The following is a 115,343-nucleotide window of genomic DNA, read 5'->3' as shown; positions in this document are numbered from 1 at the left end:
GTGGGCAAGTCAGGCGATTTGCATAAAAACGATACCTTAGCGATCGGTTCACAACTCGAAAGCGTGGTTCGTTCAATCAAAGCCCATATCCTAGTGGCAACAGGCCAGTTTGTGCAGCCAACCAGCTACTTACTGGCGTTTGACGGTAGCGAAATAAGCCAGAAATTAGTCGAAAAAGCGCTCAAAACGCCACTGCTCGCAGGAATGGCTTGCCATTTGATCATGGTGGAAGATGCCAACGGTAAAGCGCAAGCGTTTAACCAAGCCGCCGCGACATTGCGTGAAAGCGGCATTGAGGTCACGCAAGCCACTTTGCAAGGCGACGTGCATCGCGCCATCTTAGATTATCAGCAACAGCATCAACTGGGCATGATTGTGATGGGCGCTTACGGCCACTCGAAATTGCGCCAGTTTTTCTTAGGCAGCAATACCACTCGGCTACTGGCCGAATCTCACGTGCCTATGTTGTTGATTCGTTGATGCCCCAAAGCCTTGTCCTCTGACAGGGCTTTGTTCTTTTTCTCGTGCGCTTTTCTCCAAATAACTAAAATGCGTTCTGTAACGCGTTTTTTGTTTTTATTTCATCAGAACTCGGTATAGTACGCGCCCCAAGACGCACTTTTTCCACGCGAGGTTTGCAACGTGACGACTCCTTTTTCTACCTTACCACTCAAAGATGAACTGCTAGCAACGCTCGATTCTTTGGGCTACTCCGAGATGACGCCAATTCAAGCGCAAAGCCTGCCGTCGGTCTTGGCAGGAGAAGATGTGATCGGTCAGGGCAAAACCGGCTCGGGCAAAACCGCAACATTTGCCTTGGGCCTGTTGAGCAACCTCAATGTGCAGCGCTTTCGCGTCCAATCCTTGGTACTGTGCCCAACGCGAGAACTCGCCGACCAAGTCGCCACTGAAATTCGTACGCTGGCGCGTGGTATTCACAACATCAAAGTGCTAACGCTGTGCGGCGGCTTGCCAATGGGGCCGCAAATCGGTTCGCTCGAACATGGCGCCCATATTTTAGTTGGCACTCCGGGGCGCATTTTGGATCACATCTCCAAAGGACGCATCAACTTAGACGAGCTCAATACGCTGGTATTGGACGAAGCTGATCGCATGCTGGAAATGGGTTTCCAAGATGCCATCGACGCCATCATCGATGCCGCGCCCAGCCAGCGCCAAACCTTGCTGTTCAGCGCTACCTTCCCGAGCGAGATCGAAACCATCGCCGCCAAAGTGATGAAACAGCCGAAATGGGTCAAAGTCGAATCGACTCATCAGCAATCGACTATCGAGCAACGTTTCTATCAACTAGAAAGCACCGAAGAACGTGACAATGCGCTGGAAGCGCTGCTTCTTACCCATCGTCCAGAATCTTGTGTGGTCTTTTGTAATACCAAGAAAGAAGTGCAAAACGTGACGGATGAGTTGCACAACCGTAAATTCAGCGTGATCGAGCTACACGGTGATATGGAGCAGCGCGAACGCGAACGTGCGCTGACCATGTTCGCCAATAAGAGTGTTTCGATTCTGGTCGCCACCGATGTGGCGGCGCGTGGACTGGATGTCGATAACCTCGATGCGGTGATCAACTTCGAGCTGTCACGCGATCCAGAAGTGCATGTGCACCGTATCGGCCGTACTGGTCGCGCCGGTTCGAAAGGGATTGCCATCAGCTTTTACAGTGAGAAAGAGCTGTATCGCATTGAACGCATTGAAGAATACATGGGTATTGATGTGCACCCGGCTAAATTGCCGCAACCTGAAAATCACAAACCCTATTATCCAGCGATGCGTACTATTCAGATCCTTGGCGGCAAAAAAGAGAAAGTGCGCGCTGGGGATATTCTCGGTTCATTGACCAAAGAAGCGGGCATCGATGGAAAATTGATCGGAAAAATCAATATCCTGCCGATGGTCTCTTATGTGGCGGTCGACAATTCCGTGGTTAAGCAGGCCGAACAACAACTGCAAAATGGCAAAATGAAAGGGCGTAATTTTAGAGCCCGCATCATGAAGTAGTGGTCTGAACGACTTTTTGCGCCATGTTTTGATTTCCATCACCGCCGAACCTTTCGGCGGTGTTTGTTTTTGCTTGTGGCTTTGGCCAACTTTGTTTAAATACAAAACTAGACGACTGGTCTAATTTCATCTATAGTGCACAACATGAACAGCAAAACTTCCGATACTCGCCAGCAGATCCTCAATATTGGCTATCAACTCGTCGTTAACCAAGGCTTCACCGCCGTTGGCCTTTCCCTGTTGCTCAAAGAAGCGGGCGTACCCAAAGGCTCGTTTTATCACTATTTCAAATCGAAAGAACAGTTTGGTCAGGCTCTAATTGAAAGCTACTTCCAACATTATCTTGCACAGTTAGAAGCGATTGTCGGCAACCGCGCACAATCAGGCTACCAAAGTTTGCTTGCTTACTTTTCTCGCTGGTTAACGGTTGAAGAAGGAGTTTGCAACGCCAACCGTTGTCTGGTGGTAAAACTCAGTGGTGAAGTGTCTGATCTCTCAGACAGCATGCGCCATGCATTGTCTGTTGGCGCACAGCGTGTGATCGCCACCTTGGCCGAGGCCATTCAGCGTGGTATCGAGGATGGCTCCATTGAGGTGGTGGATGCCGCAGCCACCGCGCAGCAGCTCTATCAGCAATGGCTTGGAGCAAGCTTGCTCAATAAATTAATGCAAGACCAACACCATTTAGAACACTGTTTGGCCTCCACCAAACAGATACTGCGCCGTCAGGCGTAACCGATTCATTTAACCCGTCCCACTGTGGACGGGATTTTTTGCAACCAACACTAGACGACTGGTCTAATAAAAGAAAAGGAAAAGACATGGCTCTCTCTACAAATCGTCAAATCGTCCTCGCTTCACGCCCTGTGGGCGCACCGAGCGCGGAAAACTTTCGCTTAGTTGAAAGTAATATCCCCTCGCCTGCGGCCGGAGAAATCTTACTTCGATCGGTTTATCTGTCACTCGATCCTTACATGCGCGGCCGCATGAGCGACGCTAAGTCATACGCCGAGCCAGTGGCGATTGATCAAGTGATGGTCGGCGGTACCGTCTGCCAAGTCGAGGCCTCACAGCATGCCGAATTCGAAGTGGGTGAATGGGTGTTGGCGTACACCGGTTGGCAAGATTACGCCCTTTCCAACGGTGAAGGCTTGATTAAACTCGGCAAAACACCAGCCCACCCCTCTTACGCGCTGGGCGTCATGGGTATGCCCGGCTTTACTGCCTACATGGGTTTATTGGACATCGGTCAGCCAAAAGCTGGCGACACACTAGTGGTGGCAGCTGCAACAGGCGCGGTTGGCTCTATGGTTGGGCAGATTGGCAAACTCAAAGGCTGCCGTGTGATTGGTATTGCTGGCGGCGAAGAGAAATGCCAGTTTGCCAAACAGACTTTAGGGTTTGACGACTGTTTGGACCACAAAGCCGCAGATTTTGCCGAGCAGCTCGCTCGCGTGTGTGATAAAGGCATTGATATCTATTTTGAAAATGTCGGCGGTAAAGTGTTTGATGCCGTCTTGCCGCTGCTCAATAGCGGTGCGCGCGTGCCTCTTTGTGGACTCATTTCACAATACAATGCAACCTCACTGCCTGAAGGCCCGGATCGCATGTCGATGTTGATGGCGCAACTGCTGATCAAGCGCATCAAGATGCAAGGTTTTATCATTTTTGATGATTACGCCCATCGCTACGGCGAATTTGCCGCGGATATGTCACAGTGGTTGGCCGAAGGTAAGATTCATTATCGTGAGCATTTAGTGCAAGGTTTAGAAAATGCCGCCGATGCCTTTATTGGCCTGCTTGAAGGAAAGAACTTCGGCAAGCTGGTTGTGCAAACCAATCAACCACGCTAGGAGATGATGATGATCACCTTACATCACCTGAATAAATCCCGCTCTAAACGCATTATTTGGCTGCTGGAAGAGCTGGGCGTTGAGTATCAAATCGTCCCGTATCAACGTGATAGTGTCACTTTTTTAGCGCCACCCGAGCTTAAAGCGATCCACCCACTGGGTAAATCGCCGGTGCTTGAAGAGGATGGTCAAGTGATCGCCGAGTCCGGCGCCATCACGGAATATCTGATTGGTAAATACGCCGCCGAGCGTTTAGCACCAGCCAAAGAGAGCAAGGAGTACATCGAGTACCTGCAATGGTTACACTTTGCCGAAAGCTCCGGTATGTTGCCCTTGCTACTGAAAGTGTTTCTCCTCAAAGACGGGGCAGAAACTAAGTTCTTAGCACCGTATGCAGACAGTGAAATCAGCAAGATATTGAGCTACGTAGAGCAAAGCCTCCAAGGCAAAACCTACCTTGTGGCCGATAAGCTGACTGGCGCTGACATCATGATGTCGTTCATTGTTGAGATCACCGCACAGTTTGGTTTGCTGGCACACTACTCGAATCTGGCGCGCTACGGCGAAACGCTCGCCGCCCATCCTTGCTTTCAAAAAGCGCAAGCGCTTGAGCTGCAATACCAGTAGCTAAACACATACTCAGTAGCTAAACATATACTGCCTTTGCCAGCTGGTAGCACGGCTGGCTTTTTTATGCCTCTCGCTCAAGCAGAGCAACGGATCTTTTCGCGTTGATTTAACACAGTTCTCAAAGCATTCGGTATAGTAGCGTCGGTAAATATGAACTCCATAAGAGGAAGCAATGAAAACAACACTACTGGCCCTTTTAAGTCTACTAACCCTTTCTGCCTGTACGGAAGTTGGTAGCAAAAGTTGGTGTGATGAGATGCGCGAAAAACCCAAAAGCGAGTGGAATACGCAAAACACATTGGATTTCGCCAAGCACTGCTTACTCAACAATGAAGTTGGCAGCCAAAGTTGGTGCGAAGATATGGATGAAAAATCCAAAGGTGACTGGACAGCGAAAGAAGCGACCTCTTACGCCAAGTATTGTGTGCTCTAGGATTATCGCGCTCAGCACCATCTCGGCACTGAGCGCTCAGTCACCGTCAATGTGCAGTCTCGGCTGGTCGCCGTGTGCGGATAAATGGAACACCTTGTTCATCAAAGAGAACATCCGATTCAACCTGATACAACTGATGGATAAGTTCAGATGTTAACAGCTTGCTCGGGTGGCCTTGAGCGACCAACTCACCTTGCTTCATCACCAATAAGTTGTCTGCATACTGTGCAGCCAAGTTTAAATCATGTAATACCATGATACTGATGTAGTTTTTCAGTTTTGTCTGCTTGACCAGATGTTGAAGTAAAACATGCTGGTGATGCAGGTCTAAAGCGCTAACTGGCTCATCGAGCATAACAATTTCGGGCTGACGCATTAACGCTTGGGCAAACAGCACCATCTGACACTGTCCTCCACTCAAGGTTCTTACATCACGGTGAGCTAAATGCTCAATGCCCAAACTGCCCAAAATGGCAATGCCATCATGAAGCATGGCATCATCAATACGCATGCTTAACGCATCAAGACGTCCTAACAAGATCACTTCAATGACCGTCAAATTGACATCCAGATGAATGTCTTGTGGCATGTAACCAAATCGAGCGCGCCAACTGCTAAGTTGCTTCTTGCATAACGAATGCTGGTTAAAGAGGATTTCGCCTTGCTCTACGTTGACATCACCAAAGAGTGTTTTTAGCAAGGTACTTTTTCCCGTTCCGTTCGGGCCGAGTATCGCCGTCACTTGACCCGGTTTGAGAGTGAAACTGACTTCTTTTGCTAACGTTAACTCGCCAAAGCGCACGTGGAGATTCTTGACTTCAATCATCTTAGCGCTGCCTCCCAATGATCAACCAGAAAAAGAAAGGAACACCAATAATCGCCGTAACTATGCCGATCGGAAAAAGTGCACCCGGGACGATGACTTTGGACAATACCGACGCGCTTGAGAGTAGAAACGCACCCACGAGAAAGGAGAGCGGCAGATAGAAACGTTGGTCCTCTCCAACCAATATTTTGGCGATATTCGGAGCAACAATTCCAACAAAGCCAATAATACCAACAAAACTCGTTACAGTAGCGGTCATGACAGCGACGATGAACAGCGTTTTTAGGCGTAAGTGAGTGATATTCACGCCTAAACTTTTGGCTCGTTCTTCACCTAAACGAAGCGCCGTCAACTTCCATGCATCCTTTAGCAATATTAAAAAGCTTATGCTGACGACCAAAGCCGTGATGGTCAAATTTTGCCAAGTTGCTTTGGATAAGCTGCCAAATAGCCAAAATAAAATTTGCTGACTTAACTCTGGCGAGGAGATGAACTGTACCAACGAAAGCAATGACTGAAATAAAAACAGTAAAGCTATTCCCGCTAATATCAACTGCCCAGTCCCTACATGGCGAACCGAGGCTAAAGCAAAAAGAAAACAAGCCGAAATCATACAAAAAATAAAAGCCCCAAGCGGCACCGCAAAATGGCTATCGATGCCTAATGACCCCAAATAGAGCACTAATGCCGCTCCAAAACCAGCGGCTGCGGCCATCCCTAAGGTATAGGGGCTAGCCATGGAGTTGTTCAGCAGCGTTTGCATCTCTGCCCCACCCACACCAAGCGAACCACCAACAAAAATGGCCATTAGGGCGATGGGCAAACGCAAGTTTTTTACAATAACTTGCGTAGAAGGTTCGACTTGGAATGGCAGCCCAACCCACTCAAAAAGCGTATGTAACACTGAAGTGACATCAATAAGCGAAGGGCCTGTCATCAAATCAAGCACAAAAGAGCTCAACAGCAAGAGACCAAAGACGATCAGCATGACGCTACGACGGCGCTCGCTATTACGTTGTGCCAGTACGATTTGCTGGACCATTTCTAAAGACATGTTTACAACCTACCAATCAAAACAAACCGCGCTTTACTCAAAAGAAGCGGCTCAAAACACTTTCACGTAGCTCATTTTTCACGCCCCAATCGGCCATTAGGGCTGAACGGATGCCGAGTTGATGGCGAAAAAAGCGATTAAGGCTTTTACTTTCACTTACCATTTATTCAATAACCTATTGTTTTGAAAAACATCCAATCAAACTTATCTGTACCCCGAAAATTGTAACATCAGGTTTATCAATAATCATTAAAAACGTGAATCAAAATGAGAATAGTTTGCATATTAATTGCGCGTATTCTTATAATGCCAAGCCTTCACCACAGGTCTCTTAAAAAAACGAACTCATAAATGAATAGGATTGTATATGCATCAAAAACTATTGATGATCGCTTCGCTTGTGTTTAGCTCCGCAGCGTTCTCTGCTGTGACCACTGTGACTGATATTCTGGGGCGCGAAGTTACTTTCGACGCGCCAGCGCAACGCGTGATCGTCGGATTTTACCCTGAGGATTACATGGCGATTGGTACAGAAGCGGCATTTGATAAGGTCGTTGGAATGTCAAAGTACATTTGGCAAGCTCGGCCAACAAATTGGGAGATGTACGTTAAACACCGCCCTTCTTTAGACAAAATTCCTGAGATTGGCCGAGTAGACACTAACGCCTTTTCACTAGAAAAAGTGATCAGTTTAAGCCCTGATTTGATTATGCTCGCTGATTGGCAATATAAGGCACTCTCTAACGAAGTGACTCGATTGGAAGAAATGGGGATTCCAGTGCTTGTGGTTGACTATAATGCTCAGACCATTGAGCGACATGTCAAAAGTACCCAACTAATTGGTGTTATTACTGGGCAAACAGAGAGAGCCGAAAAAATTGCTCAAGACTATGCGCAAAATGCAGCCATGATCACTGAGCGCCTAGAGAAAGCCAACCTGCCAAAACCCAAGATCTACACAGAGTTCGGCGCTAGCGGCATCAATGACATCGGCTATACATTCGGTAAAAACATGTGGGGAGCTATCGCAACCACAGCGGGGGGAGACAACATTGCCACCCCTTATGTTGAATGGTGGGGCCAAATGAACCCAGAACAAATAATTGCCAGCAACCCAGACGTCGTCGTCATTACTGGTTACGAATCTGGAAGCTCTGATAGTTCAATGATTATTGGTCAAGGAGTTGCTGAAGAAAAAGCACAAGCAGCGTTGCAAGGCTTCAAACAACGTCTTGGCTGGTCCACGCTCTCTGCGGTGAAAAACAACCGCATGTATGCCGCTTATCACGGTGCCTGTCGCACCATCATGGATGGCGCCATGATTCAATTTTATGCCAAGGCGCTCTATCCAGAGCTGTTTGCCGATCTCAATCCTAGCCGGGCTTATCACGAGTTTTACCAGAAGTATCTTCCCGTCTTGCCTGAAGGAACCTTTGTCACTCAGCTTCGCTAACTTGCCATGTCTCGATAAAGCGAAGCTTTCCGGATAAAATTTTCTTTTCACCTCATACTGCATCCATGCCGTATGAGGTTTTTCTCTTTTGAACTCACTCAAATACGGCTAGAGAAAAACTATAATGAAAAACTGGAGGTTAGTTTTGATTGACCATCAGCCATTGCTTCCAGATTAACTGCCGATTCAGCCAATTTTCTTGAGAACTGAGCGTTTTTACTGGACAAGCTTTGTATACTTTCAATATTACTTGCTACAAGAGAAGTCAACTTATTATGAACATCGGTTTTGATAACAACCTGATGGCTATTGGCTTCTACAACACTCAACATGTGATGGATCTTTGATAACACATTCCCTACCTCTAAGGTTTGATTTTTACAGCTTTCCATTGCAGCATTAGAGTGATTAATAAGTGCCACCGCTTGTTGGGATTTAGATTGAAACTGCCTAACTATCTTTTGAATGTAGTTTGCTGACTCTGCAGACTGAGAAGCCAACAAGCGAACTTCATCCGCAACAACAGAAAAGCCTCTTCCTTGTTCACCAGCACGAGCTGCTTCAATGGCCGCATTTAGTGCAAGCAAGTTCGTTTGTTCTGAGATACCAGTTATCGAGTGCAAAATGGTTTCTATATTTCGGCTTTCAGAATCAAGTTGAATAATAGTCTCGATAAATAACAGCATATTCTCAGATAACTCCTGCAAAAATTGGAGATTCTTCGCCATCGTGTCCTGACCAGAATGCGAACTCTCAACGGCATCTTGAACGGTTAACAGAGTTTGCCTAGCGAAAGTGGTAATCTCTTCTACAGAGTTTTCAATTTCAGTCATTACATCCACGACGATTTGAGTCTGCTTCGTTTGTTCCAATACAGAATAATTAAGTGATTTACTGATGTCTTGATTTTCAACCGATGCGTGATTCAAATCGTTTGCTGATTCTCGTATCTGGGCAATCATAATGGCGAGATGATCGATAACAGAATTAATTTTATTTGATATGGCACCAAATTCATCGTTCTGCGAGTAACTTACTCTAACTGATAGATCTTTTTCTTCTATGTTACTCAGTGTTGAGTTAACAGCTTTACTGGCTTTTGATATCATACGAGCAATGCTTACACCAATTAAAGTAGAAATAACCACAGAAAAAATGGTAATAAGTATGATATAAATAAGCGAATATTGATAACTGCTGAGTGACTTATCATAATGAACGCGTGAAAGATCTTGGGAATACTCCAAAAGAGAATTGATGATAGTAACTTGCTTATCAAGCATTACTTCTATCAGATTTCTCGATTCAAATAGATCTTCACTCTGCCTGACTAACCTCATGTGCTCTTTGACAACACCAGTATCATCAAAAAGTTGCTCTTCAAGTGTTGATAATAGCTTTTCATTATCCCTGTAGAGTGAAATTTCATCTAACTTGAGCTTATCAATCGCTTCAGCTAACAACCTTTTTCTATTATTTAATCTGTGCTCGATTGAACTGAATTCTAACGAATCACGTAAGTAGAAAAGGTAGTCAACTTCACTGGAGATGAATCTGACTTGATGGAGTAAGCCAGAAATGGACTCTTTGACATTTCTTTTTGAAGAAAAATTATAACTTTCATTTAAATTGTTATAAAGTTCTGACAAAAAAACTCTGAAATCTATCTGTTGAGTAATATTATCATTTTTATCTGTTAGATATATTTTAAACGAACTTAGTAAAGATCGCAGTTTGTCAATCAATAGATCACTATAGATAACACCTTCTTCTATTCTATCTCTGAACTGTTCATCATCTGAGGATAATGTTTCTACCTTTTTCAATTGATCTCTATAGTAATCTATTTTTTCCTCAATTTTAGATTCAAAGCCAGGAAGTTCATCAACATATTGTGAAGAAAAGAAAGGGGTAAGTGCACGATTAATGTCTAGCAGTTTGACATTTAAATTTGACGATTCCATCATAAGTGGGGTTGATGTCCTCGTTAGAAATTCAAAGTTGGAAATTAGTCTCTCATTACTGACTATAGAAATAGCAGAAGATACTATCATGAATAGTATAATAAATAAGAATCCAGCATAAATTTTTGAAACAAGAGATGACATCATTGGCAACCTAAACGTTTTATAATGGGTATTCTAGATACCCATTATTTTTTGCAACATCACTGATTGGTTAAAAAACTCTTACCACCAAGCTTCGAACATTGCGCCGAAAGTCGCAGTATCTAAATTGCTTGATTTCATTTGGCCTGTCGATGAGTCAAAGCCAATGTACTCATTGTCTGCCTTGCCGATTGTCGCATAGAAACGCAACATAGGACGTGCCCAAGTTTTTGAGCTAATAGCAATATTTTGTGAAAGTGTTACTTTCCAAGAGCTATTTTTCGCATCAACATGCTTGTAATCAACCAAACTGAAGCCAGCGTCCAACCATGTTGAATTCATATTATCCCAAGCATAAGTAGGTCGAACAATTACGTTGTAGTTTACTCTGTCATTAAAGTCAGCGACGTCTAAGGACTGATAGGCTGCCAAGTATTGAACACCTAAGTCATTGGAGACTTCCTGCTCACCGTTAAAGCTGAATAATAGTGCTTTCTGATCTTCGGTCATATCGAAAACACTGTCTTTAGCATTGTCAGAATAACGTACAACCAATTTGTGCTTACCAGCAGAAATCTCTCCACCTACTTGGTAAGAATCGATATCGTAATAAGGTTGTTCCTTCGCTTTTTTCGAAGCAAAACCGTAGTTAGCGTACAGAGCAAGATCCGCTAGACCAAATATTTTCATATCATGCAGTTTAGTGGTGAGCGCATATTTTCCGCTGTCGCCAACCATATCGCCTTCTACCTGACCGACAACACTCATATCGAGCTTCACTCCGGCTAAGTTTAGGTTATAGAAGCCACCACCCTGCCCGTCGTGCATCATCCAAAAATAGTCGTTAAGATCAGTCTGCGCCCGTTGATGAAAATCGCGGCCAGCCCACACTCTTAACTCCGGCTGTGAAGAGACGAAGTTAGTAACACTAGCATAAGTTTTCTTGAGTTTAACCCCTCCCGTTGTTGCCCACGAAGAGTCAGAGTAGTGATCGAACATCACAACAATATCCCATTTCGCGCCTTGTTCACCGGTGAATGTTCTGCTTAAGCTAAACTCGCCGCCGTTATTCTCGTTCCCGAGCCTGCCTGTTGCGTTGCCATTCAATGCCCCAGCTGTGTTCACATTTTTTTCATCGCTGCCTTGAAATGCTGCACCATAACGAGCGTAACCAGAAAAATTAAATCCTTCGACATCGGCAGCATAAATAGACGCTGAAAAAAGAGGAAGACTCACGGCAACACAAGTAGGGATGAATTTTATTGCTTTCATTTCATTATCCTTAATATTTTGCTTAAACTAATCGTACAATTTATTACTTTTACTAGGTAATAAGATATTTTTAATTCTGAGCATAATTAAATAACAATTTTATTTAATACACTATTTCATCTATAGTTAAATAAACCAATAGTTAAATAAACTAATCTGAAATAAATAACTCCGACAGAATTATTTTATTTCCTCACAGGCTTGAGATGAGTCATAACCACTAGGGATTTTCTTTATGGCAACATTAGTAAAACTAAATTCCAGCCCATTCATGCTATCCCAAACACCCGATAGATAAACGGCTTTATTGACAGAAGATAGATTCTCTGTCGGTATCAATGATGAAATCGGAAAATGACATCGATACCATGCCGAGCCCTCTGGGATAAGAGATTTTTCGATAGTCATAAATCGGCCAAAATCGACACTGCTGCCATCCATACGAAGTTGGATGTTATCTGAATCACCGTAGCTTGAGACATTCAGATCAATGGCTAAGAGATTCTCTGAATACGTCGACAGATCGCTATTTGAATCATCTTTGCCTAAGAAAACACCTCCATTTTGGGAAAATGTAGCGTGAACAGTCTGGTTGGTATCTTCTACATTTGCTCCGAAACTGTTTACTGGATACATTTCGCTCAAATCTTGTGATCCATTTTTATTTCCGAAGTAATACAAAGCAACTTCATCGGTTTGTAAACTCGGAATAACCTCAGTAGGAGTATCGCTATCTTTAGCAACATTACACGAAATAGGATCAATGGTCGGCTTTTCTTCTTTTAACTTATAGATAATGTCAGTAATCTCATAATCAAATTTCTCTTTCACATCTAGGTGAAAAGGCGTAGCGACGCTTTTTAGATTTATCGCTGTCGCTCCATCGACTGGTTTCATGCAGTTTACTGGAATGGTTACGCTTGCCCACTTGCCTGACTCCGTAAGAATATTTGACAGCTGTAAGCTGCTTCTATTAGGCCATTCATTGTCGATTGAGACTGAGAATGATGACGGAAAGGCGCTTTTCGGGCGGATTTTCAACGCTATGTAACCTGAACTGTATTTCTCCAGATTAAGTGGGCTATCTGATTTAATCATATACATGCCACTGCCATTTCCGGAAACTTGGACATCAGCGGTGTCTTTTTCACCATTATTGTTAATGAGCACTGCACCGATACTGTTCATTGAAACCTGTGCACCATTAACCTGCATAAGATTCCAATTATCTTTTTCAGATTGTATCCAGGAAGTAAAGCTCTCATTTGCTGACGTTCCTAATAAGATCAGTTCTTCGCTTTGTTTTACTTCTAGATTTTTAATCTCTTTATCAAAGTTACAACCAACCATCGAGGTAGACAAAATAGATAGAATAATAACTTTGCCATTACATAATTTCATGATTTCTACTCTATAAAAAATATAATTTAAAACAACTGGGATTATTCCCAGGGTGTAACCTTAACATTGCGATACTTTGCATAAACTGGAAGCCAATTATAAGAGCTGGGAGGAAAATGGCGATTGGCACTGATCCAGTTATTTATAAATAGCTGCATATAACTGCTCACCTTGGCATTTGCACGCCGAACTTGAATCCAGCTATTGCTATCTCGGTTAAAAACTTCCCAAGTCACACCATATTCATCAATTGAAAATGCGTATTTCTCCATGTTCCAAATAGATAGTCCATAACGTCCTAAATCAATATCAACAGGAGATTGCTGCCCCTTAATCCATATATTGGTATGCAAGAGGTTGGTTCCTCCCATCAATTCGATATCAACTTCGTAATGGCTTTCCCTTCCTGATTCGCCAACATACGTAAAGAACGAACTGATCGTTCCTGGAACTGAACCCGCTTGCATTTCAACTTCATAACGACCCTTGCGCATATATGCGTATGTACGCATCTCTGCACAGGTTTTAAACCCATTGTCGTGTTTCGCATGAAGTATGAGCAGATCGTTTTCTTTCCAGATATTTCCAGATCTCCAAGTACAGTCGAATTCGCTTCCTTGATTCTTCCAACCATCAGAAACAGACCACTGAAAACCACTCCAGTCCATTGCAAACGCACTGTTAAAAAAAGCAGTGCTGGTCAAAACAGTAAAAATAAACAGTCTAATCAGCATCATCATCGTCTCCAATAATTCTAATTTAAAGCATTTTTATCACTACCACTCTTTGAAATAATTTCTTGTATTACAGTGTTGCCAACTTTAGTGGTTATAAATTTTTTTTGTCTAGATTTGAGGCTCGTATTTGTCAGCAACAATAATATCTTTGATCTCAATTTTGGTCTTGATCACGTTCAAACGATATCCATGAAAAACTTTCTTGGAGTGATTTGAAATAAATCGATGGACTTTCATCATAGGTATTAAAAAGATAGCAACACTCACATATTATTGATTGTACGATTGAGTTCTCATCGTATAGGCTGTTATAAGATAGATACCAAATTGCTCTGTCTATTTGTTTATTTATATAGCACGGCACTTTATGCTTTCTATCTTCTTAATTTTAAAGAGGTTAAAATGATTAAAAAACGGTTACTTGTGCTAAATTTATTTAGCTGCGGTTTAATTGCGCTTACGGGTTGTACTGCCGAAACATCCACATCTAGTTCTAATAACACAAAGACTATCAACCTTCTGGCCAATAGCGATTTCTCGCAAGGTGTTGACGGCTGGTGGGCAGCGGGAGGCTCGCTAAAAGCGGTAGATAATATCGGTTGCATATCTTTTACAGCGAGTGGAAGTAACCCTTGGGATGTTATTTTAGGTCAATCTGGTCTAGCTCTTAAACAAGGTGAAAATTATACCCTCCGCTTCGATGCCATGGCACAAAAGGCCATTAGTGTAAAAACCATTGTCCAACATGATGGCGCGCCCTACACCAGCTATCTTGTCCAAGACGTTCCACTTGCCAACGAGTTCAAATCGTTTCATTTTTCTTTTAAACCTTCGGATAACGATGACAAAGTGCAATTGCATTTTCAGATCGGCACTCAGGCACCGACCACCGTTTGCGTTAAGCAGCTTTCGCTAACCGGCCCTGTTTACGAAAAGAAAGTCGATCTGGCCAAAGTGCGAGTGAATCAAGTTGGCTATTTTACCAGCGCGCAAAAGTATGCAACGGTAGCAACCGAAGAAAAGTCCCCCTTAACGTGGGCATTATTGGATGCGAAAGAGGCGGTGATTGCCGAAGGAAAAACGCTGCCATTTGGACTTAACAGTGCTTCTGGCGAGCAGGTTCAGCTTGTTGATTTCAGCCATGTCAAATCCTCGGCAAAAGGCGTAGTACTCGAAGTCAACGGTGAGCGAAGCCACCCATTTGATCTTGATGACAGTATTTACCGTGATATGAAGTACGATGCGCTTTCCTTCTTTTATCAGCAGCGAAGCGGCATTGATATTGAAGAGCAATATGTACAACGTGCCGACTTAGCTCGACCAGCGGGTCACAAACCGGAAATTGCCACGTGTTTCAACAAAAAAGACGCAAAAGGCAATAACTGGCCCGGTTGCGATCTGTCGCTCGATGTTTCAGGAGGCTGGTACGATGCTGGCGACCATGGAAAGTATGTGGTTAATGGCGGAATTTCGCTCTGGACTCTGATGAATTTTTACGAAAGAGAGAAACTTGCCAAGAAAAATGGCCAAAGCGCGTTCGCTGATGGCAAAGTCAAGATTCCAGAGAACAGCAACCAATTCAATGATCTGTTGGATGAGTCTCGTTGGATGATGGATTTTATGCTGGCCATGCAAGTGCAAGACAATCGTCAGATTTGGGTACCAGTCGGCGATCAATCTGAGCAACTAACCAACCTCAAACTCACAGCCATAAATGCGAATGGCATGGTTTTCCATAAGATCGCAGATGATTCTTGGACTGGAATGCCTTTGCCTCCTCACAAAGATCCCAAAGAGCGTTATTTGAGTTATCCAACGACGGCAGCGACGCTGAACCTAGCAGCAACAGCGGCACAATGTGCACGTGTATGGAGAGATCTGGATGATAAATACGCTGAGCGTTGCCTGTTAGCCGCCGAAAAAGCCTGGCAAGCCGCCAAAGTGAACAACCATGTTTATGCGTATGACAACTTTGTCGGTTCTGGTCCTTACGATGATACCAAGGTAGACGATGAGTTCTATTGGGCAGCGGCAGAGCTTTTTGCCACCACCGGTAAGGCAGAATACAAAGAAGCCATTCAGCGCTCTCCTTACTACTTAACCACCCCGACTGGAGATAGTGAGGCGACCGGAGATCTATATTGGCAAGGGGTGAGCGGTGCGGGAACTCTCACACTGGCTATTGTTCCAAATCGTCTCTCAGATGACGCAGTGCGTAAAGCGCGCGCGAATATCGTTGCAACAGCAGATGCTTATCAGCAGGCGATAGCTAAAGAAGGCTATCGTATCCCCTATCAAGCAAGCGAGTATCCATGGGGTTCAAACTCTAACCTAATGAACAGAAGCATTTTCTTAGGTATTGCCTACGACTTCACCAAGGATACAAAGTACGCCCAAGCGATAATGGATGCGATGGATTACATTCTCGGTCGAAACCCGCTCGATCAATCTTATGTCTCGGGTTACGGAAGCCGTCAATTGATCAATCCACATCACCGTTTTTGGGCGCATGCTGCTGACTCTTCATCACCTCTGGTTCCACCTGGTGTGATGTCTGGTGGACCAAACTCAATCAACTTCAGTGATCCTGTTGCCTCGTCAATGAAAGGAAAATGCATAGGACAAACATGCTGGAAAGATGATATTGGCGCTTGGACTTTAAATGAAATCACGATTAACTGGAATGCCCCTTTCTTCTGGGCAGTGAGTTTCCTTGATGAATATATTCAATAGAGCAATATCGTTTTAAATGGCAGACAAGTAGTTGAGAAAATATTCTCGGCTACTTGTTTTTATATGGGTTATTTTTGTATCGGCTGTTTCTATCGGTAGCGAGATTTTGTTGATTCTCGCGCAATCAGGCTAATAGGCGGTAAGCGGATAGCTTCCGATTCACCACTGAGCAAATTCAACGCACACTTCGCACTAAGCGCTCCAATTTCCTCAAGAGGCTGACGCAGCGTGGTTAAAGAAGGAGTAAAATACGGTGACGTGGGTAAATCATCAAACCCAATCACAGAAACGTCTTCTGGCACCTTGAATCCATTGTCATGCAATGCTTTTATCGCACCATAAGCACTTAGATCATTTGCAGCGAATATAGCAGAAAAGTAGACCTTCGATTTGATCAACTCGATCGTTTTCTCATAACCACTCTTAATACTAAAATCACCGTCAAGTATTAACTTTTCTTTGATATTAATTCCCGCTTCGTTTAGTGCTCGAACATAACCATTGTAACGATAGATGGCATCGTCATGATTTGGCAAACCTTTTATATGAGCTATGTTTACATGACCAAGCTGTATTAAATGTAGTGTCGCTAAATATCCACCTAGATTATTATCTAGCGATATTGAACGTACCTTATCTGCAACAATGTTGTAACCAACAGCAACAACGGGAATTGTTTCAGAAATTTTAACTATTAATTTTTTATCAACATTGCCAGAAATAATAATAATCGCATCAACATCACTCTTCATTAAATATTCTAACGAGTACGCCACCAAACTTTCCTGCCAACTGTTGACTGAAATTAGCAAAGAGTAGCCGTGTTTCGCTAGAAGCTTTTCCATGTCAATGAGAATGCTACTCGTATAAGGGCTATCGGGATTTTGCACGAGGACACCAATCGTCATTGAGCGTGTTTTGATCAATTTATCAGCATATTTTGGCGGCTTATAGCCCAGTTCTCTTATCGCCTGCTCAATCTTCTCTGTTTTATCATTTGATACATAAGAGGTTCGATTGAAATAGCGTGACACTGTACTTTGAGAAACGTTGGCTAGCCTCGCAACCTCATAAGCCGTCGGCATTTTTACTTTATCTGTTCTTTTCATAAAACCACTGAAGCTCACAACCAAGTTAGTCTCTTTTTTTAACATACCATTCTACACTCGCCAAAAACAACAAAAAAGAGGTTAATTATAAAAATCAACCTCTTGTAGTATTGAATTTAACAATATAGATAGGAAAAAATCATTCCAGGCCTAAAATATCGACCCGCAGTGTACTTCATACCGCAACTGAGCAACCAATGATATAGCTGCTCCAGCGTTTCCTGACCAACACCTAAAATCGCAAGATTCTGCAAAAACGCGGCTTTGCTCGACAGCAAATCATGACTGACCCGCAGATCAGGCCGAAGTGCCCGATAGGAAATTAAGTCGTCTAGCCAGCGTGTCGCGACCTCTTCACTCAGTGAAAACTGTGTTTGCAATTGCTCATGCGTGACTTGGAACGAGCAGTTAAAGCCTTCAGGTGCTGCAAATGGAATTTTCGCCGAACGATAAAGGGTGTGATACACGGTATCTAATAGTCTCTCCGCATACTGTTTCTTTCCTGCATACTTAAGCGCCGTGGCCACACTAAACTGGATCCCGCCCCAAACATCTTGAGCTTGAAAAGCATCATGCGGGGAACCATCAGAAAGTGTCATGTTTGCCACCCCCAAGTTAGGGCTATTGCGATGGAAATTGCGTTCATAGATAAATTCCAACGTTCTTTCGATGCGCTCTGCTTGAAATAGACCATCCAAACCAACCAGTTTCAAATAGGTATCGGCAACCAAAGCATCACCAAAACTGTTGTCTGAATCCAGAATCATCACTTGATACTGTCGCGTAAACGCTAACGGAGCCGTTGCAAGAAGATTCTGCTTCTTGCGTAATCTTTGCTCAATTCTCGGTACATCACTTTGTTCATCCACTCGATCAAGATAGGTATTCAGTATTAACTTGTCGGTGACTAAATCCCCGGTCAGTACTATCCCTAACGCTTCCAGTGGCTGATAATCTTTTCCGGTTAAATGCTTAGTTTGAATAGGCGTGGCATAAAAATGGTAGTAACCATTTTTTTCATCCCATAAGCTACTTTCAATCGTACTCAATGCGCGCTGAGATTGCTGCTTGTACTCTTCTGCTAAACTAGGCTCTTGCATAATATGCGCAAGCTCTCCCGCCGCTTTAAGGCCAGCAGCCCATAAACTCGCACAATAGATCGAGATGCCATGAGACGAAAGATTATCGAAGGTGTCATCCGTACCATGAACCAAAGGTAGCGAATCGCCCTCTTCTATCAGGCTCGATAAATAGTGGATGCTCTCTTTGACCGCGAGCCAACAATACTCCACAAGTTGTTTATTTTTGGTTTGTTGATAGTGGCGGTACACCATCAAAATAAATTTAGGCGCGAGATCTTTCCATTCTTTTACATTATGCCAACTGTACGCATCTGGCTTAATATCAAACGGGCTGCCTAAATCATGAATAACGGCACCATACAATGCTCGAGGGCCTTCATATTTTGCGTCATTCAGATCAGCAAACGGTTTGTCTTCATATTCCCAATATCTCCGTTTCGTGTCATCAGTCGATAATATCGCGTCAGCAAACGCTTGCATCACGCTACCATCAAGTTCAGGGAGCAGATACAAAATTGAGAATGAACCGTAGAAATAAACATCTAATGAGTTGAAAAATGGGTAATCCACACACTCCTTGACCAGAAATCTATTTTCACAATCCCACACCGTTGACTCGGAGAGAAATGACAAGGTATTCATCGCCATGGTTGAATAACGCTCTGCCGTCTCTTTATCCTGCATGTTCTGATTGGCTAGAGATAAAAAGTCATTTTGCTGCTTAACAATTTTTTCTTCAATTTTGTCAAGCTGTGGCAACACCTCTTTTATCATCCATGTGGCTCTTTGATGTTTCGGAAAGAAATTGGAGTACGCTTTCTCTGTTCTCAAATCATCAAGCCATATCTTGCTATGATCCATCACCTGTAAATAGCGCAAGTCGACCGTTTCACCCGGCTGCAGTTCCACTTGCACACATATCAAGGCAGTCACACTCTCACGTCCACTATAAATACCTCTATCAAAATGGCTACTGGTGCGTCCTGTTTTTAATGCATTTATAAGCTGGGTTTCGACTTTACTACTGTAGACAGAGGGCTTTACCGTTACCGTTATCTTCCCAGACTCAAGATCGGCTTTTCTAGCGACAACGCCATACTGTACTTCTCCTTCTATATCGGATGAGTAAGGTGAATCGCTGCGTAAACTGGCGCCAATAAACTCGACATCGCCATCCTCAATGTTGCTCTGACTATGCTTATGTAAAATCGCATTTCTGATCAAATAACATGCCGAATCCTGCACGCCGTGACGGGCTTTTTGATAGGTAGAACCGAGTAAGTTTTCCAGTGGTTGTGCCAGCGTGATCAGTTTGGTGCAGTCTGATAGGTTGGTGAGTTCGAATTGATTCCAGTGCAGCGGCAATGAGCACAATTTCTGCTCATTTTTCACTATCGGTGAAACCACTTTGCGGGTCACTTTGAGCGTGTCGATGCCTGCATACTGATACTGAGCAATCGGGTACAAGGCTTGATAGTGAATATCTTCGCTATTCATTGAGCGAACTTGATCAACGCTTTTACCGGTAAGAGAGACACAATCAGCCGAAGCGTTGATGAGCAAACCGTCAAAAAAATCCAGTGCAACCAAAAGCTGTGTCATCAGCGAGTTGGCATCTTGCTCAATGTGCTTTTGGGTTTTTTCAGTAAACTCCACCTTCCAACGCAAAAAATTGGACTGATTGTCACTGTAGAAATTCGAACTAATTAGGCTCTTTTTTATTGTTTCGATGGCACGTTCTTCACTCACACAGTCGAGCTTTTGACCATTAAATAGTGCTGGATAGAAATGCAAAAAACGTTTTAATTCTTCAAGATCTCTTATTGCTATATTGTCAATATTTATCGGTTCCATCACTGAAATATAGAAATCATTGAAATTAATAGAGCTTTCCGAACAGTCAACATAAACACCAGGAATAAAGCTAAAGTTTGGTGTCTCGCCTTTGGGTGTAAGGGTAAACGTCGAGCCTATTCCCCCTACTGCCATTCCCGTATTTTCCGGTGTTGTAGATACGGGAGTATACCAAGGTTGAATAAATTCAACTGCGTCACCTTTCGCACACAAATCACGCGCTATGCCATGATAAGTTGTGTATGGGATTTTATTCTTCATAGTTTAAATCCAATATTGAATATTTCATTTCAACTGTTAATATCAATAAAAAATGGAGATATTAACAATGTTCAAAATTAGTAAAGAAAAATTCGGCATGTTCGATAGCATAGTCATTAACAATCCAGAGATAGGTATTGAAATTGAGTTAATTACAGAATTTGGTGCTGTTATAAATAAATTTATATTCAACCACAGCCCCTTCTCTTTTATATCCGGTTATCAAACCAGTGATGAGCTTATAAAAGAACATCCCTATTTTTCACGTAGTGCAAAACTCTTTCCTTTTCCAAATCGCCTTAAACACGGTCGTTATTGCTACAAAGGTCATCATTATCAGTTGCCAGCTAATTTTCCTTGGTCGGAACACGCTGTTCACGGATTACTCTATAACCAGCCGTTTCAACTCCTTCACTGCCAAACAAGTGAACAGTCAGCAGAGGTGGATCTACGCTTTACAACCTCCTGTTTGCATCCCGGCTATCCATTTGCTTTTCAAATCGATATTAGATTCTCAATCACCATCGGCGGCTTATTGAGTTGCACCACGACAGTGGAAAACCAAGGAGTCACAGCCATGCCTTTTGGAGATGCTTGGCACCCCTATTTCTCTTTAGGAGCCCCACTTTCACAATGTTCTTTGACTATGCCTTTTTGTCACGAACTTGAGCATATTGATGACATGCCAACTGCTCTCACCTTTCCAAACGAACAATTCTTACAGGCAACCTCTCTGGATGGAGTTACGCTAAATCATTGTTTTTATTTCGATACTAGTGAGCCTATTCAACTGTCCTTACAGCGACAAGACCACGTTGCCTCACTGAATTACCAACAAGATCCCAGCTACCCTTATCTTCAGCTTTACACGCCTAACTCCGAAGCGTCTATTGCCATTGAACCCATGAGTTGCCCGGCAGATGCCTTCAACCACCATATTGGTTTACTGGAGTTGGCCCCCAAACAGCACCAGACCTTTCGCTGGCAATGCCAAGCCAATTACCAAGCGCGATAACAAGTTGAGAACAAAGGGCATGCTGCATGCCCTTTGGTTTATTAACCTAATCGCACCTCAATTACATGTTCGCCAGAGTTGCAAATCGGTGCCTTATTTCCTTGCACTAACTCGCCGTCGACGCGCATTTCGACCACACCTTTACTCACATTCTGTGGGTTGCTGACATGAATGTGGTAAGTCGCACCGCGAAACTTCCGAGTGAGTTTGAACTCAGGCCAATGACGCGGGATACAGGGATCAATAAGTAATCCATCCATTTCAGGACGAACACCTAATATCCACTGAGTCGCTGCTACATAGGTCCATGACGAGGTCCCCGATAACCAGGCATTTCGTCCTAGGCCAAACTGCGGGTGCTCATCGCCAAGGATGTTTTGCGGATAGCAGTAGGGCTCCGACTCGAACTGATCAAGCTGGTTATTCTTCGAAGCAGGGTTAATTTGACGATAGTATTCGTAGGCACGATCTCCGTTGCCCATCTTCGCTTCAGCAATCATTACCCAAGGATTGGAATGAAGAAAAATGCCGCCATTTTCTTTTGCACCGGGTGGATAGGTGGAAACGCCGCCAAGATCCGGGTCGAAGCCGTTGTAACCAGGAGTAGATAGCTTAATGCCGTTAACGGTATTCAACTTGTAATATACCGAGTTCAAAGCTTGGGTTGCACGCTCTTGGGGTGCAAAGCCTGAAATAACAGGCCAGCTTTGGCCATTGGTGTAAATCTGCCCCTGTTGATTTTGCTTTGAGCCGATTGGCTTACCTCGTTCGTCGAAATAGCGGACATACCATTCGCCATCCCAGCCAAAGGAGTTGACGGTGCTCTTCATCTGCTCATAGTGTGATTGGTACTGTTCTGCTAATGCTTGCTCGCCTCGTACCTTACAAAGGTCCAACATGTCGAGTAGCGCCTTGCCATACATATTCGCAACCATCAACGATTCTGCACCACGCGGCAGATTGACCGTATCGTTCCAATCGGCAAAACCAAGCAAAGGTAAGTCATGCTGCCCAGTGTTGGTTTGGGTAAAATGAATGGCCCGGCACAAATGCTCCCACACCTTCCCCACTTCCAGCGGATTGCCGCGCTTATCTTTCTGGTAAAAGGGGATGACCTTATCTAGGAAGTCGGTATCGCCCGTCTCTTTCACATACTGAGTTACGGCATAGATTATCCAGAGATGGTCATCCCCATAATAGTCTGGGCGATCCTCTTCTTCTCTTGAGTCGCCAGCATTGGCTTCCATCGTCGAAGGGAAAAACTGGTGCATCGCAGAGCCATTGGTATTCTGCACCGAAAGCAAGCGTTCGATGAACTCACGCGCTTCATCGGGCATATGCGCGATAACACCGAGGATATCCTGCGATGAATCACGAAAACCGATTCCACGAGCGCCATATCCTAGCTGGTATAGCGATAGGTAACGTGACCAGTTTTTCGTGGTATGGCACTGACGCGGATTGTGCACGTTGAGCATGGAGTTCATCGCCGGATCAGGCGTTTCAACTTGGATGGTGGCGAGATAGCGTTGCCAGAAACGCGCAAGCTCAGCAAACGCGAAATCGACCTGATGGTGATCTCGATACTTTTCTAACATCGCTTTCGCCGCATTCAAACTCGCCATTTGCGTCAGTTGCACCACGGTTCGTTCCGTCTGGTTTGGCGCTAACCAGCCGAGTCTTAAATTGAGAGCGCCGATATTGTCACCTCTCAAGCATTCGTCGTTGCCCAGTTCTTGTTGCTTGAGGGCCTCCGGCTCCGCCCAACTTCCATAGCCCATATTCCCGATGAACTTCTGCCGGTCACCAGAGAATGAAGTGGCAGGACGATCAGCCGTCATGATGTTGACTGCGTAGTCCCTCTTCATGAAAGCATATTGCTCTAGCACTATGTGACCACTCTCTTGTTGATGCGCTTTGACGATCATGGTTTGAGGAACCCAATCGGCATTGAGCAGCTGTTTCAATGCATCAAAGTGAGAAAACTCAAAAACAGGAACGACATCAAGGTGCAACTCGCTATCCGAGATGTTAGTAATTTTAATATCTTGCAGTAATACTTGATCGTCTTTCGGCACAAAGAAGGTGCATTCACAGCGGACTCCATAAGCTTGAGAAATAATTGTGGTGTAAGACAAACCGGTATGATTTTCAAAACGTTCCAGTGGTTTCAGTGTCGGCGTATAAAAAGGGGAGAAAATCACCTCATGCCCTTCTTTATTGCGCACTTTCAGATATATGGTTGAACCTTTAAAATCGGAGTTTGGTAGTTGAGCAATGTATTTAGTGATGCGATTGAGCGCAGGATCGCCTTTACACAGCAAAACACCACCATTGCTATCCACCAGCCCTCCAAAATTTAAGGTGCCAACATAATTACACCATTTAATAGGTGTACAAGGTGTTGTTGCCACATATTCTTTATTTTCATCATCAAAATACCCGAATTTCATCGTCACTATCCCTATCTCCTTCACAATGTGAAGGAGTTAAATTGAATGGTTTATAACTGTCTGCTGTATATATTCTAATTAACTGGCTAGTGAATTTTCACTCAACGCGTCAAACAGATGGATTGCATCGAGATCTAAGTACAAGGTTAATTCACTTGTTGTCACCTCGGCGGCTTGCGTTTCAACAATCAAAGATTGTTTAGCTATTTCTGTTTTCAATAAGATACTGGCTCCCAGCAACTCTTTATCTTTAATTTTTACTGAAAATGGTAATACACGCTCATGATCAATATGTTCAGCACGCAAATGAATATCCGTTGGACGAATACCAAGGTGCAACGCAAGATTCTTTGATGCCAACGCTTTAAATCGTTCAGGAAGCGGAATCTGTGTTTCCCCAAGTTCGATATAAAATGCGTTGTCTTTACTGATCAATTTGGCATCAAGCATATTCATAGATGGACTACCAATGAACTGGGCCACAAACTTATTGGCTGGGCGCTGAAACACATCCGTCGGCGTTCCTACCTGAGCCACGTAGCCATCTTTGAGTATCACAATGCGATCCGCCAGCGTCATCGCTTCAATTTGATCATGCGTGACATAAATTGTGGTCGTTTTCAGTTCACGGTGAAGCTGTTTGATCTCTTCACGCATGACGCCACGCAATTTGGCATCCAGGTTTGAGAGCGGCTCGTCGAATAGAAAGACTTTAGGCGTTCGCACCATGGCTCGTCCCATGGCAACACGTTGGCGTTGCCCACCGGAAAGTTCCTTTGGCTTTCTGTCAAGCAGAGGCTCAAGCTCCAACATTTTCGCCGCTTTACGTACTTCAGCATCAATATCCACTTTCGACATGCCTTTCAGCTTCAGTGCAAAGGCAATATTTTCGTAAACGGTCATATGTGGATACAGCGCATAGCTTTGAAAAACCATCGCTAAATCGCGATCTTTTGCGTCGACTTTATTCATCAGCTTATCGCCGACATAAATCTCCCCCGAGGTAATGGTTTCTAAACCAGCCAGCATGCGCAGCGTGGTCGATTTGCCACAACCAGATGGGCCTAAGAAAACCACAAACTCACCGTCATGTACGGTAAAGTCGAAATGCTTAACCACATCAACATCACCAAAGGATTTTTTAATATTTTTGAATTCAACTTTAGCCATTATTGGGTCTCCTTGGCACGATCTAATAACATGTTTTTATAAGCAATCGCGCTCTGTTTTAATGTTCTTTTCTGAGTTGGATAATCGACGTATACCATGCCAAAGCGCTGTGAGTAGCCAAACGCCCATTCAAAGTTGTCCATCAAGCTCCAGGCGAAATAACCATCGACCTGCACACCCGCGTTAATTGCCTCATCTAACGCCTTTAGATGTTGTTGAAAATAGCGCACACGCTGTTCATCGTTTACTTCACCGTTGAGATAGTGATCGTCACCCGCCGCGCCGTTTTCAGTGATGTAAATAGGCGGAAGATTGGCATAACGCTCTTTTAAACTGAGCAGCAAGTCGGTCAATCCTTGCGGATAGATCTCCCAGCCGATATAGGTGTGTTCACTCTCTGCCTGCGTCACCGTCTCAATATCACCACTTTCGTTATAACGTACAACGTTTCTGGTGTAGTAGTTGATTCCGATATAGTCGACTGGTGCTGAAATGATCTCAAGATCTCCTGCAAGTACCATCGGCATGTTGATAAAATGGCGTTCGGTGACAAGCGCTGGATACTCTCCTTTTAAAACAGGATCGATAAACCAGTGATAGTTTTCTGCTTCACTGTATTTTGCCGCTCCAATGTCTTTCTCCGAATGCGCATAGGCAGGTGAGGCATTGAATACCACTCCGTGTTTTGCCTTCGGTGCATTGCGGCGTAGAACCGGCATCGCTAGCCCATGGGCCAGCATAAGGTGATGGGACGCCAGAAAACCTTCACGTTCCCCCAAAATGCCAGGCGCATGCACTCCCCAGCGGTAGCCTAAAAACGCGGCGACAAACGGTTCATTTAGCGTGGTGTACACCTCTATCTTATTGCCAAAATGACGGCTCACTACCTCGGCATAATCAGCAAACTTGTAAGCCGTTTCTCGGTTGAGCCATCCCCCTTTATCTTGCAGATACTGCGGCAGATCCCAGTGATAGAGGGTGACAAACACCTTCATACCATGTGCGTGACATTCATCGATAATCTGCTCATAGAATTTGAGTCCCTCCTGATTCACCACCCCATCTTGCGGGAGGATGCGCGGCCAGGCGATGGAAAGGCGATAAGCATCAACACCCAAACTGCTGATCATTTCAACATCTTGCTGCCACAGGTGGTAATGGTTACAAGCGATGTCCCCATTTTCACCTTTATCCACTTTGCCCTCTTTTTGACAAAAGGTATCCCATATAGACGGTGTACGTCCTCCTTCTGCCACTCCACCTTCTATTTGATAAGAGGAGGTGGCGACACCAAATATAAAATCGCTGCTACGCAATCGCGAGGAATGAGGAAGCTCATATTTATTCATTGTCATAACCTTATAAATCTAACCTTTTACTGCACCAGACGTTAGCCCACTGATCATCTGCTTTGAGGCAAACAAATAGGTAACCACTAAGGGCAAAATCGAAATTGTAGTACCGAGCATCACCGCCCCCCACGGGGTGTTCGGTATACCTTGGACACTTCTTAACGCTTGGGTAATCACGTAGTTTTCTGGTGTGGTGAGCACAACAAGTGGCTGCATGAACATGTTCCAGAAAAAGACAAATTGGACGATGGCCAAGGTAGCAAGAGCGGGCTTCATCAATGGCAACACCACACTCCAATAGGTTCTAAACTCACCGGCACCGTCTAACTTAGCGGCTTCCAACAACTCCTTAGGAATCGATGCCACCACATGTTGACGCACGAGGAATATTCCAAAAGGTGTGGTGGTAAATGGCAGCCACACCGCCACATGGTTATCCATCAAGCCGATAAATTTCACGATCATGAAGTAAGGGATTAGACTCAGAACAGGCGGAATCATCATCGAACCTACCAACATTCCAAATAGAATATTTCTCCCTTTAAATTTGAATACAGCGAATGCATATCCCCCCATACTGCAAAACAGTAGTGAGATGGTTGTACCGATGAAGGCGACATACACGGAGTTAAACATCGCCTGCCAAAAAGGCATGATCTCTTTCAATTTGGCGTAGTTGATGGCGAGACTGTCGCCAAGGGCGAAACTAATCCCTGTTCCAAAAATCTCTGCACGATCCCGAGTGGAAAGCAAGGCTGACCAAACAAATGGGAAAACGGTCACGATGGCGGAGATAATCAGGATGATGGCCAACAGTATCATCATCATTTTGGTGACTATTTCGACCGTGTTGTCTCTTGATTTATGCACACCCATTGACACAGCCTTAACCGATTGTGTAGACATCTTAATGCTCCCCTAAGCCTTTTTTACCAAAAAAGAAGAATTGAACTAAGGTACATGTTGCGATAAGGGCAAACAGGAGCCATGAAATGGCCGATGCCGTCCCCATCTCTAACCATTCCCAACCCACTTTGTACAAGTACATAGAAATGGTTAAGCCAGCTTGCCCGGTACCACCGCCACCGCGAGTAAGTACAAACGGTTCTTCAAACAGTTGTAAGTTGCCGATGATGGTCATCGTGACAGCGAAGAAGATGAATGGGCGGATCATCGGCAATGAAATATTCCAGAACCGACGAAACGCATTGGCACCATCCATTCTCGCCGCTTCCAAAATTTCCTTCGGAATGGTCATTAAGCCCGTGGTATAGAGCACGATGTTAAAACCGGTGTACTTCCAGAAAACCATAATCGCAATCGACGGCTTAATCATGGTGGCATCATCTAGCCAGCGGATAGGCTGAAAATCATTTACCCAGGAAAATGCCCACCCAAGTAAGGTGCTGTCCGCGAGAGCTATCAAAGTCTGGTTTATGATCCCGGAACTGGGCGAATACATGTTGAAAAAGATCAGTGAAGCCGCGACCGTCGACGTGATATACGGCAGAAAGTAAGCTGAAGTTAGCCAGTGACGTAAACGGCCCCCTAATGAAACGAGAATGTACGCGATTGGGATGGCGATAAGATGCTGCGCCACGCCAGAGGTGATCGCCAGCCAAAAGGTGTTTTCGAGTGAACGCCAAAGCCACGGATCGGTGAGTGCGACTTGGTAATTTTCCAAACCGACAAAGCTCATCGCGCCCAAGCCTTCCACCGGATTCCAAGCGTGAAAAGAGAGATAAATCGAAAACAGGAGTGGAAAAACCCCAAAAATAGAGAAAATAAGGAGAAACGGCAGAAGAAAAGTATAGGGTGTAAGCGCTTTCAAATTTAGATATGAAAAAATGCGTGCAGCCAATCCTGTTCCCATGACGTTGCTTGTTGCTGATTTCATAGTAACGACCTCTTACAAAAGGAGACGCGAGATCACGTCTCCTAATTGAATATGTAATTTTGTTATAAATTGCGAGTTCGACGCTTGATGAGACGCTCTGCTTCTTTAAGCGCAGTTTTGATCTCTTTTCCTTCATCAAGCACTTCCATCAGCGCGTTTTCCAAAACGATAGAGCGAGCGACGTGATCCCCTTTTGCTGGCTGAACAGGTTTAATGTTTTTCGCAACATCGGCGAAAAGAAGTCGCGCTTTTTGTCCACCTAAAAATGGAACTTCTTGTTGAAACAACGCATCGTCATAAGTGGTGACATTGGCAGGAAAGGCAGCGATCGTTTCAAAGTGCTTTAACTGAACATCACGCTCTGTCGTCATGTATTCGATAAGTTTCCACGCTTCATCCTGATGCTTGGACTGCTTAGGAATAGAAAGGAAAGAACCACCCCAGCTACCGTAAATGCCATCCGGCAGATGTGACACCGCCCATTTACCCGCGGTATCTGGTGCAATCCAGTTCTTCAAGTGACCAAGCAACCAAGCTCCTGATAGCTGAGTGGCAAAAGTCGCGTTACGAAAACCTTCATACCATTCGTTAGACCAAGCAAGAATTCGACCATCTAGCCCCTTGTCACGAATTTTCTTCGCCACCTCAAACGCATGTACAAAACGCTCAGAGGTGACCACAGGGTTGCCCTCTTTGTCAAAATACAATCCTTCACCTTCAGGTACGGTGGTAAAGATGATTGCTTGAGCCACATCGGCGGCTGACGGGATCAACTGAATGTTGAGTTTTTTGAGCTTTTCGCCTGCCGCAATGTAGCTGTCCCAATCCTTGATGGCCTGATTGATATCGATACCCGCTTTCTCGAACAGGTCAGTACGGTAGTACATAACACCCGGCCCGAGATCAACAGGCATGCCGTAGACATCGCCGTCTGCGCCTTTTCCTTGAGCCCACGCATACGGGGCAAAACGGTCTTCAAACTTGTTCGCGCCATACTGTTGCGATAGGTTCACTAAACCACCAGAGGCGACAAACGGACCAATTTTTTCCACATCGACAACAATCACATCGCCAGCGCCAGACCCAGTGGCTAAGTTGGTGGTCAACTTAGTATGGTGATCACCGTGGTTGTTCATCAGGTAGTCCACTTTAATACCTGTTTTTTTCTCAAAATCAGGTAGCAGTACCTTTAAACTACTATCAAAATCTGGGAATCCGTCGAAGCGGATAGTGTTTTCAGCGGCAGCAGATGTGTTAGCAAGTCCTAATAGAACCGCGCTTGTTAGCGCTAAGGTCTTAAAGTTCATGGTCTGTCCTTAGGGTTAGATAGAGTTGAGTAAGTTCTTAACGGAACTTCTTGTCACTAGTGACGGCGACAAGATGAAGTTCACGTCGTTCTTCTGGTTATTAAGTTTTTTAATGGTTAACTGCACAGCTTCTGTGCTCATTTCCTCAATTGGAAAATGGATAGTGGTGAGGCGTGGTGTGAGGTAACGTGCAAAAAGAACGTTATCAAACCCCACCAATGATATTTCCTCAGGTACTGAGATCCCTTTATTTTTCAAAACCTCCAGTGCCCCAACCGCCATATGGTCGTTAGAGGCAAATATGGCGGTAAACTTCACATCGCGGTTTAGCAGTTGCTGCATCGCAAGCATTCCCGTCTCTTCGGTAAATCCAGCCGCACAAACCAGTGCTTCGTTGTACTCAAGCCCCGCTTCTTCTAGTGCTAGGCGATACCCCCGTAACCGCCCACTGGCATCTGATTTATCTAGAGGCCCGGTAATACAAGCAATATTCTGGTGCCCCATTTGCAGCAAGTGTTGCGTCGCCAGCTTTCCACCAGCTTCATTATCGATATCGATACAGCTGGACGACATATCAGCGATCACTCGGTTTATGACGACGAGAGGAATACCCTGTTTTTCCAGACTGAGTAAATAGTCATCACAGAGATACTGAGTATGGAGAATTAGCGCATCCACTTGACGACCCAAGAGGAACTCTACCGACTCTCGTTGACCTTGCTCAGTATTCGACCCTGCCGTAACCACAGCGTGATAGCCTAAACGCCGTAGTTTGCTTTCAATGCAATTCAACAAACCCGAGTAAAAGGAGCTGCCCAGCTCAGGCACCACAATACCGACGCTTCCAGTTCGACTTGACGCCAACGCTTTGGCGATTGAGTTCGGGCGATACCCTAACTCTTTTATCGCCATCTCTACTTTCACTTTCTTGTCATAACTCACTGGAGTTGTACCATTGATAACCCGCGAGACTGTCGCTTGTGACACCCCTGCGCGTTCGGATACATGCTTTATTGTGATCACCCAGAACCCATCCTTGAAATCGCTTACAAATCGATTATTCAGGATTCATGACCGTGAGATCGTGAGCTTCATCACGAGAAACTAGGCGCTGTTTCAGTGGGTCAGTAATAATTGGAAGTTCTTTACGTTTTATATCACACCGTGAAATTATTTCATGAGTTGTCTCTTTTCTCGCGTCAGAGAGACTTTTGCGCTTTGTCTGCTTGTCGCACAACAAGACAATCGGTGTTTTCGAAGGACCAAGAGAGAAAAATGAACAGCAAGTTTATGCCGTTAACTCGATTTCGCGGCGCAGCGTTTACCAAGCTCTGCGAAGCGCTTCAATCGACGTGGAATGTGAGAGATTGAGCCGCCGCAAACCGTTTCACCACCGCACTTTTTTGATACTGAGATGCGCGGGTTCGCGTCTGACTGGGCGTTTCGCCAAACAGCCGCTTGTAATAGTGATTAAACGTACCGAGATGATAGAAGCTAAAGCCAAGTGCAACGTCGCAGATTGCCCGCTGCTGCGATTGATCCAGTAATACCCGTCGCACCGCATTCAAACGGCACTCTCGCAAAAACGTCGCTGGGCTCACGCCAAGTTCTTGTTCAAAACAGTTGTGCAAGGTGCGCTGGCTGACACAGGCGATGGCACACATCTCGCTAATACTCAATGGATATTCACCGTTGTGATCAATGTATTTATATAGGCGCCGCAGCGCCTGACGCCGAGCATGGTAACTGCGCGGTTCACGTTCAGGCGACACTTGAAACGCGCTAAGACGATCCATCACCGCAGTGCGCAGCATGGCGTGCAGATGCGCTTGTGCAGCCCCTTCTTCAAGCAACTTCTGTCCGAGTATCGACAGCGGACTCAACGCATCTCGAATCAAATTCACCAGCGACCAGCAACCGTGTTGCGGCACGCTGTTTTCAACCAATACCGCCGTTTCCCACTGGGCGCTCTCCCACCGACCTTGACCGCCATATTGCAAACCGTTCAACAGCAGATCGCGCTCAATGACAATGCCAAAAATATGAAAATCCTGTGGTGTCGCCAATTCAAAGGATTCCTTCGCCGGACGAATCATTAATTGATGCGTCTGCGCTTGCAGACCATTTACTTTAGGCCGTTGACTGTCCATCGAAAAACCAATCCAAACCGCATTGGGGTTGACACAACACTCCTGATGGACAGCGTGACTGGTGTATTCCTCAAACAAATGCAAACCGGGCAACTTTATTTCATCCAGATACCCATTAAATTGCCCTGCACCGTGTTGATTATACTTTTGCTCCCAAGCACTTAGGCTTTGCGCCTGCTGATTGACATCAAAACTGTATTGTTTGCACCTCGTTGGTGCGCATGAATTCCCTTCATGAAGCAATTGAACCAAATTCATTTTCACCCTCTTGCACCAGCATTAAGCGCCATTCAATTTATCTTACTGTTTTTATTGGTTTATTTAACTTTGCCTATTTCCGTCATGCTCGCGGAACAGTTTTCGCAGTAGTTCTTGCAGTAGTTCTTGCAGTGATATTCCAAGACAAATAGCAATGTTCAGGCCGCTCAGCCCTGAGCAAACCAACACAACCAAACTGTAACGATGTAGAGAGGCACAATGCGTTCACGCTACCGATATCAATTAGGCAGTCAGATCTACCAGTTTGCTTCTTTGAAAGAAGTGATGGCGAAGGCATCGCCGCTGCGCTCCGGCGACCAATTGGCGGGGGTGGCCGCCACATCAGCAGAAGAGCGTGTGATTGCGCAGATGGTGTTGGCGGATCTGCCCCTTAAAACCTTCCTCAACGAAACCTTGATTCCGTACGAGGACGATGAGATTACCCGTCTGATCATCGATGAGCATGATGCCCGCGCATTCTTGGAGATCGCGCATCTCACTGTCGGCGATTTTCGTAACTGGCTGCTGCAAGAAACCACCACTCATATGGAGTTGGCGCGGGTTTGCGCTGGCATCACGTCCGAAATGGCCGCGGCAGTCAGCAAAATCATGCGCAATCAGGATCTGATTCTAGTGGCGAAGAAGTGTCAGGTGACCAGCGCGTTTCGCAACACTATCGGTCTGCCCGGTCGTTTATCCACCCGTTTGCAGCCTAATCACCCGACCGATGATATGAGCGGTATTGCAGCATCGATTTTTGATGGCCTGATGTACGGCAACGGCGATGCCGTGATTGGCATCACCCCCGCCACAGACAGCGTGAGTCAGGCGATTAAACTGATGAAGCTGATGGATGAAGTGATTCAGTATTATGACATCCCGACTCAGTCGTGCGTGTTGACCCATGTAACGAACACCATCGAAGCAATTGAGAGAGGGGCGCCTGTCGATTTGGTGTTTCAATCCATCGGCGGCACCGAAGTGACCAATCAAGGGTTCGGTATCAACCTCAATGTGATTGCCGAAGCCTATGATGCCGCTCTTAGCCTCAATCGCGGTACGGTCGGCAACAACGTAATGTATTTTGAAACCGGCCAAGGCAGCGCGCTGTCAGCCAACGGCCATCACAACGTCGACCAACAGACCTGCGAAGTACGCGCCTATGCACTGGCGCGCAAGTTCAAACCGTTACTGGTTAACACCGTGGTCGGCTTCATCGGCCCGGAATATCTGTTTGATGGTAAGCAGATAACCCGCGCCGGGCTGGAAGATCACTTCTGCGGCAAGCTGCTTGGCCTGCCGATGGGATGTGACATCTGCTACACCAACCACGCTTACGCCGATCAAAACGACATGGACAATCTGCTGACGCTGCTCGGCGTCGCTGAATGCTCGTTCATCATGGGCATTCCGGGCTCGGATGACATCATGCTCAACTACCAGACCACCTCGTTTCATGACGCGCTCTACGCCCGCCAAGTGTTGGGTTCCCGTCCTGCTCCAGAATTTGAGGCCTGGCTGAAGAAGATGGAAATCTTCCATCAGGATGAAGGGAAGCAACTCGCCGACCAGTTGTCGCCGCACTTTAGCCAGCCACTGCGACTGATTCAGGAGGCCGTATGAGCAAAACGCCGACTTCCTCGTTGATCCATGAGGATCCATGGCACAAGTTGCGCCAGTTTACCCAGGCGCGCATCGGACTTGGCCGCGTGGGCACCAGCATTCCAACCCAAGAGCTGTTGCGTTTTCAGCTCTCGCACGCTCAAGCGATGGATGCGGTGCATGTGCCGCTCAACGAAGCGGATCTGATTGATTCCTTAGCGCAAAAACCGGCCATTGTGCCCTATTTGCCAGCGTTTTCGCTACATAGCCAAGCCCGTGATCGCCTCACGTATCTGCAACGGCCCGATTTGGGCCGCAAGCTTGATGATGCCTCGATAGAACGTTTGAAGCAGCACAGCGATAGCACGCCAAGCCCGTACGATCTGGCGATTGTCATTGCCGATGGTTTGTCCTCTTACGCCATCAGTCATCACGCGGCGCCGTTTATCGACGCCTTAATCACGCAGCTCCATGCCGACCAACGACATGACTGGCGTATCGCGCCATTGAGCATCGTGCATCAGGGCCGCGTGGCGGTCGGTGATGACGTGGGTGAAGCAATAAACGCACGCGAGGTGTTGGTGTTGGTGGGCGAACGTCCGGGGTTAAGTTCCCCCGATAGCTTGGGGCTGTATCTGACTTGGCACCCACAGCGTGGTACCGAAGATTCACTGCGCAACTGTATTTCCAACGTGCGGCCGCAAGGGCTTCCTTATGAAGCAGCCGCGATGAAATGTTTCTATCTGCTGGCGGAATCGCGGCGGCTCAAACTCACCGGTGTTGGACTAAAAGATCGCTCCGACGATGCGATTCTCGAACAGCAACGAACTCAATTTTTCTCTTTAACTTCAACGTCATAAAATAAGGAAATTCATATGACCACATCAAACGACTATCTGGCACAACGCCAGCTTAAGCGGGGTGCCGCAGGTTGGATCTTGCTGGCTGGCTTGGGCATTTCGTACGTCATCTCCGGTGATTTCGCCGGTTGGAATTTTGGTATCGCTCAGGCTGGCTGGGGCGGTTTTGTTATCGCCGCAGTGCTGATGGGAATTATGTATCTGGCCTTGGTGCTGTCGTTGGCAGAAATGTCTGCCGCGATCCCCGCTGCAGGCGGCGGTTACAGTTTTGCACGCCAAGCCATGGGGCCGATGGGCGGTTTTTTGACTGGCCTTGCGGTACTCATCGAGTACTCTTTGGCTCCGGCCGCCATCGTCATCTTTATTGGTTCAGCAGTCAATGAACTGATTGGCCTTGATGGCCCACTGGTTTATGCGCTTTTCTATTTGGCTTTTGTCGGCATACACATTTTTGGCGTTGGCGAAGCACTGAAAGTGATGATGGTGATCAGCGGCCTAGCGGTGTTGGCGATTCTCGCCACAGCCGTTGCGCTTGTGCCTGAGTTTAACAGCGCCAACCTGTTTGATATTGCACCCACCCAAGGCGGCAGTTTAATGATGCCTATGGGGCTCTACGGCGTGTGGGCAGCCTTGCCCTTTGCGATGTGGTTGTTTCTTGCTGTTGAAGGCGTACCACTCGCAGCGGAAGAGGCCAAAGATCCGCAAAAGGATGTGCCGAAAGGGATTATCGCTGCAATGCTGTTTCTGCTGTTTACCGCGGTTTTGGTTGTGGTATTACTCAGCGGCGCGGTCGGTGCCAAAGTGATTGGCGAGAGCGCGGTTCCTTTGGTGGACGCATTAAACCTTTCAGGCCACGCACAGTTGGCAACGTTTGTGAACATTCTTGGTCTGGCAGGGTTAGTTGCCTCGTTTTTCTCGATTATCTATGGCTATAGCCGCTTGGTGTTTGCTCTGTCCCGCGCTGGGTATTTGCCGAAAAATCTCTCACTCACCAGCAAGCGCAAAGCACCGGTTCGCGCGCTGATCTATCCGGCGATGCTCGGTTTTATCATTTCGCTCACGGGTGAGGGAGATTTGATCCTCGCCATGGCGGTGGTTGGGGCAACGATCTCGTATGCGATGATGTCGGCCAGCCACATCCTGCTGCGTATTAAGTTCCCACAGATGCCTCGTCCATACAAAACCCCCGGTGGCATCGTCACGTCTGCTGTAGCCTTCGTACTGTCGATTGTCGCGCTAACCGGTGTCTACGCCTATGACGTACGCGCCTTCCTCTTTACGCTGGCGCTGTTCGCTATCGGTATGCTCTATTACTTGCTCATTGGTCAGAACAATTTAATTGCCAAAACCGCCGAAGAGGAGTTTGCCCTGCTTGACAAGGCGCAAGGCGAGCTTGAAGCGGCCTAACTGAGTTTTTCCTCAAGCCAGAGCGAAAAGAGAGCGCGATTCTCACTCTCGCGATGAGAGTGAGAATCGTCGAGGCGTAGTCTAGTTAAGGCTGCGCCGCTCCCATCTTCCCTGCTCGAAAAAGGCCAAGCCTTCTTGCTCAAAACGCGCCAGATAGAGCCACTGGTTTTCCACCAGTTGTCTGACAATCGCATGTTGCCTGATGACCGATTCAATCGCTTTTTCCGGCGCATCGATCACCACCGTCAATCTCAACGGCTCATGACGCCACCGCGAACCGTCATGCAGCGACTGAAGAGAGAGACCGATGCGCAAATCGCCGCCATTGCCTTCAAACACCCCCAAACGACCACCCACCACATTGTGCAGCGTTTTATTACCCGAACCGTAACGACGCGGGTCAACCGTGGAGGCGTAATATTGCATATTGATCCAGTTGGTCACCACCATCGGCGCAGTCATGATTTGCGCCAGCAAAGTGGCGTCGAGGTCGGCTTCACTGCAATACTCGTGCAAAAACGTGCGGCCATGCAATGGGATGCCGCGCGTGCGTTCTCTGGGCGCAATGATAAACGCGGCGTTATTCGCTAGCCCCCATTCCGGACGGGTTTGCGCCCAATCGACGCTGCGACGCTCCATCTCTTTGGCTACCTTGCTGGGCTGATTTGAATCCGCTTTGAGTCCGATTTGTGGCACGCGCTCTGCCCTTGCACTGCTTGAGGCAGCATCCAACGTCGCTTGCAATTCGCTCAGTTGTTTTTTTGTCGGATCGTCTAGGCTACCGATATCAAACAAGCGCAGCGCCTCTGTGGTGGTATTGTGCAACGCCGCGACAAAATGTGTGCTGTCTGGTATCACCACACCCCGCTGACTCAAGCCTTCACGCACCGCTTGTTGATTGAGTATCTGCGCCAACGCGCGGGCGTTGACTTCACCAGTTTGGCCGCAGCAGGCACCGCAGTCCAGACCAGCGCGCTGCGGGTTATTGGCGGTTTCACTGCCATGTCCAACTAACAGCACGATCGGCGCTAAGTACTCGGTCAAGCCCATCCCTTTTAAGGCATTTTCTGCCAGCATCACTTGTTGCTCTGTATCAGCAAACAACGTCGGGCGCAGTTGTTTCGTGTTGGCAAGCGAGAGCCCCGGCATAGCGGCGTTTTTGCGCTTCGCTGTCAAAGGCAACGCCCGTTTGACCAGTTTTCCTACATACCCCAAACCTAACGCCTCCACCAGCGTAAAGGTCGAGGCAGGCATACGCTGAAACATCGACCAGCCCGTCTCCCGCTCTAGCGCTTGTTCCCGTTGCTTGGCGATCTTGGCGTCTTGCTCCGCACAGCCAGAGCTATCACACACGGAAACACTCGGTGCTAACAGGCCCGGCAATTGCGGACGCTTGATCTGTGTGCCAATCGGATCGTAGCTGATGGGGAGGCCAAAAAAGCCAGCAAAACCCAAGGTGGCAATCTGATCCGACTGCGCTTCAAGGTGCCGGCGAATCACCTCCGAGCGCACATCGATACAAAATGCCGCTTGCACGCTGGGCTGCGATGACACTTTTGTCACTGGAAGCGCCAACTGTTGGCACAGCTGACGCTGATAGCTCAGCTCATGGGCACGCTGCCAAATCAGCCGCACCTCGCTCTTGCGCGGATCATACTGCTGAAAGTGTTGCTGCCATTGCTGCTGCCAGCGCTGCCATACCGAGCCAGAATGGCGCGCTTTGTCATCCACCAAGCACTCCCAACTCAAGCGGATCGCCAGTAAATCGACCAGTGAGTTCTCCTCTTGCTGCGACAAGTTAGCCTGCCATTTTAGATAAGCGCACCACGCCCCCCAACCGCTGACACGATACATCAACGCTTGTAGATAATCGTGCCAGTGCTCGGGGGCAATATTCAGTTGAGTTAACGCTTGGCGAATTTGTTCTTGTGCGTCTAACGCCATTTGATTGGCGAGCGCCGGAATGTGCGGCGCTTTCATCAATAGCGCGACACTGTGATCGTGGCGCAGCGTCTCGCGCCAACTTTGATAAAGGCCAATGTCGCTGTGAGGATGCCAGTCAGCTTGATCTTGGTCGAAATAGGCGGCGCAAAACTGCGCGATCTGATGAGTGACGGTGTCACACCAGGCTGGTTGTTTGAGTAAGTTTCGCTGGCTATCTAAGGTATCGCACAGCAAAGGGGCTGGCGAAGAAAATTCATCGTTGCCATTGAGGGCAGTTAGCGCGCGCTCCCTATTCCATTCTTGGGCAAAACAGGGCGACGTCAGCGCGTGCGAGAGATCTTGCGCGCTAATCGCACCGCTCTCCCACAGCTGGCGATAGTAGGCCAGCGGCATTGCCAGCGGCGAACCAGCCAGTTTCGCAAGGTGGTGAGCCACTTGGTTGAAGGGCTTGTCAACCCATGACCAATAAGGATTGACCGCAATCATTCGATCCAACGGCCAGTTTGGCGCGATACTGTTGCAGGCGGACGAAATCGCCGAGTGCAGCAGCGCGGTAAAGTCACGTTCATCACGAAGCTGGGCGGTCATATCAGTTCTCCATAGGTTGTTTTTTGACCTTTCACCTGCGTTTGCGCCTGTTCATGGCTGAAGGTGACGGGCCAGACTTTAAAGGTGAAGCGAGTGAAGAGTTCATCCAAATAAAATCCGTTGTAAGCCCACGGATAAAGGCGTTTGACCAGAGCATGATGCGCGTAATGACGTATTGCCACCTGCCCAACATAGAACAAGCAGAACACGGCGCAGACAAAAGCTAACAGCATCGGCTGGGTTTGAGCATGACTAGGGGCGATGTGGGCAAAGGCGCTGTGCCACAGCAGGTAAAGGTGCAAGACGAAACTACTTTGCAACGCACCCAATGCGATGGCAGGCAGTGATGTCGATGCGCGACGCCAAAACAGCGGCGAAAGGCCAACAATGAGAATAACGCTCACCGCCACAGGCAGGGAAACGCTTGGCCACCAAAGTTGCCAAATAAACAAGGTGCCAGTAACGAGGGCGGCGGAGAACAGCACTGCACTTAACATCCCTTGGATGGTTTGCGCCTGCGGCTGATAATCTTGCCGTACCGTTTGCTCGACCACGTCGCCCGCTGAGAGGAAACTGTAGGCTTTGTACAGCGAGTGAGCGAGCAAATGCAGCAGTGCCAACTCGTACAATCCAAGGCCAATTTCCATCAGCATAAAGCCCATTTGCGCGCAGGTTGACCATGCAAGGCGAACTTTAATGCTGATGCGCGTCATCATCACCCATCCGGCTAACAGCGCCGTCAAACTGCCGACCACCACCAGTAAGGTTTGCGCAGCGGGGGCCAAACTGATTAACGCCGCCAGCGATATCAAGACAAATCCCCCCATGTTGACCACCCCGGCGTGCAACAGTGCAGAGACCGGCGTCGGCGCTTCCATCACCTGAATTAACCAGCCATGCAGCGGCAATTGGGCGGTTTTTAAAATCGCGGCAAAAGCAAACAGCAGTGCGGCCAAGTTCAATGAAAGAGGAAGATGTTGCCACTGCGCCAGTTGTTGGCTGATGGCGGAAAGGGAGAATGTGCCCAAAGCATGGTAAAGCAAACCAAGCGCGCCAAGCAGACAGAGGTCGGCCAGTCGGCTAACGATAAACTTTTTGTGCGCGACGATTTTGGCCGCTTTGCGATCGCGATAGTGGGTGAGCAAAAAGTGCAAACCGAAACTGGTCGCGCTCCACGCGCCTGCCATCAGTAGCAAGTTGTCACTCGTCACTAACACGGCAACCGCAAACAGGGTAAACAGCATCGCCCGAACAAACCGCGGCTGCCCTTTGTCGCCGTCAAGGTAGCGTGAAGCGTAACCAACAATCACCCAACCAAGCAGGGCGACTAAGATCACCATCAGCAGATTGAGCAGAGGCAGCGTCACATTGACCTGCGATACGACTAAAATGGGTAAACAAAACGCCACAAGTAGCGCGACTAAGGTGGTGATTCGTGCCATCAGCCAATGATGCTTTCTGCTCATCAGACTAAGCAAAAAGCCACTCCCGTAAACGGCGGCAAACAGTGAACCGCCCAATGTGAACAGCATAAACACTCCTGCTGGAAAAAATAAACGCTCAGGAGTGGTATGTTGCAGCGAGCGAATTGAGATGTAAAATAGATAGATATGCACAAACCATTCTTTAATTGTGAACGATAAAATGCGAACGCTGAATTTTCATCATCTGCACTACTTCTGGACGGTCGCCAAAGAGGGGCATTTAACCCGCGCGGCACAAAAGCTCAACGTGTCCCAATCCGCCTTGTCTTCTCAGATCAAACAGTTAGAAGGCCAACTGGGGCACGATCTGTTTCATCGCCAAGGGCGTGCGCTGCTGCTCACCGATGTAGGTCACTTGGTGCTTGAGTATGCCGAGAGTATTTTTAACTTAGGCAGTGAACTGCTTTCCGTGATGGAAAGTGGTGAGCAGCACCGAGTGCAGCAACTGCGTGTTGGCGCCGTCGCGACGTTATCTCGTAACTTTCAGGAAAACTTTCTGCGCCCGGTGATTGGGCAAAATAACGTCACGCTGGCGCTCAAGTCATCAAATTTCGACGATTTGCTGGAGCAGCTTCGTGTGCATAAATTGGATTTGGTTTTGTCTAATCGCCCGGTTCCCTCCGACTCCACTACCCCTTGGCGCTGCAAACGAATCGCGCAGCAAGGTGTCTGCCTTGTCGGCCCCAATACCAGCGCGTTGAACGCCCTGCGTTTCCCACAAGATTTGGACAAAACCAAAGTGATCTTGCCCGGCCCAGAGAGCGAGATCCGCACTCAATTTGATCTCTATTGTGAACAACACGCACTCACTGTCCGCCCGTATGCCGAGGTTGACGACATGGCCATGCTGCGACTTCTGGCGCGGGACTCAGGCGCCGTTGCCGTGATCCCGGAAGTGGTGGTGCAAGATGAGATTCAGGCGGGTCTTTTGAAAAACTACGCGACGTTAGAGACCGTCACCGAAAGCTTTTATGCCATTACCGCGAAAAGGCACGTTGAACTCCCCATCTTAAAAGCGCTGTTTAACCTTCTGGGATGAGCGGCGCCAGTTAACCACAGAGGAATTTTGGGTCGCCAACATATGGACAAGCTACATGCTTCATTTCACGCAAGTTCAAAAAGAGAAATCACTCCTTGTAACTATAACGAATGCTTAACAAAGGATCCCCTTCCCAACTCTTCGCAATGAACACTTCTCACTAGGAATAAATATTTCAAGCATCAAGTTATTATAAAAAAAGTTGCATAACCGATTTTTGCCTACTACTTTTTGATAGCCAGAAATAAGCAGTCTGGTTGATTGATTCAACCGACCGATAAAACTGCAATGATATCGTTGAGCTAGGAGAAAAAACGCATGACAGAACTGCACAACAACGAGTTTTCCTTCAACATTGAAGGCCTATCAGAAATATCCTTTGTTGAAACAGACCACAAAGTCACCAGCGGCCAACCATATAAGGGGGTTAGCTGCAAGGGAAAAACCCTTATCGTAAAAGCCGGACGTCATAACTCAAAGGGGGTAGCGAAGTGGTTCCAAGACAACACCAGAGAAGGCGGATGTATAGCAAAAACATTCAATGACAAACGACCTGAAGAGCTCAATTTTGCCGTTCGTGGCAAGCTATCTCTTTATATTCATGGCATCACTTACACTATCGATGACTTCGTGATAGGACAAGGCCACTTTCTATCGAACAATAATTGGTGGATTGGTTCAAAGGAGATGTTCGGCGTAACGTGGGGCAATGTAAACCAGCACTACGCCGAAGATTTAGTGAAAGACTCTCTGCGTGTTGTCAAAAACATTATTTCCGAAAACCCTGTTGGTAGTATCGTCGGCAGCGCCAAGCTCATCGTTGATATTCTAGGCAAACGCAAAGTTGGCTCTGGCTCTATCGCAGCGCAAACCAGTGAGTCCGACACCGAAGTCGAGCTGTTTTTATTTCAAATGGATAATTCTGATACCAACGCAAGCATGACTGGTCGTTACCAACATCCATAACGTTTCCCAAGCTAAGTTGGCTTGACGGCAGGTAAACGCAGTTAGACCACATTTGCTCATAAATTCATACCATAAAAATAGCGAGTTTTTTGCTTGTGAGAGCGCCCATCCATTAAAGGTGCATCTCGATAAACAATCGACATTGGAGAAAGATATGACTTACGTAGAGACTCGTAACTGGATGAGTGCGCTAGATCATCAATTGACACTGGACCAAATTTCTCTGCCTGGTACTCATGACTCCGGTACACAGAAAGCACCTGCTGGCCCTGCCCGAACGCAAAATTTTGGTATTTATACTCAGCTAAATAACGGCATTCGTTTTCTTGACATCCGTGTCAAAGCAAACGATTCCAAGCTTGACCCTCTAAGCATTTTCCATGGCATCGTCAACTGCGATATTTCTTTCGCAGATGTGCTTGATGATTGCCAGCAATTCCTTTCTGAAAATCCGACAGAAACGATCGTTATGCTCATGAATGCGGCGACAGGTAACGGGAACGATATACAGGTAAAGTTTGATGAATACATCGCTCAGAAAAAGTACCAGCATCTTTTTTATTTAGGGTCACGAATGCCGACATTGACAGCAGTTCAAAGTAAGATCGTCCTACTCAGACGCTTCCCTGGCAACATGGGAATAGACCTGTCCAAAGGTTGGAAAAAAAATAAAACCTTCACGCTAACAACGCCAGAAAACCAAGTGTTTGCGATAGAAGATCAGTATCAAGAACACGACACACGGAAGAAAATGGCAGCCGTCCAAGCTTCAATTGACAGTGCCATAGCAGCACCTGACGATGGTGTGATGCATCTGACCTACAATAGCATTAGTTTCTCTTTACTTGGCCATACCCCTTACCAGTATGCTTGGGGGGGTGGCATCGGTAAAATCAGCCCGAAAATGAATCCAGGTCTTGCCGAGTTCTTACGTGGCAAGAAAAAAGGAAACAGGTTCGGGATCGTGGTGTTGGATTTTTATAATAATGAATTGGGCCATATAGACAACAGCGTTACAGAGCTTGTTATCAGCACCAATCCCGGTGTCGCCTTGAATAACAACGCGAATGAGCGCGATCCAATCGTCAACCACAAAGACCATTCCTATATATAAATTATATGTCTGATTTTAAATCACTATTTCCACATGGGATGGCCGTTTTCGGCCGTCTTTGAGGCTTCATTGGCGGCGATTCTCTCGTCATACATAGCTCATCTGTCTATGGACTCGCAAAGGATGCATTGATATGAACACAACTCTTGATATTGCCATTGTCGGTGGTGGCGTTTCTGGCGTTTACAGCGCGTGGCGATTACAACAGCACCAAGGCTGCGACAAACGTATTGCTCTATTTGAATACAGCAACCGGATTGGTGGCCGGCTTTATAGTCGCAAACTACCAGGACTGCCTAATGTGGTTGCGGAATTGGGAGGAATGCGTTTTATTCCTGAATCGCATTTAATGGTGGATGCACTCGTTGGCCAACTGGGCCTTAAAACAAAAAATTTTCCTATGGGATCTGATTTACCCCTTTATCCAAAATCAAGCGACCCCAGCCAAGAAAACGTCAAAGCAGGCAGCGCAAACAACCTCTTTTATCTACGTGGTCATTACTTTCGTTTTCGTGATTTTACCGAATATCCAGACCGCATCCCATACAAGCTGACTAGCTCAGAGAGAGGTTATGGGCCGGAAGATCTGCAAGTCAAAGTCATGAACTTAATCTGTCCTGGCTTTGCCGACATGACTCTCAGCGAACAAATGAAAGTCAAGATTAATGGTAAAGAAATCTGGCGGTATGGATTTTGGAACTTACTCGAACAAGTCCTAAGCAACGAAGCCTATTTATTTATGAAAGAAGCGGGGGGTTACGATGCAAACGTTGCTAATGCCAGTGCTGTAACTCAATTACCGGCTACCGAGTACAGCGATGATACGACCTTTTTGACTTTAGAAGATGGTTTTCAAGCTCTGCCTTTAACGCTCTGCGAGCAGTTTGAGGCAATGTGTGGTTGCCTACCTCAAGACGAGCGGGTCAACATGAATCATCGCTTAGTCTCAATCAATATCGATAACGAAGAAGCTTTCCCTTATGAATTAGTTTTCCAGCCGACCACAACGTGTGACAAAGGTCACACCAAAGATGCCTGTCGAGCTCACTTTGCCGTACGAGCTAAGCAAGTGATACTTGCAATGCCAAGGCGTTCGCTCGAATTGATCGAATCGCCATTTTTCAACGATCCTTGGCTCAAAGAAAACTTGCCTTCTGTGCTGATTCAAAAAGCCATTAAGATGTTTATGGCATACGAGCAGCCTTGGTGGCGCAGCCTAGGTTTAGTCGCTGGTCGCTCGGTCACTGACTTACCAATTCGTCAAACTTACTACATGGGTACCGAGTGCGACCAATTTAACGGCGAACACAACACAAATTCATTACTCATGGCCTCTTACAACGATATTGGCACCATCCCGTACTGGAAAGGTCTCGAATCGGGCGAGCCTTACCTCGGATACAGACCCGCCTATGGTTGTGAAGAATTTACTGAAAGCGACATTGTGCCTCGTAACCAATACCAGATAACACATGACATGGTCATCGCTGCGCATCGTCAAGTAGAAGCCCTACACGACCAAAAGAACCTACAAATGCCCTATTCAGCAATTTACCAGCAGTGGGGAGATGATCCGTACGGTGGTGGTTGGCACGAGTGGAAAGCAAATTATCGTTTGGATGAGATAATTTGCCGAATGCGTCACCCAGTCAAAGAGCAAAAAATCTACATCATCGGTGAAGCGTATTCTTATGAACAAGGCTGGGTCGAAGGTGCCTTAAACACCGCTGAATCGACGCTTGCCGAATTCTTCACCCTGCCGACCCCAAACTGGGTTGTCGCCCATAAAAACTACAATGAGTGGAAGAAAACCCATTTCAACTACTTACCGATTGACTGCGGCAACGGGAAATGCAGTTTAACCTCTGCAACGTCGCAGCCCAACGCGTTAGCAGATACCCTAAATGAAGTCACTGAGTTTGCGTATGAGGGAATCAATCATGAGTATTGAAATGGTCCGTGTCGCTGACTACCTTCTACTGCGCCTAAAAGAGCTCGGGCTTGAGAAAGTTTTCCAAGTGCCTGGCGATTATGTGCAAGAATTCATGACCGCGCTTGATGAGTTTGAATGCATAGACGCTGTTGGCGATCTCACTGAGTTAGGCGCAGGTTATGCTGCAGATGGTTATGCCAGATGCAAGGGTATCGGTGCTGTCTCGGTGCAGTATGGCGTTGGTACCTTCAGTGTGCTCAATGCCATTGCTGGCGCCTATGTGGAACGAAATCCTATTGTCGTTATTACGGCAAGCCCTTCCCTAGATGACCGTGCAGTCATCGCCCAAACAGGCGCTTTATTCCATCATGCTACGGATGATTTGCAGGCAGATAAACGTGTATTTGAATCGGTCACTGTCGCCTCGGAGATCTTAAGTGACAAAGCGCAAGCGCCTTGTCAAATTGACCGAGCGCTTACGCTTGCCATGACTGAAAAGCGCCCTATTTATCTCGAAGCTTGGCAAAACGTTTGGGGCGAAAAAGTGCCTGCGCCGACCGCTCCCCTTTTGTTTCCTCTACTTAACGTTAACCTAAACATGCAAACACAACTCGTTGAGGATATCGAAAGTCGCTTGCGCGTTGCCTCTTATCCGCTACTTCTCTTTGGTATTGAAGTGGCTCGATTAGGGCTCGAGGACAAAGCAGCAACATTACTCGACGTTTTGAACGTTCCTTATACCACGACAACACTCGCTAAATCTGTGTTGGACGAATCTCAAGGCACTGGGAAAAGCCACTTTATCGGTACTTATGCCGCAGAAGCGTCTAATCCTGAAACGTCTTATTTAGTGAACAAAGCCGACGCCATAATCGCGCTAGGCGCAATTTTTACCGATGACTATTTAACCATGCTCACAACTCAAAGTGCTCAGCTTGCTCGTGTAAACATGAGTGAGGCTCGAGTTGGATTGAATAGTACCTATCTTCACATTAGCCTTGAAGAAACGATCGATCAGCTCATAGAACGTTTTGTAAGCAGACCACTTAACAACACATGGCTACAATCGCTTCAAAAAAACTATAGTTGCCATGAGGAGTATTGCACGATAACCAACAAAGACGAGCTGATAACCTATGAACGCTTTTTTGATGTATTTCAAGCCGCTTTGCGGCAAAAAAAAACCATTAAAGAGGCGAACCTCATCCTCGGTGAAAGCTCTTCGCTCTATATGGCCGCTCGTCTCACAGGGATACGCCAAAATCATTTTATCAGTGATGCAGCGTGGGGATCGTTAGGCCATGAAACGGGCTGTGCACTTGGGGTAAAATTAGCAAGCCAACGGCAAACGATCGTCATCGCAGGCGACGGGGGCTTTATGATGATGGCACAAGCTCTTTCAACACTTGCCCGAAATCAATGCAATTGTGTCGTGTTTGTCATGAGCAACAGGGTTTATGCGATTGAGCAATCCTTTGTCGACATTTGTGCGTTCACTCCCAACGGGGATTTTGCCCCCTTTGATGAACTACCACAATGGCACTACGAGAGCCTAGCAAAAGCCTTTAGCAATAGTGAAAGCAAAATTGATTACTTCGCCGTAGAAAGTGTCGCTTGCTTAGAAAAAGTACTTGATCACATTAGTCCGCTCGTCACCCACCCCACTCTTGTCGAGGTCAAAATCAATAAGCACGACCTAGCACCAGCGATTAAAGCATTAGCTGAGTCTGTGACAGGAAAAAAAATTGCCCACTGCCAAACGTACAAATAAGAATGAAGGATGAACCATGAACAACATGAACAACATGAACAACATGAACAACATGAACAACATGAACAACATGATGCAAAATGTCAGATACGAAGATCAAAATACACCATATGAGCAACTGCTCAGAGCGGAACAATTAATGGCCAGCTATCAGCAGTTGCTCACTGCGTTTATTGAGCAACTCCAAGCCCTAAAAATAGAGTATCTGACTTCGACTCACACCCCTGACTCAGAAACAGAAGGGCTAACTAAATATCTCGCTCAGACAGTGATTTTTAACACCCGTCTACGTGCCTATCCTGCGGTGATCGTGATGTGTAAAAGCAACGATGATGTCGTCCAGGCTTACCAACATGCGATTGCGTTAAACCTACCCATTCGAGTGCGATCGGGTGGGCACGATCACGAAGGCGAGTGCACAGGCAACGATGTGATATTGCTAGATTTGAGTGGGTTAAAGAAATTGTGCGTAGAGGGTGATGAAAAGTCTGGTTTTATTGCTCACATTGGATCTGGCTATCGTTTCTATCAGTTAGTACCTAAACTTGCAGCTCATTCACCTCCAATCACCATTCCCCACGGCACTTGCGCAACCGTTGGTTTAGCTGGTTACATCCAAGGGGGCGGCTGGGGGCCATGGACACGCCGCCATGGAATGTGCTGCGAATCCCTTATCGGCGCTAAAGTGCTTGTAGAAAATGGCAGCATCTTAGAGGTTAATGAACAATCTCACGGCGATTTGCTCTGGGCACTGCGTGGTGGCGGGGCATTCAGCTATGGTATCGTGCTAGAGTTTTCAGTTAAGGCTTTTGTCATCCCTAACGAAATCCACCGATTTGAGATTCATTGGAACGACGATGACACAGATTCAACCGAGGAAACGACCTACGAAGTTCTATCATATTGGGAAAAGGCCATTAATGACCCCAGCACAATAGGCTTAGTTGGCACAAATTTAAAAATCGATGCGATTGCCAAGACAGATACAAATGCTCAAATACTGATTAATAGACTAAAACACCCTTGTACCATGTATGGTTACTGGGAAGGCGACCCACAATCCCTCAGTCAATTTACAAACAAATATTTTCCCAGCAGCAAGCACCGCATTACTGGCACTGATACACCCAAATCTTATTCACCTTCTTTAATGGGAAATTGGGCACGTAAATCACTCGGTGGTAAACTCAACACCTCTTTAAAAGACGCTCATGAACCATTTAAACCTGACTATGATGAACCCGCACCCCATAAAATCACCTCAAAAGTAGTGAGCGAGCAAGGGCTTGAGGATCTTGGTAGAACACAGCTATTAAAATCCCTCACCTCATCGCTACTTTTTGAAAAAAATCAAGAGTTAGGGCTATTTAGTTATGTGACGCTTGGTGCGATAAACGGCCCATTCTATGCCGACGAAGATTCAGCCAAAGCCAGTGAACGAATGGCATTCCCGTACGCAACATCACAATACACCATTCAATATCAAACATGGTGGAATGAGTGCTTCAACCAAAAAGCGCTAGGACAAAACAATGCCGTTTTCAACTACGTTAATCGTGCTTTAGATTGGATGGAAGTTTGCCGCGATAGCGAAATTAATGGCACCAAAGGCGCATTTATTAGCTTCAAAGACAGCTCGATTCCTACTAAAACCTACTTCTTAGACCATTATGAAAAGTTGATCAATATAAAGCAAAAGTACAATCGCCAACCATCGAATCAAAATAGCGATCTTCCAGGCACCGCCTATAACCACTATAGAACCCGAAAAACGATCATCTAGTTCAACGGCTTAGTCACTATTGTTGACATCAAAAATCAACCCATGCAGTCATTGCATCTGACTCGCATGGGTTATTCAGTAACGTCTCATCACTCTGCGGATCAACTCGGCACCAAAGCCATATCAATTCGGATATTCACAAGCGTCGCATCCGTTTAATGTTTACGACTAGATGTCATGCGCTAACTGAGCTTATAACGCGTCCAAACTTGCGAGCGCCAACGCCTTGCCATGATAAGACCACGGAACCACTCGTCGAGGGCAATCGCCATCCATGCACCGAATACGCCATAGCCCCAGTGAATACCAAGCAGATATGAAAACACCACGCCTAAGCCCCACATGCTCAAAATGCCCATTTGCACTGGGAACTTGATGTCTCCTGCCCCTTTGAGCGCCGAGATGAAAATCAGGTTAAACACACGCCCCGCTTCCAACACAATGGAGCCCATAACTAGGGAACCCGCCAACAAGAGGATCTCCGGCTGCTGAGTAAACAGAGTTAAGATCGCATCACGCATAAAGTAGATGGAGCTCGCCACCGTGACCGAAGAGGCAAAGCCAACCAAAAAGTAGAGTTGCACCCGTTTGGTGATGCTCTCTACCCAGCCTTTGCCAATGTAGTAACCGGTTTGAATTTGCGTCGCTTGGCCAATGGCCAGTGCAAACGCAAAAGAGAAACGTGCGATGTTCTGCGCGTAGGTAAACGCCGCAAGAGACGAAGTGCCCATCTGCACCACAAAATAGACGATGGTGATTTGCGCCATATTGTACGAAAGCACTTCCCCTGCGTTCATGCCGCCGATTTTGAGGATTTTCTTATAGACCGCTTTGGGCACTTGCGCGAGGGAACGCATCGGCAAGGCGATGGAACTGCGCCACAGCAGCACGCCCAGAATCGTTGTGCCGATCACCTGGCTGGCTACCGTTGCAATCGCCACGCCTTGCACGCCATACACGGGCAAACCAAACGGCTGATAGAGCGCAATGTAGTTACCGATGATATTGAGCACGCCACTGATGAGGTTAACCGTCATCGGCGAGCGCGAATAACCGTGGCTGCGCAAAATGGTGGTGAACACAATGCCAATGGTGACGTTAAAGGTCATCGCCCCGCTGATGAGCAGATATTCTTGCGCGTATTGTTCCACCTGCGCTTCCAAGCCGTAGTAAGGGAGCAAATGCATCGCACCGAGCACCGCCAACACGCTGAGGATCACGCCGATGACGCTGGAAAGCGCAATACTCGCCACCCCTACATGGGTGGAATCTTGATCGCGCCCAGCTCCGTTGTATTGAGCAATCAGGATCCCAGTGCCACTGCTAACAAAGGTAGAGACAATGATGAGGAAGAATGTCAGTTGGGTGATCACGCCCACCGCGGAAACCGCTTTGTCTGAATAACCAGAGAGCATGAATACATCACTGGTGCCGAGCGCTGTCCGTAGCAAAATCTCCACTAATATCGGCCACGCGAGCGTCACGATAGACATGCGTTGGTTGATATTTTGGGTTTTAGCCATGTTGTTGACCTTAAGGTTGAAAATACACTGTCAGTAAAACAAAAACTGCTCCACAAAAAGGATGCGGAGCAGTCAAAAATGATGATTTGAAATGTGTGCCTTATTGTATAGGAACCGCGCACAAAGGCACACAAATTTTATGGTTGAGTGGCATTACGCTTGCCACTCAAAACGCAAGGTTTTCAGCTCGGCTCCTTTCTTCACAAATTGGGTGTCGATTCGATAAATCCCCGCTTGTAAAAGGATGGCGATGCCCTCGATTTCAACGGTTTTTCCCTCGGTGCCATTGGTAGGCAGCGACATAGCAAATTCACCGTTGATGCTCACACTGCAAGAGGATTGCGCCAATGGCTCGCGATCATAGGCCATTTCGGCAAAACAGAGATAATGCCCTGCTTGCGCTGCTTCCACCCAGAGTTCGCAATGGTTTTGGCTGTTCACCACCATGCGCTGCGTTACCGGTAACAGCAGAGCGGCATCGGGCAATGCGTCCGCTAGCGGCGCAAAAGGTTTCACCGCCTGATACGCCTGCAGCGGCCTTTGCATCACTGGCGCTTGCAAAATAAAGCGGCAGATGTTCATCGCGCTGCGCTGCAACTCGCCCAAGGTTAACTCACCTCGGTCTAACGCCTGCAACGTATCATCTTCCATCGGGTTGCGCTCGGCGGCATCGTTTTCCACCACCATGTAGAGATCGTTTTGCGCTCGCAGCATATAGCCAGTAAAGCGCTTACTCTCTTCCCCCCCATCCACGGGGTGATTCATTTTCGCCCACCAGTCGGTCATCACGATGCCGGTGTAACCCCATTCACCACGCAAAATGGTGGTGTTGAGATCGTAGTTGGACGCCGCCCAATGGCCGTTGACCGGATTGTAGGAAGTCATGATGGTGGAAGCCTGACCATACTTCACCGCCATTTCAAACGGCTTGATGTGGATTTCACGCAGCGCGCGCTGCGACATCACGCTATCTACATCCACTCGTGCGGTTTCTTGATCGTTGGCCGCAAAGTGTTTGATGGTGCCGGAAACACCCGCTTGTTTTAAGCCTGTGGTTTGCGCAGCCGCAATCCAACCGGTTAACAGTGGGTCTTCCGAAAAATATTCGAAATTACGGCCATTGAGTGGATGGCGATGAATGCTGATACCCGGACCGAGCAAGGTGTCGATTTGGTAGGCTTGCAACTCTTGGCCCACCAAATAATACAACTGCTGATTGAGCTCGGTGTTCCATGTGCAGGCGAGCAGTGTGCCAATTGGCACTTGGGTCGCTTGATGGCCACTGTCCATGCGAATGCCCGATGGGCCATCGGCCGCCGCAGCGACCGGAATACCAAACTCAAACAGAGAAGTGCATACCCCACCAAACGCCGCCGCCGTACCCGGCGTCACTTTCGGGCTGCACATGCCTTCACCACGCACCAGAATGGTCAGTTGTTCGGCTGTGAGTTGAGCAACAAACGCTTCTAGGCTGGCGCGACCTTGGGCGACATCGGCCAGCTGACTGCCTTGATCGCCCGTAAAAGCATAGGTTGGCGGTAAGTTGGCTTCAATTCGCTGCGCCAGATCCACCGTACGCAGTGGCACAGGTTGATAGCTGGGTTGATAGACGCCATTGGCTTGGCGCTCGGCAGGCACCAGGCGTTCAAACTCACGGGTTGGCGCGCAGGCTTCACTGAGTGTTTCCAGTGAGGTGGTGTGCTCAACCCACCATGTCGTGTCGATTTTCTGCGCTTGACGCACGCTGCCGCCAAGGTAGAAATGATACTGCCCTGCTTCAAGCACATAACTGTTTGAGTAACCACTCGCGCCGCTATCATCAAACGACGCCAGCAAAGCCACCGGCACACAGATGCGCACCACTTCGCTGCCGTTTGGCGCTAGTTCGCTGGTTTTTGCAAATCCACACAGCGCTCTGGCCGGTTTGCCAAGTTGGCCTTGAGGCGCTTCAACATACAGCTGCACCACTTCTTTGCTGCTAAATTGCTGGCCGATGTTGCGCACTTCAATCTCAAAATAGAGCGACTTGGCGTTGGCGAGATCGCCGCCAGCATCAACCACGTCACTCGAGCACTGCACCAAACGGCGCTCAAATTGGCTATAGGATAAGCCCGCACCAAATTCAAACTGCACCGCTTCTGGGGCAAAGGTTTCAAAATAGCGATAGCCGACGTAAATATCTTCAACATAGAGATTGAAGTCTTTGCGGCCAAAATGGGCAGATGAAGGGTAATCTTGCAAACGATAGGCGATGGTATCGGTCAAACGACCACTGGGTGAAACAGCGCCAGAGAGCACATCGGCAAGCGCGTGGCCCCCTTCCATCCCCGCCGCCCAACTGTAGAGCACCGCTTTGATCGCTTGATGGTTTTCTAGGCGAGTTAACCACGACATATCGATAATGTTGGTCACGTTCATCACCACGATCACACAGGAGAAATGGCGGCACACTTTGGTTAGCATGTCCGTTTCCAATTCCGTTAAGCGGTAGCTGCCCGCTTCATCGGCGTAATCTTTGTCTTCCCCAGCGGTGCGGCCAATAAACACCAACGCTTTGTCAGACTGCAACGCAGCCTGTGCCACCACCTCATCGGTCACTGGCATTTCATGTTGAAACCACGACTCTGCCGCCCAGCCACCGCCGCCATCATCAAACGGATGGTGGGCTAGCCAATCTTGATACAGGGCGACTAACGAAGTATTGAGTTGAATCGTGGGGTTGGCTTGCAAACCTTGCAATGCAGTCACCGCATAAGGCACGTTCACCGCGCCGCCAGAACCCGTGCCGCTGCGATAGGTATCTATCTGACAACGGCCAAACAAAGAGAGCACCTGCGATGGCTCAATCGGCAGTGCTTGGTCATCATTTTTCAGCAGGACAATGCCTTCTGCCGCGGCTTGTCGGCTCACTGACACCAGTGCTTGCTGCGCTTTTTCTATCGCTGGATTTCTCATCGCTTTATTAACCTCTTCTTGCCTTATCTTGGCCTTATTTTTGCCTGCGGCATTCTCATTGATGGAGCTTCAGTGTAAGCTTGCCAAATGCGCAATTCTACCAATATACCGACAAATAAAAGGAAAATAGCGACATGAGCATCACCTATCAGTTGCACCATCATCTTCGCTATCCCCACTTCAAATTTGCTTACGTTGATGGCCACCACCACAGCGATTTTGGCCTGCATAAACACGATTTTTCTGAGCTGTTCTTGGTGGTGAGTGGCAAAGGCAACCACCTTGTTGCTTCTCATGTCTATCCGCTCACTGCTGGGGATGTGTTTGTGATCAACGGCGATATTGAGCACGCTTTTCAGGATGTCGATCAGTTAATCATCATCAATTTGATGTTTGAAGCAGGCACGCCCTTTTTCGAAACGCCTTCATTGAGAATGCTTTCTGGCTATCAGGCGATGTTCAAGGTCGAGCCGATTGCTCGCCAAACCGGTGAATATCGCGCCAAGCTCACGCTCGATGGCGAGCAACTGCCGCAAATTGCCCAGTTGATTGAAGCGATTCACCGTGAGTATCAACACGGGGAAAGCGGCTTTGAAACCATGCTCACCAGTTTGATGCAGCAATTGGTGATTACTCTGGCGCGTATGTATCAGCAGCAAACGCACGATCTGCCGAAAACCACACTGGCACTGAGCCGCGCGCTGATTTTTATTGAGCAGCATTTTGCCGATGGCAGCATTCACAGCGGAGAAATTGCCCAAGCGGCGTTTGTCAGCCAGCGACAACTCGAGCGGCTGTTTAAGCAGTTTCTCAACACCTCGCCTAACCTTTATTTGCGTGAAATGCAGCTCAATTACGGGCGCGATCTCTTGAGTAACGAACCTGGTATGTCAATTCAGCAAGTATCGGAGCAGTGTGGGTTCAGTGACAGCAACTATTTTTCCAAACGCTTTAAACAGAAGTTTGGTCAAAGCCCACGCCAATACGTGGCGCAACAAAAATGAAAAAAAGCCGCTCGGTTGAGCGGCGTGATGAATGGCAGTGGTTTGCATTCATGCAACAAAAACAAGTTCCCCCGTGTCGTCGACTTGCTTGTCGCAAAATGGGCGTGGCGTTCCCCAACGATCTCACGCCCTACTAGGTAATCTCTCCCATTACCTCGTGTGGTTTACCACCACATGTCTGCTTGAATACCCACTAGAAGGTCCGCTTTGTCACGCGCAGAACCGTCGAGGTACGTAGCGAGGAAACGAATCTCCGGCGCAGGGCCAAAGCCGGTTGGGACGATAATGGTTGGTGCAACCGTCAGTTTGTAGTTGGTCGCATCGTCACCCACGCCGTTTGCGTCTTCCCACTTGTTGTACTGATAACCTGCTTCTGTCGCGATGAAGAAGTTCTTTGAAACTGGGAAAGAAGGACGAATCATCGCCGATGCCCAGCTGTCTTTGCCACCGTTATCCAGATCATTATATTGACCTTGAATCGAATGAAAGATGCTCACGCCATTTTCAAAGAAGTAACCACCCCAGACCAGTGCTCGAGCAGAAATATCGCCACTTTCGACTTTTTTCATGTTGGCCGGACCTTCCAACGCGCCATTGCCCGGTTTCCATGCGTTGTAAGTGGTGAGCGTGCCGCCAAGTAGCTGACCAGAGCCAAGGCCTTTACCTGCTTGCGCGATGTACTTAGTAAAGCCTTTGTCTGACAGGCCAAACACACTATCTGTATGGACGATGGCCGTCATTTCCATACCATTACTCGCGTACTCTTTACCATCGACCATGTTATCTGGTAAATATTTCGCCATGGCATGCAATTCAACGCCATCTAAATCGACACCAACGTGAACAGAGTGCATTGGGTTGTTCGCATTCAGCGCCCACCACTCACCTTCGGCATTGTCACTGGCGATGTAAGCGAAATCCCATTTGTAACCACCAAGTTGAACACCTTCGATACCCGCTCCGGTGCCGGACATATCGGTATAGAAGAAGTCGGTCATGAAGATGTAGTTGTCTTTACCGTAGAAGCGCGTACCGCCCCAAAGCGTGCCAGTTTCGGTCACACCATCAAACTCAACGAAGGTTTCCACCATACCGATGCTGCTGTTGGCCGCATCTGCGTTGGTGCCAAGCTGGTTGTTGCCAGCTGACTGTGCGTTATCTGCACCGACGCGGGTTTTTATGCGGATTTTTTGCCCGTCATCGTTTTCAAAATTTTTCTGTAGCGCAAGCTCAAAGTGGTTATCCGATTCAATACCCAAGCGACCTAGACGCTCTTTCGATGCTGGGAATTTCGCACGTTTGAAATCGTCGTTTTCGCTGTAAAGCGCACCAGCACGGAAATAACCGTGGAACTCAAAACCATCGGATTTTTCAGCGTGAACCATCGGTGTAGCGGATAAACCTGCCGTCGCGACTAGACAAGCAAGGGTAAGCTTAGAAAGTTTCATATTAACTCCATGTTCCATCATTAGCCCTTAAAGAAAGCGCTTTCTTTGTTATGTATAAAAAAACTGAACATATATAAAAAGATGCAGACCAACACTCCACATCTATTTCATCAAGCAAGGCTAATAAAATAAGGCCTTAAAGGCTTTGTTCAGTGCAGGTAAAGTATAAAAGGATCCTCTGCCGTAAAACCGTGATCGTCCCCACTAAAGAAAGCGCTTTCTCGGACATTTATCACAAATTGCTATTTCACTAATCAATCAATGAAGAAAAGATTTCTCTCGGCTTATCATAGTGAAAAACGAAAAAGCTCGTGATTTTCACCACGAGCTTTTTGATACACGCCAATTAGCGCTTTTCGAAACGAATGTTGTCCAAACTGAACGTCATCGCGGCTGTCGGCTCAAACACCAATAAATTATTGATTATACTCGGATCTGCTTTGTTGCCAGCCGCAAAGCGGTTGGACTGCGCCAGCAAATCCGCCAGCTTAATACGCACTTCGCCCCACTGACCCGTCGGTGGTAGTGCCACCGTCATATCACTGGTTTTTGGCCAGCCGCTGTCGATTTTCACCATCAACTCACTGCCATCGGTCATCGACTCCACCTTGATATCAAAGATCAACTCACCACTCTCTAACCAATGGCTCACATCGGTGGTGGGTGAGCGGAAATAGAGGTTGCCTGCGCCATTTTGTTTGGTGATCTTCAACACTTGACCGTGTTCGCCATCGGCCACTTCTTGGTGAGACACGATATCCATTGGATCATAGCTGCCGTAGGCCAAGTTACTGTTGAGACTATCGGAGAAAATATCCAACATTGGCCCATCGGCGTAGCTATCGTCTTGCGCCAAAATCGCTGGGGCTTTATGCCCTTTGACCTTCACCGCTTGCTCACCGATGCTCGCACAACCTTTGCCTTTCCAGCGATCAACCGAGCAGCGATACACCTTCACGTAATCCACCAGCATGGTTTTGGGGAAGTCCGACTTGTCCACGCCTTTCTCATTCGCATTGGCCGCCCAAGAGCCGCCCACGGCAAGGTTGAGCAGCAAATGAAAACGCTCATCAAACGGTGCTGCGCCTTTGGCGTTGACCAAAGAACCATCGACTTTGTATTGGCTGTACCACTCATCTTGCGTTTGTGTGGCGTAGTGAATGTTGTCGACGTACCAACGAATTTCCCCTTCTTCCCACTCAATCGCATAGGTGTGGAAGTCATCTGCTGGGTTGATATTGTTCGGCAGCGAAGCGCCTTGACCACTGTAGACATTGTCTGGCCACGTTTTGCCATAGTGCAGGCTGCCGTAAATGCGATTTTCAGCATCACCCGCTTGCGCTCCCGGCGCATCGGATTGTGCTTTTAAGTTAACCGCTTCCATAATGTCGATTTCACCAGAGGCCGCCCAAGTGCCATATTTGTTATCGGTCGGCAGCATCCAAATTGCTGGCCAAGTTCCCTGACCAGATGGCAGTTTGGCGCGAATTTCAAAGCGGCCATATTTGTGGTCACGCCTGTCTTTAGAGCGCAGACGTGCCGAGGTAAACGGCAAAGTTTTGTTCATCCCCGGTTTACCATCGGCATCATCCGGGCCAGTGAAACTCTCTTTGTGCGCCACAATGTGCAAGTAGCCATCTTGCACAAAAGCATTGCGACTGCGCTTGGTATAACACTGCTGCTCGTTGTTGCCACCACCCCAACAGTTTTGTTCAAGGCTCCAATTGCGTTTGTTGATTTCACTCCCATCAAACTCATCCGCCCATACCAGCTGCCACTTTGCGCTCGGTGTCGTAGGTTTATCTTGTAGCATCACTGGCTTTTTAGTTTGAACAAAATCGGTACCGGAAGCGCTGTCGCCGGTTTGGCTGCAGCCCGCTAGCAAACCGATTGAAATCGCAATGGCGATTTGATGGCACTGAAAATATTTGTTTTTTCTCATTTTTTCTCCCTCAAGAGTATTTCATCATGCTAATTCGTTTAATGTGCACATTTATCTTTCACACAAAGAAAGCGCTTTCAATTGAAGTAAATCACAGTTCTATCGATTTTTATCCCTTAGGCAAACCAACACACTCCGAAATCATAAAACATAGTCACTTATCGCGTCCTACAATGGCCTTGGCGTTAAGCGCTAGTAAAAGTAGATATTGTCTAAATAGACGCTATCACTGGTTGATCCCCAAAGTGCCATACCTAACTGCTGCATCTTACTTTGATCGAAGCTGGCGTTATTACCATCGGCTGCTGTAAAAGGCAGCTCAACCGACAGCCACTTTCCCGTCTCTAGACTATCTAACGTATAGATAAGTGGTCCGCCAGATGAGAGTAACTGAAACTGTACTTTGTTGATGCCAGAGGTGAGATAAAGGTCAAGATGCATGCCGGATTTGTTACTCGCATCAACAGGGCGTTCAATACCATACTGTATTCCTGTCACACCACCACTGACGCCATCAGGTGTTGGTGTAAATTTCGCGCTCTGGTTGCCCAAAATATTAACCAATTCATGCTTGGGTGCATTCCACCAGTTATCTGACCAATAGGTTATCCATGAATCACTCGTTAATGCATCACTAAACAGCGAGATCACTGCTTTGCTGTCAACATTTGGTACTGGTGCTGGCGTTGTAGGACCAGGCTTCAGAGGCTCAAGGGAAATCGTTGTTTGAAGCGAGTTATCTAGTGTTGTCAACCATTGAGCCACACCATACCCCTCTGCCGTGGCTTTGACCTTTTGCTTGCCTTTTGACAGTTGCAAACTGGCAACACCACTGGCATTGGTGCTCTGTTTGTATGCGGTGTCATATTCACCATCTTGACCGACAAAAACCGTTGCGTTTTGCAAAGGTTGCCCTTTTTCATTTTTGACAGTCACGGCCAACTGGTGTTGCTCTGCGCTGCCAGAGAAATAGAAATCATCGACAAAGAGCGCTTTTCCTGCCGCCCCCCACATCTGAATACCAGCCATTTGCATCTGTTTGGTGTTCAGGGCATTGGGATCATTGGCCAGCATACTGGACATCGGAATCGCATAGCTAACCCACTGGTTAGTAAAGGGATTGGTAATTTCGTAGCTTGCCGAGCCATCGGTAGAAACGAGCTGTAAAGAGATACGATCGATGCCAGATTCGGCATACAGGTCAATATTCCAGACATCATGTTTGGACACATCGACACTGCCATACTCAATACCATACTGAATGCCTACAACACCGCCATTGCTTCCCGCCCCTGCGATTTCATAACGACTGTAGTGGTTGCCCTCGATAACGCCGGATGAGTAAATTGGCGCATTCCACCAGTTCTCATTCCACAACGAGACAAACTTATCCTCTTGCAGTGAATCACTGAAAATAGAGAACGCCTGTGAGTCGGTCACATTGGGCACGGGTGCAGGACCGGTTGGTTCGCTGAGTTGTACCTCTTTATGAATGAAGGAGAGGTTGCTCAGCATCACGCTGCTGTTTTGATCCGAGAGAAAAACAAGACCAAACCAACTCAAATCCGCCACTGAGGGAATTGGCACTTCAAATTTGAGCCAACCATTGCCGATCGCCTCTCCATCGCTCATTGGATAGGTGATTTTCTGTTCAGGAATGCTAAACCCGTTAACCACCACTTCCACCTGAGTGAAACCGCTTGGCTTGAGGTAGAACTGCGCATAGTTGTAAGCTCGCGCATCAATGGCGTTAGCTTGCTCATTTCCCCAAGCGATTGCGGCGCCAAATCCCCAGTTCGTGCCACTGGATATCTTAAGAGCACGAGTGAAGGTTGCATCGTTACTAATATTTTCTACATTAGCACCGGATCCCCAAGTATCACCCCAAAATTGCATGTAGTGGGAATCTTCATAGTCGGAGTGAAACAGATACAAATCGGATCCACCCACAATGGCCTCTTTTTCCAAATCAAGATTGACCGACTGATCGCTATCGGCCAACGTGACATTCAGTTGGCCAGCTTGAAAACCTGTTGGAGCAGAGGCGATTTGATAACGACCGCTTTCTAACTGAAACTGCGCTCTTCCCTGTGCATCGGTGGTGCGGCGATAGTTTTTTTGCGTTTCAGATGTGACGATCACCTCTGCATTGCCGATCGGTTGTTGATCATTGGCATTACGAATGGCTACGGTTAACTGGTTTAAAGACGGCAGATTTGTGTCTGGTGACGGTTTCGTACCTGAATCACCACCACATCCGGCCAGCAAGGTAGAGCAAAGCAATGCACCCAATATTGAAGGCATCTTTCTCATGAGATTATTTCCTTATATTAATCAATAGAGAGGTTGGATTTTCGGCGCCAAATCGCCAGTAATAGCAGCGCCGCAAAAGAGAAGAAGTGTGTTGCGCCTGCTGAAGAGGTATTACTTTCCCCGTTTGCGTTGTTTGGCTCAGTCACGGAAAAATACAGCTGTTTTGAGAAGGTTGAATCAACGTCATCGATGTGTACGAGAGATAAACCGACCTGATATTGCCCCTTATCCATCGAAATCGGATCAAAGCGCAATTGCTTACCGTCGATAATTGGGTTGTGTAGCGATTGAGCCTGCCAGTAGAGGCTATAATTGTCGGCTTCGGCGGGATCCAGTTCGAGGTCGACCAGCACCGTCACTTGCCCTGATGCTCGGTTGACCTCTGTGGTCGCAACACCATTTTGATACATACTTAATGAGGCATTAACCGCGGGTTGTTCTGGTTGAGTGGGCTCTTTACGAGGAGCCTCTTCGTTACAATAAAGTGACTGGCTTGTCTCACTCGTCTGGCAGTGTGCGATATAATCCACTTCCAAGGTTGCTTGCTGCAAGTTCGGATCAATAGCCCCACCCAGCATCCCCCCCATCGCGAGATTGATTAAGGCGAACATCGGTTCATGATATTGCTGACACTGACGAATATCTCGTGAAACCACCAAAGTTTGATCGATAAAGAAATCAATTTTCTCCTTTGTCCATTCAATCGAATAACGGTGCCAATCCAGTACATCGGCGGCACCATTTGGATAAGAATAACGGTACTCAGCACCACAGCCCTCGGCATTAAAGAAGTTGGTGATATAGCGATCAGGTTGGTGCGCATACCACTCCCAAACATCGATTTCCCCAGCCCCTCTTTGCGGCCATTGAGCACTGTCTCCATCGCCTTTTATCGGTTGCTCCGCAATGCGGTTCTCCAGCATCCAAAATGCAGGCCAAGTCCCTTTTTCTAGGTTATGAAAACGAATTCTTGCCTCAAGTTTTCCATACAGAAACTCGCGTTTGTCTTTGGAGTTAAGGCGTCCCGACGTCCAAGATTTGCTTTGGCCGCCGAGCGAGGGGCAATTGACTCTTTCCTTTCTCGCAATGATCTTAAGAGTCCCGTTGGAAACGTCGTAGTTCCTTTGATTGGAGTGATCATCGGCGGTATAGCATTGCACCTCGTTGTTGTAATTTGCCTGAGTTTGCGCCGTCCAGTTACTCCAATTCACCCCCTCTCCCTCGAAAGTATCAATCCACTGCACTTCCCAGCCCGCATACACAGTATTCGACAAAAGCAGGGCCAACAGGTAAAAAATACGGGGTGGTTTTCTCGCTTTCTCAACACAACCCTTTGGCTTTAAACGGGGTAAATACTTGATAGTTAACATAGATCTCCCTCCGATACGTTTTTGATCGGATACGAATAGTGTAAATAGGCTATGGTGGGGATAGCTTGCGATATCCCCGATTAAACAAGGTTGACTATTCAAGCCAAGAGATGTTTCTCACCTCGATATCACTGCGAGTTGGCGCGCTGCCACCCGACGTTTCATAGATATCAGCGATAGTAAATGGCGAGGTGACCTTAGTTAGATCAGCTGAGGAAAACTGAGAAAATTTGTTGAGATCAATGGTGTACTTGACCCAATCTTTACTCAATGTGTAACCCTGTCCTGCATTAAAACGTACCCAATGGTTACTGCCGCCGCCCGCCGCGGTTTGAAAACCAAGGTAAAAACCAAATGTCGCAAGCTGGCTCTCACCGCCATCAAGGCCGCGGATCTCGAAAGTCATTTTGCTGGAGGAAGAAAGATTAGTCGGATTGGCACTATTGCCGATGCCTGCACCCCATCCCCAAACCGCTGCTAACGCCGGATCGGCCGCCACAGTCAAAACGCCAGTCTCATCATTGACACCAGCCCAAGCCGTAATGGGGTTGTCCCAACCATAGACACTGGCGCCCGAATAGACATTGTTGCCCAGCACTTTGAACTCTCCCTCGGCGGGTGGCGTGTCAATCGGCGCTTTAGGTGGTGCTAAAACCGCGTCCATTAAGGTTGCAAAATCCCCCGAGTAACTCGCTGTAAAGCCTGCCCCCGGGCAATCTCTGGTTAACCCCAGATTGTTTAGTGCATCAACTTGCTGCCAAAGCACATACTTCACGGAACAACTGATATCAATAAGCCCAAAATGCTTTTCCGAATGTGATGGGTTGTTGGCATCCCCTTTCCATGGCTCATCAAAAGCCTGAAAGAAAAACAGCGAGGCACCAAATTGATCACTCCAGTTGCGCATGTCGTCATAAAAACGCTTCTGTTTATACTCATCAGCCGCTTGTGTGCCTCCAGCTCCCAACCCATCAGTCGAGATGGAGGACCAACCGGTTTCACCTAGGTGAATGGGCTTCATTGCATCAACACGATTGATGAAACTCTGCGCTACTTGTATCTGACCTAATGTATGTTGATAGGCACGATCCATGGCCGAGTCAATCTGCTCTTGCTTGGTAAGATTCTGCTCACTTTGCGGCACTTTCCACTGCTGTGAGAAGTCGGGATGATAGTGAGTATCATGCAACGCATAGGTATGTAGTGACACATAATCCACCGCTTTGATCAGGGCTTTCAACACCGTCTGTTCACTCTGATTGCCATTGGCATCTTGACCAGACCAAACCGCGTAATTGTCTGAAGAGGTAACCCAAATGTCCTTGGTCGATTCGCTGCCAAGCTTCCACTGTTGCAGATCTTCAACATGATTAAGGATGATTTGCGGTGTGACATGGTACGGCGCCCAATCCACCATGGCCTCGTTACCTACCGCCAATACTTTAACGATATCGGGATACTTGAGCGCGAGCTCCTTTGCTTTGGCGATTTCATCAAAATTCTTCGGATTGTCTTTGTCATGTTCAACGGTGAGATTGGTCCATGAGTTCAAAGCATCAATCCAAATGCCGAGCATGACATACATTTCAAAATTGGAGTCTTGCTGCTTGAGTTGGCTTATCGCCTCCAGCAGGTTTTCCGTGTTGGACTTACCGTCCGTGCCAATAAACCCTTGGGTGTTGTAAGTACGGATAACCTTAATGCCGAGTGCAGAGAGGATTTTCATATCTTCAATCTGCTGCGCAACGCTCGGAACTTTATCCCCCGATTCACGCACATTTGACCGCCAGGCCCCATAAGAAATAGCCGGGTATTGAGGATTGCCCAACAAGGCGTCGCCATTACGTGCGGTGGGTTGTTGAGTCGGTTTAGGTTGTGGCGTGAGCACGACGCTTCCATTGCCATCATTTGTTCCGGGATTACTGCTCAAGGCTTCATCGCCACAGCCGCTTAACAACAGTGTGCTAACCGCGAAAGCGAGGAGTTTCAAATTCTGTTTTTTCATCTCTGTTTCCTAACTCTTTGAGACGTCATCATCGATAGTGATCGTTGAATTAGGTCTGTGAAATCACACGCACAGACCGACCGATTAGTTTGCTGTTAAGCGGATGTTGTCGAAGTCGACGGCAACCGAGCAGCCCGCTACCGCACCGCATACGCCACCAAGGGTAAAGCCCAGACCCCACTCAGGATCGTTGCCAATATTGAAGGTAAAACTGTGCTCTACCCACTCATTGGTTGGCGCAGGTAAAGAGAGCACCTCTGTACCAGAAACGCCGGCAGGTGACTCTGTGTGAATCACACCATTGACCACACCACCATCGGTCACTTGCCCTTTCATGTTAAACGTGACCGTAACAGATTGATTTGCAACTAACGCCCCTTGACCAATACGCTGTTGTTTGATTCGAGCTTCTCCGCCGGAACCCGCAGATGTGCGAACGGAGCCATTAATCACGGAAACACTACCACCGCCCACTTGAAACCATGGGTCGAGTTTATCTGCCGCAAAGTCACCGTTAACCAGTAAGTTGCCGGTGTTGTCGACCGGTGGTAGGTCTGGATTTGGCAAATCGGGGTCTGTTGTTGGTGGCGTCACAACGGCGATAAGGCGTATGTCATCGAACTCGACTTTTGCCGTACAGCTATCTACCGCACCGCACACACCACCAAGCGTTAGGCCAAGACCCCATTCTGGATCGTTACCAATGTTGAACGTGAAACTGTGTTCCACCCATTCAGATGTCGGTGCAGGCAACGAGAGAACTTCAGTACCCGATACCCCTGCTGGCGATTCAGTGTGAACAATACCGTTAACCACGCCGCCATCGCTAAGCTCACCTTTCATCTTAAAAGTCACAGTGACAGATTGATTGGCCGTCAACTGACCAGCACCAATTCGCTGTTGCTTAATGCGCGCCTCGCCCCCTGAATACGCCGCTGTCTTCAACACACCATCAATCACTTCAACGCTGCCCGCTCCAACTTGATACCAAGGGTCAAGCTTGTTTGAGGAGAAATCGCCATTAATCAATAGATTAGCACCATCTTGTGTTGGTGGGAGTGGCGGATCAGTGGGATCTGAAGGCGACGTTGCACCGGTTGAGGAGAAGACCACGTTATCTACCAGATAGCTCGAACCAATACCCGAGCCCCATGCAGGGAAGATCATCAGCAAGTCAATGTTCGTTAGGTCTAATCCCGCACTGGCAAGATCATTGAGACTAAATTGGTAATGCTTCCACGTATTCAGTTCAGGTGCTTCAACCAAGCTCATTTCCACTGCCGTTGCTGCGTTCACAGACTCCACTTTAAATTTCCAATCCGTCGCGCCCGCATCATTGGTCAGTTTGAGGTCAAAAGAAACCGTTCCTTTGTCCTGCCAAGCACTCACGTCGATTGGTTGACCATCAACAGCACCGGCATCAGCGCGCGATGAAAAACCAACCACGGTGGGGCCGTTAATCACAAACTCCGTGACCTCACCATATTGGCTATCTGAGTCTGTGATAACGCTAGGTGTCGAGCCACCACAACAGTCCCACGCCACCCATTTGGGATTAGCTGCATCGTTAAATAGTGTGATTTGGGCAGGATCGGTGGGTAAATCCGGTTCATCGGGATTGGTTGTGCTATCGGCATCAACGAAAGTCATGTCATCCCAGTAGAACACCGTCCCAGTGCCCGGTTGGCCAAAATCGAAGAAAATGGACTTCTTATCGTAAACGACACTGGAATCCACAACGCCAGCGTGAGGAAGCGAGAAATCAAACGTCACTTTTTCCCAAGCGCCCGCAATCGTGGTTGTCGCCAGCGCTTCGACAAATTTTTCTCCGTCATTTTGGTCTTCAAGCTTGAGCAATACAGGTATGCTGCTCTCTTCAGAGTAGATCCACACGGAGACTTTTTGCCGATCGTCGGCAAACGGAATCGCTGCCAGATCGCCCAAGGTTGTCCCGGCCCACGTTTCAGCGCCGTCGGTTTTGGTGGTTTTGATGATTTGACTGCTCGACGATGCGGCGGCTAAAACCGCAGGATCGGCAACCCCCAACTGAGAGACCGAACCACCGAAATCCGTCACCGCTTGAGTGAGATCCAGTTTAAGTCCGCTGTCTGCATCGGGTCTTGGTGTCGGGTCTGGGTCTGGTTGCGGCACCGTCACGCCATCGAGGATAAACTTAATATTATCAACGCGATATACCGCCCCTTCTCCTGTGCCCCAAGCTGGATAAATCAAGAAGTTATCCACACTTGTCAGATCAAGCCCTAAGTTAGCCAAGTCCGCCACCGGGATGGAGACCTTTTGCCATGTGTTGACCTGAGGTGCGGCTATCGATACTTCCGCTTCCTCACCGCCTGCATTGATCGCCCCACCATTGCTTTCCAACTTGATAAACCAGTTGGTCGGGCCTGCAATCGGCGCACTCATCAATTTGATAGCAAATTCAACCGTCCCTTTGGCTTGATAGGCACTAATATCGAGTGGCCCTGCACTTTGAGAGCGAACAAAGCCCAAAACGGCAGGGGTTGCTCCCACAGTAAACTCCGTCACAATGCCATAGTCCCCTAGCTCCACGGGATTGGTGGGTGTCGTGCCACCACAACAATCCCATGCCGGCCAAGCACTATTAACTTGATCTTGAAAAATCACGAAGTCCGTACCCGGGTTCGTGGTTGGCGGATTCGTCGTTGGTGGTTCAGGGGTTGTCGGTGGATTCGTTAGGCTCTCTTCACCACATCCACTGATCAATAATGCTATCGCACTGGCCAACACAAGATTAGTCAGCCTGAAATGCTTTATTTCGTTGCTCATCCAAATGTCCTTAAAATATATCCATGATAATTTTGGTTGTGATCAATCGTCACTCATCGCTCAATAAAGAGCGACTACGAGCGAATAAAACTTCGAAATTTAATTACTTAGCGTTGCTGCTTATATAAATTAAATTCAAGTTAAATTAATTAAATAAGTTCTTATGTTATTTCATTTAACGTAATTAACTTACCACCAAAGATCAGCTTGGAAGCCAACAATAAAGTCATCCTCAGGCTTACCTGAAACCTCATTTAAATTAGTCCAAGATTTCGGTAAATATGAGGCTAGCAGTCTAATTTCCGGATTCACTCCAACGGAGGTTGGCAAAATAAACGTTGGTGCAATGGTTAACTTAGATTGGTTCCACGAACTCCCGCCCCAATTGTTGTATGCGTAGCCCACTTCACCTTGAACGTAGAAATGAGAACTAACAGGCACTGTCATTCTTGTCATTGCAGACAACCAGTAGTTGTAGTCGCTCTGTGAACGAGCATCCCCTGACGCCATATGGTTATACTGACCTTGAATGGATGGGAAAAACCCGACTCCGTTATCAAAAGTATAGCCCCCCCAGAGCATCACTCTTGCAGAGGTATCATCATCCTCTACTTTTGAGAGGAGCTGACGCGCATCGCCTGCCGCACCCCAGTCGTCATGCTGCCCCTGAGCTAAAGATCCGGGAGCATAAGCGTTGTAGTCCGTTATGGTGCCACCCAACAAATTGCCAGCACCCAAACCTTTACCCGCTTGAGCGATAATATTTGAAAAGCCATTGCCAGCTAGACCAAAGAAGCTCGACATTTTATACGTCAGTGTTAAATCAAAACCCGTTTCAGCCCACTCTTTGCCTTGTGCATCCCAGTTGTCTGGCATCGCCTTTAATAAAGCGGATACAGAGAGATTATCAAAACTGGTTCCAATATGGATTGCATGGAGAAGATTATTTAAGTTAGTTCCATTGTTACCAACTTGTGCTGGAGAATCTGCCCATCGGTCTGTATTTTCGTCATATCGATCACTGGCTATATACGCAAGATCAAATTCATTGCCAAAAAGGCTTAAATCCGTTAAGCCAATCCCTATACCGGACATATCTGTGTAAAAGAAGTCGGTCATGAAAATATAATTATCGCTCTTACCATATTCGCGCTTACCAGCCCAAAACGTTCCCGTTGGTGAAACACCCTTTAACTCAACGAACGCATTAGTGATCGCGGCATCAAATCCATCCGCGCTGGAGGATAATCCTGCTTCTTTCCCTTTTGCTCCAACACCAAAATTAATACGGAAATTTCTACCGTCGTCAAAGTCCCAATTGCTAACGAGGTTGGCTTTGTAATCGTTGTCGGCTTCAATGCCTAAACGACCTAACGTTTCCTTCTGACCAGCAAAATTAGAGCGTTTTAGATCATTTTCCACACTATTAATCACACCAGCACGAAAATACCCATGAAATTCAATGCTACTCATCTCCGCGGCATGCGCTTGAGAAGCGAAAGCGAGTCCTATAGCAACGCCTAGCGCAAGTTTCGATTTTATGAAGTGAAATTGATTGACCACTGTGGTTCTCCCTTTTGTCCCTAAGCCCTTGATTACAAGGCGATCACGATTGGATTAAATGCTTTCGGCTTTGGCAAGCCACAAAGAAAGCGCTTTCTTTGTAAGTTTAAAAAATAGGCCCATCTGTTAATGAAGCCTTAACATTGAAACTAATTTGTTACCACAACAAGCAGTACGTTATATTGCAATCGATGGAATCCACCATTACTGGCCATTGTAGCGGCTATAAATCGTATAAAACGCGACTTTCATCACCAAGCAAGCGCTTTCTTTATGCATGGATCACATTATAATCGCTTCTACCACGTTTTAATTGTGATTGGATTTGACGCAGATGCGCTGAACCTTGTTCAGTTCCAATATTTTTAATCTCGATGTCAAGAGCGCTAGGTGCTGTGAGAACACGAGGTTACACTGTCGACTTGAACTCAAAAGGCAACATAAGGGGAGTTCCATTGATCACCATTAAAGAAGTCTCTGAGCTGGCGAATGTCTCTCAATCAACGGTTTCAAGAGCACTTAATAACCATCCAACGGTAAAAGAAGCCAACCGTAAGAAAGTCTTCGAAGCGATTGAAAAGCTCGGTTACAAACCGAACGCCTTTGCACAGGCGCTCGCTTCAAGCCGCTCTAACAGCATCGGCATGTTAGTCGGCTCGCTGGATGGTCCATTTTATGGACCACTCATGCACCACGCGGAAAATACTGTAAGACAAAACAACATTCACTTGATCGTCACCAGTGGTCAGGAATCTCACACCAAAGAGCAAGATTCGATCAACTTCCTGCGCTCAAAGCAAGTGGATGGCTTGATTGTTCATTCCGACAAGCTCTCTGATGATGAACTGATTGAGGTGGTTGAGCGTCAAAACGCCACGATTGTTTTGAACCGCTACATTCCTGAAATTGCCGATCACTGCATTTTTATTGATAACGAACTCGGCGGCTATTTGGCGACCAAACACCTTCTAGAACATGGTCACAAGAAAGTGGCGTGTATTACAGGACAACTGAGCAAAGGCGATAGCCGAGAGCGCTTGCAAGGTTATCGTAATGCGCTGGCCGAGTTTGGTATTGCTTATGATGCTAACTTGATTGTTGAAGGACGTTTTGACCACCAAGGCAACCATGAAGCGGCGCGCCGTCTGCTCGATCGCGATCCACAAATCAGCGCCATTTTCTGCCAAAACGACAACATTGCTCTCGCAGTTTATGACGTGGCCGCAGAACGCGGATTGGCGATTGGCGACGATCTTTCTGTGGTCGGTTTTGATAACGATACTCACAGCCAGCACATTCGCCCACGCTTAACCACGGTGAACTTCCCTGTGATGGAAATGGGCTGCGAAGCGGCCAAAGGGGTTTTGGCGCTGGTCAACAAGCAAAGCTATCCATTGAAGCACAAACTGACGCCAGAGCTGGTGGTGCGAGATTCGGTGAAAGCCTGCCAATAGACGGCGACGATTCAATCCAAAAGCAGCGAGTTCCCCGCCTTGATCTTTTGTTAGTAAAAGCAAGTTAGTAAAAGCAAAAATGGCCTCACATCTTAGTGAGGCCATTTTGTTTTCATCGGCTTATTTGTAGAATTTAACCGCGATAAAGCATGGATTCTGGTATGCTCACCAGCACTTTTTCCACTTCACCCGTGCGAGCAAAAATCGCTTGGCTGATATTTCGGTCAAGTTCCAGTTGATCAAAAAGCTGCACACTGTCATCGTTCATCATCACTTCAATATGCCCTTGCGCCTGTTCGCTGATCTGGTAGATAAACGGTACCTGACAATAGGTAAACGCAAGCTGACCCGCTTCAAGCACATAACTGCGCTTTTCACCCGACAGCGCCAAACAGCTAAACGTGGTCGCTTGGGTAAGGAACTCTTGCTTCCTCAACAATGTCGGCTGAATGCGAATCGCCTCTTCTTTGACCTCGATGCCCAGTTCGACAAAGCGCGTCAACACTTCCTCCTTCACTTGGCCTGTCATGCCCGGCTGCTGTGCACCCGCGTGTTTTGGCGTGTGTGAGTATGGGTCGGTCGGGAACGCGCCGTAATTTTGCGGCGTTTTATTAAAGCCAATGCCCTGACGAACGCGGTAGTAGTAGTGCGCCAACTGCTTGGTTTCATCGCTGTTTGCATCTTGTTCCAATGCAAACTGGTAGTTTTCTTGTACTGCCAGCAGCAGTTTGGAGACCATGTGCCAGTAGATACAACCCAAGCCCTCGTAACCAAACATGGTGCCGGAGCGGCCAGTAAAGGCGCGGTGGTTGAACACTTGCTCGTAAAGCGCATTCAGCTCGTCCCACTGCTCTTTGCCAAGCTCAGGATAGTCTGCTTTTACCTGTGCGATTGCCTTGCGCAGCCCATCGACATTTTCAAACGCAGCGTGGAAATGGCAATCGCCTTGAATGTCGCGTTGCACAATGCGTTGATCACCCTTCGCTAGCATCTCGCTAATGACACGAGTTTCTTCAACTTGCTCAGGCGCGATGCGATTGCGCTCAACAAACGCGGGCAACTGGCGATCTGGATAGAGCATAAAGCTTTGCTGATCGTCACGGTACATGTCGCTGCTAAACAGCTTATCCAACAACTCAACGGCTTGTTTCGGAGTCAGCACACCCGCACTCAATACCGCCACTTGCCCTTCCAGCATAGGGTAGAGATTCTCGATATTTAAGCTTTCACCCGAGTAAGTCAGGATGTTGTAAGCGTTGTACAAACCATCTTCACGCAAGTTGTTTTCGATGCTCGAATCAAGTACCACAAGGCTGGCTTCCAGCAGTTTCTCTAGCGCGCTTTTCTCCACCTTGGTTTTGCCCGAGAAGCCGTTCATGCGGTAAACGCGCTGTCTATAGTCATCGGCCGATTTTTCTAGCAGGGTCAAAATCGCTTTGCGTGTCTGACGGTTCACCGTACCTTGACGGATCTCTTTGGTTGCGTCTTGCAAAATACGGGTGATGGCGAGCATCCAATCAAACACCTCTTTCGACATCGAGACAGATGACGGCAGTTCGCTCATTAATCCCTGCAAGAAGGCGACATAACGGCGCATGTAGTACAAGGTAACCATAGAGAGGCCATTGCCGACAATCGCGTTATTGGCGTCGTTCCATTCCGGGCGCTGAGTGTTTAGCCAAATACCGCCATCCAGTACCAAATTGCTCAGTTTCGACAGCAGAGGCACCAGCACTTTTTCACACAAGTTCACCATGTAAACGCTCTCTTCCCCTTCGAGAACTAAGCGGCCATCACTGCCCAGTTGCGCGACTTTTTCTTCGATGCGCTTTTGTCGAGCATAGTTAAATGCCACCGTATCTTTTGGATTGGCGAACAGCTTGTCCACGCCGCACAGCTCGTACGGCACATTGGCGTAGCTAAACAGATCGCTAGTGAGCAACTCGCTAAGCTCTTCACGCTGATATTTCTTCGCTAACTCGAGGAATTTCAGCAAGTAGATGATCTGGTGATCGCCCCAGTAACCGATGTTGCTCCACGGGTCATCCGCTTCCAACAGTTCCCAGTCGATGCCCTCTTTGGTGATGCGATAGGGGTTGTAGCCATCCATGGTCGAAGCGTTGACAAACTTTGCCATAAACGAAGAGATGAACCCGGGATAGCTCAGCGCCATCGCTTCCCAGTTTTGGAAAATGTCTCGCCAGTTACCTTGGTAGGAAAGCAGACGTTCGCCGTGTTCATCTTTGAGTTTGATTTCGTAGTGGTTCCACGGGCGGCTTGGGTCGCCATGACGACGGCCAAAGGTCAGTGGCAAATATTCGTAACTCAAACGCACCAACTGCGCGTCTCCAGTGAGCTTCGCCAGGCGCACCAGTTCTGCGTGAGTGAAACTCTCTGGCAGATCAGCGAAGAAGGTTTGCTGACGCGCCACCACCTGTTGGTTAGTTTTGCGCATGGTTTTCAGCACATCTCGCTTGTCGAGCTGGTAGTTGTTTTCAATCACGCCGCCGCGCATGCTGTTGAACAGTACGTTGGCGTAGTGGTGCACAAACGTGGTCTCTTCTGCGGTCACTTGCCATGCGTCGCCGCCCGACATCAAGGCCACCAGTTCTTGCTGATTCTGTGCAATACTCACCTCGATCTGCTGTTCCACATTCGCTGGCGTCGCAAGTTGCTGCTCTAAAGCGCGCACATCACAATGGTTTTTGTCGATATCCGCCACAATCAGCCAGTGCTTACTCTGACCTGCTGTCAACTTGATGGTTTTGTTGATCAAGTAGCTGCCGCGTACGCCACGCGTCAGTGGCTCGTTAGCAATTGGCTCACCACAGCGGAACGCGCCCAACTGTTCGCTGCTGAGCAGAATCTGCCCGTCGTCGTTATCGATGCTAAACACTGTGGTCGCCAACAGTGATTCGGCGGGCTCTGCGCGATCACTTAGCTTAGCGTACATGGTGTAGAGCGCCAGTGAGGTGCCTTCCACTTGTTCATTCCATTTGTAGGCATCCACCAAGGCACTGCGCGTTTGCAGAGCCGCCAATGGCGCGCCCGATGGCAATAGGTTTTGCAAACCGTCGAGAATGTCGAGCTCACGCTCTTGGCCAGAGAGATCACTGATTTGCGCACGGCGAACAAAGCCAAAATCGTCACTGCTGGCCCAAGTGTATTGGAATTTCAGCTTTAACGTGTGGTTAAGCTCTTCAAAAACGATTTTGTCGCCGATGCTGTTTTTATAAAGATTGCGCTCGACTTGGTACAAGCCATCGTGGAAACGGTTGAACGGTTCCCACAGTACCCAACGGCCATCTTGCTGTACGCGAATAATGGTTTTTGAGCCGGTGTTTTCCGCACTTTCATGGATATGATCCACCGACTTATAAGGGAAAAGAGCGTTTTCAGGACGAATGCGCCCCGCTGACAAACTGCCTGTTGAGGAGATAAACAGCCAATGGTCGCTGGACGAGACCACGCTAATAAAAAACGGGGCCATTTTATCTACGTTGGCGATTTTGTAGTAACGCTCGCCAAGTAAATCAACAAAAGAGCCAGTGACTGTTTGATTTTTAACCTGTGTAAGATTCATAATTTCATTCCGACTAAAGAAAGCGCTTTCTATTTGCGCTTTTTTAAATAGAGATGCTAACCATCACCCAGCAAGGTGATGGCAACGAGCAAAGTGGTTTTCTGCAATTTGGGTTGCTTCTGGCAGCGAGTGCGTACACTGCTCAGTCGCTTTCAGACAGCGAGCCGCGAATGGACAGCCAACACTGCTTGGCTTCCACAGTGGAATCTCGCCTTTTTTCGCTTGCAGTTCCCGTCTCCCCGCCTTGCCCACTTCTGGCACCGCAGAAAGCAGCAGCTGCGAATACGGATGCTGCGGGTTTTGCGTCACACTGTCGCTGTCGCCCCACTCAACCATGTGGCCGACATACATCACTGCGGTTTTTTCAGCGAAGTAACGTGCCGTTGCAATGTCGTGAGTGATGTACATAAATGAGATGCCGTGCTTGTCTTTTAGATCCGCCATCAAGTTCAAAATACCTAGGCGTACAGACACATCCAGCATAGAGATAGGCTCATCGGCCAAAATCACTTCAGGGTCAACGGCGATAGCACGGGCAATCGCAACGCGCTGACGCTGGCCACCACTGAGTTCGTGCGGGTATTTTTCCGCCGTCTCTTTCGCCGGCGACAGACCCACCAGTTCCAACAGCTCGTACACCAACTTAGGAATCGCGGCGTTCTCGGCACGCTTATGAATCTGCAATGGGCGCGCAATGTGGTGGTAAATGGTATGAACCGGGTTGAGTGAGCCAAAGGGATCTTGGAAAATCATCTGCACTTGGCGTGCGTATTCCAGCTCACCATTTTCTTTGATGTAATCAGCCAGCGGTTGGCCTTTGAAGCTGACTTCCCCTGCGGTTTTATCGTAGATGCGGGTTAAAATACGTGCTCCGGTACTTTTGCCCGAGCCCGACTCACCGACAATCGCCAACGCTTCACCTTTGCGCAGCTCAAACGACACATCGTTCACCGCTCGCATCAGATTACTTTTCATCGATTGACCCAGAGGAAAATCTTTCACCAGATTCTTAACCGAAAGAATCACCTCGGGTGTGTTTACTTGTTGCATATTTCCCCCAACTACACTGAATGACAAGAGACTAGGCTGCCGTTGCCGACATGTTTGAGATGTGGCTCTTGCTGCTTACACACGGATGCACAAACACCGCAACGCTCTTGGAAATTACATCCCGTTGGGATATTGAGCAGATTGACCGGGTTACCGGGAATGCCGTAAAGACGCTCTTTTGGCCCGTGAATAGTCGGGAATGACGAGATCAATCCTTTGGTATAAGGGTGCTGCGGATTGCCAAACACTTGCTGCGCTTCACCCAACTCAATTAAGTTGCCGGCGTACATCACGCCAATGCGGTCGGCGATTTCGCCCATCAAACTCAAATCGTGACTGATAAACAGAATCGAAAAGCCGAACTTGCTCTTGAGTTCGTACAGTTCGTTCAATATTTCACGCTCAACCACCACATCCAGCGCCGTGGTTGGCTCGTCCATGATGATCAGTTTCGGCTCAAGCGCCAATGCCACCGCAATCACCACGCGCTGCCTCATCCCGCCACTGAGCTGGTGCGGAAAGCTGCTCATACGATCGCCATGAATGCCGACGATTTTCAGCAGTTCTACCGCTCGCTCATGGGCTTGTTTGTACGGTACTTTACGATGCGCCAAAATCACATCCGTCAGTTGCTCACCAATGGTGATCACCGGGTTGAGTGAGTTCATCGCGCTCTGGAACACCACCGACACATCGTTCCAGCGAAAATCGCGCAATTGGCGATCGTTCATCTTCAACACGTCTTGCCCTTTGTAGAGGATTTCCCCCTCCGAGATCAGCGCAGGCGCTTTATGCAGACGCGAGATGGCAAACGCTAAGGTGCTTTTGCCACAGCCCGATTCGCCAGCTAAACCTACGGTTTCACCCGGTGAAATGGTTAGGCTTACGTTATTCACTGCGCGTGCCACGCCATTGGGTGAGACATAATCTACGCACAAGTTATTGATTTCAAGTAACTGACTCATAGTAGACCTCGGCGTTTATCGGCTTGCTTTTTCAATTGATGCCACAGTTTGATGTGTGGGCCAGTGCGCAGTTTCGGGTTGCTCACTTGGTCGATGGACATGTTGACCAGCGCCAACGCACCACCGGTAATCGCCAGTGCCGACGCCGGTACCAGCATCTCCCACCATGCGCCGGTGTAGAGCGATGAGGAGGTTTGCGCCCAGTACAGCATGGAACCCCAGCTCACTTCGGTTGCATCTCCCAAGCCGAGAATGCCTAGGCCCGCTTCCGCGCCCATGGCGTAAATCACGGTACCTAAGAAGCCGCCGAATACGATGGAAACGAGGTTTGGCAGGATTTCGACCAAGATGATGCGGATTTTTGACTCGCCCATCACTTCCGCCGAAATGATGAACTCTTTATTGCGAATCGCCATGGTTTGTGAGCGGATGACCCGTGCGCCCCAAGGCCACGACGTGATTCCGAGCAAGACGGTGATCACCAAGGATCCCACCTGACCGAGAAAAGCCGCCAGCACAATCAAAAGGGGCAACTGGGGAAAAACCAGAAACACGTTGGTCAGAAAGTTAAGTCGCTCATCGATTTTGCCGCCGAAGTAGCCGGAGGAAACACCGATGATCACTGCCAAGCTCATGGCAATCACGCCCGCGGCAATTGCTACGGTGAGTGACTTTCGCGCACCGTGCAGCACTTGGCTGTAGACATCACGGCCACTACGCGTGGTACCGAGAACGTATTCTGCATTCGGCGCGACGTGCGGGCGAGCCACGCGCTTTTCTGGGTTGTGGGTTGCCAATACCGGTGCAAATAGTGCTCCGCTCAGGATAATGGTCAGTAACAAACCACCAATAATGGCTGGCGGGTTACCGTAGAAGAATGCGTAAATTTTACCCAGTGTTTTTTTGGTCTTTTTCCACGAGAAACGAGGCTCACGAGCGATCATTTCAACGGGTTCGGACGCTTTATTAGTATTAATGATCTTGTCCATGGTACACCTTAATTCGAAATGCGGGGGTCAAGCCAGACGTAGAGCAGATCGGCAATAAAGTTCGCCGTTAAAACTGCCGTGACGAGAATTAACAAGATGGCTTGGATTAATGGGTAGTCACGCGCCACAATGCCTTTGAGTAGAATGTTGCCCAGCCCTTGGTAGTTAAACACCACTTCCGTCATGATTGAGCCGGCGAAGGAGAAACCAATCGCCATGGCAATCGCAGTCGCCACTGGCAAAATCGCGTTGCGGCCTGCATAGCGGTACATCACGCGGAAACTGCTCAGTCCTTTCGCTTCCGCCATGGTGACGTAATCTTCACCAAGCACGTTGATCATCGCGTTGCGCATGTTAAACACCCAAGTGGCGATACCGACCACCACCATCGAACCGACTGGAAGCACCGCGTGTTTCGCTACGCTGCCAATGAACTCTAGGTTAAAACCCGGCTCTAACGCTGGGTCGTAGGTGTACGCCAGCGGCAATAGTTCCAGTTTCAAACCGAAGAAGTAGAACAGCAGCAGCGCAGTAACGACATAAGGGAAGTTACTGATGAAGGCCAGCACGGGTGGCACCACTTGGCCAAACAGTCCTTCACGACGATAAGACGCATAGGTACCAATACTGACACCGATGATCAATGCGACAATCAAAGAGCCGAGCGCAAGGAACATGGTCCACGGCAGCGCCATGGCAATCACATCCGATACACTTACCGGAAACATCAGTACCGAAGGGCCAAGATCAAGCGTAAACACGCTCTTCATGTAAGCCAGATACTGCTCAAACAGGTTGCCATCGACAAAACCATACATCTCACGCACTGCGTCCATCTGAGCTGGGTCCATTCGACCTTGTGCTGCGGCAAACAGAGCATCCACCGGATCCCCTGGCATCAAACGCGGCAACATAAAGTTGAATGAAATCGCAATCAGAAAGGCAGTAAAATAAAAGCCAAAACGGCGAACTAAAAACGACATAACACACCTTTTAACCTAGGAGCCACCACCGTGGCGGTGACTCCTAACAATTGAAAACACAAACCACTTATTTCAGGTGTAAGTTGTTGAGAATGATCACGCGCTTACCGCCGTCATACCACACTGGCTGTACATAAGGATGATCTGCATCTGGCCAGCCAACAATCTTCTTGGTGCTGTATTGGAACCAAGTTGGGTTAGAGAACAGAGGAATAAACGGTAGGTTTTCTGCGGTGTATTCCTGCAATTGAGAAAGAATCGCTTCTTGCTCTTTCGCATCGCCGATTTTGCCGAAGCTTTCAATCAACTTGTCGATCTCTGGCGAGTTCACACCGTGGCCCGCGTGCCATGTTTTGCCGATACGTGACGTCGCGAAGTACTCTTGGTAGGCCAAAATTGGGTTGGTGGCGACCATCGACCAGTTGATCGACATGGTGTATTTGCTCTCTTTCAAGTTAGCGTCATACACAGCCCAGTCCACGGTTTTCACATTGGCTTTGATGCCAATTTCATCAAAGTATTCCGTGACCATCTGCACCACTTGGATCCAGTCAGTCCAGCCGTTCACCACTTCGATATCAAACTCAACCGTTGAGCCATCTTTGTTGTCACGTAAACCGTCGCCATTGCGATCCACAATGCCCGCATCTTCTAGCAATTGTTTCGCTTTTTCTGGGTTATATTGGGTCAAATAACCATATTTTTGCCCAATTTTAGGGTCGATATGCGTTTTGTATAGTTCACCAATACCGCCGACATTGTAGTTGGGCGTCGGATAACCATAAGCGGCGATATCGACAATCTCTTGGCGATCCAGAGCCATTGACAATGCCTGACGCACGCGCAGATCATCAAACGGCGCTTTTTTGGTGTTGACGTACAGGTGAATCGCGTCGTTGGCTGGGTACCAGAAGTGGTTGTTGGCTTTGTCTTGCGCGACAAACGTCGATTCCACATCCGCAATGAAGTTGGAACCCCAGTCGATTTCGCCTTTGATCAACGCAGGTTGAATTTGCGAGTTGTCGTTGTAAGAGCGGAAGTTGACGCAATCAAGATATGGACGACCTTCAAGGTAGTAGTTCGGGTTACGGCACAGTTCCATTTGCTGTGGCTTAACGTATTTCACTACCGTCATTGGGCCGCTGCCCACAGGATTTGGATTGGTAAAGGTGGTTAAGTCTGCCACTTTTGACCAAATGTGCTTAGGAACAATGTGGTAACGCTCTAGATTCCACGCGAAAGTCGAGTCCGCCTCATTGAGTGCAAAGACCACTGTAGTCGCATCTTTGGCGGTAATGGTTTGCAGATTTTTCGCCGACCAAATCCCTTTCTGGTCAAACGCTGGCGCATCTTTGGTGAGCATGAAGCTGTAAACCACATCCTCTGCGGTCAGTGGCGTGCCATCAGACCATTTCAAGCCGTCACGCAGTGTCAGGGTGAGGGTTTTTAGATCGTCCGAGTAAGCCACCGATTTTGCCAAACGAAAATCCGTTTTCCCCGTCATGTTATTGAACACCAACAGAGGTTCAAACATCACACCGTGCAGCAGATCTTTGGTGGTGTAAGGGTTGAAGTTGTCGACAAACCCCGTATTGATGATTGGCACGGTTAAGGTACCACCCTGTTTGATCTCGGCCGCTGTAGAGGCCGTTGCAGTTAACAGTAGACTGGCAGCGAGAGTTGCGAGCAGAGTTTTCTTTTGCATCACATTGTCCTTGTTTTAGTTACACCCCATGAAAGCGATTTCTTATTGTTTTTTGATTCACTTCCCGTTGTACGCACAATAACTAGCAAAACGAGAAAGAAAGCGCTTTCTTTTAATTCATTCTTCCCCTTTGCCTACAACTATTCAAATAGAGATGGATAAAAACGACCAGAGATCACAGATTCACTTAACTTATACATATCAATAAGTTATAACCATGTCCAGTTATTGGACTTAAATAAAATACTTAAAAATCAAAAACTTAAAATATGCCATTTATGATGAATTTTGTGACGTAACAAACGTTTATTCTCCGCAAAGAGATAGAATCATCGCCGTGACTCTCCATTTCTCTTATTGTTTGTCATTAAACAATAAGAAAGCGCTTTCTTTATTAAATATTCCGTGAAATGATAAGGTTAGACTACAAGTTGGAGTGACTCACTATGCTCAATTTCTGGAATGGCAACAAATCGTGGACAAGACAACAGCACGAAATCGATGTACTTCATGCTGTACTGCAAGCTCAAGAACTGCCTTGCAACATTGTCCATGATACTACGGACTACCCTCTCGCCACCGATGAGGCCAATATTTTTGCGTCAGGCACTGATCTCACTACCACGGTCGCGGGCAACCGTAAATTTGCCAAAGAAACATACCTGATGGTGCCTCACGCCATTTGCGGCGGCATCTTGGGTTGTCGTGTCTTGATTGTACGCCGTGATGAACAGGATCAATTTGCCCACTTATCGCTCTCTGAGTTGCAACAGCGTATCGCTGGCATTCCCGGCACTTGGGCAGACGCTGAACTCTTGCGGCAAAATGGTTTTCAGGTATTGGAACAAGGAACGCTGGCACAACAATTTTTACTTCTACAAGAAGGGCTGTGTGATTTTATCCCGCTCGGCATCAACGAAGCACAAAGTTTACTTGATGACCATCCACAAGAGGCCAGTCGGCTCGTCATAGAGCCCAGTCTGATGTTTTTCTATCCTTTACCTATCGTCTTTTATCTGAATCCGAGCCAAACCAAACTGCAAAAAGATCTCGAACAAGGACTACAAAAGCTCGAGCAACGCGGAGTGTTAGAGCACATCTACCGAAAACATTACGGCACTGCGGTTCAGCATCTTTCTCCAAAAACGCGAAAAGTATTCCGCTTAGTTAACTCTCTGTTACCTGAAGAGTGGCATGATTTCACGCCACTTTATCTTTGAATGGTTGGAGATGATAATTTTTCATTATTATTTTTAGAATATTTGATAATTTAACATCTCAAGCATGCTCACATAGACTTTCTCTATCGGTCGCAAGTACTCAGAAAATTAGCATTTGGAGAAAGTCATGAAAATGAATCACGTCGGCATCATGGTGGGCGATATGGACCAAGCGGTGGAGTTCTATACTCAAGCTTTGGGGCTAAAAATCGTCATGAACAATACAAAAGTGATTGAAGAACGAGAAACGGCGATTGGCCGTATGTGTATCGCGGTTTTTGGTGAGGGTTTTAAAGGTTTTAACATTGCGCACCTCACCACGACAGATGGTATTGGTGTCGAACTGTTTGAAATGAGAGAACGCCAAGAGCGCCATGGCGTAGACTTCTCTCGGCTAGGTATTTTCCATTTCTGCCTGCAAACCGACGATTTTGCAGGAGTGATGGAGAAAGTGACAAAATTTGGTGGGAAAGTGCGTATGGATGTGATGCGTTACCATCCAGAAGACGATGCAAAGCCCGCTAAGATGGTCTATTTAGAAGACCCGTTTGGTAATCTCTTTGAGCTTTATTCCCACTCGTATGAAGAAACCTACGCTTCCGATTACGAATAGCCCACCAAGTACACTTGGCATTACCACTTCTGAGGATTAGCAATTAGCTAATCCTTACTTGTTTCTGCACAGTGCTTCTTTTATGTTGCTTTCTATGGGTTACCTTAAAACAAATATGACACCCCATCCATTTTTGGTTGTATGAAGGACACCTCTATGCTCAATCCAATCTGGCTGAACACGTTCAAAACCTTAGTTGATGTGGGGCACTTTACTCACACGGCAGAAAAGCTGCATATGACCCAACCTGGGGTCAGCCAGCACATTCGAAAACTTGAAGAGCTCTGCGGTCATGCGCTCATACAGCGAATCAATAAAACCTTTGAACTCACAGAGCAAGGAAAATTGGTCTATGAACACGCCGTAAAGAGCGCCGATGCTGAAGCACGTTTGTTTGCTAGCCTAGAGTTTGATAATCCATTTGCTGGTCTGTGTAAGTTATCCTGTTCAGGTTCACTGGCATTGCAACTCTATCCACAGTTGCTGTCGTTGCAGCAAGCGCATCTTGATTTAAAGATCCATCTTGAAGCCGCCCCCAACCAGAAAATCTTCAATGATCTGCAGACAGATATGATTGACTTAGGGATTGTCACCCAAAAACCCGACGAAAGGCTATTTCAAAGCACTGTTCTCGGCAGCGAGACTTTATGTTTGGTCTTACCAAAGTTTTATAAAGAAAGTGAAATTAACGCCGACTTGCTATGCGATATTGGGGTGATTGATCATCCTGATGCCCAGCATTACTTATCCATTTATTTCAATGCGTGTGAGCTGGAGTCGCTGTCGAAGATCAACCTAGATAAGCTGCCAAAATCGGGCTACGTCAACCAACTGAGCCAAATCTTACTCCCGGTTTCTCGAGGTTTGGGATTTACCGTGCTGCCAAAAAGTGCCATCACAAACTTTGTCGATAGCGAAAGCCTAGTCGTTGTCAGTCCAAAAACGGAAGTGAGAGAAACCTTATATTTGGTGCAAAAAAGAAACCGCGACCTACCGCAACGTTACCATACCGTGAATAGCTATCTAGCACGCATTTTGTGTTAGTCTCGCAGAGAAACCAAGGGTAGACCACAACGAAAAATCGAAACGATATGCTCAATATGAATTAGATTTGGCGGAGTAAGAAGAGGAAAACTTGGAGCGGGCAGCGGGAATCGAACCCGCATCATCAGCTTGGAAGGCTGAGGTAATAGCCATTATACGATGCCCGCGCATCGTGAGGACGGGAGTTACTATGCCACATCTAATAAAAAAGGAAAGCCCTTTTTAGTTCAAACGGTTAAATCATAGTCAAACATTTTCCAAGTGCTCAGATATTGCTCTCATAGTTCAATCTGAGCGACTGCGGCACAGTTCTTTCCTTGCCTTTTCGCTTGATACATCAGATTGTCTGCTGTATTTAAATCCATCCTCTGTCGTACGTAGGGATAATACGCACATCCGAGGCTGATCGTCACCTTGTCGGGCATTTGGATAAAAGTGATATCAGACACCGCGACACACAAGCGTTTTGTCAGCTGCTCAACATTGGCAAACGGTAAACCACACAATACGATGGCAAACTCTTCACCACCGATTCTGGCGTATAGCGCATTATCCGGTAGCTCATGCTCGACACATCTTGCGACACGCTGAATCACCACATCGCCTGTGGCATGGCCAAACTCATCGTTAATTTTCTTGAAGTCATCGATGTCAAACATCAACACCGCAACCGAAGTGTCCTTTGTCGATAACGTTTCTAGTTGCTCAATAAAAAAGCGTCGATTACTAATTTGGGTTAAATGATCACGCCGAGAAATATCGAGCAAATTTTGATTCGCAGTTTGCAGCTCTTGCGTTCTTAACTTCACGGTACGCTTGAGAAGTAAGATATAACTAAAGGACAACACAACAACCAGCGCCAATGCAGCGGGAAACAAAAATTTGGGATACACGGTTTGAATTGTGCTCCAACTGGCGATCACTTTATCCATTTCGCGATCGCCCACTCGCTCAAAACCGCGCTCTAACTCTTGGAGCAGATTCTGTTTACCTTCGGCGACGGCGGGACGAATCTCCCCAGAGTAAAGATACAGTGCGGGCACAAATGCAGTGGATTGATCTGAAGTGTACAAGTAAAAATTCGCGACTTGCAGATCGGCGACAAAAGCGTCGATGTCGTGGCGAAAAGCCGCTTCTATCATCAAACGGTTATTTGTGTACTTGACCAACCTCGCCGCCGGATAGGTTTTTACCATAAAATATTCTTCATAACCGCCCTCAACTACACCAATCCCTTGCGCATTCTGGCCCGTCAGCATCTCGTTAAGATCAGAGGTGATGATTCTTTGGCTGAGATACAGCTGAGTATTGATGGTCATGATCGCATCGGCAAAATCGAAAAAGGTATCGCGCTTATCTGACCACAACAATCCGGCATGGACATCGGCTCTTCCTTCCCGAACCGCAAGAATAGAGTCATTCCAATCCGCCAAGACAAACTCGATCTCCACCCCGTTTTTCTCGCCGTAACGTTGCCAGAGATCGATCAAAATACCGCGCTTGGAGCCATCTTCAGCCACATAGGAAAACGGCTTCCAAGAGGTCGAATTCGCCACTCTGAGCTTCTTTTTTACTGAATCTTCCTCAGCAGCCAAGGTGTTAAAACAAAGCACAACTTGAGCAAATAAGACAAATTTCAATAAAACACGTATCAAAAGCGTGACATGCATTGAGCAAGTCCTTCATCGTTTAAATATTTTTGGAATTTAACGCTAAGTGTCGTTCAATTTTTTGCTTTTTCAACAACAAAACTTAGGCAAAAGGTCATTAAACTTTGAACTGTGAAACCTCTCGATTTAATTCATTCACTTTTTCTTTGGCCTGCAGGGCACAAAGATTGGAGGCGTCGCTGTTTTCTGCTACACCAGACACCGACTCCTGCACACCAGCCATCAACTGGGTAATGGATTGAGTCGCCTCCGATTGCGTTTGCGCTGCTTGGGCGAGCTCACTGATTTGCCGATTGAGCAGATTGATCTGCTCAACGCTCTCCTGCAGCTTGGTTACCGCTTGTTCTATGTGTTCTTCGCCACTAGACGCCAGTGTTTGACTGGCTTCGATCTCTTTTACCACTAAGCCTGTCGAGCTTTGAATGGCATTGACAATCGTATTGATCTCACTGGTCGATTCCGTGGTCCGACTGGCAAGCAAACGCACTTCGTCAGCCACCACCGCGAATCCTCGCCCATACTCTCCAGCGCGAGCCGCTTCAATCGCGGCATTTAGCGCCAGCAAATTGGTTTGCTCGGCCAGCCCTTCAATTACCTCTGTCACTTTGCCGATTTGCTCGCTCGCTTGGCTTAACTCCGCCACCATTTTTGCGGCGCTTTGAATGGTTTGATTGAGTGCTTGCATCGTCTGCTGATTTCTATCTAAGGCTTGATGTCCCTGAGAAATCTTCTCTTTTGAATCCGCCAGACTTTGCGCTGATGACTCCACTTGAAGCAAAGTATTGGTCGCGGCATCAGCCACCCCATTGACTTCATGCCCCACCTCAACCATATCCGCTTGCTGTCTTTTTATTTGTATGAGGGTTTTCTCACTCGCCTTCAACAGCTTACTCATGCTAGCGTCCACCGAAACGGCTTTGTCTGTCACCCCTTGGACGATTGAGGACAAAGAGTGATTCATTCGGTTTACCGAATCGGTGAGTTTTGCCAATTCGTCCGTTCCTTCGACGATCAAAGGCGCTTGCGAGATGTCCCCCGAAGCGATGCGGCTGGCGCGCTCAGACACCAGCGCAATTCGCCGACCAATATTCCGGCCTAAGTATCCTGACAACACAACAGCGGCAAGTACGGTTAGTACAACGGCAATCGCCAGAGAAATCACCACCTGTTGAATCGATTGACGGATCCCTGCTCCACTGAGATCAGCTTTTTGCTGTTGACTCCGCACCACTTGCTCTAACCGTTGATTGAGTTTGTTCGCCGTTGGCACCAGCTCTGAGGCCATTATCTGATTGCTTTGGTTCCAGTTAGGGGCATTTCGCAGGGCAATAACTTGCTCAGCGAGCGGGAAATAGAGTTGTTGCATCTCCTTAAACAGTGACCACAAATCGCGATCACTTTCTGACATCAGCTCACTTTTTTGCTCAATTTCCGCGACGGATTGATTATGAAAAGCGATAAAGTCTTGATATTTCTCTAGGTGCTCTGGCTTTCCGTACTGCAGATAATCTCGCATTGCGGAGAGTGCGTTAGCGAGTGAGGTGTAGCTGTTCGCATACACTTTGAACAGGCGCTTACGCTCACCGCCTTCTCGGTTGCCCGCTTCATCGTTGATCAGACCTTGGATCTGATCCAAAGCCACTTCGGCGATTGGCGCGGCTTCGTTGAGGAATAAGCTGTGCGCTGGCAAGTTTTCATCGGTGTGACTCAACTCAACCACACGATTAACCAAAGTGACCACCGTTTGCCACTGCTGCGACAACGCCTCAAATTCTTCAGGGGCAATCAGCGATTGCAAACGTGGTAGCGCTTCTTCTGTGCGAGACAGGACGGTGATCAGAGCTTGATGGAGGGTTTCTCGCTTATTTTCTTCTCCACCCAGCAGCATGTATGCGCGCAGGGTAGAGATAACTTCTTGAATGGACTGCTGAATGGCTCGGCTACTATCGACGGTCGGCAAATCACGAGTAAGTAGCGACGTTGTATGCTGCTCCACCACATTGGTAGTGCGATAAGTGAAAACCGACGAAGCAATAAACAACACAGCAAGTAACATAAAACTCAACTGCAACTTCCCTGATATTGAAAAACTCATCCAACAACTCCTGAGTAGTCTAAGATATCCCTCCAACAATTTTGGCACACTTAGCATACATGTCACTAACTTATCTCAACTGCAGCTTGCAAACTCGCCATTTTTTCCTAAATCAGCAGATAACACGCCACTTGCTCAGCCAGATAACGCCAATATTCTGCAAGCATGAGTCACTTTGAGCGACTATGGCTACATTTTTATTCGCTAAAAAATCACTTGTTTCATACATATGTGACGCTAGCGATAAAATTGTTAAAAAATTTCTATTGGCTATCTCGCTAATTTTCAAACGCTCTGATAACTTTACGCCACTTTAAAATTGGCTCAGATTGTCACCATGCCGTCGCACTACCGAATTAAGAAAATCGTAGAAATTGGCGATACCCTGCATCGCAGTGGTTGTGCACCTTACAAAGTTGAAAAATATACCCAGCACTACGCACAAAAACATGGTGTGGACGTGATGATACAGGCGACGCCGACGGCGATTAATTACCAGTTTACCGACGCCAACAATACGGTTGTGATGAAACGCCTCAAACCTGCCTCAATTAATTTGAGTTTGCTGGCAAACACCATCATCCGAATTAATCAACCCAGCAGTGAACCGGTCCCCGAACCCGTTGGCTATTCCAAATGGGTGATTGCCATGGCGAACATGGGCATTCCGCCTGCGTATCTGATGTTGGTCGGCAGCACTTTAGAAGCGGTCGGCTTCGCCTTTTTACTTGGGCTGATGATTTGGCTCTGCCAACAAGTTTTTCATTCACGCCGTGCTATTGCGGTGGAGTTCTTCTCTGCCTTGGTGACTGGCATTTTCGTCGCGTTTCTTGCCAACACAGGATTACCCATCCCCGTCTGGGCATTGTGTATTGCCGCGGTCATTTTGTTTGTGCCGGGGCTTTCCATCGCCAACTCGTTAGAGTGTCTCGCCTTTAATGATCTGATTTCCGGTACCAGCCTCTTTGGGCAGAGCGTGTTGACGTTGATAAAACTCTTTGTGGGCATCGTTATGGGGCTCAATATCGGCGAAGCGATCTGGGGGCAAGCAACCTCAATTTCATACACCAATCAGGTGCCGATCTGGATGCACATTTTCGGCTTGTTCTTGCTTTCCGTTTCATTAGGCATTTTGTTTAATGCCAGGCCCTTGGACATTGTTCTCGGCTTGCCTGTGGCAATTCTTGGCATGTGGGGGCCGCTATATTTGGGCTTTGAGAGTGGCTGGGTGGTTGGCACTTGGATCACAACGGTGCTCATCACCTTGTACGGTACATGGCTAGCTAAAAAAATGGATCTGACTGGCTCAATATATATTGTGCAAGGCATCATCATTTTGGTTCCGGGAAGCCGCGTGTTAGTGAGCGCAGGTCAGTCAGTATTTGAGCAATCCATTTTGCCGATCCCTAGTATTGGACTTTCCGCTCTGTTCATGTTTTCGGCGATTGTCGCTGGCCAAATTACCGCGTACGCTATCTATTCACCGAAAATAGAGCATTAACCCAAAACTGGTATTAAACCATCTATAACGAAAGAGCCCGGTGCAAAATGGATTTTCTTCATCCCCTTTGCACCGGGCTCTTTGCCTCTATGTTTCATTTTACGGCTGAAACTGCCTTTACCTTTTTTCGCTTTCACCACCCGAGTCTTAAACAACTGGCTGGTGACCAACGCCTTAAGCGCGTTATCTTGTATCACTCCTCTGCCTAACTCATGTTCATGAGTGTCAGAGTGAATCTTATTTTTGCTTTTCATTCCTTTTCCCTCCCGGGGTGTCTCATTTCAGCGACTATTTGAGATCAAAGCGCGTTGGCTGTCAATTCTTATATCAATTGACAGATTATTTATATCTTGTCCATCAGCAAAATTTATTTGACGCATCATTAATTTGTAAGATCGATTAATAGTCGAAAACAAAATAGTGATTGGCGACAAATAATCTCAATTTACCGAGGTTTATCCATTGACTCTTGCGTAAGTTAACCTAGACTTTGGGTCGAACAGAAAGGAAGTCTTTTGTTTTACACATTTCGGCGAATTTTACAAAATTCCAGAACTGTGGGTTACAAATGTATTTTTTTCTTTATGCAATACCAGTCGTCAATTCGGCTAAATAAATTTTGATATAGATAGGATTTACACATGTCTAACACAGTAACCGGCACCGTAAAATGGTTTAACGAAACTAAAGGCTTTGGTTTTATCAAGCAAGAAAACGGCCCGGACGTTTTTGCGCACTTCTCTGCAATCAAAGGTGATGGCTTCCGTTCACTCGCTGAAGGCCAAAAAGTCTCTTTCGTCATCTCACAAGGCCAAAAAGGTCCTCAAGCAGAAGAAATCACAGCGCTTTAATTAGACTAGACTTTTTTACGGTAGCCAGCCATAGTGCTGGCTATTTTTATGCTTGAAATTCAATCTTATGGCACTCAAACCGACGATCTACAAATTCCGTATCAACCTAACCGATATGAATCGCGACTATTTTGATACGATTTCCATCACCACCGCACTGCACCCCTCTGAAAAAATCGAACGCTTAGCAGCGCGCTTGCTTGCATTCTGTTTGCATGCCCAGCCCGACCTAGCCTTCACCAAAGGACTGTCGAGTACGGAAGAGCCTGACATCTGGAAGAAAGAGTACGACGACTCCATCAGCGTTTGGATAGATGTCGGCGAACCCGAAGCCGAGCGAATGAAAAAAGCCTCTCGACAGGCCCAACAAGTGGTTGTTTACAGCTTCAATAGCAAAAGCGCCGTGTGGTGGGAAAAGAATAAGGGAAAATTTCAATCACTGCCTGTTAACGTTTATCAATTGGATGCGGCGGCGGTGGACGCTTTCGCCACTCAGATCGAACGAGGCACCACATTGTCAGTGATGATCTCCGGAAACTCAATTTTTGTCGATGGTGACCACTTCCACCAGCAAATCGACTGGCAAGGTTTACAAACTCATGAATGAACTTGAGCAACAGCTAAGTGGCATCGGCGTCCATACACTTGAATTTGTAGAAAACCACCCACAAGCTCTCGCCCGCTTTTGCACTGGGCAAAACGATTTATATCTGCGAGTGGTTAAAAATAAGCCGCAAACGCCCAAGCAGTTGCTCCTACTTGGTTTGTTGACCAAAGCCCACAGTGAAACACTCGCCGATTTCATGCAACATGCGAAAAGTCGCCAAGCAATGCATTCAGTGTTCGAGAGTGAACTGGGAGAAGAGTTCGCCGAATGTTTTAACGACGTTACGCTACAGGATCTCAGCGTGGTGACAACCTTATGGTTATTTGTGCAAGGTCGCCTCAACATGGATTTTAGTTTAGCGAATGATCACGCCCACGAAACCGCACAGCACCTCAGCCCGTTTCTAAAAATGCAACCTGATGCCATTCGCAGCGAGTTTATGCAAAGTTTTTATCAAGGCAAAGTGCTTTACCAACGCGACAATCCGCCAAGGGGTTTCTGGCAACGAATACGCAATCTATTTGCTTGATAAATTTCATGGTTTTGTAACAAGCGTAACACTGGTACACTCCGACGCGATTTATTAAACGTGGAGATTCGCTATGCGCTTTATTCGTTGGTTTTTAGGCAAATTGATCCTACTGGCAAATGCTATTTTTGCTCCCAAAGGCATACAGCGTAGCCGGGAAGCGCAAGCCTTTGTCGATGCAAAAGCCAAAAATCTATCGCTGTATCAATTTGAAGCGTGCCCATTTTGCGTCAAAGTGCGCAGAGCAATGAAAAGACAATCGGTTCACTTTGAACTGCGCGACGCAAAGAACAACGCCGAACATCGTCAAGCCTTGCAACAAGGCGGCGGTAAGATCAAAGTGCCCTGTCTACGCATTGAGGAAGATGGCCTGACTCGCTGGCTGTACGAATCCTCTGATATTGTTGCCTACCTTGAAAAAGAATTTGCCTAAGAAAAGATCAAAGGCACCACTCGGTGCCCTTATCCTTGAGTAACACTTTTGCCGATTATTGGGTAACGATTAACATCAACTCTACCCTACGATTGCATTTGCGTCCGTTAATAGAACGGTTAGAGCAAGCGGGCAGATACTCGCCGTATCCACGCGTATACACTCTACGTTCAGGAACTCGCGACATCAACAATTGCTTTTTCACTTCGTCAGCACGTCGCTCTGACAGCGAGTTATTAAAGCCACTTGTCCCCGTACTGTCTGCGTGACCATCGATTACGACGTCAATATCATCACGAGAAGAGAGATAATTTCCGAGCAAACCAATCCACTGAACCGAATCGGCAGACACTTCGGCTGAAGCCGTTTTAAAGTGAATGATTTCGGACAAATGAATCATCATGTGATTCCCGGGCAACAGTTGATATTCGATCCGATTACGTTGCAAAAACGCTTGCAGCGTTTCCCTCGTCTCGCTTCTCTTCGGTGTAACTTCACGAGTGACTGGCGGCTCTGGTTGTGCTTTGACTTCCCCGCCCCAATCAGGATAAATCAAAGCTTCCTCAGTTTTGGGCGCCGTATCGAGCATATTTGGCGGCGCAATCAGGCTACTGCACCCAGACAGCAAAACGCACAAAAGCGAAAGACTCGTTCTCATCGACACCCCAAATGCACAAATAGTTACTTCTCAATATCATATCGACCCAATTTGAAAATCTTTAGCAAATTGGGGCTGTTTCCTCAATATAGCGTGCTCACATGTGATTCAGCGCTCGAACAAGGTCATATCGTGTAGATTGTTCAGACTTGCTTAACCGCTGTGGCTCACCGCTTTAAAGAATAGCTTATTGTTTCAAATTGCGATTTATGCCAAACATTCGGTTTTCCTATGAGTGGTTAGTGGGTAAAATCGCAACTCTTTTTCTCTTGTTGTCATGACTATGTATAAACGATTCATTTCACTGCTGATGGCCGTAGTCGCCATCTTCACTCTTGTCGCTTGCAGCGACACCATGCAGCCTAAAGAAGGCTTGCAATATAAGACCTTGCCCACCTCTCTCGAGGCTTTTCATCTGCCTGCGGTTACCGAAGTTTTTTCACTGACCTGTGGCCACTGCCGAACTATGGAAGAAGTGATTCCTCAACTGGAAGAGCAAACCAAGCAAACATTTGGCAAGATGCACGTCACGTTTAATGACAGTGCGCAAATCAGCGCATTTATTTTTTATACCGCAGTGATGCAGCTCAAGCAGACGCCAGATCACGCCTTCATGCAAGAGCTGTTTGCGGCTGTGCAAATGGGTCCCGATGTGGCGGGCATAGAAAAACAACAAGCACTCGAAAAAGCGTTTGAGAAACGTCACCTCATTAGCCCATATCAGTTAGAGAAAGAACAGCAGCAAGCGATGTTTGCCCTGTTTCAGCAAGCGGACGCGGCATCTCAAGCGGCGCAAATTAACGCAGTACCGACTTTTATCGTCAACGGCAAATATCAAGTCTTGACCGGTGGCCATAAAAGTACTGATGAGATCGCTCAAACAATCACTTATCTACTTAATCAACCTTAACTTTACAGAGGTCATTTGTGTCTAAATTCGTTTTCCCTATTATTATTTTTCTGCTCGCGGCTTTTTTTATCTACCGTACTTGGACAAGCCACAAAGCGTCTGAGGCGAACTTTGCTATTGGCCAAGCCTTTCTAGAAGAGAACGGTAAAAAGGAAGGGGTAGTCACCACAGAGAGTGGCTTGCAGTATCAGGTGCTGCAAAAAGGCCATGGTGATAAGCACCCAAGCGCATCAAGCAGAGTGAAAGTGCATTATCACGGCACTTTAATTGATGGCAGCGTGTTTGACAGTTCCGTTCAGCGCGGTGAGCCCATTAGCTTTGGCTTAAATCAAGTGATTAAAGGCTGGCAAGAGGGCCTGCAATATATGGTTGAAGGTGAGAAAGTAAGGCTGTTTATCCCAAGCTCACTCGGCTATGGCAAAAGCGGTTCTGGCCCTATTCCACCAGCCAGTGTACTGATTTTTGATGTCGAACTGATTGAAATTCAATAAAAATTCTATAAAGTGCCGCTCATTGACGGCACTTTTTATTCGCAACGTTTTACACCAACACCTACGTATCGATTCAAATACGTTGCACTATACCTGTTTGGGACAAATTAACGGTGAGGCAGCGGATAAAATATCAACTCCTCACCTTCAACTATAAAGCAGTCCATACCCGCTGCATGGGCCGCCTGCAATCCAAGTTCGGTATCTTCAAACACGGCACATTGTTGCGCACTGAGTTCTAAAAGCTCTGCGGCACGCAGGAAAGTCTCCGGTTCTGGTTTGTGTTGCGTGACATCACTTGCTGTTACCACCACATCGAAGCAGGAGCGCAGCCCGCTGTTTTTTAACAGGCGTTCGGCGCTTTCACGCTGACTACCCGTTCCTACCGCCAGTTTTTTCTTGCCGAGGAACGCTTTTACCACACGATGAGTGACATCAATGATATCGCCATGGTTTTTCAGTGAGACAAAAGCATCCATCTTAAACGCAGACACTTCACTGGCAACAAGTTGCAGGCCAAAGCGGCGGTTGAGCTCGCTGGCGATTTTAAAGCTCGGCATCCCCCCCAGCCCATGCAGCCACTCCCTCTCAAAAGGAAAGTCAAAAAATTCAGCCGTTTGGCGCCAGGCTTCTAAATGTGCGGGCATGGTATCAATCAAGGTTCCGTCCATATCAAAGATCAAACCTTGATAGCGTAAATAGTCATTTTTGTTCATAGCTATCATTTCTTGTATATTGAGTGTCAGTTTGCTCATTAGGGGCTAGTATTAAGGAGTCAAGGTTGCAGGAGTTAAAAATCTCTCACTCGGTTGTTCTTGCCAGCCACGAATGGGAAATAATCGCTATTCGGGCACAAGGTTGCGGTGGGCAGAACGTCAATAAGGTATCGAGTGCGGTTCATTTGCGTTTCGATATCAAGCAATCGACCCTACCAGATTTTCATAAGCAATGCTTATTAAATCTCGGAGACAGTCGCATCAATAAAGAGGGCGTTTTGGTGCTAAAAGCTCAGCAACACCGCAGTTTTGAAAAAAATCGGCTTGATGCTGTAGAACGTTTGGCACAAATCATTCGAAATGCGATAAAGAAAGATAAGAAAAGAGTGGCAACAAAACCAACCAAAGGTTCGGTTAAAAGGCGACTTGAACAAAAAACGCACCAAGGAGCCAAAAAGGGCTTACGTGGAAAAGTTACTTTTTAAACAATTATTTACAAGTCAGTAGTGAAATGCGAGCTAGGTAGGGTTATAAGATTTTATAATTTTATCGCCATTCGTTATAAACGTATAATTAGTACGAATGACTATAAAACTGCTTACATATCTAAGGATACCGTATGACTATCAAGCAGAAGCTCTACTCTTTGGGTGTTGTCGCTATTTTAGGGATTGTTGCCCTACTGTTTTCCACCACTCACTTTGTTTCTAAATCGGAACAACTTCAGCAAGCCATCAAACTCGTCGCAGATTTGGAAATTCGACTGCTTAACCTTCGTCGCAATGAAAAAGATTTTTTACTCCGCAGCGATGTTAAGTACTTGTCTACTTTTGATAAAAACGTCGATGTTTTTCTTTCAACGGAAAAACAGCTCGCCGCCATTCTCACTAGCAACCAACTTCCATCAAGCGCTCAGTTGCGACAAGATTTACTCACCTACCAAAAAGGCTTTCAAAACTTGGTCGCGGCCTATCAAACCCTAGGGCTGAACGAGCAGCAAGGCTTATTAGGCAGCTACCTGCAAGAACTTAAGCGAGCAAAAGAGGCATCCAACGCGGAACAAGTTCTGCGCTTGATGGAGTTCAATCAAAATGTATTACAAGGCGAAGTGAAGAAAGAGCTGCTCAGCGGCATAGAAAGTAGCACCCTGCTTAGCCAAGCTGCGCAGGTGGCCAATCAGCATGTCACTATTGGCGTGCAGTACAACAAGGGACTGTTGGGGGAAGTGCGTAATCTCTCCCACACCGTAGAGGAACAGTTCAAAACATTTGCTAACGCTCTCAACGAAGCGTACAACGAGCAAACCCAGCAAATGGACCTTATTAAGCAATTTGTCACCGCTGTCGTCCTTTTACTTCTGGTGGGGATCATTTGGCAGATTTCCCGCTCAATCAATCATCAAGTTCAAGTGCTGTCTGATACGATTCACCGAATCTGTGAAACCAACAATGTGGGTTTGCGCTGTCAGATGAAAGGCAATGACGAATTGGTCGAAATTGGAAATTATTTCAATACCTTGCTAGAAAAAATCGAGCAGCTCATTTTCCACTCTCAGGAAAAATCGACCCAGCTCACTTCCAGCACCAACAGTATGCACGATGAACTGGAAGGCGTGATTGAGCAGTTCCATGTTCAGGCAGATCACACTTCGACCATGACCATCTCAGTGCAGGAAATGGTGTCCACCATCAGCGAGATCTCGGAAAGTACTTCTGTGGCGGTTGAAGGGGTGCAACAAGCAGCGAAAAACGCCGAAGCTGGACGTAATGTGGTGGTATCGACGGTGAAAAATGTTGATCAACTGACCAGCATTTTAGCCAATAGCCAAACGTCTATTCACTCCCTCAACGACCACGTGGACAAAATCGGCGGCGCAGTGGTCATCATCCAAGGGATCGCAGAGCAGACCAACCTACTGGCACTTAACGCAGCGATTGAAGCAGCGCGTGCAGGTGAACAAGGCCGAGGCTTTGCCGTGGTGGCCGATGAAGTTCGCGCCCTTGCCAGCCGGACTCACCAGTCAACCGAAGAGATCACCAAAGTGGTGGCAGCGATCCAGTCGCAAATGGCGAAAGTCGTCAGTGACATTGAGCAGTGCAATCAGCAAGGCCAAGAGACGTTGCACGCATCCGAGCAGTTAGATGCCAGTTTGGCGCGTATTATTATCGATATGTCGAATATTCAAGCTAACTCAGAACGCATCGCTTCGGCCATTGAAGAACAAGGCATTGTGATGGGACAAGTGAGCGATTCAATTACCGAGCTCAACACCATCTCTGAAAACAACATGCATTCAGCCCAAGAGTGTTTGGCGGAAGTGAATACCGTCTCTTCTCAAGCCAAAGACATGGACAAAGCGGTTGCGCAGTTTAAGACTCGCAAAAGCTGAGGGAGACACGCACAGTTTGAAGTAAAAGCGCAATGGTCCAAGGTGCTACTTTAAATAACGCAACGACTACTTTTTTAACTAAAATGCGTTATCATGCAAGCAATTACAGCCTTCGATAGAGAGGACAAAGATGATATCTAAATGGGCTAAGCGCTTTTACCAAATGGCAGAACTGGTGGCGTCATGGAGTAAAGATCCTTCCACACAGGTCGGCGCGGTTATTACCAAACAAAATCGTATTGTCTCAGTGGGTTTTAATGGCTATCCGCATGGTGTTTCCGACAGCGTTGACACCGATGAGCGAGAGCTGAAATATCTCAAAACCTTACACGCTGAAGAGAACGCCATCCTGTTTTCTAAACGAGATCTCGATGGTTGTGATATTTGGGTGACGCATTTTCCTTGCCCAAACTGTGCGGCGAAAATCATCCAAACAGGAATTGCGCGAGTACATTGCCCTGAGCAATCAGCCGATTTTCTCTCTCGCTGGGGAGATAAGATCCAAGTCAGCCAAGATATGTTTAATCAAGCGGGTGTTGAAGTGGACTGGCTACCGCTGGCCGACCTAAACAGCGATGACGTTCGTTAGTCTCTTTTTACCTGCCAAAACAAAAACAGTCGGCCCGGTTATATTACCGGGCCGACTGTTTTGAACACAACGATTAGGCGTAGCGTTTGGCGGTCATCTCTGCGATTTTTACGATCACTTCCACGGATTTTTCCATCTGCTCGATAGAAATAAATTCATGAATGCCGTGGAAATTATATCCGCCAGTAAATAAGTTAGGGCAAGGAAGTCCCATAAAGGATAATCTTGCGCCGTCTGTACCACCTCGAATCGGCTTAATCACTGGCTCAACATCACACTGCTCCATCGCTTGTTTGGCAATGTCAATAATGTGGGGGAAAGGTTCGACTTTCTCCCTCATATTGAAGTAACTGTCGGTAAAGCGGACTTCCACCGAGCCGTGTTTCAATTGCGCATTCATTTGATCGACCCGTTGCTGCATAAAAGCTTTGCGCTGTTCTATGCATTCACGTGAAAAATCTCGTAGGATATAGCCCAGTTCTGAACGTGCGACACCCATCTCCGCCGATTTCAAATGATAGAAACCTTGATACCCTTCGGTGCCTTCAGGGGTCTCATCTTCTGGCATCATGCAGTGAAAACGGCTCGCCAACGTCATCGCATTGACCATTTTGCCCTTGGCGGTTCCCGGATGAACACTGACGCCATGGAAAATAACGTCAGCACTGGACGCATTGAAGTTCTCGTACTCCAACTCGCCTTGTGGGCCACCATCAACCGTATACGCCCACTCGGCGCCAAAACGGGCCACGTCAAAATGGTCCGCGCCACGGCCAATCTCTTCATCAGGCGTAAAACCTATGCAGATATCGCCGTGTGGGAGGTGCGGGTTTTCCATCAGAAGCTCAATGGCAGATAAAATTTCTGCGATTCCGGCTTTATTGTCTGCGCCTAACAGCGTAGTGCCATCGGTTGCAATCAGGTTGTGGCCATGCAGAGCGTGCAAATCGGGATATTGAACTGGAGAGAGCACCTCATCGCCGATACCAAGTGCAATATCGCCACCTTGATAATCTTCGATAATTTGTGGCTTAACGTGTTTGCCAGATGCATCCGGCGCGGTATCCATATGGGCAATGAATCCGATGGCAGGAACAGGATAGCTGACGTTTGACGGCAGTTTTGCCATCAAATATCCATTGTCATCGAGGTGTACGTCACTCAAGCCGAGTTCGATGAGCTCTTGCTTTAAGTGCTGGGCAAATTTCAACTGCCCCGGCGTACTTGGGCAGCATTTTTTCTTGGCATTCGACTGAGTGTCAAACGTCACGTAGCGAATAAATCTTTGTACTAGATGTTTCATAGCAATTCTCATCATGGTAGCCAACAGGAGGAGCGGATTTTTGCTTTAGGGACATGCTCTCTACTTCTAATGCCGAATAGAACAAGGAGATTTGAGCTGCAAGGCGATATCCGGCCGAACTATCTTACGCCCTTGAAAGGATGAGAAGTTGCTTTGAATCAGTTTTTACTGCATTGCTTGTGCTTAACGTAAATAAGGCGACTATTTTGCCGCTACCGGTTTGTGGCTACCTGTTTGCCACTACCTGCGCGTGCAGTTCGCTGGCGAGCTCCTGCCAATCGCTAATCTCGCGATGAAAATGGCGCCATTGGGCCGCGTTCATGGAACGCGCAAGTTGCAGAATGTATCCGTCAGCTAGATCGACGTTCGACTGCAACTTTTGCTTAAATGCGTCGCCATGGTAGCTTTCGGGGTCAAGCAGCAAACGAGTAAGATGCTGCTGGAAATAGTGTGGATCTTGCTTGTGTTTAAACAGCGCTTCGACCGCTTGACGTAAGGCTGCCCGATATGCGCGCCAATCGGCTGTCGTGATGGTGACTTCTTGCGACCACTGTTTTATCAGCGCTTGTTGCGCAGGCGTGAGCTCTCCTAACCACTCTTCCGCACCTTCGACAAAAAACTCTTGATAACGCTCTCGGATCTCTTCCTCATTTAAATCCGCATATTTTTCATCACGTTTGCGATGAGCCTTTATCATATTTTTCAATAGCTCATCTTGCTGCGCCTGACTTAGCGAGAGCGCCAGAGCGTAAAGATCAGGAGCCAGTTTTTGCGCGATACGATAGCGGTGCTGTGTTAATGCTTCTCTTTGCGCGGCGAGAAAGGGTTTGGAGAGCTGAGTTTCAGTCAAGGTGGACAGCAATTGCAACTGGGATAGATAGATAGGCAGTTCGCTTTCTCTGTGCCATTGCAGCAGCACATCCAAGCGCTCTTCCACCAGCTCTTCTTGTTCATCCGTCAAGGTTACATAGTCATCAATGTACTCCATCACGACCCAATCGAGATGGTTATAAACCATTTTGTTTGAGCACCCTGTCAGCAGCAACAGCATGCCAAGTAACCCTAGGATAAAACGCCCACTCGTCGTAATCCGAACATAGATGCGTGACAACATTCCACCGTCCCTGTATCTGTTTTTCACATTAGTGTTAACTTAGTTAGCCAGCTTGGCCAAGTTATTCCAAACTCCAAAGCATAACGGGTGAAGAACACTCTTCACCCGTTTAGGCTAACCTTGAAAAGCGTGTTCTATGGCACACCGTGGCCTTTTGAGGCCACCCAAACGCGATACCATTGCTCGCGACTCAATTCCAACTTAAGCGCATTCACTGCACTCTGCACCCGTTCAATTTTACCTGAGCCAATGATAGGCAGTGGCTTGGAGGGCAAACGTCTCACCCAAGCATACACCACTTCATCGATGCTACCTGCTCCCAGCTCTTCTTTGATTGCATGCAGCTCGTTACGTACTCTTAATGCTTGCTCACTGTCACCGTGAAACAGAGCGCCACCGCCCAAACATGACCAAGCCATCGGCCGTATGCGGAGTGTTTGCATCTGATCAAGTGTGCCATCTTGTACCACGTCAAAATTGAGCGGATTAATTTCCACTTGGTTGGTCACTAAAGGTTTACTCAAACGCGACTGCAAAAGATCAAATTGACGTGGCGAAAAGTTTGATACGCCAAAATGTTTCACTTTGCCCACTTTGTGCAGTTCGTTAAACGCCTCAGCGACTTCATCGGCCTCCATCAAGGCGTCAGGACGATGAATAAGCAGGACATCCAGCTCATCCACACCTAATCTCTCTAGCGAATTATTCACCGATTGATAGATGTGCGCCGCGCTGGTGTCATAATGGTTGACTTTACGAAGTGGGTTTTTCTCACCACATAAGTTGATATCACACTTGCTCACAATTTGGATGTCGCGGCGTACGCTCTTATCTAACGCCAGCGCTTCGCCAAACAGGCGTTCACACTCGTACTGACCATAAATGTCGGCGTGATCAACCGTCGTCACGCCCATTTCAATATGCTGCTTGAGGAACGTTAAGCGCTGCTGAGGGGTCATGTTCCACTCGCCCAAACGCCAGTATCCTTGGATCAGCTCTGAAAACTCAGGCCCTTGAGGTGCAATCACTACTTTTGCCACCATGGTGTTCTCCTTTTCTTTAACTGCCGTCAATCCTAGACTTGTTTTGCCATTGGCTCAACGCGTAAACTGGATTTGTTCGAACTGGAGTACGAAGTAATGAGTTTTGCGCAGCGTTTAAACACCTTAATTGGCGAAGAGAGCATCAGCGGTTTTGCCCGCCGTGTTGGCCTTTCAGAAGCTTTGATCCGTAAGTATCTCAATGGTAGCGAGCCAAGCCTATCTAAAGCCAATCAAATTGCCGTTCGGGCAAACTGCTCCTTGGAATGGCTGGCCACAGGCTGTGGTTACTTGTACCGCCAAGCCGAGGTCGTGGACGCCCCCGCTTATCGCATGGCTTATCAACACGTGACGGGGCAAAAACTCAACGAACAAGAATGGCCAAACCAACAACAAATTATTGCTGGCTATCAGTACCTGCGTGCGCATAAGAAAGCAGATGGTTTTTTAGATAAAGAAGGTATGGCAGCATTCATTTCTCGTTCTTCTTTGGCGGAAAAAAACGAGTAATCACCAAGGTTATCCATTTACTATCATGGCCGATTTCGGCTAACACGCTGGGCTGTTGAAGGTGATACTGCGAAGCTGGGAGCCAACGTTGTGTTTGTGAATGCGTTCGGTATTTATTGAGGAAAATAACCAGATTTTTATCGACAAGGTTTCTGTTCTCTTGGGTCTTGGCTTTTGCTAACTGTACTTGCACATCGAATGAGTGACCCGACGCAGAAACCTCGGCAATCTGCATCAAATCCTTTCTTAGGTTCAACTGCAGTTGCAACCAAGCGATTAAGTCAAACTCTGTTTGCAACGTATAGACATGTTTCGAATCCATTAATTGCAACTCTCCAAAAAAAGGTCGCTGATAGTAGGTCAGTTCGTCAACGCAATACCTTTTTTCTACTTCGTTTTGTGAACAGTCAAAAAATGGCGATTCAACAATGGTAGTTTCACTGAACAAAGCTCTTTCCCCCATTAGAGTATGTGAGATAAACGCTGAATATTCAGTCTCTTGAGCCAACATTGGTGAAGAAACTAAAACACTAGCGAGCAAAATTAGCGAAAAGCAATATTTAGACATATTATGAAACACAGGTTCGCTCCTTATATTTATTTATATATCTATCACCTCCCCAAGACATGAGACGGGCAATAAACAAACAACAACGCATTCAAAAAAATATTAATTATGTGATAACAAACATTGATAACGTGATATTGATCCATAAAATGTGTCCTATCTTATAACTAAGGTAGGAAACCATGAAACTAAAATTGTCAGTTTTATCAATAGCATTATTTGGCTTATACGGTTGTGGCGGCTCAGATTCAAACTCAAGTGCGACAGATTCAGCAACACCACCAACACAAACATATGCATCACTGGTCAAAGCAACACCAATTTCCCAAAACGATTCCATATGTACTTCAGGTGGAATTAAAATAGACCTTGGTCTGGATAAAGATGATTCAAAAATACTTGAAAATGGCGAAGTATTGCAAAGCCACACTTACTGCAACAGTGGAGTGAAGGTCATAGATGGAGACCTAGTTGTAAACAATGACGCTCTTGTCTCTGTTCTATCCATTGCTAAAAATGACGTGCGATGCAATTTAGGTGGACAATTAGTTATTGCTGGTATTGATGCTGACAATAATAACAAACTAAGTGAGCAAGAAATTTCTGAAGAGCACATTTTATGTAGCGACGGCGAATATACCGCACCTGACATTTTAATCAATGCAATAGTTGCGTCTCCTGCCGTAATACTTCCTAGTGAAACGACAACAATTACAGCCACCATTAGTAACGTAAGTGATAATGATACTCTGACTTGGTACGACAGTGATGATAATATCATTAGCCCTGTATCAGTCAATCAGCCTCAAGTCATTGAACTTACCGCAGGTAATACATCTGGTGTAATGAGTGCAAAATTAGAAGTAAAAAGAGTCCATCAAGATGGCTCGATCACTTTGCATGCACAAAAAATAAACGTCACCATTGCTGAAGCGCCGAGTAAAACTCAATCCGTGGTGATGGACAATACTCAGGTACTACTCCCTGAAGGCTACTCGACTCAAAACATCACCGGTGATTTTAAAGGAGTGGTTATGTACGGAGAAGTTCCACGGCAAATTCAAAAATCAGGCATACCAACACCAGTAGGTACAGAACTGATTGGCTTTACCAGTGAAAGACCTTCTCTATCACAAGGCTCGACAACAGTAGATATCCTTAACAGAATAATGGGGTCATTGGATTCAACATTAGGCTATCGCAACGACGTCACTGAAATATCGAAAAAAACTTTGGTAAATGGCGACGTATCTGCTCGCTATAACATTTCCTTAAGTGAAACTAGACAAACTACGGCCTTACTCCAACTGATTCTACAAACTATCGGAACCAACAAAGTGGGTGGAGTTGTCGACCAGCTCGTTGCCGATGCCAATGAAAAAAATACCAACGCATTCCAGTTCGACATTGTGCTTTCGTTCGATGAACAAAAAGATAATGTAGTAATGACTAGTACTCTTATTGCTAAAGAACTCTTTAGTAAATACGAAACACTGATCGATACAACTACCTCTGAAAGTGTTCGTGCACCAGTAAATGCAACGATCAAAGTACAAAACGATACTATCACTGCCATTGAACAGACCGTATCAAAAGCAGACTTTCTCTTTGTGATCGATAATTCTGGAAGTATGGGAGATGAACAAGATGAGATCAGTACTCTAACACAAACGTTTCTAGATGAAATTTCTGCTTCAGGTCTCGATTATAAGGTGGGAACAATTACAACCGATAATGACTCTCTAAGAGGGAATGGATTTACTCACGAACCAGAGCAAATTGCCTTAGACTTTAAACCCGGAACGAACGGTAGCGGATACGAAAGAGGTATCTATTTTGCTGAAAAGGCTTTAGCTCCAACTACGGGAACTGTTGCCGTTGCGGGCTACCCTCGATCAGGAGCCTCTCTGTCAGTTATTATTATAAGTGATGAAGAAAGTCAATATCCGACAAGAGATTTTGACGTTAATAACAACCTGTTTGTAGATAATGGCTATCGAGTGTATTCCATAGTTGATCCAAGTGATGCTCGTGTTAGTCAATATGATGACTTATCTCAAACAAGCCTTGGTTTGGTTCTCAATATCAATGAGAAAACCGAGTACAAACAGTTTATGACCGATATTGCGAACAATGCTGGAGCGTCGACTGTGGGGTATAAACTCGGGATAAATGACGCAAGTAAAGTCATTTCCACGTCCCTTTCGGTTAAAGTCGATGGTGTAGAAGTAACACGAGACAAAGTAAACGGTTGGACTTATTACCCTCAAACAAACAGTATTAGCTTCCGCGGAACGGCTATCCCAGCGGCAGGAGCTGAGATAGTTATTGCCTACAACTACGTCGAGCTTGAGAAGTAAAGCATCAACTAAATCCATAAAACGGAAAGGCGCACTAGCGTGCGCCTTAACCTCGTACTCAATCGTGAGTCTGCGAATCGGGATGTCTATAGCTGCATCCCAAACAATATACGAGGCACTACAGTAGGGTTTTGAATCCATCCAAATTGTGTGTAAAACTTCACATCCCTCCTTCTTAGAGCAGCATGTTGCTTTACGATTTAAGTGTGGCTCATAAAGGCAACTTTGCAAGGAATCTGAGAGAAAAATTCTATCTTTTTTATTCGTTACAGAACCTTAAACATATAAATATTTGTAGTGCCTATTAATTTTGCAAATCTAATTTGCATCTTTGTTGATTAAGGCGCATAGCCGGCCCCGTTTATAATCGGCATCCCTATCATACAAGGCGGAGAATGGTAATGACCAAACGTGAGAGAATTGTGCAATCTGTGTTAGTGCGAGTCCCTAAAGATGCCATTAACCAGTTTCTCTCTCGAGGTTCTACACCGATTTCTGTGCTTTTTCTTTCAGCGTTGGTCGGCATTGTTGCTGGTTTAGTCGGCACCTACTTTGAGATTGCGGTGCACTTCGTCTCCGAAACTCGCACCGAGTGGCTGCGCGACGAAATTGGCCACGTACTGCCACTGTGGTTAGCTGCGATTCTGATCAGTGCCGCACTCGCCTTTGTCGGGTATTTTCTCGTCCACCGTTTCGCCCCGGAAGCCGCTGGCTCCGGCATCCCAGAAATCGAAGGGGCAATGGATAACATTCGTCCGGTGCGCTGGTGGCGTGTTTTGCCCGTGAAGTTTTTTGGCGGGATGGGCGCGCTGGGTTCTGGCATGGTGCTTGGTCGCGAAGGTCCGACAGTGCAAATGGGTGGCGCGGTTGGCCGTATGGTCACCGATATTTTCCGCGTCAAAGATGACGATACTCGTCACTCACTGCTCGCTTCTGGCGCCGCGGGCGGTTTAGCGGCGGCATTCAATGCCCCTCTCGCGGGAATCATGTTTGTCGTGGAAGAGATGCGTCCGCAATTTCGTTACTCATTGATCTCCATTCGCGCTGTGATTATCTCCGCCGTGATGGCCAATATTGTTTTTCGCACCATCAATGGACAAAGCGCGGTCATCACCATGCCGCAATATCAGCCGCCGGAGCTGCAGGCACTGTGGTTATTTCTTCTGCTCGGCGGGTTATTTGGTGTGTTTGGCGTGCTGTTCAACAAACTGGTTACCGTCGCACAGGATACGTTTGTCGCCATTCATAAGAACGATCGTAAACGCTATCTGCTCACTGGTACCTGCCTTGGCGGGATCTTTGGTCTATTGCTGCTCTACATTCCGGAGTTGACTGGTGGCGGCATTCATCTGATCCCTGAGATCACCACTGGTAACTACAGCGTCTCTGTCTTGGTGTGGCTGTTTGTCGGGCGTATTGCCACTACCTTGATCTGCTTCGGCTCTGGCGCACCTGGTGGTATTTTTGCGCCGATGCTCGCACTTGGCACCTTGTTTGGTTACGCCTTCGGTGCGACGGCGAAACTGCTACTACCAGAGCTGCCGATTGAACCAGGCATGTTCGCCATTGCGGGCATGGGCGCGCTGTTTGCCGCAACCGTGCGTGCTCCCATCACCGGCATTTTGCTGGTGATCGAGATGACCAACAACTACTACCTGATTCTGCCGCTGATTATCACCAGCCTTGGCGCCGTGATCTGCGCGCAGGCGTGTGGCGGTAAACCGATTTACAGCCAACTTTTGCATCGTACGATCAAAAACGAAAAGCTTCGCCAGCAAGATCTGCCCGAACAACCGACGGCGTAACGCCTCACAGCCTCAGCCGGGAGTCACACCTCCCGGCATTTTTGTGCTATTTGTTAAATTTTTCGCGCAACTTCTCATTAAAGTTGTTAAGATTCCTGCGCTTTCTGGTAGGAGTCGAAACGAACATCAGCTTGTCTGTTATAACCCTGTACAGACGTGCAACGACATTAACAATTTGGTGTGTCATCACCAACTTCGCCATCAACACACTCCAGACGGCACGTTTTCCTCAAAATTAAACGAGATAAATGGAGTTATCGTTGAACTGGAAAAGACTTGTTCAAGTGCAAAGCGTTCCCCCGTCACAAGCGGCCCTTGCACTAGGCATGATTGGTTTAGGACAGGCTTGGGCCTTGTATCTCCCGCAGATTGGCGTGCCGATTCGCCCATTTTTAGCCACTCTCGGCGCACTGCTGCTTTTGCCTGTTTTAGCTCGTTATGCCACCAGCGCAAGAACGTTTATCAACGATATCCGCCATCCGCTGAGTGGCAGTTTGATGGCGCCGATGAGCATGGCGCTTTTGATATTGTGTGACTATCTAGCGGTGGTTTCGCCAGCGGTTGCTTATCCTTTGTGGTTTATGGCCATTTTGCTGCATTTCACCATGATGGTGCTGTTTTTCAGCTTCCAGATCATGAACTTTAAAATGTCCAATATCGTGCCGAGTTGGTTTTTGTATCCGGTGGGGCTCATTAGTGGTTCGCTGGCGGGATCGCAATTTGGCCACAACGTGTTTTCCGAAACCTTGGCGCTGGTTTGCATCGGCATCTATTTCTTCTTGCTGCCTTTGGTGCTCTATCGCTTGGTGTTTTTTGGTTCTTTGCCCAAAAGAGCAAGGCCTACGCTCGCCATCATGGCGGCTCCGGTGAACTTGTCACTGGCCGCTTATTTGGTCAATTTCAAACAGCCCGATCCCATTTTAACCGGCGCTCTGGCAGGCATCGCTATCACCATGACCTTGCTGATTTATCTCTGTTACATTCGTCTGCTGCGTCTCAAATTCCAGCCATCTATTGCCGCCGTCACCTTCCCTTCGGTGATCAGTGCAATTGCCATGCATCGACTGACACAATTTTTTGCCGAATCACACCCTCATTGGCACTGGTTGCACAATTTCGGCTTTTTTGAATTGAGCATCGCGACTTTGCTGGTTGTTTGGGTCTCGGTGGGTTACTTCAAAATGTACTGGCCAGAGATCGCGGCAACGAATGCCCAATAATAAGGATAATAAAAAAGCGCCAACCTAGGTTGACGCTTTTTTATCTGTGGCTCTCGTTATCTCAAGCCATGTAAGAATTCTGCACGAGTTGCGGGGTTGCTTTTGAAAATCCCACCCAATGCCGTGGTGGTGGTTTCACTGGTGGCGTCCATCACACCACGTGATTTTACGCAGTAGTGAGTGGCATCAATCGTCACCGCCACATCATCAGATTCCAGCAAGGTTTGCAACGCGACTAAAATCTGCTGTGTCATGCGCTCTTGTACCTGTGGACGCTGAGCAAAAAAACGAACAATGCGGTTAATTTTTGATAAACCGATGATTTTGCCACGCGGGATATAAGCCACTGCCGCTTTACCATCAATCGTCACCAAATGATGTTCGCATGTGCTGGTGAGGGTAATGTCTTTGACACGTACCATCTCACTAACATTCATTTTGTTTTCAATCACGGTGATTTTGGGGAAGTTCTGATAATCCAGCCCGGAGAACACTTCATCAACGTACATTTTGGCGATGCGGCGAGGCGTTTCTTCTAAACTGTCATCGGTCAGATCCAGTTCAAGCAGAGCCAGGATCTCTCGCATATGATGCTCGATCTTCTCTTTCTTCTCTTCACGACTGAATTGGTTTGGCACCATGGGTGTCTCTAAACCACGTTTTTCTAGCGCATCTTTGACTAATTTAGCGGATTCGCTCAGACCTGACATTGTACTTCCTCTTACTGCTACAGCATCAACCAACCGAAGATTACCCCTTTTGGATGGCTGACAAGGATACTCGTATTTTTGAATAATTACATCCATATTTTACCGAGGGACATTCTTCCCTCCCTTTGTTCTGTGCTACAGTGCGCTAATATCTTAATTCAACAGGAATTCACTATGGGCTGTTGTGATGCACCAGGCTTAATGCCTATTGAAGATGCGCTGGAAAAAATGCTTTCCGGTATTAAACCAATTCAAACAACGTTGAAACTTCCTCTCGCTGAAGCGCTGGGTTTTGTGCTCGCCGAAGACGTTCTTTCCCCCATTCATGTTCCACCGTTTGCCAATTCCGCCATGGATGGCTACGCGATTCGTCTCGCCGATCTTAAACCAAACAAGCCGCTTCCTCTTGCGGGTAAGTCCTTTGCTGGTCAACCATTTGAAGGTGAATGGCAGGAGAATAGCTGTATTCGCATCATGACTGGCGCGAAGATCCCTGAAGGCTGCGACGCGGTGATCATGCAAGAAAACACCCAAGTGAGTGAGACGGGTATTGTTATTCAGCAGTGTCAGATTAAACCCAACGAGAACATCCGCCCTATCGGTGATGACATCCGTTGTGGCGATCTCGTGCTCGCGAAAGGCACTCGACTCACCCCGCGTGATATTCCGATGATCGCTTCGCTTGGCATCAGCCATGTCACTGTGGTGCGCAAACCGAAAGTGGCGTTTTTCTCTACCGGAGATGAGCTGAAATCATTAGGTGAACCCTTGTTGGAAGGCGAGATTTACGACAGCAATCGCTACGGCATTAAACCGCTGATTGAGAATTTCGGTTGCGAAGCCATCGATCTTGGCATTATTCCCGATTGCCCCGAAACCCTGAGAAAAACCTTTGACACGGCGCAATCTTTGGCTGATGTCGTGGTGACATCAGGTGGGGTGAGCGTCGGTGAAGCGGACTATACCAAAGATATTTTGCAAGAGTTGGGCGAGATCGGTTTTTGGAAGCTGGCGATTAAGCCGGGCAAACCGTTCGCTTTTGGCAAACTGCGCACCGCTTGGTTTTGCGGCCTGCCCGGCAATCCGGTGTCTGCCATCGTCACCTTGTACGTGCTGGTGCAGCCAATGCTCGCCAAGCTGGCTGGCCACTCACTATGGAAAGCGCCAGAATCCATTCACGCCATCACTCAAAGCGCCTTCAAAAAGTCACCGGGTCGAACCGACTATCAACGTGGCGTCTATCGCATCGAAAACGGCCAATTTGTGGTAGAAAGTACCGGAAATCAAAGTTCAGGTGCGTTTCGTTCTATGAGCTTGGCCAACTGTTTTGTCGTCTTAGAACGTGAGCGTGGCCGCGTCGAAGCGGGAGAGACCGTCACCATTCAACCGTTTAATTCGACAATGTACTAGGAGGACGCAGTGGAGATCTTATCCGACCAAGAAATGCTGCGTTATAACCGTCAAATTGTCTTGCGCCAGTTTGATTTTGCAGGGCAAGAAGCACTCAAGCAGAGCTCAGTGCTGATACTAGGTGCGGGTGGTTTAGGTTGTGCGTCCAGTCAATATCTCGCCACCGCTGGCGTTGGAAAGCTCACCTTGATCGACGATGACGTGGTAGAGCTGTCTAACCTACAGCGGCAAGTATTGCATCATGATATCGATATAGGCCGCAAGAAAGTCGAATCGGCAGCTCAATCGTTGCGTGAACTCAATCCATATCTTAACGTATCAACCATAGATAGTCGTTTAGACGACAAGGCGTTGGCCGAACTTATCGCCCAACACGATCTGGTGCTTGATGCCAGCGACAATGTCGAGACGCGCAATCAGCTCAATCGTCTGTGCTTTGTGGCAAAAACGCCGTTGGTTTCCGGTGCGGCAATCCGTATGGAAGGACAAATCAGCGTGTTCTTGTATCAAGATGCCAAACAACCTTGCTACCAGTGTTTGAGTGCACTGTTTGGCAGTAGCGCCTTAAGCTGTGTCGAAGCGGGTGTGATGGCACCCGTGGTAGGAATTATTGGTGCGATGCAAGCCTTGGAAGCGGTCAAAGTGCTGGCGAATTTCGGTCAGCCCATGGTGGGCAAGGTATTGATTTTTGATGCGATGACGCTCTCTTGGCAAGAAATGAAACTGACGAAACTAGCCAATTGCCCTGTCTGCCAAGGCCAGTAAAATCATCTTGGGCAACTCTCTTACTTAATCGTCTGTTGGCAATGGACTGAGATAAACAATAAGGAACGCTTGCTATGACCCCTCTGATTACCGCGCAGCAACTGCACAATATCAAACATCAAGATAACGTGATCATTCTTGATGCCAGCATTGATTTCACCATTCCCAATGCCGAACAGAAAATTTTGCACAAAGTGATTCCCACAGCGAGACGTTTTGACTATGACCACGAGTTTTGCGATGCCAGCAGCTCATTGCCACATATGATGCCTAACGAGAGTACATTCAACCAAAAAGCGCAGCAGCTAGGCCTGAACCAAGATAGCCATATCGTGGTGTATGACAATACAGGTACCTACGCATCGCCACGCGCTTGGTGGATGCTCAAAGCGATGGGACATCACAATGTGCAGATTTTAAATGGTGGCCTGCGCGCCTGGGTTGAAGCGGGTTATCCGACACAGTCTGATTTTGGAGCGATATCACAGAAAGGAAACTTTCACGGCACACTCGATCAAGCCTACTTTCTCAATGCCGATAACGTATTGATTCATAGTAATGCGCGCAGTGCCAACATTGTTGATGCCCGTTCAAAAGAGCGCTTTCATGCCCAAGTAGCTGAACCTCGTGAAGGCATCCGTAGCGGCCATATCCCAGGTTCGGTTTGCTTGCCATTTTATCATCTGATGGAACGTGGTTTTATTAAACCTTTGTCTGGGTTGCAAGCTGCGTTCGAACCATTACCATTAGTGAGTGATAAGCCCATCATTTTCAGTTGTGGTTCCGGTGTCACTGCCTGTATTTTGTTGCTGGGCGCCTACCTACTGAATCACCATAATCTTTCAGTCTATGACGGTTCATGGACTGAATGGGGTAGTAACTCTGCACTTCCGATTGAAGTCTAGGGGTTTGCCTAACGACTAGAAGGCTAAAAATGGCAGGATTTAAACGAAATATCTGGATGGTGTATTGGGTGGTCGTCACGCTGACCTTCATCCTTTTTGCCCTTTTTAGCCGCTCTCTCTATCAATCAAATATACAAAAGTATCAGGATAAGCAACTGCTCCAGTTGGAACTGTTTTCCTCCTCGGTAGACTCTTTGCTGAAAAGTCAGGAGTCGCTACTAGAAGTGGTCGGTCGCCAACTGATTTTGAAAAACGATTTTACCCTCACCGCAGCGATGCAGATTCGGCCCATCTTGGATGATTTGATGAACATCCATTCCGCAATAGGCGGATTCGGTCTGACCGATGCCGAAGGTAACTTCCTCGCGGTAAGTTCTAATATTCACCTTTCGGACATGACCAACTTAAAACTCAATCCGGTCACCCGCGAAAGCTTTTTACAAACGTTAAATTCCAACCGAATGGTGCTCGGCCGAACCTACTTCATGCCTGCGTTACAAACGCTGGTTATTCCTATCCGTAAAGCGATTCGTGATCGCAAAGGGGATGTGATTGCGGTTATGACCGCAGGGCTGAAAGTGGACTCAACACTGGTCTTTCGTCACGACATCCACGACAACCCATTCAACCGCGTTAGTCTGATCCGCGAAGATCTCTACCGCACCTTTATTTCAGCCGAAGATATGGGTATTGATCCCTATTCGACTCCTGTTGAAGATGTTCGCTACCGGCAAGCGATCACAGCCGCAGCGGCCAATATCTCTCTTACAGAGGCCGAATTAAAAAGGCAACAGAAACCCGTCACTTTTATCACCAACAGCCTTAACCACTCCGAAATAATGACAGTGAAATACTTGGCGGATTATCAACTCTGGGCGGTGTCTACCACCGACATGCGTTTCCTCAATCAAACGTTTCACCAACAGTTTGGCCTCTATCTGCTGATTTTCTTCGCCGTTCAATTGGCCTTTTATGGATTAGTTCGATCGATCGCTGAAAATGAGAAAGAGACATTAGAACGGCTCAACTACCAAGCGACACACGATGCCCTGACAGACCTGCCTAATCGACTTTATTTGCGCAACACCATTCCTCTTTGGACCAAGAACAAAACGGCCCCTTTCGCGCTCTTATTCATCGATATCGACAACTTCAAGAGTGTCAACGACACTCACGGGCATGACTTTGGCGACCAAGTCTTGAAGCAGATTGCTCAACGGCTCAGCAGTTTTCTTACCCCTGAACGTTTGATCGTCCGTGAAGCCAGTGACGAGTTCATCATGTTAGTCAGAGAGACCGATCCAAGTTTGTTGCGCATTCTTGCCAAAGAGATGATCGCCAGCATGTCACAAACCTACTTAGTCAATGACGTGCATTTTTTACTCAGTTGTAGCATCGGCATCGCGGTTTACCCAACTCATGGGGCAGATCTTGATGCACTGCTGCGCGCAGCAGACATCTCAATGTACCAAGCCAAGCAAGATCGCAACTCCTTTCGCCTGTTTACCACCGAGATGCAGGCTGATCACTTGTACAAAATGCGGGTGGAGCAGCGCCTACGTTTGGCGATTGAGAACAAAAGTCTCTCGATGGTTTATCAACCCCAGGTGGATGTGCATGGTCATTTTCATGGTGTGGAAGCCTTGGTGCGTTGGCAAGATGATGAGTTAGGATTCATTCCACCAGACGTTTTTATCCCGATCGCCGAAAGCTCCGGCTTAATGGTCACATTAGGCAAATTTATTATTGAGCGCAGCGTTAATGAGATGGCTATTTACGTTAAGCCTCAGCGGCGTAAGCTCAACCTTTCGATCAATATTTCAGTTAAACAGTTCATGCAGAAAGACTTCTCCTATCACCTGCTAAAAGTGATCGAAGAAGCTAATTTTGATCGAGAGTCCATCACCCTTGAGATCACCGAAAATCTGTTTATCGAAGATCTGCAGCAGTTCAAACCAATCTGCCAAGAAATCCACCAATTAGGCCTGAAGATTTCACTGGATGACTTTGGTACAGGCTACTCTTCACTGAGTATGCTCAAAGCACTGCCGATTGATGAACTGAAAATAGATAAGAGTTTTGTCGATCACATCGAACATGACGCAAAATCCTACAATATGGTGAGAAACATCATCGCAATCGGTAAAAACTTCGGTATGGCGGTGCTGGCAGAAGGGGTAGAGACGCAGGCACAGGCTGACCTGCTGGCAAAATGTCATTGCGATCTCTTACAAGGCTACTACTACTCAAAACCTCTGGATATCAAAGCCCTGACTGAATATCTCGATAAAAATACCCCGCACTAGGCGGGGTAGTCTAAGATGCGATACGCTATTTTTGTTGCATTTCGGAGTACATCGCATCGACCAACTTACCACTTGGATCGCCCGAAAGTTCCCAAGTAAAAATACCCGCTAAGTTGGCTTGTTTCGCCCATTGCGCTTTCGCTTTGATGGAGCGTTGGTCCTCAAAAGAGATAAACACTTTTTCCTCAGGATTCCACAGATACGGCGCTTGAGATTGCTCATCGTAGTTATATTGGTAACCCTGTTTTTCACCGTAGTTTTTCACCAGATCCCAGAACATAAAGTAGCCATTTTCTCCGGTGCCGAATTGAGCCCCTTGTTCAGAAAGTAAGTCTGCTTTTGGCGCTTGACCATCGTAATTCTTAGTTCCTTGCCATCCACGGCCATAAAACGCAGCGCCAATCACCAGTTTCTCACTCGGGATCCCCTGCTCTATCATTTGATTGATGAACACATCAGCACCCATACCCCACCAACTGCGTTCTGTGGCATGCAAGTTGGTGGTATGTCCGGTCTGCTGGCCCCAACCACCGAGGAAATCGTAGGTCATGGCAAACATGTTGGTCAGGTAAGGTGAGGCTGATTTCCAGTCGATTTGCGCGGCTTTTGCGCCGACACCCACTGCGGTAGACAACTCGTATTGACGCTGAGTTTGCTTTTCCAAGTTATCTAAATCGGCGCGTAGCGTTTTCACTAAGTCAGTGAAGGCAGCTCGTTCAACGGCTTTCTGCTCGTCGCTCAACTTAGTTGCGGGGTCCCACGGTGACGTGGTCAAACCGCCACCGCCCGGATACTCCCAATCAAGATCAATTCCATCAAAGAAATTATATTGATGAATAAGCTCAACGGCGGTTTTCGAGAACTGCGCCATCGCTTTGGGATCTTTGGCCATCGCATGGAACGGCTCAGACATGGTCCATCCACCAAAAGAAGGCAAAATTTTGAGTTGTGGATGTTGCTGCTTCAATTGAGCAAGCTGCGCAAAATGGCCCTTATAAGGCACTTTAACTGACACTTTGCCAAAATCTTTCTCCAGTGCCGCTTCCGTATCCACCACAATGGCACTGAAAGGCGCTTTGCCTTCGCACTGCTTGGCAACCAGCTTTTGCACGGTTTCAGAGGCCCCTGTATGCGGTCCACACATACTTAAGAAGGCATAAATAACGTGGGTCAGCTTTTCAGCGGGGATATCTTGCACTGTGTAAGGGTTCGATGGATTGGCGTACTGCCAATCGGCAAAGTAACCCGCCACCACTTTGTCGCCCGCGAAAGACGCGGCGCTAAAACAGGTTAAGAGTGCAACAGAGATAAGCGTTTTTTTCATAATTCCCTCCAGAGTTAACCTCACTAAGCTACTCTCAGGAACTGTTTTCATCCTGACAATCTCATCAGGCTGCGAGTCATTTAAGAATTATCGCCGTTAGGTTGCACCCGTTGCACATTTTTTGTGCCAGAAACAAAGCTTCAACTCAAGCTTGCCGACCTTGCATCTGCTCATCTAAGTTCAGCACAGTGAGCGCGTTACTGACACCGGTGGCAATCACATCGATAGCGCCAGTACGCAATGCACCAAGCAGCGCTAATGGTTTACTGTTTTCAGCGGCGATGGCAATCACTTCAGAGATAGGACGAAACTCTTCAATCCCTAAGCCAATCACGCGGTCACTCATGACTGTATTGGCGACGTTGCCATGAATATCAAAGAAATCGTAGCCAGCGAAATCCCCCACCACACCTTGCTGCAAACGAGATTGCACCACTTCATCGGGCGTGAACCAACCCAAATCAACCATATAACTGTTTTCACTCATATCGCCAATACCGACTAAGGCAATGTCGGCTTTTCTCGCTAGATCAAGCGTCTGTTTTACTGTCGCATTTTGCATAAAAGCACGTTTCTGCTCACGGTTCTCTGCGTAGGCGGGAGCATATAAGGTTTCTGAGGTTCCGCCGTATTTTTTTGCCAGTTGACGGCAAATATGGTCTGCATTGAACATGCCGCCACGTGGGTGAATGCCGCCAATGCCACAGACAAACTTACAGTCTCTTGGTGTAATAACGCCAACATGATGGGCGACAGCCGACACATTTCGTCCTTGACCGACCGACACCACCATGCCATTTTTCAACGTGCTGGTCAGGTAATTCGACACTAAGCCAGCCACCTGCTGACGCTGTGCTTCCTCGCTGGGTTGATCCAACGCCACCAACGCACGCTTTACGCCAAAACGTTCGATCAAACGTTGCTCAATTTTGGCACTAAACACTGGGTGATATTTGACGGTAATTTCAACAATCCCCTCGTCTCGCGCTTGCTTGAGCATCCGCCCCACTTTTGCGCGCGACACTGAAAATTTCTTGGAGATCTCTTCCTGAGTTGCCCCATCTTGATAGTAGGCAACGGAAATTTCAGTCAATAAATCTGTATTTTCAATCGATATCTCTTGGTTTGAACCGCTCATCTACATTCCACCGTTATCAAGGAGCGCTATTATCGTCTTGTCTGAGCAAATGCTCATTGACTTAGCATATGTTATAGCCGAGTTTAGCTGCTACTTTTGCTCATGGAAATGACATTTTCTCAGTAACGAAAATGTTAATGCTTGTTCGATGCTAATCCACACCAGATAAGGGCAAACGTTTATTTACTTTTTCTCCGATTACCCACAAAGAAAAACGTTGATAGAGGTCACCTTCCCCCCCATTCAACCATTGACTTTCTAGGCTGATAGGATAAATATGGACACATCATTTACTCAGCCATCGAGCAAATGTTCAAAACAAATGTTCGGTCGCTAAATTTTTTCTGACCAGTAGAGAATGGCGCGTTCAATTCGCACTAAACTATTCGCTAGTCAGTTTACAAATGTATTCGCTCAGGTGTTCACACCGAGCGATAGCCCGTTATATAGGATGATCGATTATGAGCAACAAGTTAGAGCAACTTCGCAAGCTAACCACTGTGGTAGCAGACACTGGTGAAATTGATGCAATCAAGAAATACCAACCAGAAGATGCCACCACAAACCCTTCTCTGATTCTGAAAGCGGCTCAAATCGCTGAGTATGCACCTCTGATCGATGCTTCTATCGAGTACGCAAAAGCGCAAAGCGCTGACAAAGCGCAGCAGATCCAAGACACTTGCGACATGCTTGCAGTAAACATCGGTAAAGAAATCCTAAAATCAATCCCAGGTCGTATCTCTACAGAAGTGGACGCTCGTCTTTCTTACGATATGGAAGGCAGCGTAGCGAAAGCACGTCAACTGGTGAAAATGTACAACGATGCTGGCATCACAAACGACCGCATTCTGATCAAACTGGCTTCTACTTGGGAAGGTATCCGCGCAGCTGAAATCCTAGAGAAAGAAGGCATCAACTGTAACCTGACTCTTCTATTCTCTTTCGCTCAAGCGCGTGCTTGTGCAGAAGCGGGCGTATTCCTAATCTCTCCATTCGTTGGTCGTATCATGGACTGGTACAAGGCGAAAGAAGGCCGTGATTTCGAAGCATCAGAAGATCCAGGCGTATTGTCTGTCACTAGCATCTACAACTACTACAAAGAGTACGGCTACAAAACAGTCGTTATGGGCGCAAGCTTCCGTAACATCGGTGAGATCCTAGAGCTAGCGGGCTGTGATCGTCTAACTATCGCACCTTCTCTACTTGCAGAACTCGAAGCCGCTGAAGGTGAAGTGGTTGAGAAACTGGTTGACTCTAAAGGCGCAGCAGAGCGCCCTGCACCAATGACTCACGCGGAATTCCTATGGGAGCACAACCAAGACCCAATGGCGGTTGAGAAACTGGCAGAAGGTATCCGTAACTTCGCCGTTGACCAAGGCAAACTCGAAGCGATGATTGCAGCTAAACTGTAATCACACAGAATCAAACTAGGGGAACGCAAACGTTCCCCTACTTATTTCCTCTTTAGACTCAAATAATATTCGGTATTTATTATGGATAACGCTCCTCTATCAAGAAAGCATTTAGCTAATGCAATCCGCGCACTCAGCATGGACGGCGTACAAAAAGCAAACTCAGGCCACCCAGGGGCACCTATGGGCATGGCGGACATCGCTGAAGTTCTTTGGCGCGGCCACCTAAACCACAACCCATCAAACCCAGAGTGGGCGGACCGCGACCGTTTCGTACTGTCTAACGGCCACGGATCTATGCTGATTTACTCGCTACTGCACCTTAGCGGTTACGAGCTTTCTATCGATGATCTGAAGAACTTCCGTCAATTGCACTCTAAGACTCCAGGTCACCCAGAGTACGGCTACGCACCGGGTATCGAGACAACGACAGGCCCGCTAGGCCAAGGCATCACCAACGCTGTTGGTATGGCAATGGCTGAGAAAGCGCTCGCAGCGCAATTCAACAAAGAAGGCCACGACATCGTCGACCACTTCACTTACGTGTTCATGGGTGATG

Annotated in this window: 88 protein-coding genes, 1 tRNA gene and 1 pseudogene (1 of these 90 running past the window's edge); 44 read left to right on the top strand and 46 right to left on the bottom strand. The window is 47.3% G+C overall.

All coding sequences use genetic code 11. From position 1 onward, the window contains the following. The 6 genes from UF06_RS03255 to UF06_RS03230 form a co-directional block, all read left to right on the top strand. Nucleotides 1-480 carry the 3' portion of a universal stress protein gene (locus UF06_RS03255; RefSeq protein WP_045569159.1) on the top strand. 369 nt of this gene lie to the left of the window's left edge, so 480 of the gene's 849 nt are visible here — the last part of the coding sequence; its start codon lies beyond the left edge, outside the window; the stop codon is at nucleotides 478-480. 162 nt (nucleotides 481-642) lie between these two features. Next, a complete protein-coding gene (dbpA, locus tag UF06_RS03250) occupies nucleotides 643-2,019 on the top strand; it encodes an ATP-dependent RNA helicase DbpA (protein WP_045569158.1) in 1,377 nt (458 codons plus the stop codon). A 144-nt stretch (nucleotides 2,020-2,163) separates the two neighbouring features. Then, nucleotides 2,164-2,754 carry a TetR/AcrR family transcriptional regulator gene (locus tag UF06_RS03245; RefSeq protein ID WP_045569157.1) on the top strand — a complete coding sequence of 197 codons (591 nt, stop codon included), beginning with the start codon at nucleotides 2,164-2,166 and terminating at the stop codon, nucleotides 2,752-2,754. Between the two features lie 86 nt (nucleotides 2,755-2,840). Beyond that, on the top strand, nucleotides 2,841-3,872 hold the full coding sequence (locus UF06_RS03240; RefSeq protein ID WP_045569156.1) for an NADP-dependent oxidoreductase: 1,032 nt from the start codon (nucleotides 2,841-2,843) through the stop codon (nucleotides 3,870-3,872). A gap of 9 nt (nucleotides 3,873-3,881) precedes the next feature. Continuing rightward, nucleotides 3,882-4,499: a glutathione S-transferase gene (locus UF06_RS03235; protein ID WP_045569155.1), complete on the top strand. Its 618-nt coding sequence runs from the start codon at nucleotides 3,882-3,884 to the stop codon at nucleotides 4,497-4,499. A 175-nt stretch (nucleotides 4,500-4,674) separates the two neighbouring features. Continuing rightward, a complete protein-coding gene (locus UF06_RS03230; protein WP_039427339.1) occupies nucleotides 4,675-4,935 on the top strand; it encodes a DUF3012 domain-containing protein in 261 nt (86 codons plus the stop codon). Nucleotides 4,936-4,981: 46 nt separating this feature from the next. Here the strand turns inward: UF06_RS03230 and UF06_RS03225 are convergent, their stop codons facing one another. Beyond that, the gene (locus UF06_RS03225) at nucleotides 4,982-5,761 is read right to left on the bottom strand and encodes an ABC transporter ATP-binding protein (protein ID WP_045569154.1); all 780 of its coding nucleotides are present in this window, start codon (nucleotides 5,759-5,761) and stop codon (nucleotides 4,982-4,984) included. A 1-nt stretch (nucleotide 5,762) separates the two neighbouring features. Next, entirely contained in the window at nucleotides 5,763-6,815 is a 1,053-nt protein-coding gene (locus UF06_RS03220) for an iron ABC transporter permease (protein ID WP_045569153.1), read from the bottom strand. A gap of 367 nt (nucleotides 6,816-7,182) precedes the next feature. Between UF06_RS03220 and UF06_RS03215 the strand changes: the two genes are divergently transcribed. Continuing rightward, nucleotides 7,183-8,268: an ABC transporter substrate-binding protein gene (locus UF06_RS03215; protein ID WP_045569152.1), complete on the top strand. Its 1,086-nt coding sequence runs from the start codon at nucleotides 7,183-7,185 to the stop codon at nucleotides 8,266-8,268. A 119-nt stretch (nucleotides 8,269-8,387) separates the two neighbouring features. Here the strand turns inward: UF06_RS03215 and UF06_RS03210 are convergent, their stop codons facing one another. The 4 genes from UF06_RS03210 to UF06_RS03195 all read right to left on the bottom strand — a co-directional run bounded on the left by UF06_RS03210 (nucleotide 8,388) and on the right by UF06_RS03195 (nucleotide 13,786). Next, nucleotides 8,388-10,376, bottom strand: coding sequence for a methyl-accepting chemotaxis protein (locus UF06_RS03210; RefSeq protein WP_206778251.1), 1,989 nt, complete (start codon nucleotides 10,374-10,376; stop codon nucleotides 8,388-8,390). A gap of 81 nt (nucleotides 10,377-10,457) precedes the next feature. Continuing rightward, a complete protein-coding gene (locus UF06_RS03205; protein WP_045569151.1) occupies nucleotides 10,458-11,648 on the bottom strand; it encodes a carbohydrate porin in 1,191 nt (396 codons plus the stop codon). 180 nt (nucleotides 11,649-11,828) lie between these two features. After that, nucleotides 11,829-13,049, bottom strand: a complete 1,221-nt coding sequence (locus tag UF06_RS03200; RefSeq protein ID WP_045569150.1) for a putative glycoside hydrolase — start codon at nucleotides 13,047-13,049, stop codon at nucleotides 11,829-11,831. A 41-nt stretch (nucleotides 13,050-13,090) separates the two neighbouring features. Continuing rightward, a complete protein-coding gene (locus UF06_RS03195; RefSeq protein WP_045569149.1) occupies nucleotides 13,091-13,786 on the bottom strand; it encodes a family 16 glycosylhydrolase in 696 nt (231 codons plus the stop codon). Between the two features lie 285 nt (nucleotides 13,787-14,071). Here UF06_RS03195 and UF06_RS03190 point away from each other — a divergent pair, with 285 nt between their 5' ends. Beyond that, nucleotides 14,072-16,519, top strand: coding sequence for a glycoside hydrolase family 9 protein (locus UF06_RS03190; protein ID WP_197541307.1), 2,448 nt, complete (start codon nucleotides 14,072-14,074; stop codon nucleotides 16,517-16,519). A gap of 89 nt (nucleotides 16,520-16,608) precedes the next feature. Here the strand turns inward: UF06_RS03190 and UF06_RS03185 are convergent, their stop codons facing one another. Together UF06_RS03185 and UF06_RS03180 are read right to left on the bottom strand one after the other, a co-directional pair. Further along, a complete protein-coding gene (locus UF06_RS03185) occupies nucleotides 16,609-17,628 on the bottom strand; it encodes a substrate-binding domain-containing protein (RefSeq protein WP_171816690.1) in 1,020 nt (339 codons plus the stop codon). Between the two features lie 116 nt (nucleotides 17,629-17,744). Continuing rightward, the gene (locus UF06_RS03180) at nucleotides 17,745-20,825 is read right to left on the bottom strand and encodes a GH116 family glycosyl hydrolase (RefSeq protein ID WP_045569146.1); all 3,081 of its coding nucleotides are present in this window, start codon (nucleotides 20,823-20,825) and stop codon (nucleotides 17,745-17,747) included. A 67-nt stretch (nucleotides 20,826-20,892) separates the two neighbouring features. On the opposite strand from UF06_RS03180, the gene UF06_RS03175 reads away from it, so the two are divergent. Further along, the gene (locus UF06_RS03175) at nucleotides 20,893-21,840 is read left to right on the top strand and encodes an aldose 1-epimerase (protein ID WP_045569145.1); all 948 of its coding nucleotides are present in this window, start codon (nucleotides 20,893-20,895) and stop codon (nucleotides 21,838-21,840) included. Nucleotides 21,841-21,881: 41 nt separating this feature from the next. On the opposite strand, the gene UF06_RS03170 is transcribed toward UF06_RS03175, so the two are convergent. The 8 genes from UF06_RS03170 to UF06_RS03135 form a co-directional block, all read right to left on the bottom strand. Next, the gene (locus UF06_RS03170) at nucleotides 21,882-24,293 is read right to left on the bottom strand and encodes a glycosyl transferase (protein ID WP_045569144.1); all 2,412 of its coding nucleotides are present in this window, start codon (nucleotides 24,291-24,293) and stop codon (nucleotides 21,882-21,884) included. 78 nt (nucleotides 24,294-24,371) lie between these two features. Further along, nucleotides 24,372-25,463 carry a sn-glycerol-3-phosphate ABC transporter ATP-binding protein UgpC gene (ugpC, locus tag UF06_RS03165; protein WP_045569143.1) on the bottom strand — a complete coding sequence of 364 codons (1,092 nt, stop codon included), beginning with the start codon at nucleotides 25,461-25,463 and terminating at the stop codon, nucleotides 24,372-24,374. Then, nucleotides 25,463-26,812 (bottom strand): GH1 family beta-glucosidase, encoded by a 1,350-nt coding sequence (locus tag UF06_RS03160; RefSeq protein WP_045569142.1) that lies wholly within the window; start codon nucleotides 26,810-26,812, stop codon nucleotides 25,463-25,465. The genes ugpC and UF06_RS03160 overlap by 1 nt, the downstream gene beginning before the upstream one ends. An 18-nt stretch (nucleotides 26,813-26,830) precedes the next feature. Next, nucleotides 26,831-27,721: a carbohydrate ABC transporter permease gene (locus tag UF06_RS03155; protein WP_045569141.1), complete on the bottom strand. Its 891-nt coding sequence runs from the start codon at nucleotides 27,719-27,721 to the stop codon at nucleotides 26,831-26,833. Between the two features lies 1 nt (nucleotide 27,722). Next, nucleotides 27,723-28,688 carry a sugar ABC transporter permease gene (locus UF06_RS03150; protein WP_171816689.1) on the bottom strand — a complete coding sequence of 322 codons (966 nt, stop codon included), beginning with the start codon at nucleotides 28,686-28,688 and terminating at the stop codon, nucleotides 27,723-27,725. Between the two features lie 86 nt (nucleotides 28,689-28,774). Continuing rightward, a complete protein-coding gene (locus tag UF06_RS03145) occupies nucleotides 28,775-30,019 on the bottom strand; it encodes an extracellular solute-binding protein (protein ID WP_045569139.1) in 1,245 nt (414 codons plus the stop codon). Between the two features lie 15 nt (nucleotides 30,020-30,034). Beyond that, nucleotides 30,035-31,042, bottom strand: coding sequence for a LacI family DNA-binding transcriptional regulator (locus UF06_RS03140; RefSeq protein ID WP_045569138.1), 1,008 nt, complete (start codon nucleotides 31,040-31,042; stop codon nucleotides 30,035-30,037). A gap of 320 nt (nucleotides 31,043-31,362) precedes the next feature. Then, nucleotides 31,363-32,427, bottom strand: coding sequence for a helix-turn-helix domain-containing protein (locus tag UF06_RS03135; RefSeq protein WP_226972233.1), 1,065 nt, complete (start codon nucleotides 32,425-32,427; stop codon nucleotides 31,363-31,365). A 219-nt stretch (nucleotides 32,428-32,646) separates the two neighbouring features. Here UF06_RS03135 and UF06_RS03130 point away from each other — a divergent pair, with 219 nt between their 5' ends. From UF06_RS03130 to eat, 3 genes are read left to right on the top strand one after another with little or no spacing between them, the layout of a single operon-like run. After that, nucleotides 32,647-34,050, top strand: coding sequence for an ethanolamine ammonia-lyase subunit EutB (locus UF06_RS03130; RefSeq protein WP_045569137.1), 1,404 nt, complete (start codon nucleotides 32,647-32,649; stop codon nucleotides 34,048-34,050). Then, nucleotides 34,047-34,889: an ethanolamine ammonia-lyase subunit EutC gene (gene eutC / locus UF06_RS03125; RefSeq protein WP_045569136.1), complete on the top strand. Its 843-nt coding sequence runs from the start codon at nucleotides 34,047-34,049 to the stop codon at nucleotides 34,887-34,889. The genes UF06_RS03130 and eutC overlap by 4 nt, the downstream gene beginning before the upstream one ends. 15 nt (nucleotides 34,890-34,904) lie before the next feature. Beyond that, on the top strand, nucleotides 34,905-36,296 hold the full coding sequence (gene eat, locus UF06_RS03120; RefSeq protein ID WP_045569135.1) for an ethanolamine permease: 1,392 nt from the start codon (nucleotides 34,905-34,907) through the stop codon (nucleotides 36,294-36,296). Between the two features lie 81 nt (nucleotides 36,297-36,377). On the opposite strand, the gene UF06_RS03115 is transcribed toward eat, so the two are convergent. Both UF06_RS03115 and UF06_RS03110 read right to left on the bottom strand, forming a co-directional pair. Further along, nucleotides 36,378-38,828: a DUF2309 domain-containing protein gene (locus tag UF06_RS03115; protein WP_052702502.1), complete on the bottom strand. Its 2,451-nt coding sequence runs from the start codon at nucleotides 38,826-38,828 to the stop codon at nucleotides 36,378-36,380. After that, nucleotides 38,825-40,360 carry an NADH-quinone oxidoreductase subunit L gene (locus UF06_RS03110; protein ID WP_045569174.1) on the bottom strand — a complete coding sequence of 512 codons (1,536 nt, stop codon included), beginning with the start codon at nucleotides 40,358-40,360 and terminating at the stop codon, nucleotides 38,825-38,827. Before UF06_RS03110 ends, UF06_RS03115 begins: the two co-directional genes overlap by 4 nt. 112 nt (nucleotides 40,361-40,472) lie before the next feature. Here UF06_RS03110 and UF06_RS03105 point away from each other — a divergent pair, with 112 nt between their 5' ends. The 6 genes from UF06_RS03105 to UF06_RS03080 all read left to right on the top strand — a co-directional run bounded on the left by UF06_RS03105 (nucleotide 40,473) and on the right by UF06_RS03080 (nucleotide 48,918). Further along, nucleotides 40,473-41,351 (top strand): LysR family transcriptional regulator, encoded by an 879-nt coding sequence (locus UF06_RS03105; protein WP_045569134.1) that lies wholly within the window; start codon nucleotides 40,473-40,475, stop codon nucleotides 41,349-41,351. Between the two features lie 318 nt (nucleotides 41,352-41,669). Then, nucleotides 41,670-42,317: a hypothetical protein gene (locus UF06_RS03100; protein ID WP_045569133.1), complete on the top strand. Its 648-nt coding sequence runs from the start codon at nucleotides 41,670-41,672 to the stop codon at nucleotides 42,315-42,317. Between the two features lie 154 nt (nucleotides 42,318-42,471). Then, complete coding sequence (locus tag UF06_RS03095; protein ID WP_045569132.1) at nucleotides 42,472-43,431, top strand: phosphatidylinositol-specific phospholipase C; 960 nt, start codon at nucleotides 42,472-42,474, stop codon at nucleotides 43,429-43,431. Nucleotides 43,432-43,564: 133 nt separating this feature from the next. Beyond that, nucleotides 43,565-45,382 (top strand): FAD-dependent oxidoreductase, encoded by a 1,818-nt coding sequence (locus UF06_RS03090; RefSeq protein WP_045569131.1) that lies wholly within the window; start codon nucleotides 43,565-43,567, stop codon nucleotides 45,380-45,382. Beyond that, nucleotides 45,372-47,135 (top strand): thiamine pyrophosphate-binding protein, encoded by a 1,764-nt coding sequence (locus UF06_RS03085; protein WP_045569130.1) that lies wholly within the window; start codon nucleotides 45,372-45,374, stop codon nucleotides 47,133-47,135. The genes UF06_RS03090 and UF06_RS03085 overlap by 11 nt, the downstream gene beginning before the upstream one ends. 16 nt (nucleotides 47,136-47,151) lie before the next feature. Beyond that, entirely contained in the window at nucleotides 47,152-48,918 is a 1,767-nt protein-coding gene (locus tag UF06_RS03080) for an FAD-dependent oxidoreductase (RefSeq protein ID WP_226972235.1), read from the top strand. Nucleotides 48,919-49,100: 182 nt separating this feature from the next. Here UF06_RS03080 and UF06_RS03075 read toward each other — a convergent pair whose 3' ends face one another. Then, a complete protein-coding gene (locus UF06_RS03075; RefSeq protein ID WP_045569129.1) occupies nucleotides 49,101-50,441 on the bottom strand; it encodes an MATE family efflux transporter in 1,341 nt (446 codons plus the stop codon). 153 nt (nucleotides 50,442-50,594) lie between these two features. Then, nucleotides 50,595-53,396 carry a glycoside hydrolase family 3 protein gene (locus UF06_RS03070; RefSeq protein ID WP_045569128.1) on the bottom strand — a complete coding sequence of 934 codons (2,802 nt, stop codon included), beginning with the start codon at nucleotides 53,394-53,396 and terminating at the stop codon, nucleotides 50,595-50,597. A 134-nt stretch (nucleotides 53,397-53,530) separates the two neighbouring features. On the opposite strand from UF06_RS03070, the gene UF06_RS03065 reads away from it, so the two are divergent. Both UF06_RS03065 and UF06_RS26720 read left to right on the top strand, forming a co-directional pair. Continuing rightward, a complete protein-coding gene (locus UF06_RS03065) occupies nucleotides 53,531-54,400 on the top strand; it encodes a helix-turn-helix domain-containing protein (protein ID WP_045569127.1) in 870 nt (289 codons plus the stop codon). Continuing rightward, nucleotides 54,397-54,537 carry a hypothetical protein gene (locus UF06_RS26720; protein ID WP_171816687.1) on the top strand — a complete coding sequence of 47 codons (141 nt, stop codon included), beginning with the start codon at nucleotides 54,397-54,399 and terminating at the stop codon, nucleotides 54,535-54,537. Before UF06_RS03065 ends, UF06_RS26720 begins: the two co-directional genes overlap by 4 nt. Nucleotides 54,538-54,564: 27 nt before the next feature. Here the strand turns inward: UF06_RS26720 and UF06_RS03060 are convergent, their stop codons facing one another. The 7 genes from UF06_RS03060 to UF06_RS03030 form a co-directional block, all read right to left on the bottom strand. Continuing rightward, nucleotides 54,565-55,848, bottom strand: a complete 1,284-nt coding sequence (locus UF06_RS03060; protein ID WP_039463197.1) for a carbohydrate porin — start codon at nucleotides 55,846-55,848, stop codon at nucleotides 54,565-54,567. A gap of 346 nt (nucleotides 55,849-56,194) precedes the next feature. Next, on the bottom strand, nucleotides 56,195-57,790 hold the full coding sequence (locus tag UF06_RS03055; protein WP_045569126.1) for a glycoside hydrolase family 16 protein: 1,596 nt from the start codon (nucleotides 57,788-57,790) through the stop codon (nucleotides 56,195-56,197). Between the two features lie 192 nt (nucleotides 57,791-57,982). Then, nucleotides 57,983-60,103 carry a carboxypeptidase-like regulatory domain-containing protein gene (locus UF06_RS03050; protein WP_226972237.1) on the bottom strand — a complete coding sequence of 707 codons (2,121 nt, stop codon included), beginning with the start codon at nucleotides 60,101-60,103 and terminating at the stop codon, nucleotides 57,983-57,985. A gap of 17 nt (nucleotides 60,104-60,120) precedes the next feature. Beyond that, nucleotides 60,121-61,473, bottom strand: a complete 1,353-nt coding sequence (locus UF06_RS03045) for a glycoside hydrolase family 16 protein (protein ID WP_052702501.1) — start codon at nucleotides 61,471-61,473, stop codon at nucleotides 60,121-60,123. 94 nt (nucleotides 61,474-61,567) lie between these two features. Continuing rightward, nucleotides 61,568-63,478, bottom strand: a complete 1,911-nt coding sequence (locus tag UF06_RS03040) for a hypothetical protein (RefSeq protein ID WP_045569125.1) — start codon at nucleotides 63,476-63,478, stop codon at nucleotides 61,568-61,570. A gap of 84 nt (nucleotides 63,479-63,562) precedes the next feature. After that, complete coding sequence (locus UF06_RS03035) at nucleotides 63,563-66,286, bottom strand: carbohydrate binding domain-containing protein (RefSeq protein WP_045569124.1); 2,724 nt, start codon at nucleotides 66,284-66,286, stop codon at nucleotides 63,563-63,565. A gap of 189 nt (nucleotides 66,287-66,475) precedes the next feature. Beyond that, nucleotides 66,476-67,849 (bottom strand): carbohydrate porin, encoded by a 1,374-nt coding sequence (locus tag UF06_RS03030; RefSeq protein ID WP_242401978.1) that lies wholly within the window; start codon nucleotides 67,847-67,849, stop codon nucleotides 66,476-66,478. Between the two features lie 455 nt (nucleotides 67,850-68,304). Here UF06_RS03030 and UF06_RS03025 point away from each other — a divergent pair, with 455 nt between their 5' ends. Then, complete coding sequence (locus UF06_RS03025) at nucleotides 68,305-69,303, top strand: LacI family DNA-binding transcriptional regulator (protein ID WP_039442893.1); 999 nt, start codon at nucleotides 68,305-68,307, stop codon at nucleotides 69,301-69,303. Nucleotides 69,304-69,436: 133 nt separating this feature from the next. On the opposite strand, the gene UF06_RS03020 is transcribed toward UF06_RS03025, so the two are convergent. The 6 genes from UF06_RS03020 to UF06_RS02995 form a co-directional block, all read right to left on the bottom strand. Next, entirely contained in the window at nucleotides 69,437-72,886 is a 3,450-nt protein-coding gene (locus tag UF06_RS03020) for a hypothetical protein (protein WP_045569123.1), read from the bottom strand. Between the two features lie 63 nt (nucleotides 72,887-72,949). Further along, nucleotides 72,950-73,936 (bottom strand): ABC transporter ATP-binding protein, encoded by a 987-nt coding sequence (locus tag UF06_RS03015; RefSeq protein ID WP_045569122.1) that lies wholly within the window; start codon nucleotides 73,934-73,936, stop codon nucleotides 72,950-72,952. Between the two features lie 11 nt (nucleotides 73,937-73,947). Further along, complete coding sequence (locus UF06_RS03010; RefSeq protein ID WP_045569121.1) at nucleotides 73,948-74,901, bottom strand: ABC transporter ATP-binding protein; 954 nt, start codon at nucleotides 74,899-74,901, stop codon at nucleotides 73,948-73,950. Beyond that, entirely contained in the window at nucleotides 74,898-75,890 is a 993-nt protein-coding gene (locus UF06_RS03005; RefSeq protein ID WP_045569120.1) for an ABC transporter permease, read from the bottom strand. Before UF06_RS03005 ends, UF06_RS03010 begins: the two co-directional genes overlap by 4 nt. Before the next feature lie 8 nt (nucleotides 75,891-75,898). Further along, nucleotides 75,899-76,873: an ABC transporter permease gene (locus UF06_RS03000; RefSeq protein ID WP_039442898.1), complete on the bottom strand. Its 975-nt coding sequence runs from the start codon at nucleotides 76,871-76,873 to the stop codon at nucleotides 75,899-75,901. Nucleotides 76,874-76,940: 67 nt separating this feature from the next. Next, nucleotides 76,941-78,578 (bottom strand): ABC transporter substrate-binding protein, encoded by a 1,638-nt coding sequence (locus UF06_RS02995; RefSeq protein ID WP_045569119.1) that lies wholly within the window; start codon nucleotides 78,576-78,578, stop codon nucleotides 76,941-76,943. A gap of 446 nt (nucleotides 78,579-79,024) precedes the next feature. On the opposite strand from UF06_RS02995, the gene UF06_RS02990 reads away from it, so the two are divergent. From UF06_RS02990 to UF06_RS02980, 3 genes are all read left to right on the top strand, one after another. Further along, nucleotides 79,025-79,798, top strand: coding sequence for a transporter substrate-binding domain-containing protein (locus tag UF06_RS02990; protein WP_045569118.1), 774 nt, complete (start codon nucleotides 79,025-79,027; stop codon nucleotides 79,796-79,798). A gap of 127 nt (nucleotides 79,799-79,925) precedes the next feature. Further along, nucleotides 79,926-80,411 carry a VOC family protein gene (locus tag UF06_RS02985; protein WP_045569117.1) on the top strand — a complete coding sequence of 162 codons (486 nt, stop codon included), beginning with the start codon at nucleotides 79,926-79,928 and terminating at the stop codon, nucleotides 80,409-80,411. Between the two features lie 156 nt (nucleotides 80,412-80,567). Next, nucleotides 80,568-81,455, top strand: coding sequence for a LysR family transcriptional regulator (locus UF06_RS02980; RefSeq protein WP_045569116.1), 888 nt, complete (start codon nucleotides 80,568-80,570; stop codon nucleotides 81,453-81,455). Between the two features lie 92 nt (nucleotides 81,456-81,547). On the opposite strand, the gene UF06_RS02975 is transcribed toward UF06_RS02980, so the two are convergent. From UF06_RS02975 to UF06_RS02965, 3 genes are all read right to left on the bottom strand, one after another. Continuing rightward, nucleotides 81,548-81,622 (bottom strand) — tRNA-Gly (locus tag UF06_RS02975). A 111-nt stretch (nucleotides 81,623-81,733) separates the two neighbouring features. After that, nucleotides 81,734-83,011 (bottom strand): sensor domain-containing diguanylate cyclase, encoded by a 1,278-nt coding sequence (locus UF06_RS02970; RefSeq protein ID WP_242401977.1) that lies wholly within the window; start codon nucleotides 83,009-83,011, stop codon nucleotides 81,734-81,736. Between the two features lie 211 nt (nucleotides 83,012-83,222). Next, a complete protein-coding gene (locus tag UF06_RS02965; RefSeq protein ID WP_045569114.1) occupies nucleotides 83,223-85,220 on the bottom strand; it encodes a methyl-accepting chemotaxis protein in 1,998 nt (665 codons plus the stop codon). 337 nt (nucleotides 85,221-85,557) lie between these two features. On the opposite strand from UF06_RS02965, the gene UF06_RS02960 reads away from it, so the two are divergent. Continuing rightward, nucleotides 85,558-86,721 (top strand): threonine/serine exporter family protein, encoded by a 1,164-nt coding sequence (locus tag UF06_RS02960; RefSeq protein ID WP_045569113.1) that lies wholly within the window; start codon nucleotides 85,558-85,560, stop codon nucleotides 86,719-86,721. On the opposite strand, the gene UF06_RS02955 is transcribed toward UF06_RS02960, so the two are convergent. Further along, on the bottom strand, nucleotides 86,718-86,975 hold the full coding sequence (locus UF06_RS02955; protein WP_045569112.1) for a ribosome alternative rescue factor ArfA: 258 nt from the start codon (nucleotides 86,973-86,975) through the stop codon (nucleotides 86,718-86,720). The genes UF06_RS02960 and UF06_RS02955 overlap by 4 nt on opposite strands. Before the next feature lie 387 nt (nucleotides 86,976-87,362). Here UF06_RS02955 and UF06_RS02950 point away from each other — a divergent pair, with 387 nt between their 5' ends. From UF06_RS02950 to UF06_RS02935, 4 genes are all read left to right on the top strand, one after another. Beyond that, nucleotides 87,363-87,572, top strand: coding sequence for a cold-shock protein (locus tag UF06_RS02950; protein ID WP_045569111.1), 210 nt, complete (start codon nucleotides 87,363-87,365; stop codon nucleotides 87,570-87,572). Nucleotides 87,573-87,639: 67 nt separating this feature from the next. Further along, complete coding sequence (locus tag UF06_RS02945; RefSeq protein WP_045569110.1) at nucleotides 87,640-88,179, top strand: YaeQ family protein; 540 nt, start codon at nucleotides 87,640-87,642, stop codon at nucleotides 88,177-88,179. Next, a complete protein-coding gene (locus UF06_RS02940) occupies nucleotides 88,172-88,708 on the top strand; it encodes a hypothetical protein (RefSeq protein WP_045569109.1) in 537 nt (178 codons plus the stop codon). The genes UF06_RS02945 and UF06_RS02940 overlap by 8 nt, the downstream gene beginning before the upstream one ends. 73 nt (nucleotides 88,709-88,781) lie before the next feature. Then, nucleotides 88,782-89,141 carry a glutaredoxin gene (locus UF06_RS02935; RefSeq protein WP_045569108.1) on the top strand — a complete coding sequence of 120 codons (360 nt, stop codon included), beginning with the start codon at nucleotides 88,782-88,784 and terminating at the stop codon, nucleotides 89,139-89,141. A 55-nt stretch (nucleotides 89,142-89,196) separates the two neighbouring features. Here UF06_RS02935 and UF06_RS02930 read toward each other — a convergent pair whose 3' ends face one another. Continuing rightward, entirely contained in the window at nucleotides 89,197-89,799 is a 603-nt protein-coding gene (locus tag UF06_RS02930; RefSeq protein ID WP_045569107.1) for an OmpA family protein, read from the bottom strand. A 283-nt stretch (nucleotides 89,800-90,082) separates the two neighbouring features. Here UF06_RS02930 and UF06_RS02925 point away from each other — a divergent pair, with 283 nt between their 5' ends. Both UF06_RS02925 and UF06_RS02920 read left to right on the top strand, forming a co-directional pair. Continuing rightward, on the top strand, nucleotides 90,083-90,709 hold the full coding sequence (locus UF06_RS02925; protein WP_045569106.1) for a thioredoxin domain-containing protein: 627 nt from the start codon (nucleotides 90,083-90,085) through the stop codon (nucleotides 90,707-90,709). Between the two features lie 17 nt (nucleotides 90,710-90,726). Next, entirely contained in the window at nucleotides 90,727-91,200 is a 474-nt protein-coding gene (locus UF06_RS02920) for an FKBP-type peptidyl-prolyl cis-trans isomerase (protein WP_045569105.1), read from the top strand. 107 nt (nucleotides 91,201-91,307) lie between these two features. Here UF06_RS02920 and UF06_RS02915 read toward each other — a convergent pair whose 3' ends face one another. After that, nucleotides 91,308-91,916: a beta-phosphoglucomutase family hydrolase gene (locus UF06_RS02915; RefSeq protein ID WP_045569104.1), complete on the bottom strand. Its 609-nt coding sequence runs from the start codon at nucleotides 91,914-91,916 to the stop codon at nucleotides 91,308-91,310. A 65-nt stretch (nucleotides 91,917-91,981) separates the two neighbouring features. Between UF06_RS02915 and arfB the strand changes: the two genes are divergently transcribed. The 3 genes from arfB to UF06_RS02900 all read left to right on the top strand — a co-directional run bounded on the left by arfB (nucleotide 91,982) and on the right by UF06_RS02900 (nucleotide 94,894). Beyond that, entirely contained in the window at nucleotides 91,982-92,401 is a 420-nt protein-coding gene (arfB, locus tag UF06_RS02910; RefSeq protein ID WP_045569103.1) for an alternative ribosome rescue aminoacyl-tRNA hydrolase ArfB, read from the top strand. Nucleotides 92,402-92,535: 134 nt separating this feature from the next. After that, nucleotides 92,536-94,305, top strand: a complete 1,770-nt coding sequence (locus UF06_RS02905) for a methyl-accepting chemotaxis protein (RefSeq protein WP_045569102.1) — start codon at nucleotides 92,536-92,538, stop codon at nucleotides 94,303-94,305. Nucleotides 94,306-94,435: 130 nt separating this feature from the next. Continuing rightward, nucleotides 94,436-94,894: a cytidine/deoxycytidylate deaminase family protein gene (locus UF06_RS02900; RefSeq protein ID WP_039427294.1), complete on the top strand. Its 459-nt coding sequence runs from the start codon at nucleotides 94,436-94,438 to the stop codon at nucleotides 94,892-94,894. A 73-nt stretch (nucleotides 94,895-94,967) separates the two neighbouring features. Here UF06_RS02900 and pepT read toward each other — a convergent pair whose 3' ends face one another. The 3 genes from pepT to UF06_RS02885 form a co-directional block, all read right to left on the bottom strand. Further along, a complete protein-coding gene (gene pepT / locus UF06_RS02895) occupies nucleotides 94,968-96,197 on the bottom strand; it encodes a peptidase T (protein ID WP_045569101.1) in 1,230 nt (409 codons plus the stop codon). Between the two features lie 226 nt (nucleotides 96,198-96,423). Continuing rightward, the gene (locus tag UF06_RS02890) at nucleotides 96,424-97,311 is read right to left on the bottom strand and encodes a DUF6279 family lipoprotein (protein ID WP_045569100.1); all 888 of its coding nucleotides are present in this window, start codon (nucleotides 97,309-97,311) and stop codon (nucleotides 96,424-96,426) included. A 134-nt stretch (nucleotides 97,312-97,445) separates the two neighbouring features. Beyond that, nucleotides 97,446-98,354, bottom strand: a complete 909-nt coding sequence (locus UF06_RS02885) for an aldo/keto reductase family oxidoreductase (RefSeq protein WP_045569099.1) — start codon at nucleotides 98,352-98,354, stop codon at nucleotides 97,446-97,448. Between the two features lie 96 nt (nucleotides 98,355-98,450). Between UF06_RS02885 and UF06_RS02880 the strand changes: the two genes are divergently transcribed. Next, nucleotides 98,451-98,861: a helix-turn-helix transcriptional regulator gene (locus UF06_RS02880; protein ID WP_045569098.1), complete on the top strand. Its 411-nt coding sequence runs from the start codon at nucleotides 98,451-98,453 to the stop codon at nucleotides 98,859-98,861. Here the strand turns inward: UF06_RS02880 and UF06_RS02875 are convergent. After that, nucleotides 98,824-99,441 carry a hypothetical protein gene (locus UF06_RS02875; protein WP_242401976.1) on the bottom strand — a complete coding sequence of 206 codons (618 nt, stop codon included), beginning with the start codon at nucleotides 99,439-99,441 and terminating at the stop codon, nucleotides 98,824-98,826. The genes UF06_RS02880 and UF06_RS02875 overlap by 38 nt on opposite strands. A gap of 170 nt (nucleotides 99,442-99,611) precedes the next feature. Here UF06_RS02875 and UF06_RS02870 point away from each other — a divergent pair, with 170 nt between their 5' ends. The 3 genes from UF06_RS02870 (at nucleotide 99,612) to UF06_RS02860 (ending at nucleotide 104,814) form a co-directional block, all read left to right on the top strand. Then, nucleotides 99,612-101,789: a vWA domain-containing protein gene (locus UF06_RS02870; RefSeq protein ID WP_226972239.1), complete on the top strand. Its 2,178-nt coding sequence runs from the start codon at nucleotides 99,612-99,614 to the stop codon at nucleotides 101,787-101,789. Nucleotides 101,790-102,190: 401 nt separating this feature from the next. Then, on the top strand, nucleotides 102,191-103,594 hold the full coding sequence (gene clcA / locus UF06_RS02865; RefSeq protein WP_045569096.1) for a H(+)/Cl(-) exchange transporter ClcA: 1,404 nt from the start codon (nucleotides 102,191-102,193) through the stop codon (nucleotides 103,592-103,594). A 248-nt stretch (nucleotides 103,595-103,842) separates the two neighbouring features. Beyond that, nucleotides 103,843-104,814, top strand: a complete 972-nt coding sequence (locus UF06_RS02860) for a TDT family transporter (RefSeq protein ID WP_045569095.1) — start codon at nucleotides 103,843-103,845, stop codon at nucleotides 104,812-104,814. Between the two features lie 56 nt (nucleotides 104,815-104,870). On the opposite strand, the gene folE is transcribed toward UF06_RS02860, so the two are convergent. Next, nucleotides 104,871-105,524, bottom strand: coding sequence for a GTP cyclohydrolase I FolE (gene folE, locus UF06_RS02855; protein WP_039442949.1), 654 nt, complete (start codon nucleotides 105,522-105,524; stop codon nucleotides 104,871-104,873). Nucleotides 105,525-105,698: 174 nt separating this feature from the next. On the opposite strand from folE, the gene moeA reads away from it, so the two are divergent. The 4 genes from moeA to UF06_RS02835 all read left to right on the top strand — a co-directional run bounded on the left by moeA (nucleotide 105,699) and on the right by UF06_RS02835 (nucleotide 110,910). Beyond that, nucleotides 105,699-106,934 carry a molybdopterin molybdotransferase MoeA gene (moeA, locus tag UF06_RS02850; RefSeq protein ID WP_045569094.1) on the top strand — a complete coding sequence of 412 codons (1,236 nt, stop codon included), beginning with the start codon at nucleotides 105,699-105,701 and terminating at the stop codon, nucleotides 106,932-106,934. 9 nt (nucleotides 106,935-106,943) lie between these two features. Beyond that, nucleotides 106,944-107,699: a molybdopterin-synthase adenylyltransferase MoeB gene (gene moeB / locus UF06_RS02845; RefSeq protein WP_045569093.1), complete on the top strand. Its 756-nt coding sequence runs from the start codon at nucleotides 106,944-106,946 to the stop codon at nucleotides 107,697-107,699. Between the two features lie 74 nt (nucleotides 107,700-107,773). Further along, nucleotides 107,774-108,604: a sulfurtransferase gene (locus tag UF06_RS02840; RefSeq protein WP_045569092.1), complete on the top strand. Its 831-nt coding sequence runs from the start codon at nucleotides 107,774-107,776 to the stop codon at nucleotides 108,602-108,604. 29 nt (nucleotides 108,605-108,633) lie between these two features. Next, nucleotides 108,634-110,910 carry an EAL domain-containing protein gene (locus UF06_RS02835; RefSeq protein WP_045569091.1) on the top strand — a complete coding sequence of 759 codons (2,277 nt, stop codon included), beginning with the start codon at nucleotides 108,634-108,636 and terminating at the stop codon, nucleotides 110,908-110,910. Between the two features lie 25 nt (nucleotides 110,911-110,935). On the opposite strand, the gene UF06_RS02830 is transcribed toward UF06_RS02835, so the two are convergent. Both UF06_RS02830 and UF06_RS02825 read right to left on the bottom strand, forming a co-directional pair. Continuing rightward, nucleotides 110,936-112,234 carry a glycoside hydrolase family 18 protein gene (locus UF06_RS02830; RefSeq protein ID WP_045569090.1) on the bottom strand — a complete coding sequence of 433 codons (1,299 nt, stop codon included), beginning with the start codon at nucleotides 112,232-112,234 and terminating at the stop codon, nucleotides 110,936-110,938. A gap of 145 nt (nucleotides 112,235-112,379) precedes the next feature. Further along, entirely contained in the window at nucleotides 112,380-113,372 is a 993-nt protein-coding gene (locus UF06_RS02825; RefSeq protein WP_045569089.1) for a sugar-binding transcriptional regulator, read from the bottom strand. A 461-nt stretch (nucleotides 113,373-113,833) separates the two neighbouring features. Here UF06_RS02825 and tal point away from each other — a divergent pair, with 461 nt between their 5' ends. Next, the gene (gene tal / locus UF06_RS02820) at nucleotides 113,834-114,784 is read left to right on the top strand and encodes a transaldolase (protein ID WP_045569088.1); all 951 of its coding nucleotides are present in this window, start codon (nucleotides 113,834-113,836) and stop codon (nucleotides 114,782-114,784) included. A gap of 81 nt (nucleotides 114,785-114,865) precedes the next feature. Next, a pseudogene (locus UF06_RS02815) lies at nucleotides 114,866-115,343 on the top strand (transketolase); the annotation flags it as partial.

The organism is Vibrio sp. S234-5 (assembly GCF_000960595.1).
Lineage (GTDB): Bacteria > Pseudomonadota > Gammaproteobacteria > Enterobacterales > Vibrionaceae > Vibrio.
Note: the sequence above shows the minus strand (reverse complement) of the source record. Positions and strands in the feature narration are given on the sequence as shown.

Bases quoted from the DNA above. Each gene is read 5' to 3' on its own strand.
- UF06_RS03245 (WP_045569157.1), top strand. From the start codon at position 2,164: ATGAACAGCAAAACTTCCGATACTCGCCAGCAGATCCTCAATATTGGC.
- UF06_RS03240 (WP_045569156.1), top strand. From the start codon at position 2,841: ATGGCTCTCTCTACAAATCGTCAAATCGTCCTCGCTTCACGCCCTGTG.
- UF06_RS03235 (WP_045569155.1), top strand. From the start codon at position 3,882: ATGATCACCTTACATCACCTGAATAAATCCCGCTCTAAACGCATTATT.
- UF06_RS03230 (WP_039427339.1), top strand. From the start codon at position 4,675: ATGAAAACAACACTACTGGCCCTTTTAAGTCTACTAACCCTTTCTGCC.
- UF06_RS03225 (WP_045569154.1), bottom strand. From the start codon at position 5,761: ATGATTGAAGTCAAGAATCTCCACGTGCGCTTTGGCGAGTTAACGTTA.
- UF06_RS03220 (WP_045569153.1), bottom strand. From the start codon at position 6,815: ATGTCTTTAGAAATGGTCCAGCAAATCGTACTGGCACAACGTAATAGC.
- UF06_RS03215 (WP_045569152.1), top strand. From the start codon at position 7,183: ATGCATCAAAAACTATTGATGATCGCTTCGCTTGTGTTTAGCTCCGCA.
- UF06_RS03210 (WP_206778251.1), bottom strand. From the start codon at position 10,376: ATGTCATCTCTTGTTTCAAAAATTTATGCTGGATTCTTATTTATTATA.
- UF06_RS03205 (WP_045569151.1), bottom strand. From the start codon at position 11,648: ATGAAAGCAATAAAATTCATCCCTACTTGTGTTGCCGTGAGTCTTCCT.
- UF06_RS03200 (WP_045569150.1), bottom strand. From the start codon at position 13,049: ATGAAATTATGTAATGGCAAAGTTATTATTCTATCTATTTTGTCTACC.
- UF06_RS03195 (WP_045569149.1), bottom strand. From the start codon at position 13,786: ATGATGCTGATTAGACTGTTTATTTTTACTGTTTTGACCAGCACTGCT.
- UF06_RS03185 (WP_171816690.1), bottom strand. From the start codon at position 17,628: ATGAAAAGAACAGATAAAGTAAAAATGCCGACGGCTTATGAGGTTGCG.
- UF06_RS03180 (WP_045569146.1), bottom strand. From the start codon at position 20,825: ATGAAGAATAAAATCCCATACACAACTTATCATGGCATAGCGCGTGAT.
- UF06_RS03175 (WP_045569145.1), top strand. From the start codon at position 20,893: ATGTTCAAAATTAGTAAAGAAAAATTCGGCATGTTCGATAGCATAGTC.
- UF06_RS03170 (WP_045569144.1), bottom strand. From the start codon at position 24,293: ATGAAATTCGGGTATTTTGATGATGAAAATAAAGAATATGTGGCAACA.
- ugpC (WP_045569143.1), bottom strand. From the start codon at position 25,463: ATGGCTAAAGTTGAATTCAAAAATATTAAAAAATCCTTTGGTGATGTT.
- UF06_RS03160 (WP_045569142.1), bottom strand. From the start codon at position 26,812: ATGAATAAATATGAGCTTCCTCATTCCTCGCGATTGCGTAGCAGCGAT.
- UF06_RS03155 (WP_045569141.1), bottom strand. From the start codon at position 27,721: ATGTCTACACAATCGGTTAAGGCTGTGTCAATGGGTGTGCATAAATCA.
- UF06_RS03150 (WP_171816689.1), bottom strand. From the start codon at position 28,688: ATGGGAACAGGATTGGCTGCACGCATTTTTTCATATCTAAATTTGAAA.
- UF06_RS03145 (WP_045569139.1), bottom strand. From the start codon at position 30,019: ATGAACTTTAAGACCTTAGCGCTAACAAGCGCGGTTCTATTAGGACTT.
- UF06_RS03135 (WP_226972233.1), bottom strand. From the start codon at position 32,427: ATGAATTTGGTTCAATTGCTTCATGAAGGGAATTCATGCGCACCAACG.
- UF06_RS03130 (WP_045569137.1), top strand. From the start codon at position 32,647: ATGCGTTCACGCTACCGATATCAATTAGGCAGTCAGATCTACCAGTTT.
- eutC (WP_045569136.1), top strand. From the start codon at position 34,047: ATGAGCAAAACGCCGACTTCCTCGTTGATCCATGAGGATCCATGGCAC.
- eat (WP_045569135.1), top strand. From the start codon at position 34,905: ATGACCACATCAAACGACTATCTGGCACAACGCCAGCTTAAGCGGGGT.
- UF06_RS03115 (WP_052702502.1), bottom strand. From the start codon at position 38,828: ATGACCGCCCAGCTTCGTGATGAACGTGACTTTACCGCGCTGCTGCAC.
- UF06_RS03110 (WP_045569174.1), bottom strand. From the start codon at position 40,360: ATGCTGTTCACATTGGGCGGTTCACTGTTTGCCGCCGTTTACGGGAGT.
- UF06_RS03105 (WP_045569134.1), top strand. From the start codon at position 40,473: ATGCGAACGCTGAATTTTCATCATCTGCACTACTTCTGGACGGTCGCC.
- UF06_RS03100 (WP_045569133.1), top strand. From the start codon at position 41,670: ATGACAGAACTGCACAACAACGAGTTTTCCTTCAACATTGAAGGCCTA.
- UF06_RS03095 (WP_045569132.1), top strand. From the start codon at position 42,472: ATGACTTACGTAGAGACTCGTAACTGGATGAGTGCGCTAGATCATCAA.
- UF06_RS03090 (WP_045569131.1), top strand. From the start codon at position 43,565: ATGAACACAACTCTTGATATTGCCATTGTCGGTGGTGGCGTTTCTGGC.
- UF06_RS03085 (WP_045569130.1), top strand. From the start codon at position 45,372: ATGAGTATTGAAATGGTCCGTGTCGCTGACTACCTTCTACTGCGCCTA.
- UF06_RS03080 (WP_226972235.1), top strand. From the start codon at position 47,152: ATGAACAACATGAACAACATGAACAACATGAACAACATGAACAACATG.
- UF06_RS03075 (WP_045569129.1), bottom strand. From the start codon at position 50,441: ATGGCTAAAACCCAAAATATCAACCAACGCATGTCTATCGTGACGCTC.
- UF06_RS03070 (WP_045569128.1), bottom strand. From the start codon at position 53,396: ATGAGAAATCCAGCGATAGAAAAAGCGCAGCAAGCACTGGTGTCAGTG.
- UF06_RS03065 (WP_045569127.1), top strand. From the start codon at position 53,531: ATGAGCATCACCTATCAGTTGCACCATCATCTTCGCTATCCCCACTTC.
- UF06_RS26720 (WP_171816687.1), top strand. From the start codon at position 54,397: ATGAAAAAAAGCCGCTCGGTTGAGCGGCGTGATGAATGGCAGTGGTTT.
- UF06_RS03060 (WP_039463197.1), bottom strand. From the start codon at position 55,848: ATGAAACTTTCTAAGCTTACCCTTGCTTGTCTAGTCGCGACGGCAGGT.
- UF06_RS03055 (WP_045569126.1), bottom strand. From the start codon at position 57,790: ATGAGAAAAAACAAATATTTTCAGTGCCATCAAATCGCCATTGCGATT.
- UF06_RS03050 (WP_226972237.1), bottom strand. From the start codon at position 60,103: ATGAGAAAGATGCCTTCAATATTGGGTGCATTGCTTTGCTCTACCTTG.
- UF06_RS03045 (WP_052702501.1), bottom strand. From the start codon at position 61,473: ATGTTAACTATCAAGTATTTACCCCGTTTAAAGCCAAAGGGTTGTGTT.
- UF06_RS03040 (WP_045569125.1), bottom strand. From the start codon at position 63,478: ATGAAAAAACAGAATTTGAAACTCCTCGCTTTCGCGGTTAGCACACTG.
- UF06_RS03035 (WP_045569124.1), bottom strand. From the start codon at position 66,286: ATGAGCAACGAAATAAAGCATTTCAGGCTGACTAATCTTGTGTTGGCC.
- UF06_RS03020 (WP_045569123.1), bottom strand. From the start codon at position 72,886: ATGAATCTTACACAGGTTAAAAATCAAACAGTCACTGGCTCTTTTGTT.
- UF06_RS03015 (WP_045569122.1), bottom strand. From the start codon at position 73,936: ATGCAACAAGTAAACACACCCGAGGTGATTCTTTCGGTTAAGAATCTG.
- UF06_RS03010 (WP_045569121.1), bottom strand. From the start codon at position 74,901: ATGAGTCAGTTACTTGAAATCAATAACTTGTGCGTAGATTATGTCTCA.
- UF06_RS03005 (WP_045569120.1), bottom strand. From the start codon at position 75,890: ATGGACAAGATCATTAATACTAATAAAGCGTCCGAACCCGTTGAAATG.
- UF06_RS03000 (WP_039442898.1), bottom strand. From the start codon at position 76,873: ATGTCGTTTTTAGTTCGCCGTTTTGGCTTTTATTTTACTGCCTTTCTG.
- UF06_RS02995 (WP_045569119.1), bottom strand. From the start codon at position 78,578: ATGCAAAAGAAAACTCTGCTCGCAACTCTCGCTGCCAGTCTACTGTTA.
- UF06_RS02990 (WP_045569118.1), top strand. From the start codon at position 79,025: ATGCTCAATTTCTGGAATGGCAACAAATCGTGGACAAGACAACAGCAC.
- UF06_RS02985 (WP_045569117.1), top strand. From the start codon at position 79,926: ATGAAAATGAATCACGTCGGCATCATGGTGGGCGATATGGACCAAGCG.
- UF06_RS02980 (WP_045569116.1), top strand. From the start codon at position 80,568: ATGCTCAATCCAATCTGGCTGAACACGTTCAAAACCTTAGTTGATGTG.
- UF06_RS02965 (WP_045569114.1), bottom strand. From the start codon at position 85,220: ATGAGTTTTTCAATATCAGGGAAGTTGCAGTTGAGTTTTATGTTACTT.
- UF06_RS02960 (WP_045569113.1), top strand. From the start codon at position 85,558: ATGCCGTCGCACTACCGAATTAAGAAAATCGTAGAAATTGGCGATACC.
- UF06_RS02955 (WP_045569112.1), bottom strand. From the start codon at position 86,975: ATGAAAAGCAAAAATAAGATTCACTCTGACACTCATGAACATGAGTTA.
- UF06_RS02950 (WP_045569111.1), top strand. From the start codon at position 87,363: ATGTCTAACACAGTAACCGGCACCGTAAAATGGTTTAACGAAACTAAA.
- UF06_RS02945 (WP_045569110.1), top strand. From the start codon at position 87,640: ATGGCACTCAAACCGACGATCTACAAATTCCGTATCAACCTAACCGAT.
- UF06_RS02940 (WP_045569109.1), top strand. From the start codon at position 88,172: ATGAATGAACTTGAGCAACAGCTAAGTGGCATCGGCGTCCATACACTT.
- UF06_RS02935 (WP_045569108.1), top strand. From the start codon at position 88,782: ATGCGCTTTATTCGTTGGTTTTTAGGCAAATTGATCCTACTGGCAAAT.
- UF06_RS02930 (WP_045569107.1), bottom strand. From the start codon at position 89,799: ATGAGAACGAGTCTTTCGCTTTTGTGCGTTTTGCTGTCTGGGTGCAGT.
- UF06_RS02925 (WP_045569106.1), top strand. From the start codon at position 90,083: ATGTATAAACGATTCATTTCACTGCTGATGGCCGTAGTCGCCATCTTC.
- UF06_RS02915 (WP_045569104.1), bottom strand. From the start codon at position 91,916: ATGAACAAAAATGACTATTTACGCTATCAAGGTTTGATCTTTGATATG.
- UF06_RS02905 (WP_045569102.1), top strand. From the start codon at position 92,536: ATGACTATCAAGCAGAAGCTCTACTCTTTGGGTGTTGTCGCTATTTTA.
- UF06_RS02900 (WP_039427294.1), top strand. From the start codon at position 94,436: ATGATATCTAAATGGGCTAAGCGCTTTTACCAAATGGCAGAACTGGTG.
- pepT (WP_045569101.1), bottom strand. From the start codon at position 96,197: ATGAAACATCTAGTACAAAGATTTATTCGCTACGTGACGTTTGACACT.
- UF06_RS02890 (WP_045569100.1), bottom strand. From the start codon at position 97,311: ATGTTGTCACGCATCTATGTTCGGATTACGACGAGTGGGCGTTTTATC.
- UF06_RS02885 (WP_045569099.1), bottom strand. From the start codon at position 98,354: ATGGTGGCAAAAGTAGTGATTGCACCTCAAGGGCCTGAGTTTTCAGAG.
- UF06_RS02880 (WP_045569098.1), top strand. From the start codon at position 98,451: ATGAGTTTTGCGCAGCGTTTAAACACCTTAATTGGCGAAGAGAGCATC.
- UF06_RS02870 (WP_226972239.1), top strand. From the start codon at position 99,612: ATGAAACTAAAATTGTCAGTTTTATCAATAGCATTATTTGGCTTATAC.
- clcA (WP_045569096.1), top strand. From the start codon at position 102,191: ATGACCAAACGTGAGAGAATTGTGCAATCTGTGTTAGTGCGAGTCCCT.
- UF06_RS02860 (WP_045569095.1), top strand. From the start codon at position 103,843: ATGGAGTTATCGTTGAACTGGAAAAGACTTGTTCAAGTGCAAAGCGTT.
- folE (WP_039442949.1), bottom strand. From the start codon at position 105,524: ATGTCAGGTCTGAGCGAATCCGCTAAATTAGTCAAAGATGCGCTAGAA.
- moeA (WP_045569094.1), top strand. From the start codon at position 105,699: ATGGGCTGTTGTGATGCACCAGGCTTAATGCCTATTGAAGATGCGCTG.
- UF06_RS02840 (WP_045569092.1), top strand. From the start codon at position 107,774: ATGACCCCTCTGATTACCGCGCAGCAACTGCACAATATCAAACATCAA.
- UF06_RS02835 (WP_045569091.1), top strand. From the start codon at position 108,634: ATGGCAGGATTTAAACGAAATATCTGGATGGTGTATTGGGTGGTCGTC.
- UF06_RS02830 (WP_045569090.1), bottom strand. From the start codon at position 112,234: ATGAAAAAAACGCTTATCTCTGTTGCACTCTTAACCTGTTTTAGCGCC.
- UF06_RS02825 (WP_045569089.1), bottom strand. From the start codon at position 113,372: ATGAGCGGTTCAAACCAAGAGATATCGATTGAAAATACAGATTTATTG.
- tal (WP_045569088.1), top strand. From the start codon at position 113,834: ATGAGCAACAAGTTAGAGCAACTTCGCAAGCTAACCACTGTGGTAGCA.